96 protein-coding genes and 1 tRNA gene (2 of these 97 running past the window's edge) are annotated in these 115,343 nt (G+C 57.7%); 43 read left to right on the forward strand and 54 right to left on the reverse strand.

From position 1 onward, the window contains the following. The 3 genes in view from R3D51_06365 to R3D51_06375 are tightly spaced (each overlapping or abutting the next) and all read left to right on the forward strand, a layout consistent with a single transcriptional unit that may run on beyond the window. Positions 1–563, forward strand: the 3' portion of a protein-coding gene (locus R3D51_06365) for a flavoprotein (protein MEZ5899102.1). The gene continues 22 nt to the left of window position 1, outside the view; 563 of the gene's 585 nt are visible here — the last part of the coding sequence; its start codon lies beyond the left edge, outside the window; it ends in the stop codon at positions 561–563. Next, positions 527–1,984, forward strand: coding sequence for a DUF6513 domain-containing protein (locus R3D51_06370; GenBank protein ID MEZ5899103.1), 1,458 nt, complete (start codon positions 527–529; stop codon positions 1,982–1,984). Before R3D51_06365 ends, R3D51_06370 begins: the two co-directional genes overlap by 37 nt. After that, a complete protein-coding gene (locus R3D51_06375) occupies positions 1,984–2,550 on the forward strand; it encodes a DUF447 family protein (protein MEZ5899104.1) in 567 nt (188 codons plus the stop codon). The genes R3D51_06370 and R3D51_06375 overlap by 1 nt, the downstream gene beginning before the upstream one ends. Before the next feature lie 408 nt (positions 2,551–2,958). On the opposite strand, the gene R3D51_06380 is transcribed toward R3D51_06375, so the two are convergent. The 4 genes from R3D51_06380 to R3D51_06395 all read right to left on the reverse strand — a co-directional run bounded on the left by R3D51_06380 (position 2,959) and on the right by R3D51_06395 (position 8,597). Beyond that, positions 2,959–3,402 carry an NUDIX domain-containing protein gene (locus tag R3D51_06380; protein MEZ5899105.1) on the reverse strand — a complete coding sequence of 148 codons (444 nt, stop codon included), beginning with the start codon at positions 3,400–3,402 and terminating at the stop codon, positions 2,959–2,961. A gap of 81 nt (positions 3,403–3,483) precedes the next feature. Beyond that, positions 3,484–5,133 (reverse strand): L,D-transpeptidase family protein, encoded by a 1,650-nt coding sequence (locus R3D51_06385; protein ID MEZ5899106.1) that lies wholly within the window; start codon positions 5,131–5,133, stop codon positions 3,484–3,486. A 402-nt stretch (positions 5,134–5,535) separates the two neighbouring features. Beyond that, positions 5,536–7,563, reverse strand: coding sequence for a PAS domain S-box protein (locus R3D51_06390; protein ID MEZ5899107.1), 2,028 nt, complete (start codon positions 7,561–7,563; stop codon positions 5,536–5,538). 38 nt (positions 7,564–7,601) lie between these two features. After that, positions 7,602–8,597, reverse strand: coding sequence for a P1 family peptidase (locus R3D51_06395; protein ID MEZ5899108.1), 996 nt, complete (start codon positions 8,595–8,597; stop codon positions 7,602–7,604). 361 nt (positions 8,598–8,958) lie between these two features. Between R3D51_06395 and R3D51_06400 the strand changes: the two genes are divergently transcribed. Continuing rightward, a complete protein-coding gene (locus tag R3D51_06400; GenBank protein ID MEZ5899109.1) occupies positions 8,959–9,507 on the forward strand; it encodes a transcriptional activator RfaH in 549 nt (182 codons plus the stop codon). Positions 9,508–9,530: 23 nt separating this feature from the next. Here R3D51_06400 and R3D51_06405 read toward each other — a convergent pair whose 3' ends face one another. Next, positions 9,531–10,907 carry a hypothetical protein gene (locus tag R3D51_06405; protein MEZ5899110.1) on the reverse strand — a complete coding sequence of 459 codons (1,377 nt, stop codon included), beginning with the start codon at positions 10,905–10,907 and terminating at the stop codon, positions 9,531–9,533. Between the two features lie 427 nt (positions 10,908–11,334). Here R3D51_06405 and R3D51_06410 point away from each other — a divergent pair, with 427 nt between their 5' ends. The 3 genes from R3D51_06410 (at position 11,335) to R3D51_06420 (ending at position 14,197) form a co-directional block, all read left to right on the forward strand. Then, positions 11,335–12,024, forward strand: coding sequence for a YdcF family protein (locus tag R3D51_06410; protein ID MEZ5899111.1), 690 nt, complete (start codon positions 11,335–11,337; stop codon positions 12,022–12,024). Positions 12,025–12,132: 108 nt separating this feature from the next. Beyond that, positions 12,133–13,206 carry a GDP-mannose 4,6-dehydratase gene (gmd, locus tag R3D51_06415; GenBank protein ID MEZ5899112.1) on the forward strand — a complete coding sequence of 358 codons (1,074 nt, stop codon included), beginning with the start codon at positions 12,133–12,135 and terminating at the stop codon, positions 13,204–13,206. Between the two features lie 31 nt (positions 13,207–13,237). Then, entirely contained in the window at positions 13,238–14,197 is a 960-nt protein-coding gene (locus tag R3D51_06420) for a GDP-L-fucose synthase (protein ID MEZ5899113.1), read from the forward strand. Here R3D51_06420 and R3D51_06425 read toward each other — a convergent pair. From R3D51_06425 to R3D51_06470, 10 genes are all read right to left on the reverse strand, one after another. Further along, complete coding sequence (locus tag R3D51_06425) at positions 14,164–14,823, reverse strand: YdcF family protein (protein MEZ5899114.1); 660 nt, start codon at positions 14,821–14,823, stop codon at positions 14,164–14,166. The two genes, R3D51_06420 and R3D51_06425, sit on opposite strands and share 34 nt — an antisense overlap. A gap of 187 nt (positions 14,824–15,010) precedes the next feature. Continuing rightward, positions 15,011–16,255 (reverse strand): glycosyltransferase family 4 protein, encoded by a 1,245-nt coding sequence (locus R3D51_06430; GenBank protein ID MEZ5899115.1) that lies wholly within the window; start codon positions 16,253–16,255, stop codon positions 15,011–15,013. 57 nt (positions 16,256–16,312) lie between these two features. Next, a complete protein-coding gene (locus tag R3D51_06435) occupies positions 16,313–18,100 on the reverse strand; it encodes an asparagine synthase-related protein (protein MEZ5899116.1) in 1,788 nt (595 codons plus the stop codon). Between the two features lie 797 nt (positions 18,101–18,897). After that, positions 18,898–19,836, reverse strand: a complete 939-nt coding sequence (locus R3D51_06440) for a hypothetical protein (GenBank protein MEZ5899117.1) — start codon at positions 19,834–19,836, stop codon at positions 18,898–18,900. A 750-nt stretch (positions 19,837–20,586) separates the two neighbouring features. Then, positions 20,587–22,158 carry a class I SAM-dependent methyltransferase gene (locus R3D51_06445; protein MEZ5899118.1) on the reverse strand — a complete coding sequence of 524 codons (1,572 nt, stop codon included), beginning with the start codon at positions 22,156–22,158 and terminating at the stop codon, positions 20,587–20,589. A 48-nt stretch (positions 22,159–22,206) separates the two neighbouring features. Then, positions 22,207–22,533 (reverse strand): PqqD family protein, encoded by a 327-nt coding sequence (locus R3D51_06450; protein ID MEZ5899119.1) that lies wholly within the window; start codon positions 22,531–22,533, stop codon positions 22,207–22,209. 62 nt (positions 22,534–22,595) lie between these two features. Beyond that, on the reverse strand, positions 22,596–23,693 hold the full coding sequence (locus tag R3D51_06455) for a nucleotidyltransferase family protein (GenBank protein ID MEZ5899120.1): 1,098 nt from the start codon (positions 23,691–23,693) through the stop codon (positions 22,596–22,598). Beyond that, positions 23,686–25,341 (reverse strand): ABC transporter ATP-binding protein, encoded by a 1,656-nt coding sequence (locus R3D51_06460; protein ID MEZ5899121.1) that lies wholly within the window; start codon positions 25,339–25,341, stop codon positions 23,686–23,688. Before R3D51_06460 ends, R3D51_06455 begins: the two co-directional genes overlap by 8 nt. Next, positions 25,338–26,015, reverse strand: a complete 678-nt coding sequence (locus R3D51_06465; protein MEZ5899122.1) for a YdcF family protein — start codon at positions 26,013–26,015, stop codon at positions 25,338–25,340. The genes R3D51_06460 and R3D51_06465 overlap by 4 nt, the downstream gene beginning before the upstream one ends. Next, positions 26,012–27,805 carry a carbamoyltransferase C-terminal domain-containing protein gene (locus R3D51_06470; GenBank protein MEZ5899123.1) on the reverse strand — a complete coding sequence of 598 codons (1,794 nt, stop codon included), beginning with the start codon at positions 27,803–27,805 and terminating at the stop codon, positions 26,012–26,014. Before R3D51_06470 ends, R3D51_06465 begins: the two co-directional genes overlap by 4 nt. Before the next feature lie 124 nt (positions 27,806–27,929). Between R3D51_06470 and R3D51_06475 the strand changes: the two genes are divergently transcribed. Genes R3D51_06475 through R3D51_06490 form a run of 4 tightly spaced genes read left to right on the forward strand, consistent with a single transcriptional unit; the run spans position 27,930 to position 31,809 of the window. Next, positions 27,930–28,715, forward strand: a complete 786-nt coding sequence (locus R3D51_06475; GenBank protein ID MEZ5899124.1) for a DUF2793 domain-containing protein — start codon at positions 27,930–27,932, stop codon at positions 28,713–28,715. A 12-nt stretch (positions 28,716–28,727) separates the two neighbouring features. Beyond that, a complete protein-coding gene (locus tag R3D51_06480; GenBank protein MEZ5899125.1) occupies positions 28,728–29,075 on the forward strand; it encodes a hypothetical protein in 348 nt (115 codons plus the stop codon). After that, the gene (locus R3D51_06485; protein ID MEZ5899126.1) at positions 29,072–31,057 is read left to right on the forward strand and encodes a hypothetical protein; all 1,986 of its coding nucleotides are present in this window, start codon (positions 29,072–29,074) and stop codon (positions 31,055–31,057) included. Before R3D51_06480 ends, R3D51_06485 begins: the two co-directional genes overlap by 4 nt. 17 nt (positions 31,058–31,074) lie before the next feature. Then, positions 31,075–31,809 carry a hypothetical protein gene (locus R3D51_06490; protein ID MEZ5899127.1) on the forward strand — a complete coding sequence of 245 codons (735 nt, stop codon included), beginning with the start codon at positions 31,075–31,077 and terminating at the stop codon, positions 31,807–31,809. Positions 31,810–31,821: 12 nt separating this feature from the next. Here R3D51_06490 and R3D51_06495 read toward each other — a convergent pair whose 3' ends face one another. From R3D51_06495 to R3D51_06580, 18 genes are all read right to left on the reverse strand, one after another. Further along, positions 31,822–33,018 (reverse strand): acyltransferase, encoded by a 1,197-nt coding sequence (locus R3D51_06495; GenBank protein MEZ5899128.1) that lies wholly within the window; start codon positions 33,016–33,018, stop codon positions 31,822–31,824. Next, the gene (locus R3D51_06500) at positions 33,015–34,283 is read right to left on the reverse strand and encodes a hypothetical protein (GenBank protein MEZ5899129.1); all 1,269 of its coding nucleotides are present in this window, start codon (positions 34,281–34,283) and stop codon (positions 33,015–33,017) included. Before R3D51_06500 ends, R3D51_06495 begins: the two co-directional genes overlap by 4 nt. A 32-nt stretch (positions 34,284–34,315) precedes the next feature. Further along, on the reverse strand, positions 34,316–35,155 hold the full coding sequence (locus tag R3D51_06505) for a methyltransferase domain-containing protein (GenBank protein ID MEZ5899130.1): 840 nt from the start codon (positions 35,153–35,155) through the stop codon (positions 34,316–34,318). A 21-nt stretch (positions 35,156–35,176) separates the two neighbouring features. Further along, positions 35,177–37,183 (reverse strand): acyltransferase family protein, encoded by a 2,007-nt coding sequence (locus tag R3D51_06510; GenBank protein MEZ5899131.1) that lies wholly within the window; start codon positions 37,181–37,183, stop codon positions 35,177–35,179. An 11-nt stretch (positions 37,184–37,194) separates the two neighbouring features. Further along, a complete protein-coding gene (locus R3D51_06515; protein MEZ5899132.1) occupies positions 37,195–37,998 on the reverse strand; it encodes a glycosyltransferase family 2 protein in 804 nt (267 codons plus the stop codon). Further along, positions 37,995–39,146 carry a glycosyltransferase gene (locus R3D51_06520; GenBank protein ID MEZ5899133.1) on the reverse strand — a complete coding sequence of 384 codons (1,152 nt, stop codon included), beginning with the start codon at positions 39,144–39,146 and terminating at the stop codon, positions 37,995–37,997. The genes R3D51_06515 and R3D51_06520 overlap by 4 nt, the downstream gene beginning before the upstream one ends. After that, the gene (locus R3D51_06525; GenBank protein MEZ5899134.1) at positions 39,146–40,273 is read right to left on the reverse strand and encodes a glycosyltransferase family 4 protein; all 1,128 of its coding nucleotides are present in this window, start codon (positions 40,271–40,273) and stop codon (positions 39,146–39,148) included. The genes R3D51_06520 and R3D51_06525 overlap by 1 nt, the downstream gene beginning before the upstream one ends. Before the next feature lie 95 nt (positions 40,274–40,368). Continuing rightward, complete coding sequence (locus R3D51_06530) at positions 40,369–41,604, reverse strand: glycosyltransferase family 4 protein (protein MEZ5899135.1); 1,236 nt, start codon at positions 41,602–41,604, stop codon at positions 40,369–40,371. Then, positions 41,579–43,027 (reverse strand): hypothetical protein, encoded by a 1,449-nt coding sequence (locus R3D51_06535; GenBank protein MEZ5899136.1) that lies wholly within the window; start codon positions 43,025–43,027, stop codon positions 41,579–41,581. Before R3D51_06535 ends, R3D51_06530 begins: the two co-directional genes overlap by 26 nt. A gap of 1 nt (position 43,028) precedes the next feature. Continuing rightward, positions 43,029–44,120 carry a glycosyltransferase gene (locus R3D51_06540; GenBank protein ID MEZ5899137.1) on the reverse strand — a complete coding sequence of 364 codons (1,092 nt, stop codon included), beginning with the start codon at positions 44,118–44,120 and terminating at the stop codon, positions 43,029–43,031. Between the two features lie 8 nt (positions 44,121–44,128). Further along, positions 44,129–45,100: a GDP-mannose 4,6-dehydratase gene (locus R3D51_06545; protein ID MEZ5899138.1), complete on the reverse strand. Its 972-nt coding sequence runs from the start codon at positions 45,098–45,100 to the stop codon at positions 44,129–44,131. Between the two features lie 9 nt (positions 45,101–45,109). Next, complete coding sequence (locus R3D51_06550) at positions 45,110–46,216, reverse strand: glycosyltransferase family 4 protein (protein MEZ5899139.1); 1,107 nt, start codon at positions 46,214–46,216, stop codon at positions 45,110–45,112. Beyond that, entirely contained in the window at positions 46,209–48,089 is a 1,881-nt protein-coding gene (gene asnB / locus R3D51_06555; protein ID MEZ5899140.1) for an asparagine synthase (glutamine-hydrolyzing), read from the reverse strand. Before asnB (R3D51_06555) ends, R3D51_06550 begins: the two co-directional genes overlap by 8 nt. 21 nt (positions 48,090–48,110) lie before the next feature. Further along, a complete protein-coding gene (locus R3D51_06560) occupies positions 48,111–49,079 on the reverse strand; it encodes a UDP-glucuronic acid decarboxylase family protein (protein MEZ5899141.1) in 969 nt (322 codons plus the stop codon). 185 nt (positions 49,080–49,264) lie between these two features. Continuing rightward, complete coding sequence (locus tag R3D51_06565; GenBank protein MEZ5899142.1) at positions 49,265–50,818, reverse strand: sugar transferase; 1,554 nt, start codon at positions 50,816–50,818, stop codon at positions 49,265–49,267. Positions 50,819–50,922: 104 nt separating this feature from the next. Continuing rightward, positions 50,923–52,650 carry an O-antigen ligase family protein gene (locus R3D51_06570; protein ID MEZ5899143.1) on the reverse strand — a complete coding sequence of 576 codons (1,728 nt, stop codon included), beginning with the start codon at positions 52,648–52,650 and terminating at the stop codon, positions 50,923–50,925. A 32-nt stretch (positions 52,651–52,682) separates the two neighbouring features. After that, positions 52,683–53,039: a hypothetical protein gene (locus R3D51_06575; GenBank protein MEZ5899144.1), complete on the reverse strand. Its 357-nt coding sequence runs from the start codon at positions 53,037–53,039 to the stop codon at positions 52,683–52,685. A gap of 223 nt (positions 53,040–53,262) precedes the next feature. Then, positions 53,263–53,658: a hypothetical protein gene (locus tag R3D51_06580; protein MEZ5899145.1), complete on the reverse strand. Its 396-nt coding sequence runs from the start codon at positions 53,656–53,658 to the stop codon at positions 53,263–53,265. Between the two features lie 249 nt (positions 53,659–53,907). On the opposite strand from R3D51_06580, the gene R3D51_06585 reads away from it, so the two are divergent. The 6 genes from R3D51_06585 to R3D51_06610 all read left to right on the forward strand — a co-directional run bounded on the left by R3D51_06585 (position 53,908) and on the right by R3D51_06610 (position 61,721). After that, the gene (locus tag R3D51_06585) at positions 53,908–54,753 is read left to right on the forward strand and encodes a CpsB/CapC family capsule biosynthesis tyrosine phosphatase (GenBank protein MEZ5899146.1); all 846 of its coding nucleotides are present in this window, start codon (positions 53,908–53,910) and stop codon (positions 54,751–54,753) included. A 94-nt stretch (positions 54,754–54,847) separates the two neighbouring features. Continuing rightward, entirely contained in the window at positions 54,848–55,480 is a 633-nt protein-coding gene (locus R3D51_06590) for a polysaccharide biosynthesis/export family protein (GenBank protein ID MEZ5899147.1), read from the forward strand. 39 nt (positions 55,481–55,519) lie between these two features. Continuing rightward, positions 55,520–57,844 carry a polysaccharide biosynthesis tyrosine autokinase gene (locus tag R3D51_06595; protein MEZ5899148.1) on the forward strand — a complete coding sequence of 775 codons (2,325 nt, stop codon included), beginning with the start codon at positions 55,520–55,522 and terminating at the stop codon, positions 57,842–57,844. Further along, positions 57,841–58,431 carry a DnaJ domain-containing protein gene (locus R3D51_06600; protein ID MEZ5899149.1) on the forward strand — a complete coding sequence of 197 codons (591 nt, stop codon included), beginning with the start codon at positions 57,841–57,843 and terminating at the stop codon, positions 58,429–58,431. The genes R3D51_06595 and R3D51_06600 overlap by 4 nt, the downstream gene beginning before the upstream one ends. Positions 58,432–58,441: 10 nt before the next feature. Next, the gene (locus R3D51_06605; GenBank protein MEZ5899150.1) at positions 58,442–59,938 is read left to right on the forward strand and encodes a hypothetical protein; all 1,497 of its coding nucleotides are present in this window, start codon (positions 58,442–58,444) and stop codon (positions 59,936–59,938) included. Positions 59,939–60,341: 403 nt separating this feature from the next. Beyond that, positions 60,342–61,721 carry a pilus assembly protein gene (locus R3D51_06610; GenBank protein ID MEZ5899151.1) on the forward strand — a complete coding sequence of 460 codons (1,380 nt, stop codon included), beginning with the start codon at positions 60,342–60,344 and terminating at the stop codon, positions 61,719–61,721. Positions 61,722–61,810: 89 nt separating this feature from the next. On the opposite strand, the gene R3D51_06615 is transcribed toward R3D51_06610, so the two are convergent. The 7 genes from R3D51_06615 to mobA all read right to left on the reverse strand — a co-directional run bounded on the left by R3D51_06615 (position 61,811) and on the right by mobA (position 68,482). Continuing rightward, the gene (locus R3D51_06615; GenBank protein ID MEZ5899152.1) at positions 61,811–63,346 is read right to left on the reverse strand and encodes a permease; all 1,536 of its coding nucleotides are present in this window, start codon (positions 63,344–63,346) and stop codon (positions 61,811–61,813) included. Continuing rightward, positions 63,343–64,104: an ABC transporter ATP-binding protein gene (locus tag R3D51_06620; protein MEZ5899153.1), complete on the reverse strand. Its 762-nt coding sequence runs from the start codon at positions 64,102–64,104 to the stop codon at positions 63,343–63,345. The genes R3D51_06615 and R3D51_06620 overlap by 4 nt, the downstream gene beginning before the upstream one ends. A gap of 103 nt (positions 64,105–64,207) precedes the next feature. Then, positions 64,208–65,083 (reverse strand): DMT family transporter, encoded by an 876-nt coding sequence (locus R3D51_06625; GenBank protein MEZ5899154.1) that lies wholly within the window; start codon positions 65,081–65,083, stop codon positions 64,208–64,210. A 137-nt stretch (positions 65,084–65,220) separates the two neighbouring features. Beyond that, positions 65,221–65,976 carry a hypothetical protein gene (locus tag R3D51_06630; GenBank protein MEZ5899155.1) on the reverse strand — a complete coding sequence of 252 codons (756 nt, stop codon included), beginning with the start codon at positions 65,974–65,976 and terminating at the stop codon, positions 65,221–65,223. Positions 65,977–66,046: 70 nt separating this feature from the next. Further along, complete coding sequence (gene moaA / locus R3D51_06635) at positions 66,047–67,075, reverse strand: GTP 3',8-cyclase MoaA (GenBank protein MEZ5899156.1); 1,029 nt, start codon at positions 67,073–67,075, stop codon at positions 66,047–66,049. Positions 67,076–67,275: 200 nt separating this feature from the next. Further along, positions 67,276–67,824: a molybdopterin-guanine dinucleotide biosynthesis protein B gene (gene mobB / locus R3D51_06640; GenBank protein ID MEZ5899157.1), complete on the reverse strand. Its 549-nt coding sequence runs from the start codon at positions 67,822–67,824 to the stop codon at positions 67,276–67,278. After that, positions 67,817–68,482 (reverse strand): molybdenum cofactor guanylyltransferase MobA, encoded by a 666-nt coding sequence (gene mobA / locus R3D51_06645; protein ID MEZ5899158.1) that lies wholly within the window; start codon positions 68,480–68,482, stop codon positions 67,817–67,819. The genes mobB and mobA overlap by 8 nt, the downstream gene beginning before the upstream one ends. Before the next feature lie 201 nt (positions 68,483–68,683). On the opposite strand from mobA, the gene R3D51_06650 reads away from it, so the two are divergent. From R3D51_06650 to R3D51_06660, 3 genes are all read left to right on the forward strand, one after another. After that, the gene (locus R3D51_06650; GenBank protein MEZ5899159.1) at positions 68,684–70,219 is read left to right on the forward strand and encodes a P-loop NTPase; all 1,536 of its coding nucleotides are present in this window, start codon (positions 68,684–68,686) and stop codon (positions 70,217–70,219) included. Between the two features lie 195 nt (positions 70,220–70,414). Next, positions 70,415–70,885 carry a winged helix DNA-binding protein gene (locus R3D51_06655; protein ID MEZ5899160.1) on the forward strand — a complete coding sequence of 157 codons (471 nt, stop codon included), beginning with the start codon at positions 70,415–70,417 and terminating at the stop codon, positions 70,883–70,885. 146 nt (positions 70,886–71,031) lie between these two features. Continuing rightward, entirely contained in the window at positions 71,032–72,474 is a 1,443-nt protein-coding gene (locus R3D51_06660; GenBank protein ID MEZ5899161.1) for a DHA2 family efflux MFS transporter permease subunit, read from the forward strand. 203 nt (positions 72,475–72,677) lie between these two features. On the opposite strand, the gene R3D51_06665 is transcribed toward R3D51_06660, so the two are convergent. After that, on the reverse strand, positions 72,678–73,223 hold the full coding sequence (locus R3D51_06665) for an S-adenosylmethionine decarboxylase (protein ID MEZ5899162.1): 546 nt from the start codon (positions 73,221–73,223) through the stop codon (positions 72,678–72,680). A gap of 276 nt (positions 73,224–73,499) precedes the next feature. Further along, positions 73,500–75,821, reverse strand: a complete 2,322-nt coding sequence (locus R3D51_06670; GenBank protein MEZ5899163.1) for an AsmA family protein — start codon at positions 75,819–75,821, stop codon at positions 73,500–73,502. A gap of 274 nt (positions 75,822–76,095) precedes the next feature. On the opposite strand from R3D51_06670, the gene R3D51_06675 reads away from it, so the two are divergent. The 4 genes from R3D51_06675 (at position 76,096) to R3D51_06690 (ending at position 79,618) form a co-directional block, all read left to right on the forward strand. Next, the gene (locus tag R3D51_06675; GenBank protein MEZ5899164.1) at positions 76,096–76,932 is read left to right on the forward strand and encodes a lytic murein transglycosylase; all 837 of its coding nucleotides are present in this window, start codon (positions 76,096–76,098) and stop codon (positions 76,930–76,932) included. 154 nt (positions 76,933–77,086) lie between these two features. Next, the gene (locus R3D51_06680; GenBank protein ID MEZ5899165.1) at positions 77,087–77,815 is read left to right on the forward strand and encodes a PilZ domain-containing protein; all 729 of its coding nucleotides are present in this window, start codon (positions 77,087–77,089) and stop codon (positions 77,813–77,815) included. A 119-nt stretch (positions 77,816–77,934) separates the two neighbouring features. Next, positions 77,935–78,648 carry a thermonuclease family protein gene (locus tag R3D51_06685; protein ID MEZ5899166.1) on the forward strand — a complete coding sequence of 238 codons (714 nt, stop codon included), beginning with the start codon at positions 77,935–77,937 and terminating at the stop codon, positions 78,646–78,648. A 151-nt stretch (positions 78,649–78,799) separates the two neighbouring features. Continuing rightward, positions 78,800–79,618, forward strand: a complete 819-nt coding sequence (locus tag R3D51_06690) for a quinoprotein dehydrogenase-associated SoxYZ-like carrier (protein MEZ5899167.1) — start codon at positions 78,800–78,802, stop codon at positions 79,616–79,618. A gap of 91 nt (positions 79,619–79,709) precedes the next feature. Here the strand turns inward: R3D51_06690 and R3D51_06695 are convergent, their stop codons facing one another. From R3D51_06695 to R3D51_06710, 4 genes are all read right to left on the reverse strand, one after another. Then, positions 79,710–81,368: an OmpA family protein gene (locus R3D51_06695; protein ID MEZ5899168.1), complete on the reverse strand. Its 1,659-nt coding sequence runs from the start codon at positions 81,366–81,368 to the stop codon at positions 79,710–79,712. 200 nt (positions 81,369–81,568) lie between these two features. Next, a complete protein-coding gene (locus R3D51_06700; GenBank protein MEZ5899169.1) occupies positions 81,569–82,714 on the reverse strand; it encodes a saccharopine dehydrogenase NADP-binding domain-containing protein in 1,146 nt (381 codons plus the stop codon). After that, positions 82,711–83,412 carry a DUF4166 domain-containing protein gene (locus R3D51_06705; GenBank protein MEZ5899170.1) on the reverse strand — a complete coding sequence of 234 codons (702 nt, stop codon included), beginning with the start codon at positions 83,410–83,412 and terminating at the stop codon, positions 82,711–82,713. The genes R3D51_06700 and R3D51_06705 overlap by 4 nt, the downstream gene beginning before the upstream one ends. 55 nt (positions 83,413–83,467) lie before the next feature. Then, entirely contained in the window at positions 83,468–84,034 is a 567-nt protein-coding gene (locus tag R3D51_06710; protein MEZ5899171.1) for a MarR family transcriptional regulator, read from the reverse strand. 176 nt (positions 84,035–84,210) lie between these two features. Between R3D51_06710 and R3D51_06715 the strand changes: the two genes are divergently transcribed. The 6 genes from R3D51_06715 (at position 84,211) to R3D51_06740 (ending at position 88,700) form a co-directional block, all read left to right on the forward strand. Then, entirely contained in the window at positions 84,211–84,681 is a 471-nt protein-coding gene (locus R3D51_06715) for a YbhB/YbcL family Raf kinase inhibitor-like protein (protein MEZ5899172.1), read from the forward strand. A gap of 174 nt (positions 84,682–84,855) precedes the next feature. Continuing rightward, positions 84,856–86,748 carry an alpha/beta fold hydrolase gene (locus tag R3D51_06720; GenBank protein MEZ5899173.1) on the forward strand — a complete coding sequence of 631 codons (1,893 nt, stop codon included), beginning with the start codon at positions 84,856–84,858 and terminating at the stop codon, positions 86,746–86,748. Between the two features lie 163 nt (positions 86,749–86,911). Continuing rightward, the gene (locus tag R3D51_06725) at positions 86,912–87,385 is read left to right on the forward strand and encodes a hypothetical protein (GenBank protein ID MEZ5899174.1); all 474 of its coding nucleotides are present in this window, start codon (positions 86,912–86,914) and stop codon (positions 87,383–87,385) included. Beyond that, positions 87,382–87,888, forward strand: coding sequence for a hypothetical protein (locus tag R3D51_06730; GenBank protein ID MEZ5899175.1), 507 nt, complete (start codon positions 87,382–87,384; stop codon positions 87,886–87,888). Before R3D51_06725 ends, R3D51_06730 begins: the two co-directional genes overlap by 4 nt. A gap of 3 nt (positions 87,889–87,891) precedes the next feature. Continuing rightward, complete coding sequence (locus R3D51_06735; protein MEZ5899176.1) at positions 87,892–88,350, forward strand: ArsC/Spx/MgsR family protein; 459 nt, start codon at positions 87,892–87,894, stop codon at positions 88,348–88,350. A gap of 20 nt (positions 88,351–88,370) precedes the next feature. Then, positions 88,371–88,700, forward strand: a complete 330-nt coding sequence (locus R3D51_06740; protein ID MEZ5899177.1) for a (2Fe-2S) ferredoxin domain-containing protein — start codon at positions 88,371–88,373, stop codon at positions 88,698–88,700. 24 nt (positions 88,701–88,724) lie between these two features. On the opposite strand, the gene R3D51_06745 is transcribed toward R3D51_06740, so the two are convergent. The 3 genes from R3D51_06745 to R3D51_06755 form a co-directional block, all read right to left on the reverse strand. After that, entirely contained in the window at positions 88,725–90,677 is a 1,953-nt protein-coding gene (locus tag R3D51_06745) for an acyltransferase family protein (protein MEZ5899178.1), read from the reverse strand. 198 nt (positions 90,678–90,875) lie between these two features. Then, a tRNA-Arg gene (locus R3D51_06750) sits at positions 90,876–90,952 on the reverse strand. Between the two features lie 153 nt (positions 90,953–91,105). After that, on the reverse strand, positions 91,106–91,435 hold the full coding sequence (locus R3D51_06755) for a hypothetical protein (protein ID MEZ5899179.1): 330 nt from the start codon (positions 91,433–91,435) through the stop codon (positions 91,106–91,108). A 238-nt stretch (positions 91,436–91,673) separates the two neighbouring features. Here R3D51_06755 and tsaA point away from each other — a divergent pair, with 238 nt between their 5' ends. Next, a complete protein-coding gene (gene tsaA / locus R3D51_06760; GenBank protein ID MEZ5899180.1) occupies positions 91,674–92,153 on the forward strand; it encodes a tRNA (N6-threonylcarbamoyladenosine(37)-N6)-methyltransferase TrmO in 480 nt (159 codons plus the stop codon). Between the two features lie 6 nt (positions 92,154–92,159). Here the strand turns inward: tsaA and R3D51_06765 are convergent, their stop codons facing one another. Next, positions 92,160–93,197, reverse strand: a complete 1,038-nt coding sequence (locus tag R3D51_06765; GenBank protein MEZ5899181.1) for an AraC family transcriptional regulator ligand-binding domain-containing protein — start codon at positions 93,195–93,197, stop codon at positions 92,160–92,162. Between the two features lie 228 nt (positions 93,198–93,425). On the opposite strand from R3D51_06765, the gene R3D51_06770 reads away from it, so the two are divergent. The 3 genes from R3D51_06770 to R3D51_06780 all read left to right on the forward strand — a co-directional run bounded on the left by R3D51_06770 (position 93,426) and on the right by R3D51_06780 (position 99,369). Beyond that, positions 93,426–93,881, forward strand: coding sequence for a MarR family transcriptional regulator (locus R3D51_06770; protein MEZ5899182.1), 456 nt, complete (start codon positions 93,426–93,428; stop codon positions 93,879–93,881). 46 nt (positions 93,882–93,927) lie between these two features. Then, a complete protein-coding gene (polA, locus tag R3D51_06775) occupies positions 93,928–96,933 on the forward strand; it encodes a DNA polymerase I (protein ID MEZ5899183.1) in 3,006 nt (1,001 codons plus the stop codon). A 111-nt stretch (positions 96,934–97,044) separates the two neighbouring features. Further along, entirely contained in the window at positions 97,045–99,369 is a 2,325-nt protein-coding gene (locus R3D51_06780) for an ABC transporter substrate-binding protein (GenBank protein ID MEZ5899184.1), read from the forward strand. A 25-nt stretch (positions 99,370–99,394) separates the two neighbouring features. On the opposite strand, the gene R3D51_06785 is transcribed toward R3D51_06780, so the two are convergent. Continuing rightward, the gene (locus R3D51_06785; GenBank protein ID MEZ5899185.1) at positions 99,395–99,865 is read right to left on the reverse strand and encodes an Rrf2 family transcriptional regulator; all 471 of its coding nucleotides are present in this window, start codon (positions 99,863–99,865) and stop codon (positions 99,395–99,397) included. 170 nt (positions 99,866–100,035) lie between these two features. Between R3D51_06785 and R3D51_06790 the strand changes: the two genes are divergently transcribed. Genes R3D51_06790 through R3D51_06800 form a run of 3 tightly spaced genes read left to right on the forward strand, consistent with a single transcriptional unit; the run spans position 100,036 to position 103,577 of the window. Beyond that, entirely contained in the window at positions 100,036–101,313 is a 1,278-nt protein-coding gene (locus R3D51_06790; protein MEZ5899186.1) for an imelysin family protein, read from the forward strand. A gap of 31 nt (positions 101,314–101,344) precedes the next feature. Further along, the gene (locus R3D51_06795; GenBank protein ID MEZ5899187.1) at positions 101,345–102,481 is read left to right on the forward strand and encodes an imelysin family protein; all 1,137 of its coding nucleotides are present in this window, start codon (positions 101,345–101,347) and stop codon (positions 102,479–102,481) included. Beyond that, positions 102,435–103,577, forward strand: a complete 1,143-nt coding sequence (locus R3D51_06800) for a DUF1513 domain-containing protein (protein MEZ5899188.1) — start codon at positions 102,435–102,437, stop codon at positions 103,575–103,577. The genes R3D51_06795 and R3D51_06800 overlap by 47 nt, the downstream gene beginning before the upstream one ends. 6 nt (positions 103,578–103,583) lie before the next feature. On the opposite strand, the gene R3D51_06805 is transcribed toward R3D51_06800, so the two are convergent. Beyond that, positions 103,584–104,237, reverse strand: a complete 654-nt coding sequence (locus R3D51_06805; GenBank protein MEZ5899189.1) for a nucleotidyltransferase family protein — start codon at positions 104,235–104,237, stop codon at positions 103,584–103,586. Positions 104,238–104,318: 81 nt separating this feature from the next. Here R3D51_06805 and rimO point away from each other — a divergent pair, with 81 nt between their 5' ends. Both rimO and R3D51_06815 read left to right on the forward strand, forming a co-directional pair. Further along, positions 104,319–105,692 carry a 30S ribosomal protein S12 methylthiotransferase RimO gene (gene rimO, locus R3D51_06810; GenBank protein MEZ5899190.1) on the forward strand — a complete coding sequence of 458 codons (1,374 nt, stop codon included), beginning with the start codon at positions 104,319–104,321 and terminating at the stop codon, positions 105,690–105,692. Between the two features lie 166 nt (positions 105,693–105,858). Continuing rightward, the gene (locus tag R3D51_06815) at positions 105,859–107,139 is read left to right on the forward strand and encodes a septal ring lytic transglycosylase RlpA family protein (protein ID MEZ5899191.1); all 1,281 of its coding nucleotides are present in this window, start codon (positions 105,859–105,861) and stop codon (positions 107,137–107,139) included. An 84-nt stretch (positions 107,140–107,223) separates the two neighbouring features. Here the strand turns inward: R3D51_06815 and R3D51_06820 are convergent, their stop codons facing one another. Beyond that, complete coding sequence (locus R3D51_06820; GenBank protein ID MEZ5899192.1) at positions 107,224–108,564, reverse strand: NAD(P)/FAD-dependent oxidoreductase; 1,341 nt, start codon at positions 108,562–108,564, stop codon at positions 107,224–107,226. 433 nt (positions 108,565–108,997) lie between these two features. On the opposite strand from R3D51_06820, the gene asnB (R3D51_06825) reads away from it, so the two are divergent. Together asnB (R3D51_06825) and R3D51_06830 are read left to right on the forward strand one after the other, a co-directional pair. Beyond that, positions 108,998–110,968, forward strand: a complete 1,971-nt coding sequence (asnB, locus tag R3D51_06825) for an asparagine synthase (glutamine-hydrolyzing) (protein MEZ5899193.1) — start codon at positions 108,998–109,000, stop codon at positions 110,966–110,968. A 167-nt stretch (positions 110,969–111,135) separates the two neighbouring features. Continuing rightward, positions 111,136–112,182 (forward strand): NAD(P)-dependent oxidoreductase, encoded by a 1,047-nt coding sequence (locus R3D51_06830; GenBank protein ID MEZ5899194.1) that lies wholly within the window; start codon positions 111,136–111,138, stop codon positions 112,180–112,182. Positions 112,183–112,194: 12 nt separating this feature from the next. On the opposite strand, the gene R3D51_06835 is transcribed toward R3D51_06830, so the two are convergent. Further along, positions 112,195–113,322 (reverse strand): NAD(P)/FAD-dependent oxidoreductase, encoded by a 1,128-nt coding sequence (locus R3D51_06835; GenBank protein MEZ5899195.1) that lies wholly within the window; start codon positions 113,320–113,322, stop codon positions 112,195–112,197. Positions 113,323–113,646: 324 nt separating this feature from the next. Between R3D51_06835 and wecB the strand changes: the two genes are divergently transcribed. Both wecB and wecC read left to right on the forward strand, forming a co-directional pair. Beyond that, complete coding sequence (wecB, locus tag R3D51_06840) at positions 113,647–114,825, forward strand: UDP-N-acetylglucosamine 2-epimerase (non-hydrolyzing) (GenBank protein ID MEZ5899196.1); 1,179 nt, start codon at positions 113,647–113,649, stop codon at positions 114,823–114,825. Further along, positions 114,822–115,343 carry the 5' portion of a UDP-N-acetyl-D-mannosamine dehydrogenase gene (gene wecC / locus R3D51_06845; protein ID MEZ5899197.1) on the forward strand. Its footprint extends 744 nt past the window's final position, so 522 of the gene's 1,266 nt are visible here — the first part of the coding sequence; it begins with the start codon at positions 114,822–114,824; the stop codon falls past the right edge of the window. Before wecB ends, wecC begins: the two co-directional genes overlap by 4 nt.

Genomic DNA, 115,343 nt, shown 5'->3' on the forward strand with positions numbered 1-115,343 from the left:
AAGGCATCGCCAGACCGCGGTTCGGTTGGGCGCTGACCGGATCCGGGCACTTCTTCAAGGAGAGCCTGGAGATCATGCGAGAGCTGCCAAATCTCGACGTATTCGTCTCCAAGGCGGCGGTCGAGGTTATCCGCATGTACAAGCAGGATTTCGAGTTGGCGGCGGACGTGCGCATTTTCAAGGATACGACAGCGAGCGCGGCACCGGTCGGCGCGTTTTACTATGGCGTCTACCATACCTTGATCATGGCGCCGGCGACTTCCAATACGGTCGCCAAGTGCGTGGCCGGCATTTCAGACAACCTCGCGACCAATGTTTTCGCGCAGGCCGGGAAATGCCGCGTTCCGACAATCGTGTTTGCCTGCGATACCGCACCGGAGATGGATACCGAAGCGCCAAAGGGCATGGTGAAGGTGTATCCCCGACGCGTCGATCTTGAAAATACCGAAAAGCTAAAGTCGTTCGAGGCCACGACGGTCGTCGAGACGGTGGCGGCATTGCGAGAGGCCGTTGCGGCCAGGCTGACATGGCTCAAGACGCAAAAGACAGCATCCTTTTCCTGACCGGGCGGCTTGCCGAGGACAGGCTGAAATCGACAGTCGCGGAAGCTGGGCTGCAGCCTGGCTCGTGGTCGGTGTCGAATCTCGGCATCAAGGTTGCGGCGCTGATGACGGAAGCAATCGTGCGCAACCGCCTCAAGGGCCCGCTGCACGCCGACCGCGTGATCGTTCCCGGCCGCGCGCGGATGAATCTCGACAGTCTCAGTGGACATTTCGGTGTGCCGTTCGAGCGTGGTCCTGATGAGTTGGCAGACCTGCCGCAATATCTGGGGCGCGGCGGCAAGCCGCCGGACTTTTCCAAGTATGACGTACGCATATTCGCCGAGTCGGTCGATGCTACAGCATTGAGCGTGGAAGAGATGTTGGTGCGCGCTGGCGAACAGCGGGCAAAGGGCGCTAATGTCATCGACATCGGATGCCAGCCCGACACGCCATTCCCGCATTTGGAGGAGATGGTCAGCGCACTCGTCAAGGCTGGCTTCAAGGTCAGTGTCGATAGCGGGGATGTCGATGAATTGGCGCGTGGCGCCAAGGCTGGAGCGCATTACGTTTTGAGCCTCGACGAGACGACGCTCGACGCGGTGAAGGGCACATCATGTACACCAATCCTCGTGCCTAAGCCGCATGGCGATCTCGCCTCGCTTCTGCGGGCGATAGATCTTGCGAAGACAAAGAAGATTCCTCACATCGCAGACCCCATTCTCGATCCGATTCACTTCGGCTTTACAGCCTCGATCGAGCGTTATGCGGAACTGCGTCGCGCGCGTCCTGATGTCGAGATCCTGATGGGGACGGGTAACCTGACCGAGTTGACGGAAGCCGACAGCCAGGGGGTAACAGCCATGTTGCTCGCCATCTGCTCGGAGCTGTTCATCACCAATGTGCTGATAGTCCAGGTTTCACCGCATACGCGACGCACGATCGAGGAGCATGACGCGGCGAGGCGTCTGCTGTATCGCGCTCGCGCGGATTCGAGCCTTCCCAAGGGGTATGGCGGGAACGGTTTGCTCTCGTTGCACGATCTTCTGCCCAACCCCATGAACGATGCCGAGATCGCAAATGCCGCGCGCGAGATCAGGGACAATAACTTCCGCATCCACACTGGCGAGTCTTTGATCCACATCGCCAACCGCGACGGCCATCACACAGCTACCGACCCGTTCGAACTATATCCCAAGCTAGGCGTAGATGCGGACGGCGCCCATGCCTTCTACCTGGGCTACGAGCTTGCCAAAGCTGAGATCGCGTTGCAGTTGGGCAAGCGATATACGCAAGATGGCGCGCTCGATTGGGGCGTTGCGGCTGACAAGAAGAGCGAGGATCTGACGCGCCATGCGCCTGAAGGCGAGACGCTGAAGTCCAAGGAGGCGTCCGCCGAGCGCAAACGTGAGAAGCTTCGCCGCGAGCAAGAGGACAACAGCTGATGCCGCGCATCGTTGAAACCATCGTAACGACCATGAGCGCCCGCGGCGACGTGCACGTTGCACCGTTGGGGCTGATCGAGGATGGCAAGCATTGGATCATCGCGCCCTTCAAGCCCTCGCGCACGCTCGACAACCTGCGTGCAAACTCATTTGCGGCTGCAAGCCATACCGACGACGTGCGCGTTTTTGCCGGTTGTGTCACTGGCCGCAAGGATTGGCCCGTGGTGCCGACGAAGGTTGTTAAGGGCGGACGACTTCAGGAGTGCGTGGCGCACTGGGAGCTAAAGGTGGAGCATGTCATTGAGGATGAGCTTAGGCCGCGCTTCGTCTGCGCGCTGGTTCATCGAGAGACGCACAAGGGCTGGGAAGGCTTCAACCGTGCGCAAGCCGCCGTCCTTGAGCTCGCGGTGCTTACAACGCGCCTCAAGATGCTGCCGCCGGAAAAGGTCGAGAACGAACTGAAGTATCTTGAGATCGCGATTTCCAAGACCGCAGGGCCTCGCGAGGAGGAGGCTTGGGGGTGGCTGATGGACAAAGTCACAGCTTGGCGCGCCTCCGCTCGATGAGTTGCGCTGTTGATTTGTTAAAACTTAAGATTGCGCAACCATAAATTGCATGGTAGGTGTGCTCCCAGATTTGGGAGCGCGTCATGGCACAGGCTTTTGTTCATTCGGGGGGCAGTTCGTCGGCGCCAAAGCCGCAGGATGCCGGCTGCTCAGACAACGCTCGGAGCAGGCTTTCTAACTTCCGAAAACATGGATTATTGCAGTGGATTGCGAGGATTCTGACTGTCGAGCATAGGTGCACTATGCCGGATGGGACGACACGCTGGAGCGAAGTTTCCTCGGAGAATGCCGGCGACGACTGCTACGCTTGCCCCGAGTGCGGCGCCCACTGGCGACATCGATAGGTCGGCCGGATTTCTTGCAGTGGTTGTGAGCGGTGGAGGCCGATGAGCCTATCGCGTTGGTGATCTACCAATGCGGCGCTCGCGGACCCTTTCGGAAAATCTCTTCTAGACGTCGTCGCGTCGGAGGCACCGTTTCATCCGGCAGTGCATCGAGCGCGAAGAATCCGTGTTCGGCAATCTCACTGTTGGCGGCCGGGAAACGCAAACGGCGCCAGCGTTCGACGGTAAACAGAACGATGTGATCTCCAGGGAAGGCGTCGAAGTGCGCGTAAATGCCAAACAGGCGCGGTTCCTGTTCGAGAGCGATGCCCGTTTCCTCGTCGAGTTCCCGTGTGATTGCGGTCTTCAGCGATTCTCCGCGTTCAACACCGCCACCGGGAAAATGCCAGCCCGGGCGGTAGCCGTGGCGTACGAGAAGAACCTGGCCCTCGCCGTCAGTCACCACGGCCTGTGCACCGAGTGTCACTCGATGCCGGTGGTCGCGTCGTGTTGGTATTAATAACGCCATGCTCATATTTCTAAACGATTGCGCCCTCTTTATTAGAGGGCGCTTGCGTCTAATGTAAAACGTCGGGCCCTGCCGGGGGGATCACCACCAATCGAACAAGGTCTTCGGCCGTATCGGCACCCGGCGTTCATAGCGGTTCAAGGGGCGATAGTAATAACGGTCACTATAGAAGTCCCGGTCGTAGTAGGCCGACGGTGGTGGGGTCTCGCGCTTGCGCTTCAAGAGCGCACCTGAAGGCTCGTCGCTAGACACGAGGATGAAATCGGTGCCGGGGCCCGTTTCCTTGCTCAGCTCCTCGTCGGAGATAATGAGCGAGGAGCCCGGCCAGACATACTTGGAAATGCGGGCGCGCACATCCGCTGGGATCGACACGCGCTCCAATGCGGCTGCGGCCTCAGAAGCATTGGTGACGGGTGGGGCATAGCTTTGATTGCTTTTTCGCTTGCGTTGGCCGCGATCGTCCCAATCGTCTTCATACGCGGTGCGACGCGAGATAGTAACCACGTTCCAGCGCACTTCATTGCCGTCGTTGGCGTAGTCGAGTGCGGTGAAGATATGGGTTCCGATGACCCGATCCGGCTCCGCAATCGCCACCTTGGTGTCGAAGACGGGTTCGTTGCCCTGGCGAACGTAAAGCTTTTGAGACTTGAGGCTTACGAAAACCGAGATGGGCATCGTCTTGCGACGAGCATTGGATGATTCTTGTGCCGCCATTGTCTTGGCCTTCTCGGCAACGGCGATATCTTCTTTGAGCTGCTTGAGGCTTTCTTCAGCCTGCTGGGCGGCCGCTCGCACATCATTGGCTTTGGCATCGATTGTGGCGAGAGACTTCTCGGCTGCGTTCTTTTCTTTTTGCGCGCTTTTCTGCGAGCGCGGCGTGCGGGCGGCGGCGAGCCTCTTTTCGGCTTTGGCCAATCGGTCTTTGGCCTTGTCTACGAGCTTTTCGATGCGGTCGCGCTTTGTAATGAGAGAAAGTTCTTTCTTGTGGCTCTTAAGCTGGCCCGTGAGGTCCTGCCAGTGCTGCGTAGCGACTTCGGAAGCAGCCGTCTTTTCGCGCGCGTCGGCTCTCAAGGTGTCCAGCAGCTTTTGGCGGGCGGGCCAATTGCCGACGTCCGGTTGCATGAGAGATTCGCTTGCGTCAGCGTTATCATCTTCATTGTAAGCGGTGGGGATCGCCATTGCTGTCGCCTCGATCGGCTCGGGCGCGAGCAGCAGGGGATTGCTGATGTCGACGGGGGCAATGTCGTCGCGGGAGATCACCACGCGCATGCCCAGCTTGGTCAGCGGGAAGATCTTTTGGGCAAAGTTATAGGGCAGGCGAACGCAGCCGTGAGACGCAGGATAGCCAGGCAGGGCTCCGGCGTGGAGCGCCACACCCGACCAGGTGATGCGCTGCATGAACGGCATCGAGGCGTCGTCATAGAGATTTGAGTAATGCTCGGCGTTCTTCTGAAGAATACTGAACACGCCGACCGGCGTCTCGTAGCCGTCCTGGCCGCTCGAAATTCGCGCGCGAAGTGCAATCCCGCTTGCGTCATAGACCGAGATGCGCTGGTCTTTGATGGAGACCACCGCGATGGCGGCCTTGCCGCTCAACTCCACCTCGGGTTCGGGGGGTGGGACGTCTTTTTTCCGGCGCGCGGAGGCGGCGTCTGCGGACGACACCACGATCAATCCGGCTAGCGCCGCCACGAAATAATGGAAAAGTTGCTTCGAACTACCCGAACGCATGGGTGAAATCTCCCGTAGGCCTCCGGCGAAAGATAACGTCCCTAGCCTTTAATGAAGATGAACGCGCAGATTGCCACTCAGAATTTCATCATTTTCTAACGCTGCCGCCGAGCCCGCATCCGGCTGGTCTAACTATATAAAGTTTGCTGCAGGTGAACAGTTCCAATGAGCAACAGTATCGTGGTTAGGCTAACTGTTTAAGGTGGGGCGCAAAGAAATTCATATTAAGAAATAAGATTATAAAAACACGGCAAGACCCTGATTTCTTTTAAATTAACACTCGACGTTAAATATTGCCCCTCGGAGATTGTATGGCGCAGCAGGGTGGCAGCCCAGTAAATGCAGCGATCGTTGTCTTCAGAAAATATCCCGCAGCCGTTCGTCTGCGCATTAGAGAGCCGATCAAGCTCCCTTTAGGCTGCCCGTCGTGGCCACTGGAAATTTCAAGATCCAGTGCAAGCCCTCAGTGAGGTAGAGGGTCTGTGCCTCGCCCTGGACGGATCTAGCTGTGAGCGTTTCGAGCACTTGTGTCCCAAAGCCCTTCGAGCTTGGTGGGTTCACTGGCGGACCTCCGTGTTCTTGCCACTCCAGAACCAAATTCTGCTTTGCGTCTTCACTTGGCTGAAGGGTCCAACGGATCTCAACGCGACCTGTCGGGACGGATAATGCGCCATATTTGATTGAGTTCGTCGCCAACTCATGGAGAGCCAATCCGATCGCCTCGGATGCTTGCGGTGAGAGATTAACGTCAGGCCCCGAGACCTCAACGCTCTCGTTCTTAATCCCGGTCAGGATGCCGATCTGGTGCTCTACCAGTCGCCTTAAGGGGATGTTGCGCCAATTTTGGTTGACCAGAAGATCGTGTGATGTCGCGAGGCCTTGCAGCCGCTGCCGGAACGCTACGATAAAGTCGTCAATCGATCCGGAATGGCGCGCCGTCTGTCCGGCAATTGCCTGGATGATCGCAAGTTGGTTCTTGGAACGGTGGGCCACCTCTCGCATCAAGAACTGGCGATGTTCTTCCTCGGCTTTGCGCTCGCTTATGTCGTGCATAATCGAGGACGTGCCGATAATCGTTCCGTCGGGCCGCCGGATTGGCGCAGAGTTGAGCGAGACATCGACAAGCTGGCCGTTCTTTTTTTGTCTAACGCTATCAGCCCGTACCGACTCTCCCGACAACACCAGTGAGCGTTGTGTCGTGAATTCGGACTCATTTCCAGTTGGGACGAGAATGGACTTAGGCTGCCCGATAATTTCTTCGGCCGTGTAGCCGAACAGGTCCTCAGCGCCCTTGTTCCAGCTCATGATCTTACCATCGAGACCAATGCTCATGATGGCGTCGCCCGAGGAGGCAACAATAGCGGCAAGGCGTGCGCTCTGTGCTATCGACTTTTCGAGCGCCTCGCGAACTTCATCCAGTTCCGTTATGTGATGAACTGAGTCTGGAACAGGCCGCCCTCCGGCGAGCGCGCTTGCAAATTGGCTGAGATTTTGGATCGGCTCAGAAATTCGTGACGCCATGAGCGAGGCCAGCCACAACGATGCGAGCACGAGGCTTGTGCTGCCAAGCAGTGACCAAGCGAGTGCTTTTCGCAGTGGTGCTTCCAATTCGGCCTGGGGAACGGCCACGACAGTCGTCCATCCGGTAAGTTCCGAGCGGCGAAAAGAATTGACCATCTCGACGCCTTCGTAGGTCACGTTCTCGAACGTGCCAGATTGGTTTGGTCCGGTCGCCACAACGCCCAACTCGGGGCGCGCTTCGTGACCAACCCTATTCTCGGCGTCCAGGCTTCGGGCGACATAGCGATTGTTTCGATCAACTATGGCTGCAGCCCAATTCTTTCCCAATCCGTGATCTGCAAAGATGCTGCTCAGTGAAGCGACGCGGATTTCGGCGGCAAGCCCGAATATCACCTTGCCATTGCTCTTCACCGGAGCTGAGATAACAACGGTCGCGTGTGACAAGCCTTCACCGCGGACCGGGGACACTGCGGGTTGTCCCGAGAAAACTCTCTCCATCGTAACAGGATCTAACGCATAGTCTGCCGGGGTCTTAGGATCTGTTTCTGTTGTGGCCTTGACTTTGCCTTTGGGGGTGAAGGCCCAAATCCGCGTTATGTTGGGCTCTGGAACAAGCTTCGAAGCCTGTCTGCGAAAGTCTGCGAAATCGCCTTGAACCAATTCATCGGCGACCGCCAGTCCAACCAGCATGCCAATCGGAATTGCGATCTGTTGGTCGACCGCCGATGAGATGCGATTAGTGATTTCCAGGCGTTCGAGTTCGACAATTCGCCGCTTCGTGGACGCGGAATCGTAAGTCATCCAGATGGAGGCGAGGATAAGAGGAAACAGAATAAAGCCGATGAGCGAAAGGATCCGAAATCGAATCGTCCGTGCTTGTTTTTGAGGCCAGGCACTCAACTCGCTCATTCAAACATCTCCCGAAAATCCTTTTAATATATCAATGTTCAGGGTCGAAAGCGATCGCGGTACGCTGGCAAACTTCCTGGCGCAGGCAGGGAGGTGGCTCGGTAAATTCCGATAGCGACCGCTCGAGCCATACACCGGGCTGCCACAAAACCGATGTCGGAGAGCTGTCTGAGATCTGGTGCGCGCTTGGCCTTGCCAGTGGCTGCCGCGAAAATGAGATCACCGTCCATCGGTGCATGGGAGGGGCGGATGGCGCGGGCCAGACCATCGTGCGCCATGATGGCGACCCGCCGGGCCTGAGCTTTGGTCAGCAATGCATCCGTGGCAACCATGGCGATGGTTGTGTTCGCTCGCGGGTTTCCGTCTCCCTTGATGGCCATGTCGAATGCCGTGGGAGGGAGGTGTGCCGGGCTGCCTAGTCCCCCGAACTCGCTTTCGTGCTCGTCTAGTCCCGCCCAGAAATGTGGTCCGTCACCGATTAGTGCCGACCCCACGGCGTTAACCGCGACCAGTGCGCCGACGGTAAAACCTTCCGACGTCGTGGCGCTGGAGGAGCCGAGGCCGCCTTTGACGTTGGCCGTTGTCGCTCCGAAGCCTGCACCCGCTGTGCCGAGGTCGAACCGGCTGGCTGCCTCCGCTGCCGCACGGTAGCCAAGCTCCCACCATGGCGGAATCCCGCTCCAATCGGTTGCGCCTGCTTGCGCCAGGTCGAAAAGGACAGCGCCTGGGGCAATAGGTACGTGAATGTTTCCCACCTGAAAGCCGCGCCCTCGCGCGCGCAGATAGGCGAGCACCCCCCCGCCAGCACTGAGCCCGAACGCGGAGCCTCCTGACAAGAATAGCGCGTCTACCCGTTCGACAGACGCCTCTGGTTCCAGCAATGCGGTATCGCACACGCCGGGCGCCCCGCCGTGGATAGCGACCGATGCGACGGCGGGTTCATCGAAGATCGCGACGGTGACGCCTGAGGCAACGGTTGGGTCGTGTGCGTTCCCGACGCTCAGGCCTGCCACATCGGTAATGAGATTTCGCATCCAGAATTCCTGGCAATTCGCAATTGTGGGAACAGTATCTATCCTGGGTCTAAATCTGTCATATCAGCCCGCAAGAATTGGCGCGAGAGGAGTGGGCAATCGAAATTGCAAAGACGCACGCCGATGCTGGAGCGGCATCGACGAGGGAGGCCGGTGAACGGCATCATGGGCAATCTTCTTTGGCGTTTACTTGGGCTTACTAGCCAGTCGGGTGTGCGGAAGCGCTGCTTGTTTCGACAGCGCCCTTGCCATCGGCAGCCAAGGGTTGTTTTCTGCCGATCGAGCGGCAAGCTGTTGCGGTCAGGCGATTGAACTTGCTAACCAGGGCTTTGACCCGTCTGAGCTGGGCTAGTTACCGAGCATGAATGTCAAGTCAGCCATCGTCAGCGGTGACGTTGAGAATTTGTCCTGCAACGAGGCGGGGCAATGGCTTGCGATCGCGACCCACCCGCACAAGGAACGCGCCGCAATCGAGAATCTCGAACGGCAGGATTTTCAGACATATTGCCCGATGGTGCGTAAGAGGATCCGCCACGCGCGCCGCGTGCAGGACGTGCTGCGACCGTTGTTTCCCGGCTACGTCTTCGCAGCCCTGAGTGCTGGTCAGTCGTGGCGAAGTATTCACTCCACGCTAGGGGTTCGTCGTGTCATCGCGTTCGGAGAAACCCCAGGGATGCTGTCAGGCGACTTCATATCTGCTCTACGCGCGCGAGAGATCGACGGCGCCATCGTGAAGCCGTCGCAGGACTACCAGGTCGGGCAAACGGTGCGCATGACAGGTGCTGCCTTTGAAGGCCTTGTGGCAACGATCGTCGAAATGGACGAGAAGCAGCGTCTTGTCGTTTTGCTGGACCTTTTGAACCAGACGGTACGAGTCCACACCGACGTTCACGGTATCCGCGAGACATAAACCGCTTTCAAATCGAGCTGGAGTCAGTACGAGACAACATTGCAGCCCAACGCCTTCCCCTCCGATCCGAGCTGCTCGCAGATCGCCTCCGCGTCTTTCTTGGAGGTTGACGGGACAGCGAGCAATTGCACCCAGGTTGTTTGATCGGTTCCAGTGAAGCTGCGCAGCTCGGCAGTCTTGTTGCCTAAGACAGCAGGATGGCGCTTCTGCAGATCCTGATAGATCTGCAACGCAACTTTGCCGTCGCGCAGAACCAAGATCACGGGCGCGAATTTCTGCACAGGTTGAGGCGTAGGCTTGATGGTGGTCTTGAACGCCGTCGGCTCTTGAACCTGCGGCTTGGGAGCAGTGGGGGCAGGTATGTCAATTTTTGGCTCGGTCTCTTTCGGCGTAGAGGCCGGCGCTTTGAACTTTTTTGTATCCGGACCGACAGGGCGTTGAACGGTTGGAGCGGCGACTGCCACAGGGCGGGCTGGTTCAGATAGCGTGTCTTGCGCGGTTGCCGCATCATCCGGATTTGCGGCTGTGCTCGCAGGTGGCATGACCACAACCGTCGGCTGACTGAGGGGAGCCGTGGTGAAAGTGGACGCAGGCGCATTCGCTGCATCTTCACGCTCGGCAACGCCCGTCGACGGTTCATCTCCCCCTTTGGACTCGACCGTGTCGCTCAAACGCTGCCGACGTTTGTCCGCCATGCGGTCTGTGTCTGTAGATGGCGCGGTGCCATTCTCCGTCCTGCCACCAGGGACGAGTTGAGCGGGTGTGGGTTCGCCTGGATTGAGAATGATCGACCATAGGCCGACGATCAAAGCTATGAGCCCGATAATCACAGATAGGCGGCTGGTCAGGATACGTTTGACGACTCCCAATGAAGGCTCATTCCGCTCGCGCTGCGAGCTCGGTCCCAGTCGTGCAGGTGTCGGCTCCTGCGCCCCGTAGATCAGAGCGGTCCGGCGCAACGCTTGGGTGGGTTGCAACTTGAACGGTTCAAGAGTTGAACGCGTGATATGAGGCAGCGCCCTGGTATTGCTTGGACGAGCCTGAATTGGCCTATCGAGAAACGTCCCCCTGTCAGGACCCGGAATCGTTTGCGGCAAAGTTTGCGCTTGGAGAAGTTCGAACGGTCCGCCCTGCTGCTGAGATTGAGCCTCAAACAAGATGGGCTGTTCGTCCGTCTCAATCAGCCGGGTGAGTAAGAGGATCTGCTGGGTAATGGCAACCTGGGTCGCGGCGAGGTTTTGAGCGCAGCGGACAAGACCAGGATCGGGTTCAAACGGTTCGGCCCTATGCAATTCGATGATTACGGCATCAAGGCACGACGCAAGCTCCGCCGAAACTGCCGAAAGGCGACGGATGACATCGTGTGTCGATTGGAGTTCAGGTTGACGATGTAGCGGCAAGGCTTGATCTTGGCGCGCCAAGTCTCTTTAGGAGTTACGCAAACAAAAGTCGGTCTTACGTGCCCGACATCTATGCTTATCCCTATGATGTCGGTTTTTGTCAAAATCCTGTCACGTGTTTTTCGTGACCAAGATCATGCGTACTCATCATGAGGTCATTCGACCGACCCCCCTTTAGCAATTCCGCGGTCATTAGTCGCCAACTAATGTATCGCCCTCAGAAAAGCGTCTTGTCGGCGTGCAATATATTCCCTGATCGTCTCGCTGTGCATGACGATCAATGCTTTCCAGCGAGATGGTTGAATTAGAAATGTTTTTTGTTGCCTCCAAGGTTCTCTTCTTCATTTTTCAGCCCTCAAGCCTAGCAGTGATGTTCGCGCTTGCCGGCACGTGGGGGTTGAGGCGTTCGCCCAGATCACGAATTGCCATGACCTTTGCAGCGATGGGGTTTGGCTGGATCGTGCTCGCCGGGTTTCTACCGATCGGCAATGTTTTGATCTTTCCCCTTGAAGAGCGCTTTCCCTCGATCTCCGATGAACAACTCAAGTCTCGCAACGACGTTGCGGGCATCATCATGCTTGGCGGATTTGAAGACGGGTGGGTGAGTGCCGGGCGCGGCCGTTTGATGGTCAACGAAGCTGCGGAACGCTTGACCGAAACCGTGCGTCTTGCGCGCATGTTCGATAAGACAAAGGTTGTCTTCACCGGGGGCGTCGGTCGGCTTGTGGGAGACGCGGAGGCTACTGGCCCCGTCGCCGATTATCTGCGGGATATGGGAATAGATAACGCGCGGATAATGACCGAGGGTGTTTCTAGAAACACGTTTCAAAACGCCGTGTTCACGCGCGAGGTGGTATCGCCGAAGTCTGGGGAGACGTGGCTGCTCGTTACCTCAGCCTTTCACATGCCGCGCGCAATGGGGGTGTTTCGAAAAGCGGGTTTCGACGTTCTGGCGTTTCCCGTCGATTACCGGACCCGCGGACCGGGCGACATGCTGCGGCCCTTCAATTCAATTCCCGATGGATTGAAGCGTGCGGATGTGGCCGTGAAAGAATGGATCGGCCTGGTCGCCTATTGGATCAGCGGCCGGTCTAGCGCCCTGTTCCCGCAAGCCTAGACTTTCTCTTGAGGGTGTTTGGTTGACGGAAACCACCCGGTTCCGTACCTAGTTCCGTCCTCAGACGGACATACGCCCGCATCTCGAACTTCCTCGGATCGTTGCCGCATGACCCAAAAAGTCGCACTCATTACCGGTGTTACCGGCCAGGATGGCGCGTATCTGGCGCGTTTGCTGCTTGATAAGGGCTATGTCGTTCACGGCGTAAAGCGGCGCTCCTCATCTTTCAACACGGCTCGTGTCGATGATCTTTATATCGACCCGCATGAAGGCAAGACGCGCTTCTTCATGCACTATGGCGACCTTACCGATGCCACCAATCTCATCAGGCTCGTGCAAGAGCACCAACCAGATGAGATCTATAATCTGGCCGCCCAGAGCCACGTACAGGTTAGCTTCGAGACACCAGAGTACACCGCCAACGCCGATGCGCTCGGCACGCTGCGTCTCCTGGAAGCGATACGAATTCTCGGCATTGGAGACAAAGTTCGCTTCTATCAGGCATCGACGTCTGAGCTGTACGGCAAGGCTCGGGAGACCCCACAGAAAGAGACCACGCCATTCTATCCGCGCTCTCCTTATGCCGCCGCAAAACTCTATGCCTATTGGATCACAGTGAACTACCGTGAAGCCTACGGTATGCATGCATCAAACGGTATCCTGTTCAATCACGAAGGGCCCACTCGAGGCGAGACATTCGTGACGCGCAAAATCACGCGCGCTGTCGCTGCGATCCATCATGGGCTGCAAAAGCAATTGTATTTGGGCAATCTCGACGCCAAGCGCGATTGGGGACATGCGCGCGACTTTGTCGAGGGCATGTGGCTTATGTTGCAACAGCCAGAGGCTGACGATTACGTTCTGGCGACGGGAGAGACGCACTCGGTTCGCGAATTCGTCGAGCTCGCTTTCTCCTGCGTGGACCGCAAAATCGCTTGGCGCGGTAAGGGCGCAGACGAGATCGGCTATGACAGTGCGACCGGCGATGAGCTTGTACGCATCGATCCTCGCTATTTCCGTCCAACGGAAGTCGATTTGCTTCTCGGCGATCCAAGCAAGGCGCACCAGAAACTCGGGTGGTCGCACAAGACGTCCTTCAAGGAGCTCGTCAGCGAAATGGTTGCCAGCGACCTTGCGCTTGTTGAGCGCGAGACTTGGCGTAACGATCGCACTGCAGGCTGAGCAGCTCAACGACGGGAAATGAAGAGATCGCATGAGCACGCAAGCAGCGCCTTATCGCTATGATCTTGAAGGAAAGCGCATTTTTGTCGCAGGGCATCGCGGGATGGTAGGTTCCGCTATCGTGCGGCGGCTGAAGCGAGAGAACTGCGAGATCATAACCGCTGCGCACACGGAGCTTGATCTGATCCGCCAGAGGGAGGTTGAGGGATTTTTCGAAAGCGTGCGGCCGCAGGCTGTCTTTATGGCCGCCGCGCGTGTGGGGGGGATCTCGGCAAACGATCGCTACCCAGCCGATTTTCTCTACGACAATCTGGTGATCGAGGCGAACGTGGTGCGCGCCGCATTCCAGACCGGCGTGGAGAAGCTGCTGTTCTTGGGGTCATCGTGCATCTATCCGAGACTGGCGCCCCAGCCAATCACGGAAGACGCACTTTTGAGCGGACCTCTGGAGCCGACCAACGAGTGGTACGCCATTGCAAAGATCGCGGGCATCAAGCTCGCGCAAGCCTACCGTCGCCAGCACGGCTGCGACTACATCAGCGCGATGCCGACAAATCTCTACGGGCCCGGCGACAATTACGATCTGGAAACGTCGCACGTCATCCCGGCGTTGATCCGCAAGGCTCACGAAGCCAAGCTGAATAGCGCGTCGTCATTCACACTGTGGGGTAGCGGCGCTCCGCGGCGCGAGTTCCTGCATGCTGACGATTGTGCCGACGCGCTCGTCCACATCATGAAGATGTATACGGGCGAGCAGCACATCAACGTCGGGTCTGGCGAGGATATGACGATTGATGAACTGGCGCGGCTCGTCGCAGAAGTCGTGGGGTTCAAGGGGGGGATCGAGCACGATCTCAGTAAGCCCGATGGGACACCACGAAAGCTGATGAGCGCCGACAAGTTGCGCACGTTAGGCTGGAGGCCATCAATCGGACTGCGCGATGGTCTTGCGTCGGCTTACAAGGATTTTCTCGCGAGCATCCGCTCCTGAAACTCCGCCGACGAACGTGTCGCGTCGCCCATCAGTGCGACGCTAGGCATACCGAGATCTTTCCGATTTGGGTTTTGCGGCGCAGGGAACCAGACGTCGGTCCGCCCGAGCAGGCGGTAGGCGGCGAGCCCCAGCCATTCATGGCGTGCAGACTCCGGACTGTCGTAGTCGGGAGAAAGCGGCCAAGCGAGTGTGTTGAAGCCTGCTTTGCGAAAAACGCCCATCGCGCGCGGCATATGCGCAGCGCTGGTGACAAGCAGCCAGCGTTCGTTCTTGTTCGGGTGGGCTAGGCGGCTTGAGAAGACTGCGTTCTCAAACGTGTTGCGCGACTTTGGCTCTAGCACGATGCGATCGCGCGCGACGCCAGCTTGAACGGCATAGAGTGCCCAGGGATCTTCTCCCCGCCCGGTGATGATAAGCTTTGAATTCGGAAATTTGCGCGCAAGACGAACGGCCTCGATCATTCGGACGCCGAGACCACCAAGTGCGATCACCCCGTCAACGGGTGCGTTGTCTGAAAGCGTCGTGCGGGGAAAGCGCTCGCTGAGCAGGGTAGTGAAAAGCGGAACATCTGGGAGCGGGCCGCTGGATAACAGAAGGACAGCGCTGACCGCGGCGACCGGCATGCTCCGCCGCACAGGCGTCCTTGAACGCGCACACGCGCTTGCCTTCGGTCCGGTCCGGTACACGCACACAACTCCAACGCAACGCTGCGCTGCTTCGTGTTGGGATACAGACGACAGCCGTCCACGTGGCGCAGCGCACCTGCATGGGATAGCGGAATGGTGTTGCGGGAGATTTAATGCAGCCCGGTCAAAGGCTCTTTTCGCGCAAAGCGGCGAGCAGATCTTGCCAAGATATGACTGCGGTGCTCAAAGCGAAACGCTTTTCGGCTGCGCGGCGTCCGCTTTCGCCCAATGCCCGGCAGAGGACAGGATCAGCAGCCAGAGTTTCGATAGCTTGTGCGAGAGCTGCTCCATCGCCCTGGGCTACAGTCAGGCCGCAATGCTCTTCCGCAATGAGCCGCGCAACTTCGCCGTCGGCATCTCCGATAAAAATGGCGGCACGCCCGGCGGCGGCGACCCCGTAGAACTTGCTGGGCACTATGAGGCCTTCGAGCTCGGGCCGCAGGGACACCAGATGGACGTCTGCTACTGACAGGCTCAGTGCGAGGCGTTCGCGCGGTTGATAGGGCTGAAAGCTCACCGATGATAGACCTCGCGCCGCGCACTCTGATTTCAGCGTATCGAACTGCGCGCCCCCTCCTATAAAGAGCCAGCGAATTGGTGTTGGGTGGTTCTCACGCTTAGCTTCAAGATGACCGATGGCGTTAAGCAACGTTTCGATTTCGTGCGTGCGACCAAGGTTTCCGGAATAGCCAACGACGAAGGCGTTCGCGAACCCCCATGAGGCGCGCAGTCGATTTTCAGAGGGAGAAACCGGCACGACGCTATCGCAGTCAGCCCAATTGGGGATGACACGGACTTTCCCTTTCGCGACACCGCATCGTTTTACAAGCGCTGCCATGCGCTCGCCGATCGCGATTGTTGCGTCGCTGTTGCGTAATGAGCGATCGCGCAGTTTACGCAAGGCCGAGAATAGTGCGCCGCTCAGCCGGCCGTCCCCCATGCCGACGGCTTCGGCCACTTCGGGAAAGATGTCTTGTAGCCAGTTTGCCGTCTTGGCACCGCGCGCACGCGCAATAGCGCCGGTGAGCACACCGAGCATTGGTGGATCAGTTTTCGAGATAACGATGTCCCCATTCTGTGCCAAATGGAAAACCGCCCATGCTGCACTGATATAGAAGGTCGCGTAGTCAAAGACACGCCCGACGAGGTTGTGACGTCCGAAGCGCGAGGTCCACACGCGTTTGACGGTGACGTTTCGCACAGTCTCGGAGTCTGGAAGATGGACAGCAGGATCGTCGTATCGCAATCGGCTTGTTATGACGGTGACAGTCTCCTCTTTTTGCGCCAACGCGAACGCGAGGTCGGATAGCATTTGGCTGGTGGCCGAATGGTCCGGGTAAAAGAAGCGGTTGACAAAAATGACGGCCATGGAGCGCGATGTGCTTATGTTGGCTCGGGTGCGAAGAGGTGCTGTCAGATGTTCTACTCAACCATAGCCACGGCGCGTGAGCCAATGATCAAGGACATGCGCATTGAGCAGTGATTGGCGTCCGTGACCTTCCCTGTAAGCTGCTTCCAGTTTTGCCGTATCGACATAAGCATGGATGGGACTCTCAGTCTTGAAAGCAGGAAGGGGACGTTCGTGCACCAGACGCTGGAGTGGATCGTTGACGAGGGGTGTCTTAGGACGTCGCAACACCTCTTCTGGGAGCAGCCCAGTCATGGCGTGACGGACAATCGATTTTGCCCGCGATTGCGGAACGGGCGGGAGGCGGACGAGGAATTCGATCACCCGCGTGTCGAGATAGGGATGGCGATAATCTATCGGAGCCTTCGCGAGCACGGGGTCCATCGACTCCAGAGTCGCTGGCCAGATGCTCGATGTAAGTGACGCGAACGCCCGCGGCCTCCAAGGATGGGAAACAGCACGCAGCCTATAGTGTTCCGCGCAGTAGTGGTCGTAATTCGTGCCGTCGATGAAGTCTGGATTGAGCCAGTTGTCGGGGACCGGAGGAGGTGCATCGATCCAGAGACGATTGAAACTCGAAAGCCGTTGCCAGGCGAGCTTCCATTCCCTTTGCGGTGTCGTGGCGATCAATTGCGCTATGGCGATTCCCAGCCGCCCGAAGCGTCGTTGCCGCGCGAGCCAGCGAAAATAGGGCCGCCATTCAAATGTCAGTGCGTTGTCAGGCCCCTCACCATAGAGCCAGATGCGCGATCGCTGTGCCATGTCCTTATGCATGGCTTCCTCGAAGCGTCGAATGATAATCGCATCGGAAGGCTCTGCCAGCGTCGTCGGCATCTCAAACCAGTGTGGATCGTAGCTCGTGTCGTCCATCGGCACGACGGTGTGCGCCACACCAAGTCGCTTGGCGATAAGGCCGCTGTAGTACTCTTCCTGGTCATCAATCAGTCGTTGATAGACGCGGGTCTGCGTGACGATGCGTGAGGGATTGCCGAGGTGGGCGACGGAAAGTGCCGCCAAACTGCTCGAATCCAATCCGCCACTCATCGTGATGCCGGTAATGCCAGGGTCGAGCCGGTCTGCCAACGCGGCCGTGACGCTGTCTCGAAAAGCTTCGTCGTAGGCACGGGAATTGGGCAGAAAAAGTGGATCTCCGATTTCGAGCTGCCAGTAGCGTGTCGTGGTCGATCGTGATCCTTCAATACACAACACGGTTCCTGGCGCGACCCGGTTGATATGCGAGTAAACCGTGGCCTCCGCCGGGGGACTGAAGTTGTTGGTCAGAAAGCTCAAGATCCAAAGAGCATCCAGATCCCTTTTGAAGGGGATGGCCGTCGTGATTTTGTCGAGGTCGTCACTGATGACGAACGCACTGTCTGTCTGGGTCCAGAACAGAGGCCGCACGCCAAAGCGGTCTCGCGCGCATACCAGCCTCTGGGCGTGTTCGTCCCAAAGAACAAAACCAAAGTCGCCGTGCAGGTAGGAGGCAAAGGCGGGCCCCCATCTGTCGTAGGCTGCAAGACAAAGCGCGGCGTCGCTCGGCGTGCCGCCATCTGGAAACAGAAGTTTTGTGAGTTCATTGCGACGGTCCAACCGGATGCGGCCAACCAAGGTCAGACGTTGGTCCGGTGAGGATTCTGCGGATGCCCCGAAGGGCACCTCTATGCTCGTGGGCGTATAACGGATCTGAACTCGTCGCCGTTCGCTTACCGTGAGATGCTGTTCACCCTCTATCGAAAACGGGAGGGGGCCGGTCGCCTCACCATCGTTTAGGCCACCCGTTTGGGAGGAGCAGACCAGGAAACTCATTGTCTATTTACGTTCATTATTTGTGTCTGTAAGTCCTGGGGATGGTTTCTCAAAACTAGGGACTTTTTCCCGACTTGGTTCAATTCTGGCATATAGTCTCCGCGCGATGTGTGTCTTAGATGCACGTGGAGTGCCTTAGCCCATATGCTACCGGTGGCAACGATGGTTGATCGACCAAATAAGAATGAAGGATCCAAGTCGAATTCTAAGCTTGCCTATCGAGCACCCAAACTTATGAAGTTTGGCACGCTTCGGGCGATGACTTTGACATTTGGGAACATGGGCACCGTTGACGGCGGAGCAACTACAGGTCTGATGAAAACCGCGGCGTGAGTTTCCCGTCTAACGAACGGTTTTTTGGTTCGATCTGGCTTACCCTTTAAGCGGCAAGCCAGATGCTGACCAAGTGGTGAGGATCCGCATTTCGTCGGTATCCTCATCCTCTCCTATCAAAATCTTGTTGTCGTGGATCAGCCAAGCATGTGCGCTGAATTGATCAGCGTTTTTGGCAACGCCGATGCGCAACTCACTGGCAAGACCATTCTGAGACAATAGGCGTTGCAAAGAGAGCGCCCTGACAAGGCAAGTCGCGCGCGGGGAAAATCTTGACGCTCTTTCGACGGCGAGAACCAACGCCTCCGCTGCCGTGTCCCCCGTACCCGGTGCACTCGCCCAAGACCTCAGGTTAGCGGTTTGCTGGATCCGCAAACGCGCTTGGCACTGCGCAATGGTAGCTAACGCCCGGGCAAATAGCCGACGGTCTGGGGCCGGGAGACAAACAAAGCGCACCAACGGGTTCACGGTAAAGCGCTCTCAATTTTGTGCACCACTTCGTCGAGCAAATCATGGCGGCGCGGATATGTCAGCCGGTAGACCGGAAGACTGTCACCAATCTTCTTTGCAAATTCCATCTGACGCTGGAGCCGTTGAGGCGTATGCACACGACTGTTCATAGTGGAGGCGCAGATCACGGCGAAGAGATCGAGTCCAGAGAGGCGCTCTAGCGTTATGGTGTTGTCGGCCGCGTCGTCGTGCCCCGGTCTCTCAAGCCAAAACAGAGCGGAAATTTGCACGCCCTCGTGAGGTTCGGTCGCATCGACAGGCTCGAACAGGAATTTGCCCGCGTCCGGGCTCCATTCACCGCGATAGGCAAGGGCGCCACTGTAGATCGGTACGGTGTCGGCATTGAGCTTGAGCCGCAGCGGACCAGGCTGCGCGAATGCTTGGGATCCATCAAATGTCAGGCGAAGCATGTCGTCTGTAACGAGACGTGAGCCTCGCGTGAGAAGATGGGCTGCCAGGGAGGACTTTCCAGCGCCACTGGGTCCAGTTAATCCGAAGCCGCGTCCTTTCCACTCGACCACAGTGGAGTGCAAGGGTTCCTCGCCGTGCTGGATCATGGCTGCGCTAACAGCGAAATTTGCAAGGTAAGCTTCGAACGCGTGCGGCGGCCCTGGACAGAGCGCGTGGTAGGAGATTCGACGCCCGTCGGGAGATACGACGAATTCCAGCCAGTCGTTCCAACGCATGTAGATTGAGCCATCGCCCAGAACGCTGACCTGGCCCCATTCGTCGGTTGGTGGCGGCAAACTATCTCGGATGCGTTCGAAGTCCGTCGCGTCGCCGCTGTCGAGTTGTGAATAGGCGGCAGCGCCTGCCGGTGCAGTCGGTAAAGAAAGCGCCATGTCACTACCCAGGGTCACCCCGTAGACGCGGTAGAGAAATTGGGAATTCATGACCGTGATTGGGCGAATTTTTCGTGGCGCTGCAAGTGGTGATACCACAACGAGGCGTCGAGCATTGAAGATAGTAGGAGCATCAGCATAGGTCTTGAGATCGAACGATTAGAAGTGCCTTTGCATGAAGCGTTGTATATGAGTGCGGTCCGAAACATCAAACAGTCCTTTAGTGCGCCGGACCTTCGGCGACATGGGCGCGGATAACGCGAATCCGATCTCGTTTTCGGCCCCATGTGTCTTCTGGCATAGTTTGATTCCATTTATGAATTTCCCCAGTTTCCTGTTCTAGCGAATCAGATAGCTCTGTGTGCTCATGCTGCAGGGTTCAGGGGATGGCGGGCGTCGTGGCTGCGCCTCAACGCAAAAAGCAAGTCTATAAGCCCCCTCAGCTGAAAAGGCTCGGGACGCTTCGGCAGGCGACATTGACGGTGGGTAATATGGGAAGCCGGGACGGAGCGCGCATGAGGCGCACCCACGTCTGAGCTTGGCGCCGCCCACTTGACCCTGATTCGATGGCTGCGGCGGATAGGCCGTCATCGGAAAACTCGTTGTACGAATCGGTTAGTCTGTGCGCGTCGTGATAACCTTGGAGGAGGACGTCGTGCCCACGCCTAAAAGGCAAAAGCATCGCTATAACGTTCCGAAGCTAACGAAATTCGGCACCCTCCGGGATATGACGTTGAACGTTGGCTTGAGGGGCAGCCAAGACGGCGGGATATGGATCATCTTCAGATTGAGGACGCAGGCCTAGTTGCGCAAGCCAAGTCGTTTCCAGATATCACCGGATTTGAGAAATAGATCGGCGGCGCGCAGAGCTTTGACGGCATCAACGGCATCGCGTCCCGTTTCGGGCGCATTCAGATCGGCATGAATCCTTAACAGCGGCTTTGCTCTTTCAAGCAGATCGGGAATAGTGCAAGCACCCTCCTCGCAGGCGGCCTCGAACGCATGGTGCCACGTGGAAACGTGTACGCCTGCGCCCGCCGTGGGCGAGGCTAATGCATAGATGCCGCGCCCCTCTCGCCACTCTTGCGCGACAAACCTGTTGAACTTCCCGCAGGCATTGCGTGCTTCGGCACTCACCGAGGTGGTGACAGGCTTCAGCATGCGCAGGCTGCACAGGTCCAGCAGCGCGCGAATTATATCGTCGATATTCGCCGCAGGTTCCATTGAACTGGCAATCCCTTTCGCACAGAGAGGACCAGCGACTTCAGCGAAGACGGCAAGTACGCTGCGCGCGGCTACGCGTCGAGATTTAGCAATCGCCAACGCCGGACCGCTCAATTCGACCGGAACCGTCAAATCAATCTCTTCGGCGGGCTGAACGAGGGCGAAGTTTTGCGTGGCGAGCTTGTCCCGGCGCGTTTGCGGACTAAGACGCACTATTCCTTTTGCGAAGATGTCGCTTCGGAACGTCTTGTTGAGTAGAAAATCACGTGTGGTCTCACGCAGGATGGGATCATCGATCTCCTGCAGGAGATCCCTTGCCGGTTCGGAAAAACTCTCGTCGGACGCGTGCTCGATAAGGCGGGCGCTGCCGACGTAGCGCAGGCCTGAAGGTTCAAGTGAGCTGGCCACATCGCTGAAGAAACTAGGATGCCAGTTCCGACCCATGTACTCATGGATATTGTATAGCGGATTGGTCGACTCGATGTCTTTCAAGGTGTGCCGTGCGAAGGGAGTTTCGGTGAAGTATCCCCCATCGTCACATTGCCCGAGCCGGGACGCGAAGCGCATTGCTGCATTCCATTGCTGGTAGGCGCCGACGTTGGGTGAGACAAGATCTCCATGAAGGCGCAGCAATTGCTGCAGGGGTACGACCGCGGCCATGCCCGGCATGGCGTTGTAGGTGAGGAAAAAAATCCCGCCTGGAGCGAGATGCTTTTGCAAAATCTCCACGACTGCGGCGCGGTTCTCCTGAGAGATCCACGACCAGATGCCGGGCGCGGTAATGATGTCGAACTGCGGAAGGTCGGGATGGTCGACAAGTTGTGAGAATGGCAGATCGAGCGCCCTCAAGTGTACGCCGGAAGCAGCTGCCAATCGGTTGGCATAGGCAGCATGTTCCGGGTTGGCATCGGTGCCCCAGTACTCACCAGGGTCGGCTGCGGCGTGGACGTTGAGCGCTACGCCGGTGCCATATCCCAGTTCGAGGTATCGCAGCGGACGGGTTTCTGGAAATGCGACGCCGCAATCGGTTACAGCCAGTCGCAGCCAAGCGGGAGAGAGATAGCTGAGATAGCGATAATGGTAGCGCATCTCGATCGTGTAGCCATCGATATCGCGCTGCTGCTGCGGTGTGTCGTTGAAATCCGTCAAGTCAAGACTCGCTGCGCGCGTCGATCTCGCGTGCTGGTGGCTTGTGAGCTAGACATCGGTCACGATTTCGATCAGGCCCTCGTCGTTGAGCTTGGTAACGAGGTCGATAATGTCAGATGTACATTGCGTCTCATCGACATCATAGACGGCTACAACTGTAGAGACGAGCGCGGCAACCTCTTGGACACCTTCGAGTGCGGCCCAGATGTGCGCGCCGACGGGATCAAGCCCAAAATATTGCGCGCTTTTGAGATTGAGGATCGCGACTTCGCCGTTTAATTCGCATGAAACCTGATCGGCAGATTTTCTGATGCGTGTGGAAGGGGTGATCACGTGATCCTCAAGCGTATCAATCTCGGCCATTTTTGCGCCCATGCCGGTCAATCGGCGACCGCCCACTCTGCTTCAGTAAACGGCACCTGTTCTCCACGCAAGTCTCAGGGACCGGCGTTGCCGGAAATTCCCGATAGCGCCAGTTCTGACCGCGCGCGCACGGCGCGCACGGCATCGGCTAAGCTGTCGTGGGCCGGTAGTGTGAAGGCCACAGGTGTTAGCAGCGGGATATTCCATAGTCGAACTGAAAGGTCCTGCTGCAGCCATTGACGCAGGTAGGCCTGGCGTAGCCGTCCCGGCTTCACCGCATCGAGTATCGGCAACGTGGGAGTCATGCTCTCTCCGAGAACCATTCGGTACCAAGTGAGCATCGTCCATGCGGCTGTCTTCAGTCCTGCCTTGTCCAGCAGCGTATAGACCGCATCCCAGTCGACGGGCTGTTGGCGCACCAGCTTCTCGAAGTCTTTCACGTTGCAGGCGGAGAGGTTGTTCACGTAGCGGGCAAACACCGGATGCACGAGCATGACAATGAGCGCGGCTTCATTGTTCAGGCCGTAAAACCCCGCCGTTTTGTTTCGACCTTCTAGAAATGGCGTTGCAAGATCGCAGCGCGCTCGCCCGGGACGAATGATGTCCCAATGAAGATCGATCGTGACTGGCGCACGCACGAGCGTGACTTCGTGCGTCAGGTTTTTTTCATCGATGCGCAGTGTGAAGCCGGCTTTCTCAAGGAGGGATATTGCGTCGTTGCGCTTTGCTGCTGGAATAAGGATATCGATATCGTTGGCGCTCCGCAAAGCTGGTGTTTGCCACACCAACTCGCGAACATGAGTGCCCTTGAAGACAGCGTATGTGATGCCGGCCTGTTGAAAGAGACTATCGACCTCGGCAATGGCCGCGCGCTGGGCAAGATATCGACCTGCTTCTTCCCACCGTTTCGCCTTGAACGTGGCACGAAGACCATCGCTAACCGGTGCGTCGAAGGATGGGCGCGAGATGCGTTCGTCCCATAAAGAGGCCACTCCCTCATCGGCGAAGACGGCAACAGCGGTATGCGGGTCTGCGCTTTTGCACAGTTTTACAAGTATACCGCTGAGTTCCTGCGCGGTTGCGTCCGGATCGTCGGCACGGAGCATCAGGCGCTGGCGCACGAGCGTGTGCAACGAGAGCGGCGTATATTTGCTCGATGCGGCATCAGTCATGCTCGCACACCGAAATGATTTGTCCATTATCCATAGTGACGATGCGATTGGCGAGCGCCAGGCTTGCAGGCCGGTGTGTAATCAGGATGACGGTACGTTGCGACAAGACATCGTGGGCCTGTTGAATGAACGAGACCTCGCCATCTGGATCGAACATTGCTGTTGCTTCATCCAAGATCAGGATTGGCGGATTTTTGATAAGCGCACGCGCTAGAGCAATGCGCTGGCGCTGTCCGCCGGACAGGCGAACGCCACGATCACCGATGATGGTGTCGTATCCCTGGGGCAACGCGTGGATGAAGTCGTGCGCTTGTGCTGAACGTGCGGCGGCCTCGATCTCGTGAGTAGACGCGTCGACGCGGCCGAAAGCGATGTTGTCGCGCACGCTCGCATTAAAGAGCTGAAGCTGCTGCGGCACGAGGCCGATGGCGCTCCGAAGGCTATGCAGACTTACGGTTGAGGTATCGGTGCCATCTATCGAGATGGTACCAAACTGGGGTTGAAAGAACCCCATGATAAGATGCACGAGCGTAGTCTTTCCCGAACCGTTGTGTCCGGTCAATGCGATCGTTTCACCGGGCGCAATGTCGAGCGATATGCCGGTTAGTGCATTCGCGCGGCCAGGATAGGCGAAGCTGACGTCTTTCAGGCTGATCGCGCCGGCGGGTGTCGCTAGATCGGTTTTGCGTCGTGGGCCGGATTCGGGGATTTGCGCCAGAATGTGCTCAAGGCGTTGGAGCGTACCACGTGTGCGCTGGGTCTGTCCGTATAGGCTTGCAAGTCCGCTTAGGGGCCGTGCCGCAGCCGCAGCGTAGAGGAGGAAAGTCACAAGCTCGGACGGGGACAGATTGCCTTGCTGGATCCGGGAACTGGCGAACCATACGATGAGCACGACGGCGCAAGATGTGGCGAAGTGGGTTGCCGGCTCCAGTAGCGCATAAAGCTGCTGTTGCTTGATAGCGAGCTTCTCCACGTTGCGGACTTGTCGGTTGTAGCGTTCCGATTCAGACTTCTCGCGCGCGAAGGCCTTGATGGCGGCTAGCATCGATAAATTTTCTTCGGCAGTTGCTGTTGCCTGCGCATAAGCATCCTGAAGCTGCGCCGAGATGGGGCGCATCCGTCGGCCAATGAGCTTAAGAGCGATGATAAGGGCAGGCATAAGAAAGGCGACAGCGATGGCCAGCACGGGATCAATGCGGATCAACATCAAATAGGCGCCCGCAATCGTGAGGAAAAGCGGCAGCGCGGAAAGCAGGGTGCCTGTGATGTAACTCGAAACCTGGCCGGCTTCAAAGGTAAGCAGCGCGAGCAGATCGCCATGTCGGTGAGCGTAATGAAACGTGAGCGGTAAGGACTGAAGATGGTCATATATACGCATGCTCAAGTCGGCCAGGATGCGCTGCTCGGTTCTGTTGGTGACGATGGCAAGCGCGGCATTGACCGCCGCAAGAAGAGCAAGCAACGCGAGTAGTGCAAGGACGATGCGGGTCGGATTGGCAGAGGCGGATTTCAAGACGTCGCCAGCGAGGACACCGCCGAACCAGGGTATCGAGAGCGTGATTGCAGTGCTGGCGAGCATCAGCCCGAGTGCCAACGCCAACGGCGCGCGGTAGGGCTTTGCAAAGCCGATGAGCATTCGAACGTTCATTGCACCGCGCTTCGCAAGCTGTGCGCGACTTTGCGACCGCTATCGGAATTGAGGCCGACATCATCGGGTCCGGGAAAGAACGCTGGCGAGCGGCCGGTCAACCGGTAATAGGCGAGTGCTGCAACCTCGTATGCGACCATCGGCTCGACGTAGCGCCGCGGGATGTCTCTCATCGGCACGGGCCAGGGCTCGACATGAAAACCTGCCGCGGAAAATGCGCCCATGGCGCGTGGCATGTGCAGGGCCGTTGTCACGAGAATCCAACGCTCGCCGGATCTCGGTTGCGCGATGCGTTTTGAGTAGACCGCATTTTCATATGTGGTGCTGGCGTCCGGTTCTAAGATGAAGCGCCCAATCGGATCGGGCACTTCTTTCAGCAGCGCGATTTCGTCATACCGCGCGCCCGTAAGGATAAGGCGCGCAGCTGGGAAGCGGCGAGCTAGTTCGAGCGCGCCGCGGATGCGTTCGTCGCCTCCGCCAGGCACTATGAACCCGGCAATCGTATCTCCTTGATCGATCTGCGTTCGTGCGAAGCGCTGTTCGATCTCCGGTTTCAAGGCCATGAGCAGTGGCGGCAACAGCAAGTGATAAGCGACACTCGCTGACCCAAGGCAAGCAAGAAGAGTTGCGAAAATCGCAAACGCTCGTTTGTTAAGCTTTCGAATGATTGTCATGTTCTTTCGACGAGCCAATCGCCAAGCACGAGTAGATCCATGCGTGTGCGCAAGAAGCAGTCGAGCGCCTCCTGCGGTTGGCATACGACTGGTTCGTTTTCGTTGAAGGAGGTGTTGAGAACCATCGGCACGCCGGTTATGGAGCGAAAAGCTTCGATCATTGCCCAATAGCGCGGGTTGGTCTGCTTATACACGGTCTGCAGTCGGCCAGATCCATCGACGTGCGTAACGGCGGGAATGAGCGCTCGCTTCTCTTCCCTGATCTGGAACACCTGCATCATGAACGGCACGTCGGCATCTTCTTCGAACCATGCTGCTGTGTGCTCTCTTTGAATCGAGGGGGCAAAGGGGCGGAAGTTTTCGCGCCGTTTGATCTTAAGATTGAGAATGTTCTTCATGTCTGCGCGGCGCGGATCGCAAATGATCGAGCGGTTTCCGAGTGCGCGCGGACCCCATTCCAACCGGCCTTGGAACCAGCCGACGACAGCACCATTGGCGATCGCCTGCGCAGTATGCGCGCAAAGTTTAGCTTCGTCGTCGATGTTTGCGACCCTGCATCCTTGCGCTGCAATCTCACTTGCGCGCGCTTTGAGCAAGCCAGAGATATCCTCGCCGGTGGCCTGAGGACCAAGGTAGGCGTGGTCCATCACTGAATGTTTCAGACCAGAGTCGGCCGCCAGAGCTGATCGCCGCGGACTGAACGTGGTCTTATCGCCTGTCAGTGAATGCCAGACGTGTATCGCGGCGCCGATCGCGCCACCGGCATCGCCTGCGGCCGACTGCACATACACACGCTTGAACGGCGACTTACGCATGATCTTGCCGTTGGCGACCGAGTTCATCGCACAGCCTCCAGCAAGCGTGATGGCGTCGAGCTTGTGGTGAGCGTGCAGATGGGTGAGGAGGTGAAAGAATGCCTCCTCGTACATGGCCTGAACGGAGCGGGCGAGATTGCGATGGTTCTCGGTAAGTGGCTCGTCTGAGGCGCGGGCGGGTCCAAGAAGCTCCTCAAGCTCCCTTGAAAACAAGCGTTCGACGTATGGACTTCCGCCTGACCATTCGTAGGAGATCTTTTCGCGGTGATGACGGAAATAGCGTGTGTCGAGAGCAAACGATCCGTTGTCCTTCAGCAAAACGATCCTGCGCATCTTGTCGAGGTGAACGTGTTCCCCATAGGGCGCAAGGCCCATGACCTTGTACTCGTCTCCATAGTGTGGAAAGCCAAGGTACTGGGTGAGTGCCTGATAGAAAACGCCGAGCGAATGAGGAAAGTAGACGCGACCGTCAATCGAGATCGAGGTCTCGCTTCCCCTCCCCCAGGCTGCACTGGAAAAGTCTCCAAACCCGTCCACCGACACGACGCTTGCGTCACGAAAAGGCGAGACGAGAAAGGCTGACGCCATATGGGCGAGATGGTGCTCTATGCGATGTATTTTGCCGTCGAACGATTGTCCGCGAAAAGCATCGGTTAGCTCGCTCTCGATGGAGTGGCGTTTGCTTTGATTTCGTAGCCGATCAGCGATGAGCCGTACGTCGGGACGCTGGAATAGCGCATAGGCGACCTTGCGGCCGAAGTTTGCCTTGGGATCAGAGTTGACGGCGATGTGCTCGACGTCGGCCAGCGAGGCTGCGACGCTTTCGATGCAATACCGTATAGCTTTCGATGGAAATCCGGCCCAATGCTTGATGCGTCGAAAGCGTTCTTCTTCTGCCGCTGCCACGATGACGCCATCGCGGACGAGGCACGCGGAAGCATCGCCGTGATAAGCGTTAATTCCAAGAATGAGCATCAAGCGGTCTCTGGATTCGTTCCGACAAGTCGGCCCCCGGCAAAGTTATCCCCGCCCTCCCGGCTGGATCTAGATTGGCCTCCAACGCACGCAGCCGTTTCGGCTGAATTTGCCTGGAGGCTCGATGAGCGATACGACGACCAACCTCGGTCTGCCCTACATCATGGCGGCGCAAGCTCAAAAGCACGTCACGCACAACGAGGCCTTGCGCGCTCTCGATACTATCGTGCAGCTCACTGTGCAGGACCGCGACTTGAGCGCACCTCCGGTCAGTCCCGTTGAAGGACAGTGTTTCATCGTGGCCGCTGGCGCGACGGGCGCGTGGTCGGGGCAGGAAGGTCTCGTTGCAGCCTATCAGGATGCAGCGTGGCTGTTCTACCCGGTTCGCATTGGATGGCGCGCGTGGATTGTCGATGAGTCGGCGCTTTTTGTGTGGAACGGAAGCAGTTGGCAACAGGCCAGTGTCGCCTCGCTCAATCCTGTGTCGCTTGTTGGCGTCAATGCGACAGCCGATACGACCAATCGTCTTGCGGTCTCTTCCGACGCCACGCTCTTCAATCACGCCGGTGCGGGCCACCAGATCAAGCTCAATAAGGCGACTAGCGGCGCCACGGCCAGTCAGCTCTACCAAACGGGATTTTCCGGTCGCGCGGAGATTGGCACCACAGGCGACGACAATTTCCATTTCAAGGTCTCCGCCGATGGCGCGACGTGGCGTGAAGCCATCGTGATCCCAGCAGCAACCGGCATTCCGCGCTTGCCCGCGGTGGCCAAGGCTTCGCTGCCGTCGGCGACCAGCGGAGGCGCTGGCGCTGTTGTGTTCGTACCTGATGAAGCAGGCGGGGCAGTGCTTGCCTTCAGTGACGGAGCCAATTGGCGACGTGTCACCGACCGCGCCATCGTCTCGTAACGGAGTGTCCAAATGTCCGCTCATTATCGCGTGACCTTCAACGCGGCCAACAACGAAGATCTTCGGCAGGGCTTTGCGCTTACCGACCAGGACGGCGCTCCAATCAGCCTCGCGCAGACGCAGCTGCGTATGGCGCTGGCCGATCTGTCGGGAACCGAGCGTTTGGAAGCCTCCACGCAGAACGGGCACGTGGTGATTACCAGCGAGTCCGACGGGCAATTCGAACTTCTCATTCCCGCAAGCCAGATGGCAACGCTTCCTGAGGGCATCTATCGCCACGACATGGTCCTGACGACGGGGAGCGCGACGCGACGAATCTGGACTGGAACGTTGGCGCTGGTCGAAGGAGTAACGCAATGAGCTGCGAAGTCATCCGCATTGCGGCAGTCGATGTCAGTCCGATTATTCTGGCCGTTCCAGCCACCGACGATATTCAACTTCAGCTGATTGGTCCGCAGGGGGTGCAGGGTGAGACGGGTGCCATCGGCCCGCAGGGCGTCGTGGGTCCTCAAGGTGTGCAGGGACCGGCAGGGCCGACAGGAGCGCAAGGTATCGCGGGTGTGGCGGGGCATGGATACGGTGGCACGTCGTCGTCTTCTTTGAGCGTTGGTACCGGCTCCAAAACGATTGTAACTCAGTCGGATCTGGCATGGCAGCCTGGAAATGCAATTCGCCTCAGCAGCGGAGCGGTCTGGATGGAAGGCGTCATAACCGCTTTCGCGTCTGGCAGCATGACGATCAATGTCACGCTCAGCAACGGATCGGGCACCTACGGAAACTGGGCGCTCGGCCCTGTCGGTGGCGAGCCCGGTACCGGCGCTGTCGTTTCGGTCAATGGCCAAATCGGAGCGGTAGAATTTCCTGTTATCGGAGCGAGCGATGTGCTGCGCGTCGATGGAATGGAACTCGCTGCCATCGTGGATGCCAACGATAACGTGCTGTTGAAATTCTCCAGCGACGGTTCGGCAGGATTTCCGGCTCTCGATGCAGTGAGCGCCAACTTCGGCGACATAACGATTGCCGGATCCTCCACAGAACAGGTGTGGGGTGTCGCCTACGGCATCGTTCATAGCGATAACAGAGTGGGTTTTTGCGTCCTGGACGACGGGCGCGTTCTGTTGCCGGGTGCAGACGTCGCCAACGCGCGATTTGCCGTCGATGGTGTTGAGGCCTCGGCCGTGCCCGCCAATCAAGCGGCCGACTACAACATTCACCTCAACAGCGGACAGAGCCTCGCCTTGGCAGGAAGCAGTGGACCGATCGTGTATGCGGCCGGCGATTCCATGTTGAACGCAGGCGAGACATCTCTGAGTGCACTCAGCACATCGAGTTACGGCGTCGGTGTTGTGGCAACGGAGCAAGTCAAGTTTGCACTCAAAGGAGATTCCGGACGAAACGTGCTGCCAACTCCCGTGTTCGAAAACGACGATTACATCCAAGTGTTCTCGTCGAATGCGATAAGCGGGGCCGAGATCGAGCAGATGCAGCCGGGATCTACGCCGGATCACTTCGCCGATCACATGACGGCGGTTGGTGACATTGTGGCCATCGCCGCAGCGGCCGGACAGTGCGCGCAAGTTCCTTATCTCACGTGGATCCACGGCGAGAGCGATGTGTCGGATACCAACTACAAGTCCGACCTTTTTGCAATTAAGGATGCCTACAATGCGCAGGTGCTCGCGATCACCAAGCAGCCTAACCGATTTCCGTTGATCTACACGCAGCTTGCAGGCTCGAACGATGCGGGAATTCCGAAGGTCGCAGAAGCTCAATGGCACGCCTGGCAGGAGGACGCGGAGTGTCTGCTCGCCTGTCCGCTTTATCCATTCCCCTACGCGGGAGCCTTGCATCTGACGCCAGCGGGCTATCGCTGGCTTGGCCAGATGCTTGGAAAAGTCTGCTATCAAACAGCCTACATGGGCAAGGTTTGGAAACCGCTTTATCCCATCTCGGCCAAGCTGCGTGCCGGGAACGTCGTAACCGTAAAGCTCCATGTCCCGCGACCGCCTGTCGTGATCGACACCAGCACAATCCCCGCGGCGGCCAACTATGGGTTCCGGGTATTCGATGCCGGCGGAGAGGTGGCGGTTTCCAGCGTTGCGCTGGTCAATGGTGATACCGTGAGGCTGGCTCTCGCCGCTACGCCGGGCGCTTCGCCGGTGGTGGAGTACGCCTGGCGTGACGATCCGACGAACGGCGGCGTCGGGAATTTCGATGGCCTTGGAACGCATGCGGTCCGCGGCAACATCCATGACAGCGACGACAGCGTGGCCGCATACACCGACCAAACCTATCCTCTGTGGAACTGGCTTGTACGGTTTCAAATTCCGATCAGTGTCTAAGGAGTAAAGCAAAGATCATGGGCTATATTCTCAAGCTGCCGACGGCTGGCGATACATCTTTGCCGACGCTTGGAGACATCGGTTACGTTTCGAAGCAAAATCTGAAGGGCCTCTATCTGATCGATGGCGCAAACGGCCTTACGGATGCCAGTGGTAACGGAAATCATCTATCTTTGTTGAACGGCTCGCTTACGCCACCCTTCAGCAGCGGCGTTTTGCAATTTCGGTCTGCGAACGCGCAACGTCTCAGCACCGGCATCGCGGTTACAGGGCCCAACGAGACGATCATCACCGTTTACAAGAAGCTCTCCGCGCCCTCAAATGGCCAGAATATTTTCGGTCACGGCATTGGGCTTTCCACCGACAACACCAGCCCGATGTCGCTGATCGATAGTTTTGACGCCACGGCTGGAAAGGTGGTGAAGATCTTTGGCCTCCAGTCGAAGCGTCCCGAGGTTACGTTCGGAGATAATGGCGTCGGCGTATGGCGATGTGTCATTGGCGTTCGCGATCAAAACGGTGTGTCCATTTCGACCGATGGATCACCCCTCGTTACCCAGCTCTACGCATCCGCTCAGCCGGGCGCTACCACGAGCTATGTCGACATTGGGGAGACCGCAAGTGGGTTTCGACACCTGGATGCGGATCTCGGCTTGTTTGCCGTCTACGAGCGTGCACTGACATCCGCCGAGATCGCCAGCACATACAAGGCCATCAAGCGCATCATGGCCGCGAAAGGTATTACGATCTGATTGGATCATGATCTAAGCTGCTCGGCCTTTCGCCGAACTTTTGTACTCGCGAACCGTCGATGACAGACGGCTCGATATGGCTTGGCGGATCCGGTGCGTGTGCCGCTCGAACATCCACCACAGCAACGCAGCTATTGCGACTGAAACTGCGATATAGGCGATAACGACTGCGAGACCATAAGGACCGGGAGCAAACTGGTTTGGCGCCTGAAAGGTGAACCAAAGAAAGGCAAGAAGAGGAAAATGCGTGGCATAGAGTGTGAAGGAGATGTTGGAAAGCGCTGATGATGCGCGCACGTAGTTTGCGTTCGAAGCGGGCGCCGCGGCAAGTCCGGGCAGTAAGAGCGCGAACGCAACTCCGAGTGCCAAGTCACCCGTGAGATCGCCAACGGCGAAGATTCCCCACTTTGGGGCGACGATTGTTGCAACCACGGTAGAGAGCGCTAAAGCCGGGTAAGCGCGGAATCGAAATATTCTCTGAAGCGAAGCGACTTGCGATGTCCAGTGCATGAGGGCACCCAGCATCCAGATGCCTCCGAGAACAACCAATGTCGTGGGAAGTACGGCACACAGTAAAATAGTTGTCGAAAGATACACTAATCGCGCAAGCGAAGAGCCCTTCCCAAAAGCCGCTACAAACGCGAGCGGCGCAATCGCGTAGTACCAAAACTCGTTCGCCAAGCTCCAGAGTGGACTATTCGTGCCATAGGTCGGTGCAACAATCGTTTGTAGAAAAGAGACATTGGCAAGCAGCGTCAGCAATGAGGTATCTGCAGGCGCAGCTGCGGATGGTCCGCTCGAAAGTAGGTCATGAAATACGCCATCATATCCAGTCGCACCGTTCAAGTGTCTTCCGAGGGTGTCGAGGAGAAACGTAATGGCGAGAGCGGGCAGAACGACCGTCCACAGGCGGGTAAGGCGCGTAATGCAGTATCGGGCGGGAGACCAGCATCCTGCAAGGATTTCGGACAGAGCCCGGCCGCCAACGAGAAAACCGCTAAGGGCAAAAAAGGCGATGACGGCTTGATGGCCGAGGCTCGTGCAGAAATAGAGTAGCTTGGTTGAAAGGTCTGGGTTCTGTAAGGTCGCAAAGTCAACGAGCGCGAACCCCCTACTATGTCCGGCGACGACAGCAAGAGCAGCTATTCCTCGGAGCATGTCGAGGTGCGCAGCGTGCTGGATCTTGGCCGGTTGGGTGTCGCCTGTCATTGCGGTGTTGCAGCTTCTCTACGGCCGCGCCCTTCAACAAGATGCGGAACTCGCCAACCGATGAGCATGACCAGCACAGATAGTCCCAAGCCAACGGCCGCAAGGAGAAGGTTGAGATAGAGGACGTCTGCCGTGGATTGGAACGGCCAGTTGAAGCACGCGGCCAGAGTGATACCCAGCTGGAGCACGGCCAGTGGCGGATCAAGTCCGACCCAACCTCTCAGGCGCGCGCACAGAACCAGGAATGATGTCAAGACCGATGCCGACGCTGTTGCGGCGAGTATCACAACCTCAGCGGTTAGATGGGCGTATTTAGATCCGATCAATAGCAAGATGAGTTGGGGAGCCGCCAAGGTCACCGCGAAAAGCATAGCACAAATGCCGGCTTGGATAGTCAAAGCGCCTGCTAGAGATTTGGCAAAAGTCCGATCGTCGGTAATCGTTGCGAGTCGCGGGACCACGACGATAGTGGCAAAGTTTCCAATGATTGCAAAAATCAGAGAGATACGCGAGAGCGCGAAGACATCGGCAACGGCCACCGTTCCTGCGCGGGTTGCAGTTAGCCACATTACGAGGGGATCTCGGAAGGTGAAGACGAGAACTGACGGGAGGACGCTGATAAAATAGCGGCGCAGATCGGCACTATCCTGAGGAGAAGGACGTTCCTGCGTCCAATAGGATCGTTCATTCCGCTTTATGTAAGCGGCTGTCGCGGATGCGCCTAGGAGGCCGCCGATGAGCGCGAATACTGCGCTAGTAGCGCCACTGACCAGCATCAGTAGGGCTGCCACCAAGCGCACCGCGCTGCCACTCGCCTCAGCGATATAGCTCGTTCGTTGTCGACCTTCCAAGAGCAGAACGTGACTGGAGACGGACACATTCATCTGCAGCCAGGTTTGCGCTAAGGCCAAGCCAAAGCACAATGAGACCACAGTAAACACATGTCCGGCCTTAGGTGCCGAGCTGAGCAGCATGAATGCGCCAGCAATGCCTGCCAGCACGAATAAAATGTCTCGGATACGGCGTACTAAGGCGAGTTTGGTGTCGAAGTTGGTCTTTTCCTGGAGACCTCGGCGCCAAAAGTAGCTGAGCGAACCAGTTATACCAAGATCGCTACCCACGGACATCATGCTGATCGCGGTCATGCATAAACCAAACAGTGCATATTGCTCGACGGGCATTGCGCGAACGTAGATGAGGCCCGACAGCAAGCCCGCCGCCTGACCGAACCCCTTGGCGAGTGCAAAGTCAAATATCGCTTTCACCCAGTATCTCAACGGAGCGATCTCTCGCGCGCTCACGATCGTTTCAACGTAGCCACGATGTGGCTAGAGAGTCGGCTTCGTAAAGCGCGAGGTAGACGGCGGCTACCTCCTTCAATTGCGCACAACGCCCGCGACGGAATAAAGGGGTGCAAATAGCGTAGCTTGATATGTCCTGACGTTAGTGGGTTGGTGATCAGGTCGAGATGTTCAACTGTCAGGCCGGCTTTGTGGGCAAGGCTGAGTACCTCATCTTCATACAGTAGGAAGATGTGACCATCTGAATTGGGTTTGAACTGGACATGTTCAAATGCCGATGGATCTGGGTGATCGGAAAATCGTGGGAGTCTGTTCAGAAAATAAGCGCCGTTTGGGGTGGTTATGATCACGTGCCCCTTAGGTCGAACGAATGTACTCAATTTGCGAAGAAATTGATCTGGATGAGCGACGTGTTCAATCACCTCCGTCGCCAACACAACATCAAATTTCTGCCTGTACTCTTCGCCAAGATCAAAAATATTTCCCCCAACAAAGGCAACATCTACGCTGCTAGGAAGTTTAAGGCGCACGTAGTCGATTAAGTGCCCGCGAAGATCATTCCACGTTACGTCATATCCCAAGGTCGCGAGCGCTATGGAGAAATTGCCACTGGCTGCAGCCAAGTCCAGGATACGGGCTGGCGGCGAACAAATTGCGAGAATAGACTCGATAGTTGCAGCACGCCGATTGCGGTAGCTCCAACTATAGCCAGGGTTGCTCTTGTCGTCCCAGACCTCGACTAGATCGTAATGGTAGGAGTCCTTCCAATCTTCGGGCCAATCAGACGAAAATTGAGGGCGCAGTGAAATGGGGTATCTTTCGACAGATTCTATCATGTGGCTTAGTAGATTCAGCTTTCAGAATTTGCCTTCGGGCGTCAGCACCGCTTCTAGCTCTCTAGCCAAACCTTCGGCTCCGGCAACGGACAGGTGTTGCGTGTCACGCACGAGAACGACGCCGTTGCGCAAAGGTCTGCACACATCTGCCCCGCAAACGCCGTCGATTGGATCCCAGATGCGCGTGCCGGGTACGCGATGAGCGACGGACTTCAGCATGTCTAGTGCGGGCCCTCGCTCAACGTCAACATCGACCCGATTGCGTGTGCAGGCCGAAGGTTCTTTGCGAGCCACGCAGTGTGGAACGAGAAAGGGATAGCCAGGTACATCGGCTATAAGGATTACGCGAAATCCTGCTTCAGATATTGTTCGCACCAGTTTTTCGAGCTGGGCTGAGTGGTCGATGCTGCGCTCATAACGCGCTGGAACGGACCAACGGGCAGCGAGCGCCACGACACGCGCGCCCTGAGCATACAAAGTCGAAAGAGACGCCAAGACCGCGGAATTGAACGCGGCGCAGTTGGCAGCGAAGTCCTTTTGGCCGGGCAAGGCGCCGTCAGCGTTGAAAGTGTAGGGGCGGCAATCTCCCGAAGCTCTTGGCAGAGCTTTCTGGCCTTTAGCGATTCCTGCGGCCGCGAAAGCAGGAACGAGATGGAAAGCGTTTGAATCCCCCCAAAGCATGATCATTGGTCCTGTGGCAGCGCCGACCAGGCAGCCATCGACAGGTCGCAGCCCTGCAAATGGATAATCAAAATGACTGCATTCTGCTGGGTATGGGAAGTCGTGCTCCTGAGCAGTATAGGCGGCGCGGAGCAGCGGAGATGCCGCAAGTTGTGATGCGGCGCTAGCGTTGAGGCTAAGAGCTCCTATCGTAATCAAGGCTAGTATGGCAAATGCGCTCGCGATGGAGGTCGCGGCGTGATTAAACGGAAACGGATGATATCTGCGTATAGGTTCTTCGATGCTGACGTAGGTGATGAGCGAAAGTCCAAGAGCCACGAGAACAAGAAGAAGATCGCGCTTCAAGTCGTCTTGGCCAAGCGCGCCCGCGCGCGCAATTGCAAGCAGCGGCCAGTGCCATAAGTACCATCCATAAGAAAGCTTGCCGATTGCGACCAGCGGGCGAGCGGCAAGATACTGTGAGATCCGATTTTGTCTCCCGGAGAGTCCATAAAGTATGCCTGCAGTTCCGCTTACTGGAAGTATGCAGGCATACCCGGGAAACGCGGTTGTCGGTCCGAACGTCGCGATGGCGAAGAAGATCGCAAGCAGTCCGCCTGCGAGGATGACGGGGTTCAGCCAGTCCAAATGGAGCCGGCGCGGCATCAAACCGAGCAGTGCGCCAGCACCAAATTCCCACGCGCGAAAGGGCGTGAGATAGAAGGCCGCCGGCGGTCGCCAATAGGTCACGACGATTGATGCAGTGAGCGAAAAAAAAGTGCCTATCGCGAGCGCCCACAACAGCGTCGAGCTTAGGGTGGCGCTTCGGCGCTTCGCAAACGCGCAAATCATAATCATCGCCACCGGCCATACGAGGTAGAACTGCTCCTCTACCGCGAGTGTCCACATATGAAGAAGTGGCTGCTCTTCGCTAGAGCCGGCAAAATAACCCGTCTGAGTGCGCCAAAAGAAGATGTTGGCAAGAAAGGTAGCCGTTGCGACGGCGGACGCGGCAAGGCCTTGTTGCTCGCCAACAGGCGTCAGGAACAATCTTCCGGCGACTAATGTGAATATCAAAACCACTGCCAGCGCAGGTAACAGCCGGCGAACGCGCCTTGCGTAAAATCCCGGTATATCGAGACGTCCCTCGCGTTCAAGCTCTCTGAGCAAAAGTCCGGTGATCAGAAATCCGGAAATGACGAAGAAGACATCGACGCCAACGAAGCCGCCGGTCATCCCCGGAACGTGCGTATGAAAGCCGATAACGGCGAGAACTGCGATAGCGCGAAGACCGTCGATCTGGGCGACGTACGATGAAGGCTCGGCCTCGCCTGAAACGTTCGCTACGGATCTTGATTGCGGGCGCATCTGTCAGTTCGTCAATCGCCGGTACGTGATTGGCTTTTTCGAGATTTGCCGATGCGAGATTCGATAATTCGAAGGCCAAGCAACGCCTCGGCTAGCATCCGCTGCAGCGCGTAGTAAAGGCCGGCTTTGCCATCGAGCATCCCGCCTTTCAAGAAGTAGCAATTTCCAAACACCGCAAACGGTGCGATCAGAGGAAACGTACGGACCTTGTCGGGCAAGGGGAGCAGGTCCCATGGCTTTGCGCAGATATTTTCGGCCTCCAGCTTCATGTAGCGGTCCTGCGCGGAAAGCCAGTGTGAGATCGGCTTGCGATCATCGTGCAACAATTTGTGTGAGAGAGGGGCTGCTTTGCCATCGAGCTTAAGTCTGTGGGTGTGTCCATCCTGGAAGAAGTGGCCCTTTGCCCGACGGAAGAGAACGGTCACAGGAGGATAAAGCGTGCCGCGTAGTGGATCACCCCAAACGCAGTAGCGGAATGAAGCGGTGTAGCCGTCGAATGTTGTGTCCGGGTCGATCGCTGAAATTTCTTTGACTGCTTCGTCGGGCACGAAATAATCGGCATCGAGTGCCAGGATCCACGGAGAGGTAATGCCGGTTTCAAATGCCGCATAGTTCCACTGATCAGCGTGACTGTCGAATTTGCGCGTCAAAACCCTTACGTTAGGAAACGTCGTCGCAATCGCAACGGTGTCATCTGTGCTAAAGCTGTCAACAACCACGACCTCGCGAGCCCACTGAAGTTGGCCGAGAGTACGCGCGATATTCGGTGACTCGTTATAGGTCAGGATGACAGGTGTTATCGCGTCGAGCATCATCTTGGGCCGCAAATTCCGCTGTAGAGTTCCTCAAACGAGGCGGCGATGCCGCGCCACGCAAAGTCTTGCGCAGCGGTGTGCCGGCCGGCTTGGCCCATCAACTCGCGGCGCGTTGGATCGCGCATGAGGGCGCATAGAGCGCGCCCTAATTCTTCTGGGTCGCTTGGCACCACGACGCCCGAAACGGTGCGCTGGATGTGGGCCGCCAATCCGACGCCCGGACTGACGACGACCGGCACCGCATACGCCATCGCTTCGAGTGCAGAATTTCCGAAGTTTTCAGATTGGGACGGCATGGCAAAAAGGGTCGCTTGAGAAAGCAAACGCCACTTGTCATGGCCTTGGACGGGCCCATGGAATTTGACGCGATCCTCGATTCCAACATCACGCACGAGAGCTTGCAGTTTTGCGGTGTAGTTCTCCTCGTCATTTCCCGCGATGACTAGGTCGGCATCCGGAACATGAACCATCGCGCGGATTAGTTCGCTGAGCCCTTTTTTCCAACTAATTCGTCCGAGTGAAAGGATGTAAGGTCGCTCGGTTGTGCTGCGCCGATGTTCCGACAGAGCCCCTGTATCAGGAAGATCGATGCCATTGGGTATTTCGATAATCTTCGGCAGCGCCAGGCCGAGCCTCTCGAGCTCTTCAGTCTCGTGCGCGCTTGTGGAATGAATAGCGGACGCCATCGCAATTGTTCGCCGTTCGAAGAGGGAGATCCAGATCCTCTTTGCAAGACGGCTCTTTTTTTGGATGAGGTCCTCGACCAGCATACCGCGGGGAGAAAGGACATAGGGTACGCCGGCTGCTGCTGCCGTGCGGGATGCTACCAACGTTGGATAAAGAAATACCGAGTGGAGATGAACAATGTCGACGGTTGCGATCGTCGCTTTCAAGGTTGCAGCCAATGCGGGGGAACGGAAGATGCGCCGCCCGATCCCGCAAGGGAAGTAGCGAATGTTGACATTGTCGAGATTGACGTCGGTTCCCAATGGTACGTCCAAGACGTCATCGCCATCCGCATTCGTCGTGAAGACGTTGACGTCGTGACCGCGTTCCGCCAGTGACTTGGCCAACCCATGCACAGAGTAGATGGGTCCACCATAGCGAACAGCAGGATAGTAGCTCGGCACGACATGCAGCACGCGCATCAGTTATGCTTGGTGAGTCCAGGCTGCTGCAACAAGTAGAGTTTCTCCACCGCCTCGACCGTGCGCAAGATGTCGTAGTTGCTGATAAGGCTTTGTACCTCTGAGGCCGATTGCGGTCGGCTAATAAATGATTCAATCGCACGAGCCAGTGCAGCTGTATCTGCCACCGGGAAACATAGGTCGGGTCGGATAGGCTTAATGAGATCATCGCTGCAGCCACATGCGTCACTTACGATGGCTGGTAGCCCACTGGCCATGGCCTCGTTCACAACCAACCCCCAAGTTTCGGTTGCTTGGCTCGGTAACACCAGGCAGTCCGCGGCGGTATATGCTTTGCTGATTTCTGACTGATTTAGAAATCCAGCAAACGATGTCGAAACATAGTTGTCTCGTCTCCGAGAAAGATTGGCGTCGAAATCAAAGACCACGCTGCTGTTGGCGCGCAGACTGTCGAGAAACTCTCCGGTTCCAACGAAGAGAAGATGGACGGGCCGCTCTGGGCGTCGAGCCATCACCAGATTGGCGGCGTCAATGAGATCTTGAGGACGCTTTTTCTCAATGAGTTTCCCTACAAATAACAAGCACGTGGCGTCGGGTGGAATGTTCCAATGATGACGCAACTCACGGCGCCGGTTGATCAGGTGATCGTGAGCTTGGGAAAATCTCTCGTTGTCGACGCAGTAGGGCGCGCGTGCCAATCGATCAGAGCTGATGCCTTGTGAAACGAAATATTCGCGATTGGCTTCGCCGATGCATAGGAACCGATCTACGGAACTAAGGAGCCATGCCAAAAGCGGGGCTTTCAACATTTGCTTCCAGCCGTGAGATGTGCTGCGAAGATTGGTTTCGGCCCTTAGCCAGATGGGCAAATTCTGCTGCCTGGCTTGATGGACTGCTTGCCAGTAGGCGGCCACTTGCCATCCCTGGATCCAGAGTGTGTCGGCACCATCGGCTACGATTTTTCGCGTAAATCCGCTGGGTAGCCTCAACCAGAGGAAGCTGGACTGCGATGAGCCTTCAATCGTGTCCACGAACTCATGATTGTAGCCCGACAGCAGATCGATATCCCAGGCGAGGCTACGGCCGAATTGTGGATCGTATCGTGCCGCTAGTCCTTGATCGCTCATAAAATAGACTTTGAATGGGACGCGTCCTCGTGAGGCCAAAGCCTTCCAAATTGGAACTTGATACTGGATGGGATGTGTAGTCAGGATTGCCAGCATTAGGTCGAATGTTTTCTCTTTTCCCAGTCGTCGAGGAAGAGTTCCACGGCAATAGCAACTTCCTGCCGATATGCGCTCCAACTTCGTGCTTCTGCAGCGGCACGTGCCGCGGTTTGCATGGACCGTACGGCTTGTGGATTTGCGATGCACCAAGCCATGCGATTCGCTAAGGCTTGTGCATCGTTGGCGGGAATGATCCAGCCGTTGACGCCTTCAGTGACAACGTCTTTAGCGCCGACGTTCTCGGAAACAATTACCGGCAAACCGCACGCCATAGCTTCGAGCACCACCATGCCGAAGGAATCGAAGCGTGAGGGTAAGATGAAGACGTCAGATGTACGGTAGAAATCTGGCATCTTTGAATGTGAAATCCGTCCGGTCAGTATGGCTGCGCCAGAAAGGTCTTTCGCGATCGTGGCATCTGAAGTGCTCAAATTTCCTGCGATCCGCAGTTCATAACGTAGACCCATTGATTGCAGCACCCGCGATGCGGTGGCCACTACGTCGAATCCCTTCAGCTGGCTCAGATTGCCTGCGGAGCAGAACTTTATGGGCAGTTCTTCGTGCATCGTAGCCGACGGCGCAAAAGCTGAATTATCTACTCCTAAGTTTGCGCAGGCTATCTTGGAAAAGGAAAATCCCGATGCACGATAACTATCTCGTGCCAGGGTTGAGCATGTCAGAATGAAGTCCGTCTGCGCTAATTCTGCATCTTTGCGTCGAACCATGCTTGGAGTGTTGGAAGAGGCTGTAAGGCGAGTTTGAGAGGAATGATGGACGCTAGCTGCGTCGAGAATGCCTGCGGCGCCCCGTTGGTGGGCGTGAGCGAACATATTAAGCGCCACGGTCTCGTATCCGACGACGGCAAGATAATCTTGGCCACTCATTCTCCTGGTAACATCTCGATCAAAGAGGTCGTAAACGGCAGCAAAGAGGCGCGAATGAATCGCGGAAGGGATGCCGTAGGTGATCAGTCTGCGGATCGGCTGGAACCAGTTTATGCGCGTTCGCTTTGCACGGGGGATTAATTCTAAGACGTCTTTAGGCAGTGTTCCCCCATGGAAAAAGTGGGACAACATATCCCGCTCTTGAAGTGCAGCGGCCAAATGATGTGCGTGTTGCCCGCCCGGATGAGCAACCACAACTGCGGGCTTCTTTCGATTATTGCTCATGCGCGACCGGGCAGGACTAGAGCTCCTCTCGCGAAACTCAATTTCGCCTTCCAGCAGCGCCATGCTGGACTTGCCATCCCGGATGGCGGCGCGAGGAATTTGGTGCAACGTTCGGATGTGTTAGTATGGCACCGCGTTTAGGTTCGCGTTCCAGCCGGTACATGGCAAATAGCAGACCTGCGCTAAACCAGTAGAAGAGCGCGGCCGTTGGATTGTTGATCACAAACATGAAGATGTGCATCAGGAAGTAGGCGGCGATTGCTGCGCTCAGAGCCTTGAATAGGGGCGTTTGAAGCCGGCGCGTCATAGAGACAGCAAGAAAGAACAGGTAGATCCGGACCGCATAGACGAGCACGAATCCGATCAGTCCAACTTCTTGCAAAACACGCGCTGTTTCCATTTCATGCATGTTGCCGTGGAGCCAAGTGTAGTTGGGATCGCCGGTCAATGATGCCGCGGATCCGTGAGTAACGCCTATGCCCAGGCCAAATGGTGGAGATGATCCGAATGCATGAATTGCTTCGGTGAATGGTGTCAGCGCGCGCATGATTGAGCTATCGGAATTATTGGCGCGATAGGTGAACGCGTTAACGGCGTCCGATGCGGAGAGACTGGCCAATCCAGCCGCAAGGGCGGTTACGAACAGGAGCTGGACGAGAATTCGGGGAGTAATCAATCGCGCACGCATACAAAGGAACAGCACGATCGGGAGAAATCCAAGGATCCCGAAAACGACCGTGCGCGACCCGGTGGTAAACATTGCCAGAGTGGACGAGATCAGAAGGGCTAACCCTATGTAGTTCGATTTCATGCTCCGATAGTTTGCGATCACCGTCGAAAGCGACAAGAAGAAGACGGCGAATACAAAAGTTGCGAAGCCGCCGATGTAAGAGAAAGTACCCGACGTTCGCGCGAAAGAACCGGATTGGCCCATACGCGCAACGGATTGGACCTCCTCTCCACGGTTGACGTAGGTGTTGACCCAACTGTCAGGCGGAGAGAAGAACTGGAACAATCCGAGCAGCGCAACCGGTATCATCAACGCCATGTAAATCTTGATCTTGCGCTCAACATCTTGCGGCGACGTAAAGGCGTAGGGGACCATGAACATGATGAGGCAATAGAGTATATAGTTTTTGAAGCCGACGAGGCCAACGACAGGCGACGGGCTATACGGGTTCGCAATTTCAAAGAAGCAATAGATGGCAGTGATCACAAGCGCGGTTCTGAGGCCTTTGATCAGCGGCTCGTGTGCTCCGTAGGGTGTAGGCGAGCGTAGAAAGCCGTAGAATGCCATAAGTACAAGAACATCCTTGAGCAGGTAGACCTGCGCTTGATATTCAGGCAGGAGCCACTTCCTGATAGCCCCTTCAAAAATCATCAAGATCATGACGCTAAACAGCGCCAACTGCCAGCGACGCGTCAAGGTGAGCCACGCTAGAGGTGCTGCGAGTATAAGCAGGAAAAGAATGATCTCAGTCGTCAATTCAATCGTCTCGGGCAGCTTGGATAAGCCGGGCAATGGCAGTCGAGAGTGCCGCTTGGTCGTGTGTGCGATACCAGATCAAGAGCGCGCGTTGAATTGATTGCAAATCTATTTCTGTGGCGGCGCCAATTGGCGATGCCAGGAAATGCTTTCCGCGCTCGGGCGCAGCTTGCGACGGCTCAGATGCGCCGATGCAGATCGGAACGACGCCGTGCGAAGCGAACGCGGCAAAAATCGTAGACTTCCCAAGCCGTTTTTGATCGTATGACAGCACGCCGAAGCGGCTTGTCAGCATAAGTTTGCTGATTTCATTTGCATCAAGGCGGCCAAGGGCCTTGATACTAATCGGCCCCAATGTTTCTGGAACGTGCGCTCTGCGCAGGCCGATATCGAGAATTTCCTCGACACCAAGAGCAACGAGTGCATCGATAAGCTGATCGCGGTTCTGGCGGTAGATCAAATCTTCGACGCCATTTCGGCCGAAAACGACAGCGCGATTTTTGCGTTCATTGTACAGCGGGATTGAAGCGGGTTCGCCGATAGTCGACGGAACGGGAAGCTCAATTATCCTGGCCTCTGCGGTGGGTCTCCAAGATGCAAGCTGCGCAACGTAGGTTGGGGTAGTCGTGATTGCCGCATCGACGTTGTTCCAAAGGATTTTGGTGACGCGCTTTTGAAGACCCGACAGCCAGAATGAGCTGCTCGTTATGGGGCCCTTTGCATAAAGTTCGTGGAAGATGCCTATCGTGCACCGTTGGGGATTGCGTGCACGCCAGCTTTGAATGCCGCGAGCCAGCCATACAGGAGCTCCTCTGGGGGCGTATCCGTAGCCTGAGATATGCAGGACAAGGGAGGCATTCGGGGCTTGTCGAACTGCCTTCCTCAAGACATCGATCAGAGCCTCACTCTTGCGCGTTGCTACCCTCAGCGTTGGCCATTCATCCGCTCGATCGACTTCTTCACCGGGTGGCGCCCCCGCTACGAAGAGCGTCTGTACATCGAAGCGATCGCGCAACTCTGTCGCGAGGTTGACGGCGTAGTCCCCAATACCGTCAGGTGCTGATGTTCGATGCGGCACAACCTGAATCAACATGCGTTGCGTCACAGCGGTGCGCGGCCTTGTTCCTGAGCAACCAGTAGATGCACGAGTTCGCGCATGCGCGTGCGCGGTTCCCAATTCAAGCGCTCTTTCGCGCGCGAGGGGTTTACTCGGCTCTCCAGGATGTCCGTGGTGCGGAAAATTGTGGTGTCCTGGACCGTATGATCTTTCCAGTTCAATCCAACGGCTTCGAATGCCGCAGCTATGAAATCGCCCAAGGAATTGCTTTCGCCGGTCGCGATGATGAAATCTTCCGGCCGATCATTTTGTAACATGCGCCACATGGCGTCGACGTATTCGGGTGCATAACCCCAATCTCGCCTCACACGCGTTTCGCCGATCGTAAGTTTTTCGGAACTGCCACCGGCAATACGACAGGCTGTTGCGATTACTTTGCGCGTGACAAAGCGCGCCGGCCGCAAGGAGGACTCGTGATTGGCGAGGATACCAGAGCAAGCAAACAGGCCGTAAGCTTCGCGATAATTCGCTACTTCCCAGAACGCAGCTGCTTTGGCGACACCATACGGACTTCGCGGACGGAACGGGCTCGCTTCGTTCGCGGCTTCTGCTGTTGTTTCACCGAAACACTCCGATGAGGCGGCATTATATACTCGTACCGGTCGTCCGATGTAGCGCACCGCCTCAAGCAAATTGAGCGTCGCGTGTGCGATACTCTCGAGTGTTTCTACGGGTTGTGCGAAGGATAGGCCGACAGAGGTTTGCCCAGCGAGATTGTAGATTTCATCTGGCTCAGTTTCGGTCAGAATCTGGAGGACGCTGCGAAAGTCGGTCAATGCCATTGAGCGCGTCTTTACGCGGTCGCGGATACCTAGTCTGAGGAGATTGCCGAACGATGATAATTCCGCGTCGCGAGAAGTGCCCGTAACCAGATAATCCTTTTCTAGCAGATGGCGGGCGAGGTAGGCACCGTCTTGGCCTGATATCCCACAAATGAGTGCGTGCTTGGAGGACATAGGATTAAGTCAGATCGGACATACGCTCGAAAGCGCTGTTCGCAAGCGTTGTGAGAAACGCGGATAGGAGAAATGCTCCAGGCCTTCAGGAACCCCGCGAGGTCGTTTTAATCCCTCCTGAATTCCTTGTGTGATGGAATCGGGGTCGCGCGGATCAACGAGAATTCCAAGCTTGCCATCAAGCACGGCTTCGCGGGTGCCATCGAGGCTACTTGCGACGACCGGAACGCCGCATGCCAAGGCTTCGAGGATCACAAAGCCGAAACCTTCACCCTGGCTAGGCATGACGTAAAGATCTGCAAGGCGATAAAAGTCACTTTTAATTTCATCCGGGATGCGTCCGGTGAAGATGACGGAATCGGTGAGGCCCATAGAGGCAACTTTGTCCTGGAGGCGCTGTTTGTCAGGGCCATCGCCAGCCGCCACGTAGCATAGGTTTGGAACAACTGAGCGAAGTTGGGGAAGGACCTCGATGATTTCGTCGAACCCCTTGTATCTTTCACTCGACGCCATCCGACCGAGCGTCATCAGAACAGTCCTGTTCTCAAGTCCGTAGCGGATAGCAAGTTCACGGTTCGGTGGCCTTGGAAGATAGTCATCGAGCCGTATTGCGTTGGGCACAATGCTGGTGTGTGCAGGATCGACATCGCACCATTTTAGAAAGCGATCATTTGTGGTTTTGCTGATCGAAATAACGTGAAGTCCGCAAGCTTCGATCATCCGCTTCACGGCCCATGGTGCCGGCGTCCAAACATCGATGCCATAGATAGCAAGGACGATAGGGATTTGGTTCCTTACTGCTAGAGGCACCGCAGTGGGGATCAGATTCACATGCGCACAGTAAATAAGATCGGGTCGATTGCGTTTAAGGATACGTCGTGCCGTAGCGAGAGAGAACCGCAAACGTCCTCCGAGACCACTCAGGTCGTAGTTGATCTTCGGCGGCAACGATCTCAACTGATCGACATCTGCAAGTCGCGGAAGGACATCAATACGAGCGACAGTGTCGTAGCTTGCGATGGCTTCCAGCGCATCGCGATTGTATTGCGAAATGCCTCCGAAGCCGCCATGCGCGTCAGTGACAAGGGCGAGGACGTTCAACTTGCGCTTAGGCATGAGATGATCGCGCGGTCGGTGTAAGAGCGGTTTTGCTCCAGTAGTCGGCCACAAGCAGAGCCCAGCGGCGAGCCCAGGGCTGATTATGCAAAGACATTGCCATTTGCGGTGCTCGCGTTGGTGCGGGCAGTCTGTGCAACCACTGGGCGATCGGTGTTACAAATCCGGTCTTGGCGCGTTCTCTGACTATCTTCGGCAGCGGCGTTGATGGTGCCTCCTTTAGAAGTGATTTGCCGGCGAATTCCGGCCGGTCGAGAGGAAGATGCGCAACGCATTCCAACAACCTTATGTCCACGAACGGCGCGCGGACTTCAATCGAATGAGCCATGCTCGTCCAATCGGTATCGCGCAGCAACTGATTTCGCAGATAGAGCGAGCTTTCCAGCGCGCAGACTTTGGCAAACCCTCTTTGCGGTCTGGGTACGATGGTGTCGTGTATCAATTCAAACGGTACGAGCTGCTGCAAGGCCACGGTGGCTTCTTCTTGCGGCATGATAGAAGCAAGTTCATGGGGCAAGAAAAGACCTCGTTGCAGAAGGTAAGAACCTGGGTATGTGTGACCGTACTCAAACAGGCCGCGGGCCTTCGGGTGCAAGCCAAAGCGCGTCACGTCCATGGCAGAGGATGCTAACTTCAGAATGGGGGCGAGACCGGGCACAGCAGTGATGTTTCTTACCCATTCGACGAGTTTTGGAATGCGATTGAATGAGGGATAGCCTCCAAACAACTCATCGCCGCCAAGACCTGACAGGACGACTTTCAATCCCATTTCCTTAGCGGCCTTAGACACGAACCAAGTATTGAGACCGTTGATGGTCGGAAGGTCCATAGACGTTATGATGTGGTGAAGATCGGACCGGAATTCTTCTTCATCGATGTAGCGAGTGGTGTGTTTTGTGCCATATGTGAGTGCGACTTGCGCTGCAAGAGGCGCTTCGTCTTCGGGCTTTCCGCTGAATTCGTTGAAGCCAAGCGTGACCGTGTGAATGTCGGTCTGGCCTGCGTCACGCATCAAGCCGACGAGCGCGCCTGAGTCGATACCTCCAGAAAGGAAAGTACCGATGGGCACATCCGCAACAAGGTGGTGACGGATGCTGTCAATGAGAGCATCTCTCACTTGAGCCTTCACGGCCTGGCGCCGTCGGGAGCCGGTCTGCAGATTTTCTTCGCATCGGACCAGTGTTTCAGCGAGAGAGTAGTGTTGCTCAGGCGACTGTGTGCCTCGATGAGATACAACGAGACTGTGCCCCGCTGGGAGACACCGAATTGCGCGAAATGTCGTCCACGGTTCTGGAACGCTTCCGAATAAGTAGAAGCCCGCCCAACCGGCTGAACAGGGATCGCTCGCTATGCCTCCACCGGCCAACAGTGCCTTCACCTGCGATGCGAAACGGAACACGCCGTCTTCGCATGAGTAGTAGAGCGGTTTGATGCCGTAGGGGTCCCGCGCCAAGAAAAGTTCGTGGCGGTGCGCATCCCAAATCGCAAGCGCGTACATTCCGCGTAGCTTCTCTAATAGCTTCCTCCCCATATGCCGGTAGAGGTGCAGGATGACCTCGGTGTCGGATGTGGTGCGGAATTGGAAGCCAGCCTGTTGTAGTTCTGCGCGTAACTCTTTGTAATTGTAGATTTCGCCATTGAATACGATCACGAGATCTTCTTGCGGGGTCATCATCGGCTGGGAGGCACGCGCATCAAGATCGATGATCGCCAATCTTCTATGGGCGAGGCCCAGTCTTTGGCGTCCGTCCACCCAAAGGCCGAAGGCATCGGGTCCGCGCGAGGCCATGTGGTCTCGACACGCGATCAATTCTGAAATCGAGATCGGTCGGCCGTCCGCGCCGAAGGAGAAGATGCCTGCTATTGCGCACATGGCGTTTTGCCTCGTGAGGTTCTACGCAGACAGAGTCAAAAGGTTGTCGAAATACGCGATGGTCTTTTTGAGGCCTTCCTTCAAAGGCACGACGGGTTGCCAGTCCAGATGTTCGCGGGCAAGTCCGATATCGGGGCGACGCTGGCGTGGGTCGTCAGCGGGAAGAGGTTCGAAGGTCAGCTTCGAGGATGAGCCGGTCTGCGAGATGATTTCCTCCGCCAACTGCCGCATCGTAAATTCGTTTGGGTTGCCAAGGTTCACCGGTCCGGTGAACCCAGCAGGTGAATCCATCAGGCGGATGAAACCTTCAATGAGATCGTCGACAAAGCAGAACGAGCGCGTTTGCTGTCCGTCACCATAGATTGTGATCGGCTGCCCCTTAAGCGCCTGAACGATGAAGTTTGAAACGACCCGCCCATCATTGGGATGCATGCGCGGGCCATAGGTGTTGAAGATACGTGCGACTTTGATGTCGAGGTTGTGCTGCCGGTAATAATCGAAGAACAGCGTCTCTGCGCAGCGCTTTCCTTCGTCATAGCAAGAGCGGAGCCCGATCGGATTAACGTTGCCCCAGTAAGATTCGGTTTGAGGATGAACGGTCGGGTCGCCGTATACTTCGCTCGTCGATGCCTGGAAAATTCTGCAGCGCAGTCGTTTGGCAAGTCCGAGCATGTTGATGGCGCCATGCACGCTGGTCTTGGTCGTTTGAACGGGATCGTGTTGGTAGTGGATGGGCGATGCCGGACATGCAAGATTGTAGATCTCATCCACCTCGACATAGAGGGGAAAGGTAACGTCGTGGCGCATCAACTCGAAGCGTGGATGGCTGACGAGATGGTCGATGTTGCGCTTTGTGCCCGTAAAGAAGTTGTCGACACAAATGACGTCGTGTCCAAGCGCGAGGAGTCGGTCGCACAGATGAGAGCCGAGAAATCCTGCGCCACCGGTTACGAGGATGGCTTTGCGGTCGTAATCTCTAGGCTGCGTCACGAAATCTCCTGCTGAAGCATGAAAGCTTCTGTTTCACCGTGTCACTTGATGAGCCACGAAGGCATAGCTACCGCACTCCGGGTGAATCGCTTCTCCGGCAATCGTCACCAATTGACCGGACGTTGTGCACGTCCGGTGTTGAGGAGGTGGCTCCCCGTCATGAAGTGAGCGTCAAGAAAGTCGCCTCAAGCGGCCTTTTGACCCCGTGTCGCTCCTGCTGCCCCGCCTTGTGCCCACGGATTAGGTCCGGTCCAGATGCCGGCGTGCGTCAAGTCGCGCCAAGCCTTCTTGATAGAAGCCACATCTGTGGTCTCTCCCCACGCAATGATACGGATGGTCTCGAGTACGATCCTGAAATCGAGCGCAAAGCTCGCGTTTTTTACATACCAGACATCCAGAGCGGCTTTGTCTTCAGGATGAACGTCACGTCCTCCTTTGACCTGTGCCCATCCAGTTAATCCTGGGCGAACCAGCAATCGCGCGGAAAACTCTGGCGGTTGGTCCGCGGGCAACAGCGGCCTTGGTCCAATGAAGGACATTTCGCCAAACACGATGTTGAGAAGCTGCGGTAGCTCATCAAGCCTTGTGCGGCGGAGAAATCGTCCGATCAGCGATAGGCGATCGTCGTCATCGACACGGTTGCCGTTGCGGTCATGGGCCGGCGCCATCGTTCTGAACTTGTACAACCTGAGAGGACGTCCGCTCAGTCCCGGTCGGCGCTGCCAGAACGTGACTGGGAAGCCGACGTCGATGACGACGAGCATCGCAATCAGCAACATGAGAGGGGACAGCACGACAAGGAGGGCGATAGAAAGGACGGCGTCAATTACCCTTTTGATGCGCCAGTAAGGCAGTCGCGCAAGCTCTTCGAGTTGGTTCGACGAAATGGCAAATCGAGCTGCTGAACTGGGGTCTTTATCGGAGGTTGTTAATGGCGGCTCGCCCGGTGAATTTGCGGTGGGGCGATTGACGTTGACGTCGAGCCCAAGTTGCTCGGCGAGATACTCAACCTTGATCGACGTCGACATCTCGATCTCAAGGAGGGCTTGCTGCGCCTTGGGCGATAAGCGGTCAAATCGCGAAGTGACGACAATGCGGTCGAGCACAATGCCGTGCACTTCGAGGTTGCGACGAATCTCTATGATATCATCCGGCGCGCCCAGTATGGGATACTGGCGCACGGAACGGTTCGTGTCCTTGCTCGTGCGTCCGACAATCCCTGCGATGTGGATACGTCCCGGCGCATATTCTGCAACAGCGCGCAGATAGAGATCCGTCAGCTGGGTCAATCCAACGAGCATGATGGTTTCTTCCGGACCGGCTTTCGGCGCCGACCACATGACGGGCCGGGCTGGACTCGAATGGCGCAGGCGCACCAATACGCGCGAGCCCACGAGCGCGAGCATGATGAGCATTCCCTGGATGAAGGGAAGAGATCGGGAGACGTTCCCCATCCGGTTTAGCGTGAAGCCTAGCGCCATCGCTGTCAGTACGATGATGCAGGCGGCAGCACACAGTCGAAGGTAGTCGGCCATGCCCGACATGCGCGTGATCATGCGCGTTGCACCGAACGCAGGAAGCACAATCGCGGAAATTGCCAGAGTTGCGGCCAAGTAGGGGAGCAGGGCGGCGAACCTGAGTTCGGAGAACTCGAAATTGTCACGCAGAAGCAACGCGGCGATCGTCGCGCAACCAACCAACGCAAGGTCGATGACCAAGCTAACAACCGAACGCATCATGCCCCGCCAAAATCATGAGTGGCCAAATTCGGCCGTTCGGAAAAACCTTAACCCCGCGGATCGTATTGTAGCGCACCAAGCGGCGCAACACGACTATCTTGAGCTTAGACATCGTCTGATCCTGACTTGTCGGGCGCCGTCTCGTCAGGCCGAGCCTTGTCATCTGCGGCCGGGCGCCCAGAATCAGGGTTTCGCCAAGCTTCTGGCCATTTTATTGCTTCACCCCAACTGGGAATTTGTCCTGTGGACGATTTGTGTTTCTGGCTGGAAGCGGTTTCGACGACCACCGGGTGTGCGGTTTTCTCCTCGTCTTTTGTCTTAGTATTTTCGGATCTGGATTCTGGCCACGAGATTTGCTCGGTGCCAGCGGCACGCACCACGGCAAGAGGTCGCGTTGTTTGAGGCTGTGTTTCGCTGGTGGACCGGCGCATTGCTGGAGTGATGCTCTCCAGCCTCGGATGGTGGTTGGGATCGGAGGGTGCTTTCACCAAAAGCGCTGCGCAAAAGGCGACGGTGACCATCATGGTTTCGGTGCGTAGATGGTAGTCGACGAAGGCGTGTACCACCAGCAACCCGATGATCAGAGCAGCGGCGCGCGTAAGTCCATGATCGATCTCAAGTCCGTGGGCGCTGGGGGTCCACCACGCGGTTCGCGTGCGCGCTAAGAACCACAACGCGGCAAACACCATCAGGACCGCTCCTGCAAGCCCCGTTTCCATCAACAACTCGAGAATGTCGTTATGCGCGTGATTGATATAGCGATCGATGAGCGCATCCTGAGGCAGCTCAAACGCACCATAAACTGGGACAAACGAACCCAATCCAGTGCCGATCGGAAATGCCGCCTTTATTGCGGAAAAAGTGTTCTTGGCTATCGCGATGCGTGCGTCTGTGAGCGGGTCTACGTCGAACCTGTTCAACACACGAATGAGGGCAAACTGCAAGGAGAACACGGCCACAGTCACGACGGCGGCAACAATCAATCCACTTGCCGACGTCCATCGGGTGCGGCGTTTGTCGGCATAGGACAATGCAAGGGCTCCAAGTAGCGCCAGCATCGTGAGGCCTAGTCCGGCGCGAGAGCGAGCCATCATTTGTGCCGCAATGAGAAGGGTCAGGAGCGTAAACCCGCCCAAAAGGACGAGCACGTGCCGCATCTCTGCCGCCCGAGACGAAGTATTTTTGCGCCAGAAGACGCCATTGATGGCCCACACGGCCGCGATGAGTGTGGCGCTATACAGCAGAGCGGCGAAGTGGTTGCGATTTGCAAACAAGCCAACCGCTTCTGGGTTGCCTTCACTTTGCGCAATCCAAAGGTGTGCTGTCTGCAGAAGTCCGGCAAAGGCGCTGATAATGGCGGCCGCAAGGAAGACCAGGCTGAGCGTTCTGCGATCATGGTTCGTGAGCTGCGCGGTCGCTAGAAACACGGCGATCGGTGGCAGAAGCGTCAACAAAGAAACCCACGTCGCCTTCGGCGCCATGCTGATCGGCATCCACGCGGTTTGGTTCGAGGACATTTCAAGTGCCGTCTTTTCGAGCTCTCGGGCTGGCAGGGTCGCCCAGAGCGACGGTGGAAGCGGAATAAGCTGTAACAGTGGAATGGCTATTAGAGCCGCGCAGAGCAGCAATTCCGAGCGACCGAGATTGCATTTCGCGCCGGCCGACAATCTCCAAAGGGCGAGTAGGAGACAGGGGATGGCGAGTAACTGCAAGAGCGTGTCGGACAAGTAGAAACCGGCCGCCGCTCCGCCGCCGAAAATCAGGCTTGTCGAGAACAGTAGGGCGCCGACCCAAAATAGCGCGCCGTCTCGGGGACGTGCTCCGACGGGCATTGCTGTGCGGCCTTGATCATCATGGCGATGGGCTATTGACCGCTCGCCGGCTTATCTTCATCCGAACTCATTATTGCAACGCCAGCAACGACGCCGCCCACGGCGAGAGCACCGAGTATTAGCAGCCCTTGATCCGAGGAAGCGATCTGCTGTGCGTTGGCACAAGTTGGCGGTGTCGAAGAAACAACGGCAACGTTGCCTGCCTCTACACGCACTTTGCATCCATTTTCATAGACGATATTGGCGGCGGCGCCGGGCGCGGCCATTACGGTGTTGCCTGAGCCGGCTGCCGCAGAACCGCTGACAGGAAGGAAACCCTCCCCGGCGTTGATCGAGACCCTGCCGCGTATGACCTCGACTGTCGCAGCCTTTGCTGCATATCCAGCCACTGAGCAACCCAAACACAGAGCTGCCACGCGCAGTACCCACACACACGACCGCATCCCATACTCCCTCGAAGGCGTACTCTTGCCTCGTGGTGGCAGGCTTAACGCACGTTAACTCTGCTGACAAGCAGACGGACTGGACCGAAATGGGCGGCCAATGACTCATTAGATTGCTGATTTAAAAGGACATTGACAGCCGAGTCGTTTCGGCTCCCGGCGGTGTGACTTACTGGCTGCTCACAGGTTTATCACCACCACTATTGCTCGTGCCGATGATGATTGCAGTGCCTGCCGCCACCGCGATGCCGCCGATGATCAGTCCATTCGGAATAGTGTCTGGCGATGGAGGCGGGCCCGGTGGTGTCACATTACAGACGGTCGTGACTTGTCCCGGTTGAATATTGATCACGGCGCCGCTATCGCACGTGAGCACTGCGCTGCCGCCTGCGTTGGCCATGATCGTGTCACCCTCTTTGAGGGTAACGGGGCCAGATATCTGCACAAAGCCGCTGCCGGTGTTCACTAAGACGTCGCCGTAGACATTGTCGAGCGTCGCAGCCTGCGCCGCGCCGGCTAACGTGCCTAAAATGAGCGCAGAATAAAATGTACTCAATCTGCTCATACGAATTGCCCCCGCAATCTTACCGGCAGACTAGACAACCTTAAGGTGAGTCGGCGCAACCCTCGGAAAGTGAACAACTCAATTTCGTTATTAGAAGTTGGGGGAAGATGCGTGCAAGCATCACGTTCAAGCAACCCAGGGTTGCTCATGCGCCCTATTTTCGACCTATGATCAGTGTTGCATCAATTGTCCAACGTGTGAGTTAACAATTATTGAACAGGTGTTCCGCGTTGTGGGTGACGGCGCCAGATGATTGATCTTCATTGCCACATTCTGCCCGGAATCGACGACGGCGCAGCCGACGAAGCGATCTCATTGCAAATGGCGGCGGCCTTCTTGAATGACGGCGTCACCACTGTTGCGTGCACACCACATATTCTGCCAGGGCTTTATCAGAACTCAGGACCGCGAATTCGCGAGGCCGTCTCGCGCTTGCAGCAGAGTCTGGATGCAGAGGGCATTCCGTTGCGCCTCGTGCCGGGTGCAGACAACCATGTTGTGCCCGATTTCGTGCCTGGGTTGAAATCAGGACATCTGCTCACATTGGGTGATAGCCGATATGTGCTGGTCGAGCCACCGCACCACATCGCACCCCCTCGGATGGAGGAGTTGTTCTTCAACATCTTGGTCGGTGGATATGTTCCGATTCTGACTCACCCGGAGCGTCTTACTTGGCTAGCATCGCAATATTCCACCATTGGTCGGCTAGCACAGGCGGGGGTGTGGATGCAGATCACCGCAGGGTCGTTGACTGGTGCATTTGGTAAAAGTGCGCGATATTGGGGTGAGAAAATGCTTGATGAGGGGCTGGTGCATCTCCTGGCTACCGACGCGCACGATGTCGTTCGCCGCCCTCCTCAGTTGTCGAGAGGGCGAGACGCGGCAGCTGCTCGCGTAGGAGAGGCAGAGGCCAATCACCTGGTGGTGACCAGGCCGAGAGGGGTACTTTTGGATGTTGTGCCGACTGAGTTGCCCGCGCCACGCGGGGGGCAGCCGCACTCCGTTGCTACGCAGGGGGCGCGAGGTGGGCAGCGCGATGCTGATCGCCCTCGGATGCGCTCTTCTGGTGGCTGGCTGCGGAGCCTCTTTAAATAATGGCACGACCCTAGCAAACAATGAGGGCGCCGGGCCGTCTCCGACTGCGCTCGCCACTGGCTCGACTCCGACTGATGCGGCTGGCGCGGCATTCGTGCCCGTCGCTGCCACTCCAGCGGACAAGGTCGCTGCGGCTCGAGCGGCTGATGCTTTGACCGCGCCAGCGACGCCGGGCAGTACCGCATACAAAATCGGCTTCCAGGATGTCGTTGAAATTTCCGTGTTCAAGGTGCCGGAGTTGTCCAAGAGCGTTCAGGTGTCGGAGACCGGCGACATAAATCTTCCGCTCGTTGGCGAGGTTCAGGCGGCGGGCAAAACCGCTCAGGAACTTGAGCGCGAACTTACAACCAAGCTGGGATCAAAGTATCTGCAAAACCCGCAGGTGACGGTGCTCGTGAAGGAGTACAACAGCCAGCGCGTCACGATCGAAGGGGCGGTGAAGAAGCCGGGTGTCTACCCGATCCGGGGCCACAGCACGCTGTTGCAATTCATCGCCACGGCGGAGGGGCTCGATCCTTCCTCTGATTCATCCGTGGTGGTGTTTCGTCAGTCGAACGGCAAGCGCACGGCGGCGCGATTCGACATCTCCGAAATTCGCTCCGGTAATGCCGCTGATCCAGAAATCCAGTCCGGTGATGTCATCGTCGTTGGATCTTCCGTGGCGAAAGAGACTTTCAATAATTTCCTCAAATTGCTGCCGGTCGCCAGCGTATTTGCGCTGCTCTGATGGGCCAGCCTAAGCGATCGCGAGCTTCGATAGAGGACTATGAGTAAATCGGTCAACGATAGCCCGGAGCATGATGGTGGGACGAAGGTCGTTCGACTTGTTCCCTCGACCACCAACGTTCCGACCAATCTCGATCCGTACCGTTCTCTTGGTGGCTATGGGATGCCTGGAGAGGAGCAGGGCGGTCTCGGCATTGATATTTTTGAGTACCTGCGCGTTGTAAACAAACGCAAGTGGCTCATTCTCTGCATTGTCGCGGCTTGCGTTGCACTGGGCGGGATACGAACGCTGATGCAGACGCCGATGTTCACTTCGGTGGTCCGCTTGCAGATCGACAACGTCACCAAGGTTCTGGACAGCGGTAACTTGATCCAGGCCGAGGGCTTGCAGGATTTTGATTTCCTTCAAACGCAATACGAGCTTTTGCAGGGGCGAGCGATTGCCGAGCGTGTCGCGTCAGCTCTTAAACTCGGGAGGGATGACAGCTTCTTCGATCGTCGCGGCTTTTCCATCGGCGGACTTGTGAAGTCCGTTCTGGGGCGGACCGAGGAGCCAAAGAGCCCCAGTGAACCAAGATCGGATTCCGCGGCCGCCGGTCTGCTTATGGCCAACATGGCGGTTGAGCCCATTAAGGGCTCGCGTCTTGTCGATATCATCTATTCCGATCCCGATCCTGCCCGCGCTCAAAGGATAGCGAATGCCTATGCTGACGCCTTCATCGCTTCCAATCTCGATAAGCGCTTCGAGGCCAATGCCTACGCCAAGACGTTTCTTGAAGATCAGATCAAGCAGCTCAAGCTGCGGTTGGAAGAGTCCGAGAAGGTCATGCTCGACTTCGCCCAGAAGGAGCAGATCGTGGACGTTAACGAGAAGGGTTCGATTGCCGAAAGCAACCTTGCTGCGGCCAATGCCACGCTCGGCAGTCTGGTGTCGGAGCGCATCAAAAACGAACAGCTCTGGCAGCAGGTTGAGAAAGCCACTGAGATAAATCTTCCTCAGTTGCTGACTAACAACGTGATCGACGGTCTGCGCGCAAAACGCAATGCCCTGGTGACGGAGTATCAAGAGAAGCTCGAAACCTTCAAGCCGAGCTATCCCGCGATGGTTCAGATCAATAACAAGATCAAGGAGGTCAATCGCCAGCTCACGAGTGAGGTTGAGACCATCAAGGGTTCACTGAAGGCGGCCTACGAATCTTCGCTCAATCAAGAGCGCGAGACCAAGGAGCAGATTGAGAAGCTTCGAAGCAACGTCATCGATTTGCAGAAGCGTTCTATCCAATACAACATCCTCAAGCGCGAAGTTGACACCAACCGCGGCCTCTATAACGGGCTGTTGCAGCGCTATAAGGAGATCGATGTAGCGGGTGGTGTCGGGGCCAACAACATTTTCGTCGTCGATAAGGCGCAACTCCCAGGCGATCCATCTTCTCCGAACCTTTCACGCGCCATCATGCTTGCGCTCATGTTCGGTCTGGGTGCAGGTCTTGGCGCGGCATTCCTGCTCGAATACATTGATGACACGATCCATTCCGTTGAGGAGATGGAGCGGATTTCGGGCCTGCCGAGTTTGGGTGTCGTGCCCAAGCTGAAAGACAACGAGGACGTTGTGGACGCGCTGCTCGATCCGCGGTCGGCGTTGTCCGAGGCATACCGGTCGCTGTGTACAGCTCTGCAATTCTCGACCGATCATGGGCTTCCCAAAACCCTGCTGGTCACCAGTTCGGCACCTGGCGAAGGCAAGTCGGTCTCGTCCGTCGCCATTGCCCGTCACTTCGCGATGATGGGAATGAAGGTGCTGATCGTGGATGCCGATTTGCGCAATCCATCGCTGCACAAGAAGTTCGGCGTCGATAACGCAATCGGGCTCTCCAACTATCTGACCGGCGGTTGCACGCCGCCGGAGGCGTTCCAGATGCTCTCCATCGAGAATCTGGCTTTCATGCCTTCGGGGCCTCTGCCTCCAAATGCGGCGGACTTGCTGGGTAGCTCACGGTTGCACTCGCTGTTGTCGATCGGACTTGAGGTTTTCGATTTGATTGTACTCGATGGGCCGCCGGTCATGGGACTTGCCGATGCGATGCTGTTGTCGAATGCAACCTCAGCCACGCTGTTTATCGTCGCAGCTAATCAAGCGAGAACGAGTCAGGTGCGCGGGGCGCTTCGGCGTCTCCATCTTGGTAGAAGCCCATCCATCGTCGGCGCAGCTCTGCTCAAGTACGACGCCAAGGCTGCGGGCTATGGGTATGGGTACGGGTACGGGTACGGCTATGGCTACGGCGATCAGGCCTACACATACGGGACACGGCTTGAACACCAGCCGGATCAAAAGGATCTTCCCGGGCCGTCGAGGGCGCGTTCATGAGCGCCGCGGCCGAGGCAATTAGGCTTGCTCTCGACCTTATGCACGTGCCGTCACGTTTGAAGCTCATTCGGTATCAGCCTTTGCCGGTCGGAGTTGGGATTTTGTTGCGTATTGCCGCGGGTGAGGAAGATGCGTGCGAGCAGGCTGTCGGGCTGACGGGACGTAGCCGCAGCGACGTCCGCAGGGCGGCTGCCTTTTTCATCGAGCAGATGATGTTCATGCCGGACGCAAGCAGCTATCGCGTGCTGGGCGTTAGGCCGGATGCTAGCACGATCGAATTGCGCAGGAATATGGCGTTGCTGTTGCGCTGGCTCCATCCAGACGCTAATAGCGAACAAAGCGCGCTATATGCCGGGCGAGTGACCAGAGCTTGGGACGACCTTAAGACGCCAGAGCGGCGGCGCGCTTATGATCACACTTGGCAAAGGACGCAACAACAGCAGCGCAAAGGATCATCGTTGCGTCAGTTACGTCAGGCAAGCCGCTTGTCGATATTGAAGCCGGAGGATCAGGAACGGCGCGACGCACAAGATGCGGGTGAATTGCGCGCGGCGTTGCGGTCTTTGTTCCCCGGCGACGAGGATTGATCCAATTACAATGCATCAATCGCCAAATGCCATAGCGCATGACCACGATGAATCGGCTGTCGCCGTCTCTCGACGACCGTCCATGTTGACGGCTGCTGCGCTCGTCGTGCTGGGTCTCGTGCTCGTGTGGCTGGTCATCACCAAAACGCTTTCCGCATATCTTGCGCATGAAGATCCGCAGCGCGCTCTATCGCTCGATAGCTCCGAGCCGACGGCCTTGGTCAAACTGGCGACTGAACGGCTGAAGACATCCGAGGCCGAAGAGGCCGACGCGACGATGACGCGCAACGATGTCGCCGTCGGGGGTGAGACGTATTCGGGCCAGAAGGCAGGTATTGCGGGATCTCTTTCCAGTCTCGCGGCTGCGCGGTTGCGAAGCCAGCCAGGCGCCGATGCTGGCGGAGAGAAATCGGCTGAAACAGAAGAGAAGGCGAAATGGTCGTCTCAGCTTCGCCAGGAAGTAACGCAAAGCCTTCAAGCGGCGATGCTGAGTGCTCCGTTGAACGCAAGGGCATTGCAAATCCTGGGGCAGATTGCGCAGGACGAGGGAGACCAAGAACGTACCCGGCGTCTCATGACAGCCGCCGCGCACGTGTCCTTGCGCGAGGCGCCGGCCATCGCCTGGCTGCTGAAGGATGACTATGACGCCGGTCGCTGGGATGAGGCGCTCAAGCTCGCCGATACTCTGCTCAGAACGAAGAGTGCTGCGCCGGCATTCGCTGGCAGATTTCTTTCCGGAATGGCGGAGAATAGTCAGGCAAGCCCTTCGGTGAAGGCGATGCTGGCCGACGATCCGCCTTGGCGAACCAAGGCGTTGGAGGCGATGTACCCGCATGTTACCGACGCTCGCACGCCGTTCGATCTGTTCCTGGCATTGAAGGACACGGCTCATCCACCGGATCGGGAAGAGCTCGCGCGGTACCTAAGTCTACTGGTCGCCAAGAAGTTCTATGAACTCGCCTATTATGCGTGGCTTCAGTTCCTTCCTCCGGAAGATTTAAGAACGGCTGGGCTGGTCTTTAACGGCGGGTTCGAGCGTCCTGCGACCGGGTATCCATTCGATTGGTCGATAACCCAGACTTCAGGTGCGACAGCCGGCATTGTGGCGCGCACGGATCAGTCTGATGGGCACGCTCTTTCCGTGGAGTTTGGTCTTGGCCGTATCAAATTTCAGAATGTGCAGCAGATGATCATGCTCCCGTCCGCTCATTACCGCTTGAAAGGTGAAGTCAAGGGCCAGCTGACGGGCCGTCGCGGCCTCGTCTGGCGGGTGAGGTGCGCTGATACTTCGACGGTGATCGCCGAGACGCCGATGATCTTCGGTGTGGCCAACACTTGGCGCGAGTTTTCAGCGGAGTTCGACGTTCCCGCCAACGACTGCAGGCCGCAGCTCCTCAGGCTGGAACTCGATGCGCGCTCAGCATCCGAGGAGTTGATATCGGGCACGATCTATTTCGACAACCTGTCGATTGCGCGATTTATGCCCAAGGCGGCTGCTTTGGAATAGGATTAGAATTCATTGCCCATTAATTCGTGATGCGAGGCACTGTTTTCGGCGGCCGGATGTAGGTTAATAGCCAGGAGCAAACTGGCTGGGAAATTGGTCTAATTTTAGCAAACTTGTATTTGTGATTTTAATGCGGCTTGCGCGCGAGAGCAAATTGGAAATTCCGCACAGCTCTCTGATATAAAAACAAAAAAGCGAACAAGTGAAATTGCATCGGTGTGCGTTAGATCAGTCCGGTGACGAAATTTCTGAATATCGTTCACATATCAACGCGAACAATTATCGGAGACTTCGAGCAATTCCTTTAATACAATGGCAATTGCAAATTTCGTTTATGTTTTGGTTACAATTGTTGATCCGGTATTAATGGGTCCCAGTTCCTTTTGTTAGTGGAGTGGTGACCATGTTTTGGGTTGGCAAAAATAGCGGCGCACACGTTAATCCGTTTTATACGATTTCCGGACGACTGGTGTCGGTGCTGGCCGGCTTCAGGCGCGATGAGCGCGGCACAGTGGCCATGCTGTTCGGCATGATGGCTATCGTACTTGTCATGCTGATCGGCGGCGCGGTCGATATGGGCCGCTGGATGCACGCCTACAGCGAGACCAAGGCCGCCGTCGATGCCTCGGTCCTGGCGGGGACCCGTACGCTTCAGGTATCGGGTGGCGACGTCTCGCTCGCTCTTTCGACAGCCAAGAACTTTTATAAGGCGAACACCGACGGACGCACGAGCGTCAAAGGCGACACGATCGATTTCAAAATCGACAGCACCGGACACGGCCTTTTCGCGACAGGCACGGCCTACATCGACACGCCGTTTCTTGCGGTTGCGAGCATTCCTCGCCTCGTTCTGTGGAAGGACGGCGGTTCGGACACCTCGAAAGCGGTGACGGAACTGGGGGGCGGCAACGGTCAAAAACTGGAAATCTCCGTCATGCTCGACACGACCGGTTCGATGGGCGGGGAAAAGATCGCTGATCTCAAGGCGGCGGCGAAGGACCTCGTCAATATCGTCCTGTCCGAGGGCCAGTCGAATGTGCGTGTCGCGCTCGCTCCGTTCGCAGAGAGCGTCCGCCCGGGGAGTGCCTATCTCAACCGTGTCCGCGGTTCGCGTCCGGGCTCGATCAAGATGTACGACAAGAGGGGTCGCCTCACGACCTACACTCTTACCCCTTGCGTCTCTGAACGCAGCGGCGCCGACGCTTACACCGATGCAGCTCCCGATGGCGCAAACGTCCTGGGTGCCGTTTATTCCAAGGGTGGATCGTGCACGACGGGTTCCGAGATCGTTCCTTTGACCTTTGACAAGTCTGAGTTGAACAGCACGATCGATGGTCTGACCGCGAGCGGTGGCACGGCAGGCCATTTGGGGACGGCCTGGGCCTGGTATCTGCTGTCACCCAAATGGTCGAATGTCTGGGACAGTGCAAGCAAGCCTGCCTCTTACGATGACGATAGCGTCAAGAAGATTGCGATCCTCATGACCGACGGTGAGTACAATACGCAATACGATACCCGAGGTCTGATGACCTCTACAAACAACACTAGCCCAATGAACGGTCCATCTGACACTCAGGCTCGTACCGTCTGCGGTCAAATGAAGGATGCAGGCATTCAGGTTTACACGGTGGGCTTTGGTCTGGACTCCACCAAGGCTATCGAAACTCTACGGCAATGCGCGACGGATGACACAACCGCCTATCTTGCACAGGACGGCGAGCAGTTGCGCAACGTGTTTCGTGACATCGCCGTCAAGCTGTCGCCGCTGCATCTGACACAATAGGTTTGGCGTGGGAAGAAAGGTAAAAGGGCGAGCGCTGGCAGGCGTTCGCTCTTTTGCTTTCTTGTGTTGCGTTCCGATTGCTTCAATCCTCAAGCCGCACGAGGCCGGATGACCCGGGCAACTGCCAGCGTAAGCAGCGCCAATGCGACGAAGAACAGAGCAAACCAGCTTTCGCTGGCGGCAAAGCCGGCCGCACCGGCCCAGAAAATCGACGAAAATGCTTCGCAGAACGTAGCCGAGCGTGATGCAACCTGACGCCGCCTGAACAAAGAACGTTTGGCAGTAACCTTAAACCACATCTGGATGATGATCGAAGCGCCACCGGCGAGCGCGATGCCGACGGCGCTGACCAGAGCCCCCCATGTGGATGAGAATGCAAGCGCTAGCACGAAGGGCGCAGAGCCCGCGGCTATGACGGTCAACACTGCTTCCACCTTGGCCCGCAACTGCTGACGCGGCGATAGCGGAGCGGTAGAAACCAAGTCGTGCGCATCCTCTCCTGAAAGCGCTAGCCACGACAGTCCGCCCGCAAGTTGGCCGAACGCCATCACCAAAACGGGCGCGAGGATCACATCCACGCTTTGATCTGCGCGCAAGTCTTTATAAAGCAACAGCGCCGCAGGAATGAGGTAGAGGATCTGCATCAAGGTCTGCGATATGAGCCAGGGATCGCGGGCCAGGAGCATCCACTCTTTATGACGCAATGCTTGAGCCGTGGAGCGTCGAATGAACCGGCGCTCGCGAGCCCCGCCATTGACGACTTGCGCGTCGTCAGAAACGCCGGCGGCGGCGACGGCGTGATCTGAAAAGCGCGATGCATAATAGGCAATGGCTAAGGTCAGAATGGCAAACGCAGCAGCCATCATGAGAAGAGCAGCGTGCCAGTCGCCGAGCAGCGCATGGGCCGGAAGCCAGAAAAGGCTGTCAGGAGCTGGCGCCAACGATTGAACTAGAGGGGATTGCAGCACGGCCATGCGCGAGAAGTTGTCGTACATCAACACGGCAGCAATCTGCAGCGCGATGATCAACGACGCGCCCACGACAGCCGCTGTGATCTGCGCGATGAGGCGCGTCACTTTGGGACCCAGCATCTTGAACAGAACCATGGATGCGACCAGGGCCAGCGCGGTGGCGATGGCGCTCATGGCGGCGATGACGACATAGCCCGCCAGCCAGCGTGGCCCATCGATCAAGATTGCCATGTTGAGGAAGGGCGCAATAAGCGTCGACGTCATCAGCGCGCTGGTTGCCGAGATTGCGACGATACGCACAGCAAACAAGTGCTGCGCGGGCGCGGGCGAAGACAGTATGAGATCCAGATCGGCGCGTGCGTAAAAAGCCCGCGTGACATGCTCAATGGCCTGCGAGAGCATCATCGAGAAGGTAGTTGCCATCGTGGCGGTCAGAACGATGAGTGTCGCGACATCCGGTTTGACGCCGCTAGCCAGCAAAGGTGACAGCACAAGATAGGCAAACCAGTGCAGACCCGCGACGAAAGCAAGCACGAACAAGGTAACGATGCGCTCACGTGCGGTTCGTCCGCCCGCCATCATGGCGGCCCAGTCGCGCCACGCCAGATTGATCTCGTGGCGCGCGAACCACGCCAATGTGTGCGCGTGCGTCATGCGGCTGTTGCGCTCTCATCAGCGACAAGCGTGAGGAAGATCTCTTCCAATGTTCCGCCATCTTGGCCGGATTGTTGGCTGAGCTCGGCGAGCGTGCCTTGCGCAATCAGCCTTCCGTTGTTGATAACGCCGATCCGTTCGGCCATGCGCTCTGCCACATCGAGAATGTGGGTCGTCATGATGACTGTTGCGCCTGCGGCGACGCGATCCTTCAGCACCGCTTTGACCTGACGCGCGGAAGCGGCGTCAAGGCCCGTCAATGGCTCGTCGAGAATGATGAGTTGAGGGTCGTGGATCAAAGCTCCTGCGAGCGCTACTTTCTGGCGCATACCCTTTGACAGGCCGTTGCAGCGCGTTGCTGCGTGGGGAGCAAGGCCCAGGATGTCTATAAGGTGGCGTGCCTCGCGTTCTGCCTTTCCAGCATCCATCGCCCACAGACCGGCTACGAACTCGAGATATTCAAACGGATCAAGTTTGTCATAGATCAGCGGCTCGTCGGGAACCCACGCCATGATGGTCTTTGCCTCGATCGGCTTACGCAACGCGTCGATGCCGCAGATCGAGATCTCTCCCGCGTCAGGCTTCAGCAGACCGGCGACCATGCGCAGCGTCGTGGTCTTGCCTGCGCCGTTGGGACCAAGGAGCGCATAAAACTCACCGCGCGCGATGGTCAGCGAAAGGTCATTCACCGCGGGTTTGGCGAAGACTTTGCGCAGGTTCCGGATTTCGAGGGCGGGGGGAGATGCAACATCTGTCATGCGAGACGCGAGACCATCAACACGCTGTTAACAAATTCACTTGCCTCGAAGCTAGCGCGTTCGTGTTGAGTAAGCGTGAAAATCGCAAACTATTCCCACAGTGTTAACGCGGCTGCGTGCGCAGCGCACGTCGCTCCCGATGGACCATGTAGAGTCCGGCGGATGTTAAGATGGCGATCCCGAGCATCTGCACGCGATCGGGTGTTTCATTCCATATTGCCCATCCCGATAACAGGGCGAATAAAATGACGGCATAGCGAAACGGCGCGACGATGCCGACATCGCCCGCGCGCATCCCCACTATGATTAGGGCATATGCAAGCGTCAGAAACGCGCCGCACAGCATCAATAGCACGCACTCTCGCAATTCGGGCACGACCCAGGATTCGAAAGGCGCGAGCAACAGTCCGGCGGGTGCGGTGATTGCAGCTGACATAAGCGTCAATGTGAGGGTTGGGACGCTGGCGGGGATCTGACGTGTGATGAGATCTCGTGCTGCAACCAGCGCGACGGAAACAAGAAGGATGACCGTGGCGGGAGAAAACGCCGAGGTTCCCGGACGTGCGATGAGCATTACGCCGACGAGTCCGATCAACGTCGCGAGCCAGCCCCGCCAGCCTATGGGCTCCTTAAGAACGATCGCCGCCGCGGCTGTTATCGCCAGCGGGGTGAACTGGGCAAGCGCCGTCACGTCGGCAATCGGCATGGCAAGAAGTGCGGTCAGGAACGTCAATGTCGAGAAGGCTTCCGCTGCCATGCGCCAGCCAAGCAGCCGCTTTGGAGCGGTCTCGGGAAGTCTCAGTCCGCCGATGATTGCGGCGAATCCCAGGATATAGATCGTTGCGGCCGTATTGCGCAGCAGGATCAACTCGCCCAGCGGTATCTTTTCACCGACAAGCTTCACGCATGTGTCGTTGGCGACGAAGAATGCCATTGAACCCAGCATCGCAAGTATGCCGGTTAAGTTGCTGTGCCTCATGTGAGAGCGCGAAATAGACATGGGAGCGTAAAGCTATTGTATGGAAGCGGCAGGATAAGCGAGCTCTTCTCGCGCGTTTCAATGTAGGCAAAAGCGGCATTCTAGCGTTCGCCAGATAAAGCAGGAGAAAAACTGGATTACTGCCCACCGGTTGACACGGGAGCCGTAGAGCCCGGCATAGGCGCTTGCGGTTCAGGGCTCGCAGTTTGCGGGTGCGGATGCTCGGCGGGAGTTTCTGGCTTGACCTCCGGCTTTCGATCGGGAAGGCACGCAGCCTTTATCCGCATTTCGGAGATCTCGCGCCCTTCCTTGCTGGTGCGCTCGCTGTAGGGCAGGAAGGACAGCTTCGTCATTTTGTAAAGTTCGTTAGTGAATGTAGCCCCGCAATCAAGCACGAGTTGATGCATCGTATTGTAGTCGCAGCGGGTGAGTTCAGCGGCGCCATCGCCTTGCGCAATGCGCACGTCGTAGGCCTTGGTAAGACAGCGGTCGACGTTTGCCATGGCGGCGACCAGGCCATCCTCATAGTATTTTTCCAAGCCTGAGATCATGTGCTCGCCCGTCACTTCGCGGATGGCGAAGATATTCTGCATAACGTTCTTGTTCCAATCGACGTAGGCTTCGTCGTAGGCCCGCTTTCGATAGCGCAATTCGTCGATATCGGCGCCGCGTCTGATGGCGGAGGCAACCAGACCTGAGCGTGTGCGCCGCTCGTAAACAAGATGCACCAGCGTTTCAATCGATTGCCGCCGGGCTTGATACTTGGCGTATGCCTGACCCAACCAGGCACCGACTGATGCGGTGATGACGCCGTTGAGTACTGCGGAGAAAAGCGCGAAGGCGATGAGCTGACGGCGCGTGAGTCGCGCGTACTTCAGCAATGCGCGTGCCATTCCCTCTCCCGCCCTTGTCAGGTCCAGCCCCGTAACCCTGCCGCAGTCCCCAATTGGCAGAGATTGATAATCAGCCGCCGGTCACGCTCATGTGACGAGCTATAGCTGGTTTGCTGCGTGCCCTGTCGATGATGAAATCGTGTCCCTTCGGTTTGTGCGCGATCGCATCACGGATGGCGTCGTACAGCGGGGCGTTGTCGCCGGAAGCCCGCAGAGGCGCGCGCAGATCGGCGGCGTCCTCCTGGCCGAGGCACATAAACAGCGTACCCGTGCAGGTGAGACGCACACGATTGCAGCTTTCGCAGAAATTGTGCGTCATTGGCGTGATAAAGCCAAGTCGCCCGCCGGTCTCCTTGACTTTGACATAGCGGGCGGGCCCGCCCGTGCGATAGGGGATGTCTTCCAGCGTCAAGCGATCCATGAGACGGGCGCGGACAACCGAGAGCGGCAGGTATTGATCCGTGCGGTCTCCGTCAATGTCGCCGAGCGGCATTGTCTCGATCAGCGTCAGGTCCGCGCCACGCCCGTGCGTGTAACGGATCATCTCCTCGATTTCGTCCTCGTTGACGCCTTTGAGCGCAACAGCGTTGATCTTGACGGCAAGGCCTGCCTTCTGCGCTGCCCCCCAACCTTCGAGTACGCCGCCGAGCTCTCCCCAGCGGGTGATGGCGCGGAACTTGTCGGGATCGAGCGTGTCGATGGAGATATTTACGCGCTTAACGCCGACAGCTTTGAGGTCCGCGGCATATTTGGCGAGCTGGCTGCCATTGGTCGTCAGTGTCAGCTCGTCGAGCGCACCGCTATCCAAATGACGGCCAAGCTGTTTGAACAGCCACAGAATGTTCTTGCGCACCAGCGGTTCGCCGCCAGTGATGCGCAGCTTGCGGACGCCGAGGTGGACGAAAGCGGTGCACAGCCTGTCGAGTTCCTCCAAAGTGAGCAGATCCTTCTTCGGCAGGAAGGTCATGTGCTCCGACATGCAATAGACGCAACGGAAATCGCAGCGATCGGTGACAGATACGCGCAAGTATTCGATCCCGCGGCCGAAGGGGTCGATCAGGGGACGAACGGAGTCCATTGTTGCGCTTTCGCTGTTCATTTGCCGTCTCTACGAGAGTTTCTAGAGTTTCTAGAGTTTCTAATATTGAGCCCCCCGTCTTATGGCGCAACCCCTGTCCAAGGGGAAGCGGTAACGGGACAAAGCCGTCTAACGCGACCGCAGTCAGCCAATTGCGCATAATGCGCCGCAATAAGGACTTAACTTGGAATTTTGTGCTCAATTCGGCGTCTAAAAGTGCATCAGGCGCTCTTGCGGACCGATCCCAGCGGTCCCAACACGGTTTCGATCAGTGTAGCGATACCCGTAACGTCGTTAAGCTCAAGCACGGGCTTGCCGTGGCCGTCGAGTTCGTAGTCAGCGGCAATGCCAATCACGAGTGGATCGGTGGCGGCGAGGAGGCGGTCGCCTGCTACGGTTTGACGGCGAACCTCGATCTTGGGAATGAGTGCCGACTTGAAGCCCTCAACGAAGATGACGTCGGCAGGTTTCAGCCGCTGCGCCACATCTTCAAGAGAGGGTTCGCCGCGCGTATCGATCTCTTCGATCAACGCCACCCGCGAGCCGGAGACAATGGCGGTTTCGCTGGCACCCGCCCTGCGATGACGCGCGGTGTCGCTATCAGGTTTGTCGATATCGAACTTATGATGCGTGTGCTTGATGGTTGCCACCCGCAAGCCCCTCTGAGCGAAATATGCCGCCAGCTTTTCGATGAGCGTTGTCTTGCCTGCGTTCGACCAGCCAGCGATGCCGATCATGGGCGTGGACGTGTTGGATGAATGATCAGCCATTGGTTTGTTCCTTGGAAGATGTTGTCCGGTCTAGAAGGGCATGGGCTCTGGCAAGGTCTTTGGGCGTATTTGCGTTGAAGAATGGGTCCACGTCCAGCCCAGCCATAGTGACAGGGGCGAAGGGAACCGCAACCGCCTCATGCAGGCGAGCGAACTTTTCCACGCTGCGGCGCCCCTCGGTCAGCGCGATTTCCAGACTTTTTCGCAGGCTCAACGGCCAAAGCCCGATGACAGGATGCAGGCGGTCGAAACTGGAAGCAATGGCGACACCGCCTCGGGAAGCCATAGCCAGGCGCGCAACAAGGTCCTCGGGTAGGAAGGGCGTATCGGTGGAGACTGTTGCGAGGGAAGTTATGTCGTCTGACAGGCTCTCAGCCCATAGCATTGCGGCGAGCAGGCCAGATAATGGACCCTGACCGACTTCGCCAGCGTCGGCAATTACATCCAGTCCGAAGCGTGCGAAGCGCTGCGGGTCTCCGTTGGCGTTGATGACGACTTGCGGCACTTGAGGCGCCAAACGGCCGATGACGTGGTGGATCATCGGCTGGCTGGCCAGATCCGCAAAGCTTTTGTCGCCACCAACAGGGCTTTCGGGAAACATGCGGCGACCGCCGCCGCCCGCCAGGATCACGCCTGCAATAGATCGGGTATCTGTCATGGGCAGAAAGTAGCAAGGTGGACGAACCGCCTTCAAGCCGGTGATCGAGCGCCGTGGTCACATTCTTTAACGTCGGGGTGGCGTTAAACGTCTGGTTGGCGCGGCAGAGAGACCCTTGCGCAGCGCGGCCGATGGGCTCATCTAAGCGCCAAAGTTATGCGGCGTCGATATTTGCGCCGGACGATCCAGGAGACGATGGTGATGGGAATCGAGAAGTCCGAGATTATGAATGCCTTGCGCCGGGTACGCGGACCAGATCTCGAAAGCAATATCGTCGATCTTGGGCTTGTCTCCGAAGTCATGATCAAGGACGACCGCGTTTACTTCGCGATCACCGTTCCGGCGGCACGCGCCGCTGAGCTTGAAGAGCTGCGCCAAGCCGCCGAGAAGGTAGTGTCGGATGTCAAAGGCGTCTCGGGGGTTACGGCCGTGCTGACGGCGGAAGCCGCTCCCGGAACGACCCAAAGCGCTGGTGCCGGGGTTACCAGTATGCAGGAGCATCGCCGTGTGCAGGAAGCGCGTCAGCGCGGGCTTGCAGGCGATGGAGCTGGTCCGCGAAAAGCGGCTGCTCAGCCCGCCGGAGGCACCACGCGCCGGATAGAACCTATTCCCGGTGTCAAGCACGTGATTGCGGTCGCGTCCGGCAAAGGTGGCGTCGGTAAATCAACCACGGCGGTTAATCTGGCGCTTGGTCTGCAGGCTCTTGGCCTGAAGGTCGGAATCGTAGATGCCGACATTTACGGTCCTTCGCAGCCCAGGTTGTTGGGTGTTTCTGGCCAGCCGCGCGTAGGTAAGGGCAAGACGATTGAGCCGCTCATGGGTTGGGGCCTCAAAGTCATGTCCATGGGCTTTCTGGTCGATGAGGGAACGCCTGTCGTGTGGCGTGGCCCGATGGTTGTGTCCGCTCTGAACCAGATGCTGAGGGAAACGGCGTGGGCTGGCGATGACGGAGATCTCGACATTCTTGTCGTCGATATGCCGCCCGGTACAGGCGACGTACAACTCACCATTTCCCAGGCTATCCCCCTTGGAGGCGCGGTGATCGTCTCCACGCCACAGGATCTCGCGCTCATCGATGCGCGCAAAGGGCTGGCAATGTTCCAGCGGGTTGAGGTGCCGGTCCTCGGTATAATCGAGAACATGAGCTACTTCTCCTGTCCTTCGTGTGGCACGCGCTCCGACATCTTCGGACATGGCGGCGCCCGGGATGAAGCGTTGAAGCTCGGCGTGCCCTTCCTCGGGGAGGTGCCGCTGCACATGGATATCCGCGCCAAATCGGATGCTGGAAAGCCTGTTGTGGCTACTGAGCCCGAGAGTCTTTATGCACAGATCTACCGCGATATAGCCGCCAAGGTCTGGACGGAGTTGGAGCGGGCGCAGGGCACTCTGACGCCGCCGCCGGTTCTCGACATCGTCGAAGAAGGACACACTCTTAAGGCTGCATTCCCTGATGGCCGAACCTTCGAGCTTCCCGCCGAAATGCTGCGTGTGATGAGCCCTTCAGCTGAAGTGCAGGGACATTCGCCCGATCAACGCATCACGGTGGCGCGCAAGAAGAACGTCCGCATCAGCGGACTGACTGGCGTGGGCAACTACGCCACGCGCATCGCCTTCGACGACGGGCACAACACCGGCCTTTATACCTGGGGCTATCTGCATTTGCTGGGCAAAGAGAAAGACCAACGCTGGAAAGGTTATCTCGACGAACTCGCCACAAAAGGGCTCACGCGCGAGTAGATGCCTTCGAGCGGCTAGGATGACTGTATTTATGGCGAAATTGCCCTAACGTGTACGGCGCTATCGCGCTGGGCGCGAGAAGAATGTACGATTTCGACGCGCTTTGCGGGAATAACGATTATTCTAACACGTTCTTATTTTCACATGCCGTGTGCTGCGTTTTTCTTCCGGCGGCTTTTTCAAAGGGATTGGAACATGGCTCAGAGCAATCCATTTTCGAACACAGACATTTCAAGCGTGGAGGGTCTTGCTCACAGCCTCCACCGCGCCAGCCAGTACATGGACGATTTGTTTGCCGCCGCCAGCGCGGGTCAGGACCTGACGGCACGCCAACTTGTGGTTCTGGAAATCGTCGCGCGCGAAGATCGACCTAGTCAAACCAATATTTGCGAGCGATCCGGAATCGACCGTTCGACAATCGCCGACATGGTACGCCGCTTGGTTAAGAAGGGCTATCTAGCCCGCCGCCGCTCGCGGGCCGACGCGCGGCGATACGCTGTGCAACTGACCGATGAGGGCCGCCAAGTGCTCGAACGTGCCCTCCCGATCGCCCATGATGTCGAACTCAAGATCGCCCAGCGGCTGCCGGAAAAGCAGCGTCAGCAGTTTATTGCTGCTCTGCGGTGCCTTCTGGAAAAGCCAGAGAGCGGCGCAGAGGCTACGTGACGCTACGGGCGAGAGATCCGGACCGCCTCGTCGTGGCGGTCGTTGATGGACGATAAGGGACGCGCAAAACTTGGCTTGTGCGTCCGATGGTGCCTGCAACCGAAGATGGGCGTGCCTAAGAGCGCGGGCGTGATACACATCCGCTCATGCTCGAAACGCTGAAGCGCAACTCCGTCCCCCTCATCGTCGCCACGGCGCTGTTCATGACCAATCTGGACGCGACGGTGCTGTCGACGTCACTGCCAGCGATTGCGCGAGACCTAGGCCTCAATCCCATTCATCTCAAGCTTGCCCTGACCACCTATCTGCTGGCGCTTGCGGTGTTCATTCCGGCATCGGGCTGGGCCGCCGACCGATTCGGTCCCAAGAACGTGTTTCGCGCCGCCATGGTGGTGTTTGCGATGGGATCGATCTTCTGCGGATTGGCGTCGGATCTGGCCACGCTGGTCGCCAGCCGGGTCGTGCAGGGTATCGGAGGCGCGATGATGATGCCGGTCGGTCGCCTGATCGTCTGGCGTAGCGTGCCCAAGTCAGAGATCATCGCCGCCGCCGCATGGCTTACGATTCCCGCGCTCATGGGCCCTGTTTTGGGGCCTCTGCTCGGCGGTTTCATCTCTACATATTTCAACTGGCGCTGGATCTTCTGGATCAACGTCCCGGTGGCGGCGCTGGGCATATTCCTGGTTTGGCGCTTCATCCCGGACATACGCATTACGCAGCGAGAGGACTTCGATGTGAAGGGCTTTTTGCTGGTGGGGCCCGGGCTGTCGATGTTCCTGACGGGCGCGACGCTGCTCGGGCTAGATCTTGTCACGCGCGAGACCGTTATTCTGCTGTTGCTGGCCGGTGCTGGGCTCATGGTTGCTTACGTCTGGCACGCGCTGTCGGTTGAAAAGCCGCTCATAGACTTGCGCCTGCTACGAATTCCGACGTTCTTTGCAGGTGTGATGGGAGGCTTCTTGTTCAGAACCGGCATCGGCGCGGCGCCATTTCTGCTGCCGCTGCTGTTTCAGGAGGGCTTTGGGCTGACGCCGTTTCAGTCCGGTTTGCTGATCTTTGCGACCGGAATTGGCTCAATGTTCATGAAGACCCAGGCCGCGCGAATCTTGCGACGGTGGGGCTATCGCAAAGTGCTCATTGCCAATGCGCTGGTGGCGGCGGTGTTTTCTTCGCTCCCCGCCTTCTTCAGTGCCGCGACCCCCTCGCTCCTGATCAGTATGATCTTCCTGTTCGGCGGCCTGTCGCGGTCTTTGCAGTTTACCGGCCTCAATACGCTGTCTTTTGCGGACGTTCCGGAAGAGAAGTTGTCGCGGGCGACCAGCTTTGCCTCCGTTGTGCAAGAGCTGTCGGGTGCCGTGGGGGTGTCAATTGCAGCCCTCGCGCTTGAAATCAACATGCGGATCGACGGCACAACCGCGATGACGCCGTCAATATTCCCTCCAGTGTTCCTTGCCATCGCGGTGATCTCGGGCCTGTCCGCCGCTTTGTTCGCCTGGAAGCTTGATCCGAATGCGGGTGCGGTGCTGCTGGTCAGACCGGGCTCAAAGCCAGACGTAGCGGAGGAAAAGTCGGCCGATGCCCGGGCTTGAAACTGAGCACGCGCGACGCACCAACAGTGCGGGCATTGCAAAGAGAGCCGCGTTTCCGGAACGACCGGAAACGCGGCTCCTTGCTTTGAGCTGATCTGCTGGATGGCTCAGATTGGTATGGGGCGTCAGACGGCGCAGCGCTCTCCCGGCTCGCATGAACCGCGAGCCGGTGTTGGAGCGCCTTGCGTGGCGATTGCCGCCTGTTAAGCCGCCTTGGCCTCGCGCCTGCGAGGGGCCGCCTTCGCGCGCACCTTCTCGGACTGTACAGCCGGAAGGAACACGACGTCGGAGGCCCGCGTCTTCTGGATCGCGGCCTCGCGCGCCGAGAAGGCATCCGCCAGGGCGAACATGGCGGCATGCGGGTCAAGCCCGGCGCAACCACGTACGTCCACCGCGACGAACCCGTTTCGGGGGCTCGCCTGGAACGACAGATGTCCAATACCCAGCACGGCTACGCCTGAAAGCGTGCCGTCAGCGAGGCGGCTGATCTCGATGGCGCGCGGCTGCTTGCCGAGCACTGCGAGCGCAACCTTGAGCGCGCGCTCAGCCGACTTCACGTCGCTGAGCCGCGAGGCTCCATGCAGATCAATGAAAAGGTTCCGTCCTGAACCCTTGATGCCTGGAGCAGCGGTAACCGCGACAGGCTCGTTGCGCACATCGGACGCAACTTCACAGTGATCTTCCTTTTGGGCGGTGCTTGAACGAGTCAAGTCCATCCCCAATTGGAAGAGGGCGTCATTATAGGCCATAAGACCCTCCCCAACCAGCAGACAGCGTTTGACTCGCCCGCTCCTTACCTCATTGGTTCTGGAAAACCTCGACCATGCTGGCAGGTGGACAGACGAGAGAGGCTGCATATGAGGCCAGTCGCCCCCCCATGCAAGACCTTTTTTGCCCCTCGGCACATTTTTTTTTGTCGCGTGTTTACACAGACTTAATCAACGCGTTGTCACGAGCCGGTAAGGTGCCAGTAGCGGTCGCTTGAAGGTGCCTCGTGCGGTAGTTTTGTGACAAAAAAATGCGCGCTACTGCTTGAACAGATTGTTGAGCAGATCTTTAGTTTTGACGGAACCCGTCGAGCCGTTCTTTCCCAACAACTCGTTCGCAATCTCGTTGGCGTTCTTGCCTTTGAACTTCTTTCCGAGCTGCTTGACCGTATCGACGACCTTGTCGGGATTGGAAAGGATGCCCTTCAGATCCGGCTCGATCTTGGGCTTCTCCCAAGATCCTGAGATGTGCACGGGCACTTCGAGCCCAGAAAGATCCGATTGGCCCTTCTGGCCCTCCAGGCTCGCGACGAGCTTCGGCTTTACCATGTAATCGACCGTGCGCTGGGGCAACGGGATCGTTCCGGCGCCCGTCACTCGCAGCAGTGGGCTCGTCATGCGCAGATCTTGGTTCTGGGCCACGCCGTTGGTGATGGTGAAGCTGGCTGCCAGCTCGCTGAAGTCCGTCTTTTCGGACGGCGCCTGATTGAGCGCGGAGAGGTCGCCCTGGCTCAATCCGCGAATGGCGCCGGGTAAATTGAAGCCGACGATAGCGCCGTCACTGAACTTGAAGTCTGCTTTGCCGTTTAGCGCCTCGACCATCTGAAGCTGGTTAGCGCCCCGGGTTGCAAGTTGCAACGCGAGCTGTGCCTTGCCTGCCAGCCAGTTCATGTTGGCGGCGTCGCGCAAGAACGGCTGCGCGGACAAACCGTCGAGTGTGAAATTCGCACCAATTCCTGGCGCCTTTCCGGTCGCGTCCACGTTGACGAAGCCTTTGCCCTGACCTTCATAGAGCTGGACGTTGTCAAAGGTCGTCTTGAGCACCTTGCTCTTCAAGGCCAGCGTAAGGGCAGACTGTCCAACCTTGATGTTTTGAAACAGCAGTCGCCCGACGCGCAGCTTGGCATCCGCGTCGGCGACACCGAGCAGGCTGAGATCAATGGGCTCGTTCGACCAGCCCGCGCGGCTCGTGTAGCCCTGCACGCGGGGGCCATTAGCGGGATTGTTGTTCAGCAGCTGCTCAATGGCGTCTTTGCCTGCTTTCGTTGCAGGCGCAGGTTGACTGTCGCCGCCACCGGATGTTTGGCCGGCAGCTGGTTGTCCTGCTCCAGATCCGAGATACTTGTTGAGGTCGAGTTCCGAGATTTGGAGGTTGGCTTGAACGTAGGGACGTGCGCCACCCGTCGTGACCTTGGCATTGCCTTTGGCCGTCGCGCCGTCGAGAGTTATATTTGCGCCCGTGAGGCTGGTGACGTTTCCATCTGTCTTGAGATTGCCCGCAATCGACAAAGGTCCAAGCCCGGCGACGTTCGGGACGCTCGTGCCGAGCCAATTGGCAAGACCTTTCACAGATGTGCTCGACAGATTCATGCGACCTTCCAGATCAGCACCGTCGCCAACCTGCAGGGCGCCATCATAACTGGCGTTGATGTGCTGGTTGACAGCTGTGAACACGAGCCGTGCCGGCTTCTCCTCCAAGACCATGCGCACAGGCGAGACACGCCCGTTGAAGTCAGTCTTTTGCCCATGCCAGGAGAAGTCTCCAGCCGCGGACAAGGCGCTGCTCAGCGACTTCAGATTGAGCTTCATGTTTACAGCGGTGATCGCCTGCGACTGACCGGTACGCTCGTCAGTGTAGCGCAACGTGCCATCCTCGACTCGCACGTCGTCGAGTTCCAGGTGCTCGACTTCGGAGAGTTTCGTGGGCAGTCGAATGCCAGGCTTACGCGCCGCAACGCCGGGAACGTCCGTCGCTGTCGCATCTGAACCGGTTGTTCCGGCCTGAGCGTAGCGTGTGAAACCTTCCGATTGCGCGAAGGTCCAGTTCTTCACGCCCTGCCTGTCGATGCGCAGATCGAACACCGGTTGGCGCAGAATGAGTCTGCGAACTTCGACTTGCCGATTGATAAGCGGCATCGTTTTGATGTTGACGTCGAGTTCCTTCATGCTGACCAGCGTTGCTGGCGAGCCCGGCGGTCCCGACAGCGTGACGTCGTGGAGCCGCACACCAAGACCCGGATAGAACGAGAAAGCGGCAGGTCCAGCGACGATCAAATCGCGACCGGTTTTCTCCTTCACCTGCTGCGCAATGGTCTGACGGATAAGGTCGCTGGGGGGATTGAGGATCAGATATCCGACGCCCGCGCCTACGATCACGAAGACGAACATGAAGGCGTAGAGCACGAAGCTCAACAGACCGCTGCCCTTGCGCGACGCCTTCTTGGATGCGCGACCACGCCGCGGCGCTTGCTGCATGTTCGGCGGCGGCGGCCCCCGGCGCACAGGCGGCATCGGCCCGCGCTCTGCGCTCGGCCTATAGGTCGAGAGCGGCGGCGGTGAGGGTGGTCGTTGATTAGGCATCGGATTTGTCTCGGACTTTATAGTAAACGGCGCGCCGGAACGGCCTGCACCGCACATTTCGGTTTGATTCTCTATCGCCGACGATTATGTCACTGCAAAGCCAATGGCTTCCAGCGTCAATCATGGCCTTTTCCACCGGCGGCCCGATAAAGTGATGTTCGCTGAAGGTGTCGAGACGCATCAAATGGGGCGATGTTGCCGCAGTTGCGATCATATTCGCGCCAAACCTTACGATATGGTCCGCCAAACACGCCGAGAAACGGAGCAGCTCAATATGTCGATTAAGCGTTACTACGTACAATCAGCCGCGGCTGTCTGCCTTTCGGTGCTGTCTGCCTTGTGGGGCACGTCCGCCATGGCTGCCTCGTGCGGCAATACCAGCGCGGGTTTTTCGTCTTGGCTTTCCGATTTCAAAAAGCGAGCTGCTGCGAACGGAATTTCATCGCGGACCATCAACAGTGCGCTTGCCGGCGTCACCTACGATAGCAGGGTGATCCACTACGATCGCAACCAGCATTCTTTCAAGCTTTCGTTCGATCAATTTTATCGTCGCCGGGTCGATAGCGCGATGATCGCCAAGGGCCGGCGATTGATGAAAACACATGCGAGCACCTTAAATGCTGTTGAGAAGCGCTTTGGTGTTCCCGGTGCCGTCGTAGTCGCGATCTGGGGATTGGAAACGGCATATGGTGCGCAGAAGGGTGGCGGGTTCTCCATTGTGCGTTCACTCGCGACACTGGCTTACGATTGCCGGCGTTCGGACTTCTTCGAGAACCAGCTGCTCGCTTCGCTCAAGATTATCGATCGCGGAGATATGTCTGCGAAGGCGTTGGTGGGAGGTTGGGCAGGCGAGATCGGCCAGACTCAGTTCTTGCCGGCCGCATATGTCAAATACGCCGTCGACTTCGACGGGAACGGGCATCGCGATCTCATTCACAGCTCGGCGGACGTGCTTGCCTCGACCGCGAACTTCCTCAAGGGTCATGGCTGGCAGCGTGGTCAGGGCTGGGGTCCGGGGACGGCCAACTACAACGTTATCCGTGAGTGGAACAAGGCTGAGGTTTACGTCAAAACGATCTCGGTCATGGCTGACAAGCTCGACGGCCGCTGAGCATCTTAAGTGTTGCCGCATTCATTTCTGGGGTAATCGCTCGATAAGTAAGCAATTATTTCCGCTTGCGTAGTCCGATTGATTAACCCGCCGACGGCTATCCTTCTGTATGCGCCCCTGCGGCGGCGCGTGGAATCGGTCGGCAGACTTTGAAATGAGCCTTCAACAACTCAGCTATCTGGAACGGCGCGCATTTGGGCGCCGTCCCACAAACATTCAGGCGAAATTGCGCATCGGTTATCGCTACCTGGATTGCATCATCAAGGACCTGTCGGAAGGCGGCGCGCGGTTGGAACTCGATGCCAACTTAGATCTTCCGGCGCGGTTTTGGCTGGCTTGGGATGGTCAACCGGAGATCGTGTGCGAGGTACGCCATCAACGCGGCACAGTCGCGGGCGTGCAATTTGCGCGGCCAATTGTGATCGGCACACGCCTAACCGTTGAACCCTCCGCTGATGCCGCCCCGCCCCCAACGACACCGCAGCAGGAAGCGGCTTCGGTCAGCACGTCCGCCGTCGTCGCCAATCGTCGGGCAAGACTGAGAGAAGCCAACGGGCAAGCCGACACGCTCGGCCCTCCGACCGGAAGCGATGCGCTGCACACCTGCGCGGAAAGGCACGCGCTTCCGCGCGACGCATTCGGCATACTTCACGCCATGCGCGTCGAATTGGAGCGGCGAGCAGAGGAGTTCGTCGCGCAACGGGCTGAACACCGGCACACGCCGGTTCCCCTGCCTGCCTATCTCTACACCGGCGCAGTGATTGATCCGCCCTGCACGTCGGTGGAGCAACCTGTTCCGTGTCCGCTCACGCCCTCAGGTTACGGCTCGATCCCTGCCGCATCGATGCTGATGGCAGCGTTGCGCCGGTCCATCGTGACCTGAGTTAAACGAGCTGCACTCAGCTTATTCTCGGTCAGGCGAGTTGCATGCACCAGCTTTGGTTGCAAAAATAGTCGAGAGTCCGCCAAGGTTGTGCCACACGACTCAGCAAGCCATGGGACATGGCCCATCTGTTGTCGTCGTCCCAAAAACTTCAGCGCGCAGCCCTCGCGGCTGTCGCGCTGACTTTTTCTTCGCTTCATCAGCCTGTTAAGGCATATACGCCGACCGAGCCCGCGATTGCTGGTGAAGCTCTCGTGATCGACGGCGACACGCTGGAAGTCGCCGGCCGCCGTATCCGCTTGGAAGGTATCGACGCGCCAGAAATGGCCCAGTCTTGCCAGAGTGATAACGGGGCGGCGTGGCGCTGTGGTCTTGCGGCGCGAAAGATGGTTGTGGAATTGACCCGGGGTCAGACCGTGGCATGTGATCCGGTCGGTCGAGACAAATACAGCCGCACCCTGGCGATCTGCTTTGTGGAGGGGGAGAGCATCAACGCGGCTCTCGTCAAGGCGGGGTTGGCGCGCGCATTTGTGAAGTACTCGAAAATGTACGTTGCCGAGGAGGAGGAGGCACGCAGCGCGCATCGCGGGCTTTGGCAAGCCGACAACCTTGCGCCGTGGGACTACCGGCACGGACGCTGGCAATCCGCCGAAGTTCACGCTCCCAACGGTTGCGCCATTAAGGGCAACATCTCGTCTAAGGGCATGATTTACCACGCGCCTTGGAGCGCCTGGTACGACAAGGTGAAGATCGACGAGGCGCGGGGTGAACGCTGGTTCTGCAGTGAGGCTGAAGCTTTGGCCGCTGGATGGCGCGCTGCACAACAGCGCTAGGTGCCCCGGCGAGGGACGCACTATTTTGGTTCAGCGCACGATTGGATCGCAACCACACCCGCAGAACGTCCGTTGACGTGACGGCGTGTTAGAGTAATAAAAAACTCTCGAAATCACAGTCATCGTTGGATTCTCATTCCGAGGCTCGCTCATGGAAGCACACGTTTCACGACTATTGCGTGCCGCCGTTTTCGCAGCGGCTTTGGCCATCGCAAGCGGCACCGCATGCGCCGGTACCATCTGGGATGAGATCAAGGGCAGCGTGTACGGCGACAAGAAGATCGAAGACGGTCGCGGCCTGATCTCGCTTGACGCGCCCAACCGGCCTGAAGACATGCGCCGTGTGCCGATTGCCGTGGATGCTGGATTTACCGACGGCCGCACGGTCAAGACCGTGAGCTTCATCATCGACGAGAACCCGACCCCCGTCGTCGCCGTGTTCCACATGGGTGGAGCGCGCGAGCACGTCTCGCTGAAATCGGAGTTTCGCGTTAATGCCCAATCGGATGTGCGCGCCGTTGTGGAGGCGAGCGACGGCAAGCTCTACATGGTGAGCCAGCTCATCAAGTTCGCAGGCGGTCAAGCTTCGTGCTCGGCACCGCCCGCAGGAGACCCTGCTGAAATCGCGGCAAACATGGGCAAGATGAGCTATGAGCCCATCGTGGCCGACGCTGCCAAGAGCTCGATCGATGTTCGCGCCCGCATTAAGATGTCCCATCCCAACCATACCGGCATGGTGATGGACCAGATCACGTTGCTCTACACGCCGATGAAGATGGTTTCAGAGATTTCCGTGAAGCAGGGCGACGAGCCGGTATTCACGGTCGAAGGCTCCATCGCGCTGGCACAAGATCCGATGATCGAATTCGACATGAAGCGCAACATGCACGCAAGCGAGTTGGAAGTGACCATGAAGGACACTGACGGCGGATCGTGGACCAAGAAGTTTCCCATCGGTCCGGCAAGCTGATCTGCCTCAAAGTTTTGTGCAAATTAAAAAAGGCCCGCCTCACTGAGGCGGGCCTTTCCTTTTTCGCGTAATTCGAAGGCGCCTTTTCGGGCTATCGTCGGTAGTCCTGAGAGATCAGCGGCGTGATCCGGCGTACCGCGACGCGGCGGTTGGCGCGCTCCGGTCCGCCCGTATCGATCTTGAGATACTGTTCGCCGTAGCCCTGAGTGGTCAGATTTTCCGGCGGTACGTTGAACTCCTCGCTCAGGATAACGGCAACGGATTCCGCGCGACGGTCTGAGAGGGTCAGGTTGTCTTCATCCGAACCGACGGCGTCAGTGTAGCCTTCGATCATGAAGACCTCGTTGGGATTGCGATCGATCACGCGCATCATGGCTCGGGCAACGCGTTCCAGCTTGTGATACTGGCTTTCTTCGACTTCCCACGATCCGGTGTCGAAGTTGATGTCGTTGAGATCGACGCGGCGCATGCGTTCGCGCAGATTGCGAGTGGCACGAACCTCGTCCAGCGTATAGCGCCGATCAATGCGATCGACGGGCGGAGCCTCGAAGGCCTCGTAGACCTCGTCCTCGTCGGCATCGTCATAGTCGACAATGTACTTGTCGCGCGGAACGTCTACGTGGGGCGGCGGCACATCAACCATTGCGTTGAGAATGGCTGCGCCAGCAACGATACCGGCACCAACACCGAGCCCGATGGCCAGATTGCGTTGCCATTTGCTCTTACGGCGACGGTTGTCGATGATATCGACTTCGCGGCCATCCGGTCCACGCCGGTAACGGCGGATGAGCTGACCGTTATTGTCGGAAACGTTATAAATCGCCACGTTGTTGGGCCGCTGAATGACCGTGATGTTCTGTCCGTCGCGCCGCTCGACTTGGGCATTCGGCGAGACCATCCGCAGACGATTGGCCTCGTTGTGAGTGATGAACGTGCGATTGTTGCGCTTCACGATCACACGGCTGTCGGGTTCCTTGATGACGACAGCGTTCGACCGTTTGCTCTCGAACCTCTGACGCTGCTGTTTGATCGCGTTGAGGTCCGGCGGCGGGGTTCCCGCAGCACGGCGCGACTTCGGATGGTTGTATGAAGGGTACGCGGGATTTGTTGCGCGCTGGGCAGGCTGAGTGCCGGCCGGGGGCGGAAACGCCGGATTAACGGCCCGCGGGCCAGATCCGTTATTCGGAGGCGGGAAGGCAGGGTTCACTGCGCGCCGCGTTCCATTGTTAGGCGGTGGGAACGCAGGATTGATAGCCTTGTGCTGCGGGTCCGGTTGATAGGTAGCAGGCGGCCGCTTGTTGGGCGGCGGGGTTTGTGCCGCCGCAGGCGCGCCATTGTTTTCGTACGTCGGGGGACGGCCCTTGTGGTAGACTTTGCGGCCCTGCTGATTTTGACCAGGCGGCGGCGCATCCTTCTCATAGGTCGGTGGCCGACCTTTATGAAATACCTTGCGGCCGTTCTGTCCGTTGTTGCCGCCTGCGTTCGGGTTCTGCTGCCCCTTGGCGGCGTTGGGATTATTCTGCCCGTTCTTCTGTTGCGAATTCTGCAGCTGTTGCAACTGCTGCTTCTTTTTGCGCGCGGCCTCGATCTTGGCCTTTTGCTCCGGCGTGAGGTTTTGCGGCGTTGGACCCTGCTCAGCTTGGGCGCTTATGCCTGCCGTCAGCAACGATCCCGCGAACACGCCCAACGCGAGAAGGCGCGTGAGAGCCGTCGTCGGGCCAGTTGCGGGCCGAAGCATTCCGAATGCCATGCGTGATTTCCTCATGTCGTGGATAAAAGTTCTGCCAATGCTCAGTCTGTACGCAAGGGCCGCGAGAACGTTCCCGTTCGCGCCACAGATTTCAGACGAATCAATCTGCAGATTCCGTCGCGTGTATGAGCGACAACTCCGGCTGCTTTGCGGCGCGGGAATTCATTTTGAAGGCGAATCTAAGGCAGTGCGTGCGCTGGTTAGGCGACAGCGCGCGACAGTCCAGTTACTGAAGCTGTCGTGTTATCGAAGGTCTCCAACGAGTAGGGCGCCATCTCGGCTTCGATCTCATTCAAGGAAAGGAGGCCCGCAGCATGGCGCGCGCCAGGAGCGAAATCATCTTTTAGCAATCTGCGTACTGCGGCAAGAGCCGGGAGAATTGGAACGTTAGGCCCGTCACCGTTGCGCGCGGTGAGCTGCCAACGAGCGCACACCGGCTTTCCAAGAGCGTCGAAACCTTGGGCGCAAACGGTCATGCCCCCGGTGTCATTGGCGAAGAGGCGGGTGAGGCTGCGCGCTCGGAGAAGAAGCGGTGCGAGCCGCTCGGGATGGCGCAACCATCCCTGCTTGCGCAGCTGAGCCAAAATCAACAGTCCGAATTGTTCCAGCCGGCTTTCAAGTCCAGCATCAAACGAAACATTGGCCGCGCCGAGGGTGGCGGGCAGTATGGCCGCGTCGGCGGTTGTAACCGGGGCGCGGTAACGCACGCCGATTTGCGGGATAACAGTGCGTTGTAACGTTCCCCAGCCCACAACGGTGGCGGCCTTGTTGTTCTGCCATACCGGCACAGGACTGCCAGCGTAACTCAGCACGGCTTCCAGCACTGCGCGGCCGACCTGCGCATCGCCTCCTGGGTAAATCGCAATGTCGATGCTCTCGACGAGTTTCCAGCCACGTGTCAGGCTTTCAGCTACCGCATACGAGAGCGCAGGAGTTGAGCTGGCGCCGGTTATTGCGACCACTCCTTGTTGACGCGCGCGCGCATGGAGGGTGTCTGCAAATCTCAAGACGTAGTTCGTGGCATCCGCAAGGTCTATCCAGTGCGCGCCAACATCGATAGCTGCTTCTGCCGACGCATAACTTGCCGATTGGAATGGACCAGAAGCATCGATAACAAGCCAGGCTGTCAGCTTCTTGAATGAATGCCGAGCATCGGCGGTGTGCTCGAAGGCACATGCCGTGATGTGTGCGCGCGAATCGGTCGATGAGATCGCGTTCGCCAGTTGCTCCGCGCGATCCAGGCTTCGGGAGGTAAGCACGAGCTCGATGTCCGAAACTTGAGAGAGCGCCCGAGCGAGACGGGAGCCAAATGCACCGGTCGCCCCGATTAGAACCACGCGCATCATGATGGTGCCTCTTCGTCGTAGACAGCTTCCTGATGCACGAGCGTGCCGAGGACGGCATGTGCGAGGGTCAACGTGAATCGAAATGTCGTCGCGTCGATTTCTTGGTGAGTCACGGTCAATGCCCCGGGCGTAAATGCGCTGGGCAGACCAAGGCGAACACGGCCGATACGCAGCGCGTAACCCTCGCTCGTAAACACCAGCGCGCCTTGCGATGACACACTTAAGCGAAGCGCCATCACGAGCCCGAAACCAACCGCCTCTTCCAGGCCGGTTGGGCCTGCGAACCGCTTTACCGAATGAATGACCTGCGGAAAGCCGCGGTCCCGCACAAACAGGCGGGTCCAGAACTGTCCACCTGACGCTGCATCTTCGGTAACGGTGACGACAGTCGGTTGACCGACGGCGCGGCTCAACGGTAAGGGCGAGCCAATGATACGGAGCGCATGCGCGAACACATAACCAACCCGCGAAAACGAAATGGTCGTGACGGTCCCTTTGTAAATGACCGTTCTACCGGCGGCCACGCGCTTGGAGAACCTGCGCTGCACGGCGGTCGGCAGCATGTTCCACTGCTTTGCTCCGAGCAGCGCGCGAAACCTGATATCACCTAGGTCTTCGGTCTCTGATATTGCTGCAGGCGATGCGAGAGACGAGATATGTAGGCTCAGAGCCTGGCGTTGTTCGGCGTTGCGCAGCATGGCGCGCTCCCTGGTACGCGACTTGATGACGTGCGGACATCAATCATCCCCGGTTTCATGATTTGCGTGCGGGGATGAGTGTGGCAATTCTCGAACCCATCTTGAGCATGGTGCGCAGTGTGCTGCGCGGTAGCGCCAGCATCTGCTGGAACCAGCGATCAACGGATGAGGTGAATTCAAGCATTTCATTGAGGCGTGTGCGGGCTTGTGGTGTAACGCGGGTGTCGCGGCTAGCACCCTCGGCGCAGCTGCGCAGGACGGCAATGATGGGGTCGATCTCGCGGGCTTTGCGGCCAACGGCGATGCGTGTGACGATCTCCCAGATATCGGATTCCGCCTCGAAGTGATCCCGTCTGTCGCCACGAACGGGGACGCGCCGGATCAGGTTCCAGGACAGCAGCTCTTTCAGAGAATTGGAGACGTTGGAACGTGCAATGGCCAACGTGTCGGCGATCTCCTCGGCCGTCATGGGCGCGCTTGCCAGATACAACAAGGCATGGATCTGGGCGACGGATCGATTGACGCCCCAGACGCCACCCATATCGCCCCATTTCAGAATGAATTCCTCAACGGCGGGCGCGAGCGATTTTGCTTCGTTCGATATATCGGTAATTTCTGTCATAACAGAAATATATGACGCGACCTTAAGCTGGTCAAGGTCCGGTCTCGACCGATGTGATATGAAAGAAGGTCTGGCATCCGCGGCAAATCGGCCCGCGCGCGCGTTGAAAGTTCTCGGCCGGGAGCATTTAATTGATATCCAACCTTGTCGATGACAAGCAGCCAGGGAGGATCAGCATGACTTTGACATTGACCTCATCCGCTTTTGAAGACGGCAAGGCCATTCCGGCGAAATACACGTGCGAGGGTGAGGACATTGCGCCGCCGCTGTCCTGGTCGGGAGTTCCGGAGGGCACGAAGAGTCTGGCGTTGATCGTCGACGATCCGGATGCGCCCGATCCCAAGGCACCGCAGCGCACGTGGGTGCATTGGGTCATTTACGATATGGATCCCGCGAGCAGCAGTATTGTGGAGGGAGCCAAAACATTGCCGCAGGGTGCGCAATCGGCGCTGAATGACTGGAATCGCACTGGTTACGGCGGGCCGTGTCCGCCCATTGGCGAACACCGCTATTTCCATAAACTTTATGCGCTGGACTGCGTTCTTGGCGCGCTTTCACCAGCCAATAAAGCGTCACTTGAGCATGCTATGCAGGGCCATATTCTCGCGCAGTCGGTGCTTTTGGGTAGATACAAGAAGCAGAAATAGTCTGTGGCGCGCATAAATAATGCTTGGGCGAACATGCCGCGCGCCGCTGCATCTTGACGATTCTCAAAGCTTCTCAACGTTGCGTAGAGCAACGTCATCAATGTGATTTGGTAGTTTTTGGCAATTGAATGCTCGCATGGCCTCTCTAGCGGGTCTGGCAAGGATGAGGAGACGATGATGGATCTTCCGACCAACAAGTCGCTGGTGCCGACAGCGCCGCGCGAGCCGGATGGCACGGGAGCTTTCGCCTTGAAGCTCGCCAACGAGGCGCGCCAAATGCCGGCTCGTTCGGACCCAGGGTTGCCGCCGGAGCATGATTCTTACAGTTCGTCTGCGTTTGCGGAAGTTCTGGACCGAGCGACCCATGCGGCGCTGGCAAAGGCCACGATGGGACTTTCGCCAGCATCACTCATCGGAGCCTATCTCGATTGGCTCACACACCTGACGGCATCACCGGGCAAGCGGTTGCAACTCGTCGAGAAGGCGATGCGCAAGGCCATGCGGCTGCAACGCTTTGCGATGACGTGCGCACATCGTGGCCCGGACACCAACGGTTCAAACGGTTCAGCTTGCATCGAGCCGCTTCCTCAAGACAGCCGCTTCAGAGCGCCCGCGTGGCAGCAATTTCCGTTCAATCTCTTTTATCAATCGCATTTGCTGTCTCAGCAGTGGTGGCACGTGGCTACTACGGGAGTGCCGGGCGTCTCAGCGCAGCATCAACGGGTCGTGGAATTTGCCGCCCGACAATTCTTGGACGTGTTTGCGCCGTCGAATTTCGTGCTGACCAATCCCGAGGTTCTGGCCGCGACCCAGAAAGAAATGGGTCAGAACTTCGTAAGAGGCTTTCAGAATTTCCTTGAAGACTGGGAGCGCGCTGTTTCGGGCCGGCCGCCCGTCGGCGCTGAGAAATTTACGCCTGGCGAAGAAGTCGCGGTGACGCCTGGAAAGGTGATTTACCGCAACCGGCTGATGGAACTGATCCAGTATTCTCCGACAACAGGCGAGGTTCATAAAGAACCGATTCTGATCGTGCCTGCGTGGATCATGAAATACTACATCCTCGATTTATCCCCGCGAAACTCGTTGGTGAAATATCTCGTAGACAAGGGCTTCACGGTTTTCGTCATCTCGTGGAAGAACCCCGATCCTGGCGATCGCGATCTGTCTCTTGACGATTATCGCACCCTTGGGATTTTGTCGGCGCTCGACGTCATTTCCGCAATAGTACCGAATGCGAAGGTCCACGGCGTCGGCTACTGTCTCGGCGGCACATTGTTGTCCATCGCTGCCGCTGCGCTTGCGCGCGCCCCAACTTCGCCGTTCGCGAGCTTATCGTTTTTGGCTGCTCAGATCGATTTCGAGGAACCGGGAGAGTTGCAGCTTTTCATGGACGAAAGCCAGATCCGCTTTCTTGAAGACATGATGTGGGAGCAGGGGTTCCTCGACGCCAAGCAGATGTCGGGCGCATTCCAGATGTTGCGTTCCAACGACTTGGTCTGGTCGCACAACATGCGCGAGTACATGCTCGGTGAGCGTACCCCGATGAACGATCTTATGGCTTGGAACGCGGATTCCACACGGCTGCCGTATCGCATGCATTCGCAGTATCTGCGTCACCTGTACATGGACAACGATCTTGCTGAGGGTCGGTTTGAAGTCGACGGTGCGCCGGTAAACATTTCTGATATTCGCGCGCCGATCTTCTGCGTCTCTACGCAGAAGGATCACGTGGCGCCCTGGCGCTCGGTCTACAAATGGAACCTGCTTGCCGATACGGAGGTCACGTTCGTGCTTGGCGGCGGAGGCCATAACACAGGCATCGTGGCGGCCCCCGACGATTCGCGCAGCCATTACCAGATCGCCGTCAGATCCGACCACGACCTCCATGTCAGCCCAGAGACCTGGGCCGCGGAGGTTCCTGAACGCAAAGGTTCTTGGTGGACGGCATGGGTCGAGTGGCTCGGTGAAAAATCAAGCGGGCTGTCGACGCCCCCGGAGCTTGGCGCACCTCAAAAGGGTTTGCCGCCTCAGTCCGATGCGCCCGGCCGCTATGTGCACATGAAATAGCTGATCTTCAGAAATAAGGACCGCAGCCGGTCGAGATCCGGGCTGCGGTCCCTCTTTCCGCTTCCCGCTCTCTCGTGGCTTGGCATGAATCGCGCATCTAGAGGTGAGACCTCATCGGTGCGGGTTTGCCGCGCGCGCCCGCGCCCACGAATTTATGAGCAGAATGAACGATAAAGACCTCATCGACTTCGGCAACGTGTCGGCTGCCGTGAACGACATCCTACAAGAGGGTGTGTTGCTTTACCGACATGACCACGTTGCTGCCGACGCTCGTTTCCGCGCCGCGCTGGAGTTGGATCCAGCGGCATTGCCCAGCTATTTCTGTCTCTACAAGATCCACACGTATCAGGGTCGTCTCGACGACGCGCTTATTGTTGCGCAAGCCGGATTGGCCGAGGCGAGCCGACAGGCGCAGATTTCTTCGGATTGGCAGACTTGGACACGCGAAGCCATTGCGCGCGCGCCCCGGCTGCCAGCGCATTTCGCGCTCTACACTTTGAAGGCGATGGCATTTATTCACTTGAAGCGGGGAGAGGCGGAAGAGAGCCGTCGCTGCCTTGCGACGCTTTCCGATCTGGGCGAGATCGACGCCGTAGGCGGTGGCGTGATCGCCGATCTTGCAAGAGCGGTGGCATGAGCACGAAGCGCCAGACAGCGTCCACAGGAGACGTTCGTTCTTTCGCTCCGGCGTTTTCCGCCGATGTGATCTTGAACGGCGCGCGCCAGCCGCGTTCCGATCCGGTGAAGGCTGAGCGAGCAGTCATGTCTGCGCTTGCCGCCGAACCCAACGACCTCAACGTACGGCTCGCCGCTTATCGCTTCTTTTTCTACAGCCACCGCTTTTCTGACGCGCTCATACAAGCCGACGTCATCATCCGTCTTGCTGCGCGCCGCCTTAACGTCGCCGGGGATTGGGAGGTGGTGTCAAGGTCCGATGCTCCCTTCGATCAGCTTGAAGAGGCGCCCGGGCTCTATCTGCAGGCACTGTTGGCGTGGGGCTACTGCGCGGTGCGAATTGGGCAACGCGAGGAAGGAAGTCGTGCCATCGCCAAGGTTGCAGAGCTGGACCCGGGCGATCGCTTTGGTGCAGGGCGTCTCCTCAATGTCATCGATGCTCATGTGCTGACAGAGGACGAGTAGACAATGGCCAAAGTGATTTTCTATGAAAAGCCCGGCTGCGGCGGAAACGCCCGTCAGAAAGCATTGCTGCAACGCTCTGGACATGAACTCGAAGTGCGCAATCTCCTTAGCGCACCTTGGACCGGCGAACTGTTGCGATCGTTCTTTGGAGTTCGGCCGGTTGCAGAATGGTTCAACACGTCATCGCCGCGCGTGAAATCCGGTGAGGTCGTGCCTGCCGGTATCGAAGCTGAGGCGGCGCTCGCTTTGATGCTGGCGGATCCGCTCCTCATTCGCCGCCCCCTCATCGAAGTCAACGGTCGCCGTGAAACCGGCTTCGACGCCGCGCTTATTGATGCTTGGATCGGTCTTGCGACATCACAGACGCCGGTCGGCGAGGGCTGCGCGCGCGACACGCACAATCAAGCGGAAAGCTGCCCTGTGCCAGGCGATGCTTCCGTGAATGCCAACACCAATCAGTAATTGCCTATCAGGAGAACGAAATGGCGCTCGACATTCCGCAGGTTTATCAGATCCACGGTTTCATGTGCTTTCAGGAGCGGCCGCCCGGGCATCCGCGAGGATCGTGCGGCCAGGCAGGCGCCAAGCCGTTGTGGGAGTACCTGATGGCGCGCTTGGAGAAGCTCGGACGGCCGGATATCGGACTGACAGCTTCGGGATGTTTAGGGTTCTGCGCGGCAGGCCCGCTCATGGTCGTCTATCCGCAAGGCATCTGGTATCGGCCCACATCGCGCGAAGACGTCGATGAAATCGTCCAGTCGCACTTCGTCGAAGGAAACCCGGTTGAGCGGCTGATCATCGTCCCGCACTAGGCGGCCGACCGGACAGCCAGCGCTTCAGCTGGCCGGGAAAGTCAGGATGTCTCGAACAATCGGCGCGAGGACTTCCATCCCGTACGGATTGAGGTGATCGTGGTCGAAGTAGAGCGGCTTGCCGTCGTTGGCGTACCGGCACGAGATTTGATCGCAGAAATATCGATCAGGCAGAATGAGGCGAATATTTCTGGAGGCCGACAGACGCCGCAGAAAAGGTAGCACGTTTTTCTGACGCTCCAGATACTCTGCAAGGGGAAGTTCCGGTGGCAGGTCTTGGTTCCAGGCACGGCTTCTGGCGATGCGTGAGGCGACCAGAAACCCCTGTTCGGGAACGGGACCGATGATCATGACCTCGGACCCGGCGGCCTGAATGCGCTCGATGGTTTCGGTGAGGAGCTTTTCGGCCACCTTGGCATTTTGCGCCATTCCATCGGGGCTCAATATGATCGGGACACCGCCGTCGATCTTGGAGGGTGCGCCGGCCATATAGTGCGCCCATCGCGCCGAGATCACGACCCGGCGCGGATGCATGTGCTCGATATACTTCAGGACGAATTCAGAAAACGCTTGGCAGGACGCGCTTTTTGATCGGCCATAAAGTGTGACGCCGACGAGCGGTGGACACGCGCCAAGCCAAGCGACCAAGGCGCTCTTTCCGTCGGTGGAGATTGCCTGGGAGATTGGGTCGATAAACATTCGGGCGTGGCTGTCGCCCCAGACAACGAGATCGATTTTTTCCGAGTTCCCAAGAACGCAGATCTCTTTCCTCCACGCCTCGGCGCCCGCCAAAGTCTTGCAAACCTGTTCATCGGGCAAGCGCCTCTCAATGAGAAGTGCTGCAGTGTCGGCGGGCCAACGTGCCGGCGCCCCGTCGCTCTTGATGACTGCAATAGCGAGAACGGACAGCGCGGCCGTCGCAGCGCCGAACAATGTGAAGATGCGTCGAGATGGAACGGCATGTCCGCGACGAAAAGGGCGTTCAATGTAGCGCCACGATAGGGCAGCGAGCGCGAGGCTTGCCAACAACAGCCCGGCGGATTGGCGCCAAGTTCCACTGTCGCCGAAGCGATAGCGCCAAAAGACCAGAAGCGGCCAGTGCCAAAGATACAGCGAATACGACAGCTGACCGACACGGACCAGGGGCGGCAACGACAAGATCCGGCCCGCGGGCGTCATCTGTCCGTCTATCCCGGCGTAAATGACCAGAGCCGCGCCAAAGCAGAAAATGGCCGCCGAGGGCCCGGGGAACAGCGTGCTTTGGTCATAGGTCAAGTAACCTGCAAGGATGAGGAATACACCGCCCCAGCCAGCGGCTTCCTTCCAATCCTGTTTAGGCTGCGAGTGAGTCGGCATAAATGCCAGCAATGCGCCAAGCAGCAACTCCCACGCACGCCCCGCGGTCGAAAAGAAAGCTGGGGCTGGCGTCGTCGTGACTTGGTGCAAGCTCAGCAGCATTGAAGCTGCAAAGACGGCGGCGAGTACCGGGACAACAGCCTTCGGTCGTCTTGTCATCAACGCAAACAGGATCAGAGGAAAGAGAATGTAGAATTGTTCTTCGACTGCAAGCGACCAAGTGTGCAGCAGTGGCTTTTCCTCGGAGGTGGCGGCAAAGTAGCCGGTTTTGCGCGCGAAATAGTAGTTGGCGTTGAGGATCAGAACGGCTTGGAGGCTCTTGCCAAACTCCTGGAACGCGACCGGCAAGAGGAGCGCAGCCGCTAGCACTGTCGAGACGATGAGAACTACAAAGAGTGCAGGCGCGATGCGTCGGATCCTGCGTTCGTAGAAATGCGCAAAGGAGAACGTACCGGTCTCGATCTCCGATTTCACAATGTGGGTGATCAAATATCCCGAGATGACGAAGAAGACGTCGACGCCACCGTACCCGCCGCTCAGTCCAAATCCGCCGAGGTGGTACAGCACGACGCCCAGAACGGCCAGTGCCCTTAGGCCGTCGATATCGGCGCGATAGCTCATCAACTAATCCGTGCGGTTGAAGCGCACCGTTCATAGCGGACCAGTGCCTCGCGGGCCAGTAGGCACGTATAAGATCGATGGATTGGAGGGAGTTGGTGCGCCCGGGAGAAACGTCGAACGCGAAATGTTCCAGTGCCCAAGGGGCGCCGGTCAGACAGCCCGCCGCGTCGGAGCGCGCCAAGCGCGTGAGACAGAAAATGGCGCACCCGACAGGATTCGAACCTGTGACCTTCGCCTTCGGAGGGCGACACTCTATCCAGCTGAGCTACGGGTGCCTGCGCGGGCCTTCAGGGCCTCCTGAGGTGGGCATGCATACCTCATTCGGCTGGCGGCCGCAAACGGACATCGCGAGCCAATCTGTGAAGCTGAAACTGGAAAAAATGGCGATGCCTCAGCACCGCCTTCGCGAGTTTCCCGGTTGAAACGGTCTACCGACGGCAGGGCATGGCCGTTACAACGCATTTCGCCTGCAGGATTGCGCCCTTCTTGCAGTCCCAGCTGACGCCGCGGGCATTGGCAAAGTTGGCGTAACGAATGCCCCAGCGGGCGTTCACCTTGTCGGCCCAGTCAGAGACCGCTGAAGACCGTGCATTGGCGGTTCCCATGCCGAATAGGCCCTGGCCGGTTGCGCGGCCTTCCATGCGGGTATGGCAATAGGGATTATAGTTTGACTGTCTCGCCTCTGCGGCAGCCGAAAATCCAATGATTGCGGCAGTGGTAACGACCACCGCAGACGCAATGCCCTTATGCAAATTCATGAAGTTCCCCTTCGGATGTCATACTTGATGGCCATTGCATGATGGTACTCATGCGGTGAGCACAAGTGTTTTCAACATTGAGGGCCGATTTGAGGCCGACATACGGCATTGTGCGAAAAGACCCGGTATGAAACTGTGCGCGGCGCTCCCGAATTGGCCGTGGGCAGACCTTACGTGCGGTCGGAGACAGAATCGCAAACGGTACAATCCGTGCGGCAACCGGAAGTGGAGAATGGAAATGCCCGATTTCAAACCGCCTCGCCCTGGCGAAGTCGAGATCGAGTTGCCGGCAACATTTGACGCTGGTGTGTATTTCATCGGGCGCATCCGCACCCCCTGGACGAGTACGTCCGATTGTCCCAAGAGTTCACGGTTAAGGTCCGACGTCATCGCACGGATCGAGATCTTTCCGCCGTTCACTGCCGGGCTAAAAGACCTCGGATTGTTCTCCCATGCCGTCGCGCTTTACTGGCTCGATCGCTCGCGCCGCGATCTTATAGAGCAGCTTCCAAGCCATCTGACGACGCCGCGCGGCGTGTTTGCCTTGCGCTCGCCTGTGAGGCCCAACCCCATTGGCATCGCGGCGGTGGAGATTGTGGATGTGGATGACACGGGGCTGAGCGTGCGCAACATCGATTGTATCGACGGGACGCCTCTTATCGACCTGAAGCCTTACTTTGCTTCTCTCGACTCGGTTCCAGACGCCACCCGCCCCTGAGTACGGCTAGTGCGAATTTTCATGAGCGCGCAGAAACTGGCGTTGTGCGCTCGGTGTGCGGCCAAACCAGCGTTGGGCGGCGCGCGTAAAGGCGGACAGTTCCGAAAATCCGAGCTGTAACGCGATTTCCGTCATGGTGACATTCGACGTCTTGAGAAGTTGTTCGGCGCGTGACTTTCGGACTTCGTTCAAAACCTCCTCGAACGTCTTGGAGGCCTGTGAGGCCAGCCTCGATTGCAGGGTTCGCGGTGAAATGTTGAGATATCTGGCGACGTCATAAAGAGAAATGCGCCGCTCCGGCATCAGCGTATCAACCGCTGCCCGCGTTTGTTCCAGCAAACCGGCTGTCGGCGGCGGAAGTTCAGCGATCATTCGTTCGCCATAGCTTTCGAGAACGGCCCGCAGGTCCGGCTCTGCGTCAGTAATTGGCTGCGCCATCGTTTTGGCATCGACGTGAATCGCGTTGCGCCCCGACAGGAAATGCACGTTCGTTCCGAACACTTCACCTACGAACGGATTGGTGATCGGCGTGCCCTGCATTTCGACTTTCAGCGGCTGCCAATCAGGCTTGTTGGTAATCAATCGCAGTCGCATCGTGAGCAAACCCGTAGCGCACATCCCGAATTGCGACAGAGGTGACTTGATTCCATCCGGCCAACGCCACCACAAGACGCCGCCTTGCGGACCCTCTTCGAAATGCATTTTTTGTGGAACGCCGAGCAATGGAACGTATCGCGCGACGGTACGCATGGCGTCAGCAACCGTGCGGGAGTTTACAAATAAGTATCCAAGCACGCCGGTTCCACCGACTGGAAAGCTCCGTGCGAAGCGTATAGACAGAGCTGGATCTTTCGCCGCGATGCTAGCTTCTTCGAAAAGATGCGCCACCGCACTGAGGGGCAAATAGCGTTCCGAGTCGGTGATGTCGCTGATTTTCAGACCGGAACGGGCAAAAATTTCCGTAACGTCCGCACCCTTACTTTTCAAGAAGCTATCGAAGCCCTTGAGCACAATGGCGCGTACGACCGGTCGTAAAGTCGGCATGATACTGATGATTATTGTTGCGTAATGCTCCGACACAAAAATGTGAGTGAGCGTATTACCGTTTCAGTCCAGAGGTGCGTGTACGGTCAACGTTCTATGCACGATGGGTCAAGCGCCGCCGAGAAATATCTTATACATGCTAAATATCTTATACATGCTATTGCTTCGGTATACAGGCGTAGCCAAGTTAAATTTAGTTAGGTTCCAGACAACTTGGAGGTTATTTTCGTGGCCAAGAAAGCACGTGTCTTCGTGGCATCCGGCAGCACTATCCATCTTCTGCATAGGGCAGGTCAGCTTGCCGACGAAGCATTTCTGTCAGCGCTCGGAAGAGATGGTATCACGGCACGTCAGTTCATTGTTCTTGATATTGTGGCGCGTGAAGACAATCCTAGCCAAACAACCATTTGCGAGCTTTCCGGCATCGACCGTTCGACGCTTGCTGACATCGTTCGTCGGCTTGTTTCCCGCGGACTTTTGGCGCGCAAACGTACGCGCGAGGATGCCCGCCGCTACGCCGTTCGCGTAACCGATGCAGGTCAGAAGGTTCTTGAAGCCGCCACAGGCGTAGCCCGCCAGGTAGAAGACACCGTGGTAGGAGTGCTTCCGGCCAGCCAGCGTGGCGATTTCCAGAACGCATTGAGAATGATGGTGGAGAAGCTTCTCGATCGCCAGGAGCGTTAGCAGCAACTGCGTGACCGCGATGGCGCGCGGCACTATAGTCGCGCCCATGAACAAGCAAGATCATGCTGCAGCGGCGGCAGGGTCCGAATCCGATATTGGAGAGGACGCCGCGCCGGTCACAAAGGGTAGTCACGTCTATCTCATTGATGGATCAGGCTACATTTTTAGGGCTTTCCACGCTCTTCCGCCGCTGACACGGCCTTCCGACGGACTTCCCGTCGGAGCGGTTCACGGCTTTTGCGCTATGCTTTGGAAGTTATTACGCGAGACAAAAGCGTCGGAAGCGCCCACCCATATCGCTGTGGTCTTCGATGCGGGACGCGAGACTTTCCGAAACAAGATTTTCGCCGACTATAAGGCTCACCGGCCGCCTCCGCCTGAAGAGCTTGTTCCTCAGTTCACGCTGATCCGCGATGCTGTGCGGGCATTCAACGTCGCCTGCGTCGAACTCGATGGCTACGAGGCTGACGATATCATTGCCACCTACGCGCGCCAAACGGTCGATGCGGGTGGTGATGCGACGATCGTATCATCAGACAAGGATCTTATGCAGCTTGTCGAGCCGGGCGTCGTGATGCTCGACGGTATGAAGAGCAAGCGCATTGGCCGCGATGAGGTGATGGAGAAGTTCGGCGTCCCGCCTGAAAAGGTGGTCGAAGTCCAGGCCCTCGCTGGCGATTCAATCGACAATGTGCCCGGTGTGCCGGGCATTGGCATAAAGACTGCGGCCGAACTGATCAACACGTACGGAGACCTTGAGAGCCTCCTTGGCCGAGCCAGCGAAATCAAGCAACCGAAGCGTCGGGAAAAGCTTCTGGAATTCGCGGATCAAGCGCGGATATCGCGCGAACTGGTGCTTTTGAAGAACGACGTTCCAATCGAGACGCCGCTTGACCAGCTTGCCGTACGTGATCCCCAGGCGGACGATCTGCTGGCGTTCCTGCGGCAGATGGAATTCAGCACGCTGACCAAGCGTATTGCTGAAGGATTGGGAGCGCCCGTCCCGCCGCCGCTTGAGGTTTCTGTTGGTAGCTCCATTAAACCGGTGGAGGGGGGCAAGGCTTCAGGCCCCGCAGGTGCGTCGACCACCTCCGGCACTTCTGCCGCCACCAGCGCAACGCCATCTGCCAGCGTTGCCTTTCACCGGGCCGCGGTTCTGAAATTGCCTTTCGATGCAGGCGCAGCAACGCTGATTACGTCCCGCGACGCTCTCATCGCTTTGGTGGACAACGCCCGCGCCAGGGGGCGCGTTGCGCTTTCCGTTTTCACCACCGGGCCAGATGCCTCGCAGGCTGAGATTGTGGGACTGTCTTTTGCTCTGGCTCCGGGACAGACGGCATATGTTCCGCTGGGTCATCGCACCGGGGCGAGCGATCTTTTTGCCGGCAGCGGGCTGGCACCGGGGCAGCTCTCCGTTCAGGAGGCGCTCGAAGCCCTAAAGCCGGTTCTTGAGGACGAAAGCGTTCTGAAGATCGGACACAATTTGAAGCCCGGGATTCTGACGCTCGCTTGCCATGGCATCGACGTCACGCCATGCGACGACGTCATGCTGCTGTCCTACACGTTGGATGCTGGCAAGGGCGGGCATGGCTTGGAGGATCTGGCGGAACGCCACCTCGGCCACGCCGCCATGAGCCTTGAGCATGTTCTATCTCATGCGGCCGGAACCAAAAAGGCAGACCGCTCTTTCGATGGCGTTCTTATTGAGCAGGCAAAGTCGTATGGCGCCGAGGCTGCCGATATCGCGATCCGGTTGTGGCTGGCGTTGAAGCCGCGCCTGGCGGCCGAACGCATGACAAGGGTTTATGAAAAACTGGAAAGACCCCTGGTGCCTGTTATCGTCGAGATGGAACGCGCTGGCATCGCCGTGGACTCATCCATTTTGGCGCGTCTTTCCGGGACATTCGCACAGCGCGCCGCGCAGGCCGAAGACCGCATCTATCAGCTGGCGGGGCAGAAATTCAATCTCGGTTCGCCAAAGCAATTGGGTGAGTTTTTGTTCGATACTTTGAAACTCCCCGGCGGCAAGCGCACAAAGTCAGGCCAATGGGAGACGCGCGCGGGCACGCTCGACGATCTTGCAGCCAATGAGGATTTGCCTGAGGATGCGCGCGAGCTGATCAACACGATGCTGGAATGGCGTCAGCTGACCAAGCTAAAATCGACCTACACCGATGCCTTACCCAATTTCATAAATCTGAAAACGCATCGCATCCATACCAGCTACGCGCTGGCGGCAACGACGACGGGACGATTGGCGTCCTCGGATCCCAACCTGCAGAACATTCCGGTTCGCACCAAGGAGGGGCGGGAAATCCGCACGGCCTTTGTCGCTCAGTCCGGCCACCAGCTCGTTTCTGCCGACTATTCACAGATTGAGCTGCGCGTGCTCGCGCATATAGCGGATATTCCTCAACTGAAAAGGGCGTTTGCCGACGGGCTCGATATTCACGCGATGACCGCGTCGGAAATGTTCGGTGTGCCGGTAAAGGACATGCCGGGCGAGGTGCGTCGACGCGCAAAGGCCATCAATTTTGGCATCATCTATGGCATCTCTGCCTTTGGCCTTGCCAATCAGCTTGGCATCTCCAAGCAAGAGGCAGCGGAATACATCTCCACCTACTTCAAACGCTTTCCCGGCATCCGCGATTACATGGAGGCGACCAAAAAGTCTGCCCATGCCAACGGATATGTCGAAACGGTGTTCGGCCGTCGCATCCACTACCCGCAAATCAATACGAAGAATCCGTCAATGCGCGGGTTTCTGGAGCGGGCGGCCATCAATGCGCCGATACAGGGATCGGCAGCCGACATCATTCGCCGTGCGATGATCCGAATGGCCGAGGCTATTGGGGCTGCGAAACTGACAACGGCGCGCATGCTGCTCCAAGTGCATGACGAATTGGTTTTCGAGGTGAAGACCGCGCAGGCTGAGGGGCTTATCAAAACAGCCCGCGCTGTCATGGAAAAGGCGGCGGAGCCGGCTGTTCGTCTTTCGGTCCCTATTCATGTGGACGCAAAGGCGGCCGCAAACTGGGACGAAGCGCACTGAGGACACGGGGGGCAGCTAAATTTTCGCGGTTATCATCCGTGAGTTGCCCGGTCTCGCCATTTTTTCTAGTGAGTGTCGAGGTTTGACGGCTGGGATCGGTGGGGGACCTCGTTGAAAAGACATCTTGCCAGGATCGCTGCGCTATTCGCGCTGACACTGTCAGCAAACTTCTTTGCGCTTTGGCCGGACCGCGCTTTGGCCGATACAGCTGACGCCGCGGCTGCGAAATATTCGATTGCCGTTTTCGTATCCGAGCCCAAGGACCGATGCTTCTATTCGGGCCGTGTCGCGGCGATGAAATATTTCGTCCAGCAACGGATTGATGAGCTCAACGCCCTTCCAGAGTTTGCCAATCGCCGCCTGCGAGCCGATGTCTATAACGACTATCGCGACAACGATGCAGCCGTCGCCAATGTCAAGAAGGCGATGGAAGATCCAACCACGCTGGCAATGATCGGTCTTTCGGGATCGAGCCGCGGAAAGGCTGTGTTTGAGGCATTGGGGGAGGAGCTTTCGAAGCGGAATATCCCCTTCATCACCGATCAGTCGATGACCAGCAGCCTGGCGCCTTACGCCAATGCCTTTACCATGCGGCCATCGCAGGAAAGCGAGCGCGTACCGGTCATTATGCGCTTTTTGCAGGATGGAAAATATGCCCGTCCTGCATTCCTCGGTATCCAGGATAATCCCGCATCTGCCGAGCTTGCGCGCTTGTTGGGCGACAACCTGGGAAAAGAGGCACCGCTCGTTGCAGAGCACATGATCCCTGTTACCGACGGAGAGCCATCCATGATGGATCTCAAGGCCGCGGTACAGAACATCAAGAGCAAGGATGCAGACATCGTTCTGGTCCTACTTGGATCGACCGCGATGGAAGCCTTCTTGAAGGAGGCGACAGCTGCACAGCTGCGGTCGCAGGTCTTCATGTTGACCGAGAGTGACAGAGTATTTCATTCGCAGGCGGCCAAGGATTTCGGCACCGCCCTTTATCAGTTGGGCTGGTCGACGCTTCCGTTTGTCTACAACAGCCGTTTGCGTCGCGATATGATGGACGACGCCACGTCCCAATGGCTCTTTGCTGACAAGAAGAATGGCTCGGCCCCAGGTTGGAACGACGCGAGCTGCAAGGTGCCGCCCGAGGGCATACCCACCAATCCTCTCGATCCGGTCAACCTCAACAACGTCGATCGGGGGGCCAATTACGGCGATATGGTGGGGTTGGTGGGTGAGGTTGCCAAGCTTGCGCCTCCGGAGACGACGCTTACTGAGCTTCGCGCCCGCGTTGTGCAGGCGCTGACGTCGGAGTACACCACTGGTCATGGCGCCTATCGCGGCAAGTTCGACGATTGGTCGTTTCATCCGCTCGGGCGCACGGCGAGCAAATCACCCCTCATTCTCGTGAAAGGGCGCGGCATAGAAAGCAAGCGCCTTGCGCCGCGCCAGTATGTGAAGATGCGCAACGATGCTTTGCGCGAAATCCGAACCATCTACATGGATATCGACGTCACGCGCCTCTACCGCATCGACGACGATGAGAAGAGTTTCTTCGCCGAGTTCTTCCTGACCATGAATGCCGACAGTGGCGTCCCCGTCTCGAGCATCAACTTTTCCAATGCGTTCTTCGATGCCGAGGAGGGCGGGCAAAAGATAACGATTCAGCCATTGAACGAGTCCGGTGGCGGCGGAATCTATCCCGACGATGTGCGGATCTACAAGGTTACCGGCAAGTTCATGTCGAGGCCAGACTTCTGGCGGTATCCTTTCGATACGCAGCTCTTTCCTATCGAGCTGAAGCCCAAGGACGGGGATGCAGCATTCATCATTCAACCGCCACCTGCTGCACTGCGCGATCGCGTGATACAGACAGACGGTTGGGTGCTGCGCGATCAGTATGTCGGGTATGACGAGGATTATATCCCCGTTACCGACGCGCGCTCGGACTCAAAGAGCATTGTTCCCTTCTACAAGGCTGAGTTCGGCTACATCATGCAGCGTGAGGTCACCGACTATTATCTCCGCGTGGTCATACCGCTCATCTTCATTCTGATCGTTGCGTTCTTGTCGATCTTCATTCCGCGAGAGCATTTCGAAGCGATTGTGACCATTCAGGTCACCGCGTTGCTGTCGGCGGTGGCGCTTTATTTCTCGATCCCAAAGGTAGGGACCGATACCGCAACCGTGTCAGACCGCATCTTCCTCGTCGATTATCTGGCGGTCAGCATCATGATTGCGATCTCGATCGCGCGCGTAAATCCAATGCTGCGCAAGGCGCCGGGCGTCGATGGATTCCTCAAAGTCCTTCACATCTTGGGAACGCCGATACTGATCGGCGTGATGGCGTACTATTTGGCCAACATCCATCTCAACCAACAGGCCCAAGTCTGGTATGGGCAGGATGCGGAAGTTACCGAAAGCGAATCAGGAAACGGGAAGTAGAGCAGCTCGGCTACGAGGTGTTGTCTCAGGCCTTGCGAGCTGCCGGGCGTCGCGTTGTGCGTGGAGGCGCGGATTTGCGCACCGATGCTGGCTGCGGCCGATGGCTCGCGGCAAGTTCAGCCAGGGTATGAGCGTCAAGGACCGAAATGAAAGCCGCCAGCGCATCCCCGAACAAAGACGAGAGCTGACCTGAGTTTTTCCCCGGTTCACCCGGAACTTCCACACTCGTTTCCTCCATGGCGGAAACGATGTCTCCAATGCGGATGCTTTCGGCGGGCTTGGCTAGACGGATGCCGCCATTCGGACCGCGAACGCTCGAAATGAAGCCGGCGCGCGAGAGCAAATGGACGATCTTGAAAGCATTCTGTTGGGTTATGTCGATCCGATCGGCAAGAGCCGCGACCTTGACGAGATCGTCTCCCGCGAGCGCGCAATCGATCAGAATGCGAATAGCGTGGCCGGTCTGTTTGGTAAGGCGCATTCTCTTAAAATCCATTCTGCTTGCCCCGGACGCTGAGTAAACCGTCCGCCAGGAAGAATTCCTAGCTGCTTTGCGAGGGCATTGCAAAACTATACTATTTAGGTAAGTAATGGTATCGAATTTCGCTCGCGCGTCCGTACCGTTGGCAGGGCTCTGGCCCGGCGCGAAGATTGGGGAGATATCAAGTGATCATCAGAAGTGCCGCATTTGCTTCATTTTTCACGCCTGTCGTTGTTCTGGCGTCTGTGTCTGCGCAGGCCGCCGGGCCGAAGCCTGCCGAGGTCGTCCAGGGCTATATGGAGCTTGCCTCGACCACGTATTCGCAGGCGCTGCTGAAGGGGAAGGAGCTCGGAGCAGCTGTTGATAAACTATTGGCTTCGCCCACGCCCGAAACTCTGGCTGCAGCGAGAGCGGCCTGGAAAGAATCGCGCCATCCCTATCAGCGGACCGAGGGCTTTCGGTTTGGCAATAAAATAGTGGATGATTGGGAGGGCAGGGTGAACTCCTGGCCCCTCGATGAGGGGCTGATCGACTACGTCGACACCAGCTCTTATGGCGAGACAAAGGATGAGAATCCCGCCTACACGGCCAACATCATCGCGAACAAGACGCTAAAGCTCGGCGATACCACACTCGATGCGACCACCATCGATAAGGCTCTCATCTCCAAGCTCAATGGGTTGCTCGACGTCGAGGCCAATGTTGGCACTGGTTATCACGCCATCGAGTTCCTGCTTTGGGGGCAAGACCTCAACGGCACGGGACCGGGTGCAGGTAATCGCCCGGCAACCGATTACGATTTGAAAGCCTGCACGGGCGGCAATTGCGACCGCCGCCGCGCTTATCTCAAGGCCGCCACCGATTTGCTCATCGACGACCTTGCCGAAATGGCGGGGGACTGGGCTGAGGGTGGTGCCGCGCGTAAACAACTCCTTGCGAAATCCGAAAGCGACCAGCTTGCAAGCATCCTGACCGGGCTCGGCTCGCTATCGTATGGCGAACTGGCGGGCGAGCGCATGAAGCTCGGCGTGCTGCTGCACGACACCGAAGAAGAGCACGATTGCTTCTCGGACGACACGCACAACAGCCACTACAACGATCAGGTGGGCATGATGTCGATCTGGAATGGCAAAGCGGATTTCGGCAAGCCATTCAAGGTGCCGTCGATCGCCGATCTCGCGCGCGCGAAGGATCCGAACGTTGCCAAGCGCGTAGACGACGCGATGGCTGTGACGCTTTCCAAATTGAAGGCCATCAAGGATAAGGCCGAGACCGGCGGCATGGCTTACGATCAGATGCTTGCTGCGGGGAATGCGGAAGGAAACAAGCTCATTCTCGATGCGGTTGACGCCCTGGTGGCGCAAACGCGCGCTGTGGAGGCCGTGGTTGCGGCTCTTGGCCTCAAGATAAATGTTGAAGGCTCAGATAGCCTCGACAATGCGGCGGCAGTTGGTGCTCAATAGGGGCATCGACTCGTCGAGCATCTGAGGAAGCATGAGCGCGCCATCGCAACGGGTAACGCAATTCATCTGTTGTGCGGTGATATGGGCTTTATGTCTGCCGTACCCGGCATCATCTGCGGTTCTGGATCAGGCGCAGCGCGTCGCAAGAGTCCTTGAGAAACTCGTCATTCCGGGTTTTGAGCGACTTGATGCGTCGGCAGAAAAGCTTCCGCCTGCTGTCCGCGCATGGTGTGCGGCGGGTGGAAACACGGCTTCAAAGGAACAGAGGTCGAAAGCTTACGCATCTTTGGTTGCCGCATTCGGCGACACCGCCGAGGCCTGGGGGGGCGTGGAGTTTTTTCGCTTTGGTCCGCTGGCAACAAAGGGGCGCCGCGAACGGTTCTCTTTCTGGCCCGACCCACGCGGTGTGATGGCGCGTCAGTTGCGCCAAATTCTGGCTGCGAAGGATGCTGCTCTGCTTGAACCTGGCGCTCTCGCCAAGCAAAGCGCCGCGGTGCAAGGGCTTCCCGCGCTCGAATATTTAATTGTGCAGCCTGGGTCTCAGACGGCTCAAGCGTCCTCTGAAGAAGATTACAGTTGCCAACTGGCCGGCGCGGTGGCTGACAACCTTGCCGCTCTTGCACATGAGATCAATGACGAATGGACCAAGGTTGGCGGTTATCGTCAGATGATGCTGGATACTGGGCCAGATCACAAATTCTATAAGTCCGACACTGAGGCGGCATCTGAACTGGTGCGGTCGCTGTTGACCGGATTGCAGGTCGTCGCGGAAACCCAGGTTGCGCCGCGAGCCCCGACAGGCACGGCCCCCAAGCCCCGCAAGCGTGCCAAGGTAGAAAAGCCTACCGGCCCGTTCAGCAGAATTAACGCAGAATCGCGCTTTTTTGTCGGTCAGACGCATGCGCTCAAGGCGCTCTACGACGGCCTGGATCTGGAATCAAACCTTGCGCCGAATAGGCAATGGATGAAAGGCTGGGCCTCCGGCGCGTGGAACGCAATTTTGCGCAGTGACGGTTTGGGCGGTCCCGCGAAGGGCACACCAGCGGATGCTGCGCCGTCGCCACAGCAAGTTGCGGGCCGCATAAATGGTTTGCGGCAATTGATCGGACGGGAGATGGCCAATGCGTCGGGCATTCCAATCGGCTTCAACGAACTCGATGGCGATTGATCGCAGAACGATCCTGCTTGGATCGCTGTCCGCAATCTCGCTTGTGCGGTTCAGTGGCGGCACGGCGTTGGGAGGCCAAAACACAGAGGCAGCTTTTGTCAGCGCGGCGCGAATGCCGGATCAAAGTTATGCGATCCTGCTGCTTGCTGCCGACGGCAGCGTGTTGCGGCAAGTCCCGCTTAGCGGACGCGGGCACGATATCGCGCATCATCACGAGAGCGGCCGGGCGGTTGCCTTTGCGCGCCGTCCGGGCACGTTTGCGGTTGCCTTCGATGTTGCCGGCTCGCACGAGCCTGCTGTGTTCAACGCTATCGAGGGCCGTCACTTCTATGGGCACGGCGCATTCAGCGCCAACGGAAAGCTGCTCTACACATCGGAAAACGACATTGCGGCAGGCCGCGGTGTTGTCGGGATCTACGACGTCGAAGCGGACTACAAACGCATCGGAGAACATCAAAGCCACGGCGTGGGACCGCACGAAATCATCCTTCTGGCTGACGGGCGAACGCTGGCAATCGCAAATGGCGGCATCGACACGGTGCCAGAAGCCGGTCGCGCCATGCTCAACGTCGATGAAATGCGTCCCAACCTTGCGTTTGCCGATTCCGAGAGTGGCGCAATGTTGGCTCGCCACGAGTTGAGCGTGGACCTCAACCGCCTATCAATTCGTCATATCGCGGCCGACGGTAACGGCGCGGTTTGGTTTGGCGGCCAATGGGAAGGCGATGTCGCGGAAACACCGGAGCTGGTCGGACGCGCCACGCCTGATTCCGCAATTCGCATGATCAAGCCAGCATCGTCGTTGGGTGTTGAACTCAAGGGATACATCGGATCTGTGTCGGCGACGGTCGATGGAAGCGTAATCGCCGCCAGCGCGCCGAAGGCCGGTCGAATCCTCTACGTCAACACCGCGGATGGCTCCATTGCGGGCAACAGTGAACTTCCTGATGGCTGCGGCGTTGCCGGAGAAGAGCACGCGCGCTTCTGCGTTACGTCGGGCCTCGGCAAGTTCCGTCACGAAACGCCTGGCGCGCGCGTTTTGAGCGAGCGCGTCCTGGAAGGTATAGCCTTCGACAATCACCTGCGGCGTCTTTAGTTCGGCCTAGTCCCGACGCTCTAGAAAAGCGGCGAGATCCTCACGTGTGTCGATATCGCGCGTGATCTCAGTGGTAGCCCAGGCGACAGTAACGACCCGGTCCTTATGGGCAGCCAGAAGCGGCTTGGCGCCCTTGTCACCCTCGAGTGTGGCAAGCGCCCCAAATAGATCGCGCGGCCAAAGGACGGGATGACCCTGGCTGCAATCTGGCGTCACCGGATAAACGATGGCGCCTGGATTGGATGCAGCTGTTTCGGCCAGTGCTGCAATAAGTTGCGCCGAAACGCCCGGCATGTCGCCCAACACGATCATTGCCGCTGGGGTGTCGGGCTCAAGTGCCGCGATCCCGGTCCGGATCGAGGTTGAGAGGCCCTGGGCGGCATTCGCGTTGATGGCGAACCGCCAACGGCCGAGGCCGGCTGCCGCCTGCACGCCATCTGGCTCGCCGCTCACCACGACGACGATGTCGTCCACCGGGCCTGCGGCAACCTGTTGAAGAGCGTGTGCAACCAGTGGAATGCCGTCCACGGTCGCGGTCAGCTTGTGGCCCTGAACAAACCGAGAGGATCGGCCCGCTGCCAGTACAATGGCGGCCAAGCCCCGCTGGGACGCGCGGGGCGGCGTGGCGTGATGGGGGGCTGCTGGAGGCGGCGAACTCATGGCTGCTACAAACCATTTCGTCTGCCGATGCGCAATTGGCGTGATTGCGCACGATTGCAGTCAGGGCTAGAAGCCCAGCCTATGACAAAAACTTCTCCTTCAGCTGCCGACAGCACCGAGACAAGCAAAAGCCACGGAAAAAAGGCGACCGCGCCCAAGGTCGGCTTTGTGTCGCTGGGTTGCCCGAAGGCCTTGGTGGACAGCGAACGCATCATCACCCGGTTGCGCTCGGAAGGTTATCAGATTGCGCCCGACTTCGATGGCGCCGACGTGGTTGTGGTCAACACCTGCGGCTTCCTCGACAGCGCCAAGCAGGAAAGCTTGGAGGCGATTGGCGAGGCGATGGCCGCCAACGGCCGCGTGATCGTCACGGGATGTTTCGGCGTAGAGGAAAGCCGCATCCGCGAGGCGCATCCCGGCGTGCTGGCGGTGACAGGTCCTCATCAATATGAACAGGTCGTCGGCGCCGTGCATGACGCCGTTCCACCGTTGCACGATCCGTTCATCGATCTGGTTCCGCCAGAGGGGCTTCACCTGACGCCGCGGCACTACGCCTATCTGAAGATTTCGGAGGGCTGCAATAATCGGTGTTCGTTCTGCATCATTCCGGCGCTGCGCGGTGATCTTGCAAGCCGCCCCGCCAATCACGTCATGACGGAAGCCGAGCGACTGGTGAAGGCTGGTGTCAAAGAACTTCTGGTGATTTCACAAGACACTAGCGCCTACGGCCTCGATATCAAATACGCCGAGAGCCAGTGGAAAGGGGCGCCGCTCGCGGCTCGTTTTCTCGATCTATCGCGTGCGCTGGGAGAACTCGGCGCTTGGGTGCGAATGCACTACGTCTATCCCTATCCCCACGTCGACGATGTGATCCCTCTGATGGCGGAAGGAAAGATCCTTCCCTATCTCGACATTCCCTTCCAGCACGCTTCACCTGGCGTATTGAAAGCCATGCGGCGTCCAGCTCACCAGGAAAAGACCGCCGAGCGCATTCGCCGTTGGCGCGATGTGTGCCCCGATCTTGCGATCCGCTCCACCTTCATCGTCGGTTTCCCGGGCGAGACGGAGGAGGACTTCGCGTTTCTTTTGGACTGGCTGACGGAGGCTCGGATTAATCGGGCTGGGTGCTTCAAGTACGAAGCGGTCGCTGGAGCAAAAGCCAACGAGCTACCAGGTGCTGTTCCCGAGGAGGTCAAGGAGGAACGTTGGCACCGCTTCATGGAGGCGCAGAAACGGGTGAGCGCAGAGTTGTTGCAGGAAAAGGTTGGGTGCACGATCGACGTGATCGTAGACGAGGTCGATGACGATGGGGCGGTCGGCCGTTCCAAGTGGGATGCGCCGGAAATTGACGGCAGCGTTTTCCTCGATGGCGCGCAACAGCTTAAACCCGGCGATATTGTGCGGGCGCGGGTGATCGGCAGCGACGAATACGACCTTGAGGCCGAGAAAATCTAAATTTCCAAGCTGGTCTGGGAAGTTAACAACTCCTTAGAGCACGGGCGCTTTTCGCTCGAAATTGAAACACATTTCCGGCTCTGTTAACTGTATCTGAGAAGCCTGCGAGCTAATGTGCGTTTGCCCGTGCAGCGATCAACCTGCCGGGCAGGTAGGGATTTGTTCCATGTTCCCCGACCGGGAAGCGCCGGTTGACCCGGTGCTGTGCGTCGTCGTGTTGCGTCGTGCTTTGCGGCCGCTTTTGCGGTGCGCAAAGCTCGCACTTGCGTGCGCGCTCGTGCTCCTCCCAAGCAGTTTTGGAGCATTTGCAAAGACACCCGGTGGCGTTCATTGCCATGCCAAAACCTGTCATAGGGTTTCCACGCTTGAAGAGATGGACAGCGTCGTCGGCCGCTTCGGAATTTTGCGTGCCTCTTACTACGACGACTGCCACAGCGATCGCTTCAACACCTGCGCTCTGACGAGTTCTGGTGAGGTCTTTCGGCCTGAAGAGACTGACAACGCCGCAAGCCCCATCTTTCCCGACGGCACCATACTGCTTGCCTTCAATCCCGCGACCCGCAAAGCAGCTGTGCTACGCGTAAACTCGGCGGGTCCATATTGGGGCGAACGCAAACTGGACGTATCGCGCGCGGCGGCTGAGAAACTAGGATTTCGAAAGCAGGGTGTCGCCGATCTGATGATTGGCATCATTCGCTCGCCCGATGCGCAGGAAGCGCGCTATAGGAAAAACCGCCGCTACGAGCGTGTGCCGGGTTATATCGGGGTGTTTCCGACATTTGAGGCTGCATACGAGTTAGCACTCGCGAGCCTTTCTCTGCGCTTTGAAGCATTTGGCAGAAAAGCCGTGCTGCAGAGGCAGGGACGACTGCTGGCGGCCATCGAGCCAGAACCGGAATTACCCGTCATGTACGGCCGTCCGAATCTCAGGTCTAAGTATTCGCGCCACGAACTTCGTAAGCTCACAATTATGTATTTGGAGCCGGTGACGCATGATGTCTCGCCGCTCGCCGAAGCCTCGCCTACCAGCGATCAGCTCGTCCGCGCCAGGGCCGCAGACGAGGATGTCCGCCCGGCAGAGCCAGCGATTGTCGAGACGTTTGAGCGGGTGCAGTCAGGAGCTGGGCAGGAGCTCGTCACCCACCTAGAGGCGCCTGTGGTTGTCGTGCAGGCGCATGATCCTGCCTATTGGGCGCTGGGAGTAGACGTCACGCTCAACGTCAACGATTTTTGGCACAGATTGATGGCATTTGTGGCCGAAGCTCGCCGTCGCGCACAGCCGAGGGGCGAAGCGTTGGTGTTGCCGCCGGTGGCGGAATGGCGTCCTAAACTGGCGGTGTTCGTTCAAGAAGCGCGCGCCAAGGCGCGCGCCGGAGTAACGCGGTCAGGACCACTTTATGAACTTCTTGCTGATTTGAAGTCCAAAGCTCAAGCGGCGCGCGATTAGACTGCCTTCACTCTAGTCGGCAAAGGCCAATGCGCGCCGCTTTTGGCGCTATTGCGCTCTCAACTTGAGCGACACTCCAACCAGTCAGTGAAGCTTAACCTGCGGCTCGGTGCGATGCGTGATCAGCCGCGAGATGCTGTCGAGGAACACCTTCACAGGCCCGTGCAATGCCATCTCATGCATTTTGTAAAGCGAGCGATACATGAGCTTTGCGAACAAACCTTCGATGCGCATGGATTTGCCGGAAACGAAGCCCATGAGGCTGCCGACGGTCGTGTAGTGCCCAAGCGAAACCAGAGAACCGAAATCGCGGTAGACGAACGGCTTTACCGGTTCTCCGCGCAGTTTGCGTTGAAGTTGTTTGACGAGATGCGAGGACTCTTGGTGTGCAGCCTGGGCGCGGGGAGGAATTGGCGTGGTTTCTCCGTCCGGAACAAGATAGGCGGCATCGCCGATGACAAAGATGTCGTCGTCTCTGGTGGTTTGCAACGTCGGCTTTACAACGAGCGTGTTCAAGCGGCTCACTTCAAGCCCGTCGAGATTTGAGAGTACGGCCGGCCCCTTCACGCCTGCTGCCCACACCACAAGCTCCGAAGGAAGAAAATCACCGTTGGCAAGATTAACCCCTTCCCTCGTGATGCTTGTCACCCGCGCGTTTGTACGCACATCGACACCGAGATTGCTCAGGATGTTCACCGTTGCGGTTGAGAGTCGCTCAGGCAACGCGGGGAGAATGCGCGGAGCAGCCTCGATCAGGGTGATCTTGATGTCCTTTTCGGGATCAATCTTATCGAGCCCGAATGCGACGACGCCGCGCGCGGTGCGATGCAGCTCCGCCGACAACTCAGTTCCGGTAGCGCCTGCGCCAATGATCGAAACGTGCAGTTGGCCCGGTCGCACCGGACCGGGCTGCGCGTTGGCGCGCACACAGGCGTTCAATAGTCGGCGGTTGAAACGCTCCGCCTGCTCGGGGGTGTCGAGCATAATGGCGTTTTCCTTGACACCGGGCGTCCCAAAGTCGTTCGACACGCTGCCGATGGCAATCACAAGTATGTCGTATTTAAACGACCGCTCAGGCGTGATTTCACGTCCGTCCTCGTCGTAGGTGGCGGCGAGGTGAACGAGTTTCTTCGTCCGGTCGATACCGGTCATCTCGCCAAATCGATATTTGAAGCCGTGCCAGTGACTCTGGGCCTGATATTCAAGCTCATGGCGGTCAACTTCCATGGATCCGGCCGCAATCTCGTGCAGCAGAGGCTTCCAGATGTGCGTTCGCGCCTTATCAACCAACGTGATCCGCGCCTTGCCCTTGCGGCCGAGTTTGTGGCCAAGTTGCGTGGCAAGTTCCAAGCCGCCGGCGCCGCCGCCGACGACAATGATACGGGGGAGATTTTCGTTAGCCGTCTGCGCCGTTTCGGTGGCCATTCGGGAGCCTCACAAAGTTCAGGAGATTCATAGCGGATTCTGGAGGATGGGCGGCAAACATACAACGTGCCGAAGCGAGAAGGTCGCGCAGTGTTAACCGTTCACGGCGGCAATTTCCACTGCGCTAAGCGCCGCTCCCGGAGACAGTCCGAAGCCAGCCTCCAGCGGTCAGGCAAAACCGGCACCGGCGAAGACAAATCGCGCTTAACGAGCCTCGATTTGCAATCCTGCTCCTTAACCACACGATCTGATTGGTGAGGCCCGATATACCATTCGGCCTCAAATTCAGAACATTGTGCTTCGCGATAACGTATTATCCTGACCTGTTAATTGGCAGACGGGATCGGTCTGGTTGCCGTTTTGGACAAAGGCCGGCCAGCGCTTCAGACTTTGTCAAAAATTACTTCAATGGATTTTGAGGGAGCCTAAGGGGATGTGCGGATTTGCCGGGTTCATCGATTTCCCGCGCGCACACACAGCCGACAGCCTCGAGCGCATCGTAAATCAGATGGGCAACGCCATTGCTCATCGTGGTCCTGACGACAGCCAATCGTGGACGGATGCGGAATGTGGCGTGGCGCTCGCATTCCGTAGGCTGGCCATTCTGGATCTAAGTCCGGCCGGTCGTCAGCCCATGCATTCGCGTTCGGGCCGTTACGTCATCGTGTTCAACGGTGAAATTTACAATGCGCCTTCTCTAAAGGCGAAATTGGGAGATGGCGCTGCAAAACTGCGCGGTCATAGCGACACTGAAGTCTTGGTCGAGCTGATCGACAAGATCGGATTCAAGGCATGTATGCCGCTTCTGCGCGGCATGTTCGCGATCGCGTGTTGGGATCGCCGCGATCGGGTTTTGCGCTTGGCGCGAGATCCTGTGGGGAAGAAGCCGCTGTATTTCGGCTTCGTGGGAAGATCATTCGTGTTCGGCTCGCAGCCCAACGCGTTTCTTGCATTCCCTCAGTTCCAGTCCGAACTCGATCGCGACGCGATGTGTGCGTTTTTCCGGTTTGGCTACATTCCCGCGCCTCATTCCATTTATCAGGGCATAGACAAGCTGAGGCCCGGGGAATCGCTGGAGATCAAGGACGGCCGCATTCTCAGGCGTACGAAGTTCTGGGAAGCGGCGGAGAAGGCCAGAGCTGCCGCCGCCACCGCTCCAATCCTCGACGACGCGGACGCCATCGACCAGCTGGAGAGTCTGATCGAACGAGCGGTAGATCGACGGCTGGCATCGGATGTTCCCCTCGGCGCATACCTTTCCGGCGGCATCGATAGTTCCACGGTGCTGGCGATCATGCGCGCACGCGCGGCAGGCACGGTGAAGTCGTTTTGCATTGGCTTTGGCGACACGCGCTATGACGAATCGCGTCATGCAGAGGAAATTGCCAACTACCTTCAGCTTGAACACCACACACTTCACGTCGGGCCTGAAGACCTTCTCAATGCCGTCTTTGACATGCCCCAAGTCTATGATGAGCCGTTTGCCGATCCTTCTCAGGTTCCAACCTATATCTTGTCACGGCTGACGCGGGGCCATGTCACAGTCGCCTTGTCGGGCGATGGAGGAGACGAACTTTTCAGCGGCTACACGAGATACCAGAAGCTCGAGAAGATATGCAGGATGGCGAGGCGGATACCTTCCGCGTTGAAGCCTGGAACCGCACAGCTCATACGCACGGTGCCGAAAGCTGTGTGGAACAGCGCAGAGGCAATAATGCAGCGCGAATACGGGCAAAGTCCGCTTGCCGCGCGGGCATTGAAATTTGCTGATGTGTTGCAGTCTGTGGGACCTGAACTCATCTATCGTGATCTGATCGAGCAATGGTCGGATCCAAGCGGCTTGGTAATCGGAGGCCGCGAGCCGGTCGATCCAATCTGGATGGGTGCGTTGGGTCTCTCGAAAGCACAGCCTGCACGCACCGCTCAACTTTTGGACGTTTATTCTTATCTTCCCGAAGATATCCTGGTGAAAGTAGACCGCGCGAGCATGGCAGTCGGACTGGAAGTGCGTGCGCCGCTGCTCGATCAGGACATCGCCGAATTCGCATGGGGATTGCAAAGAAATCAACTCGTGCGAGACGGTGTCGGGAAGTGGTTGTTGCGACAAGTCTTGTATCGCCACATCCCGTCGCAGCTCGTCGATAGGCCGAAAATGGGCTTCGCATTCCCGCTCAGAGAGTGGCTTGGCAGTTCGTTGCGAGACTGGGCGGAAGACCTGTTGGATCCCGCCAAAATGGCAGCGGCGGGCTATCTCAATCCCGCTCCCGTTCAGGCAATGTGGAAGGAACATCTGAGCGGGACAAGAGATTGGAGCTATCGATTGTGGTGCGTGCTTATGTTTGAGGCTTGGCGTCGTCGGTTGCCGGTCGAAAAATCGGCGCTGCACGAATTCCATCACGCTTGACGGCATTAGCGATGACAGAGTTCGATTTTTGAATTGTCGATTTGCGAGCGTCGCAATTAGATTTTTTCAATTAACTCTAATACCATATCCAACTCGAAACGCCTTTCTGGCATTGCCGGAAGCGTCTATGAATGGGGCAGCAAAAACTCCATTGATAGTGATGTAAAATGCTGCATTCCCCTGTGTCGCAATATCGGCCGCAGTCTAATTCAGAACGTAACGACAGGCACGTGCTCGTAGTCGGTGGTGCAGGTTACGTTGGAAACGTCCTCATTCGCCAATTGCTGGCCTTGGGCTACAGGGTGCGTTGCCTCGATGCGCTGTACTATCCAACGGGCAACACGATTGCGCCGCTGATGGACAATCCCAGCTTCTCGTTTGTCCGCGGCGATCTGCGCGACACCGCTGTTGTGCAGGATAGCCTGAGTGGCATTACCGATGTGGTTCTTCTCGCTGCGTTGGTTGGCGATCCAATTTCCAAGAAGTATTCAGAACTCACACGAGAGGTTAACGAAGCTGCATCGCGCCGCCTCTATTCGGAACTGGCAGGGCGCGGCATCAAGAAGTTCATCTTCACTTCGACATGCAGCAATTACGGGATCCTGGAAGGCAACCAGCCGGCGACGGAAACGTCGCCGCTCAATCCGAAGTCGGTTTATGCCGAAACTAAGGTTGCCTTCGAGGAGTTCGTTACCAAGCCTTCAAACGCGACGGATTTTTCCACCACCGTTCTGCGTCTTGCGACGGCCTTTGGATTGTCACCGCGGATGCGCTTCGATTTGACTGTATCGGAGTTTAGCCGAGAGATTGCGATGGGTCGCGAGCTCATTGTCTATGATGAGGCGACCTGGCGCCCGTACTGTCACGTCAGCGATATTTCTGAAGCCATCATTCGTGTGATTGAAGCGCCCACAGATGTCGTGTCCGGCCAGGTCTTCAATGTAGGTGGCAACGAAAACAACTTTACCAAGAAGATGATCGTCGATGAGCTTGTGAAGTTGGTTCCCGATGCGAAAGTAACCTACAAGGCCGGCGGATTCGACCAGCGTGATTATCGCGTTTCGTTCGACAAAATCCGAGGAGCGCTCGATTTTGCGCCTAAATACTCCGTGCCGAGCGCCATCGCGCATGTCGTTTCTTGCATTCAGGCTGGCCTGTATGGTGACGTCGAAGAGAGCAAAAACTTCTACGGCAACTATGTCGTGAATCACTAGGCGCCACCAATACTAGGCACCTAGCTTCTCAGCGCAGATGTCAGCGATCGCCAAGCTGGACGTGAGGCCTGGGCTCTCTATTCCGTAGAGGGCGACCATGCGAGCAATCCCGTGCGTTTCAGGTCCATGAATGAGGAAATCGGCAGCTGGCTCGTCTTTTCCTGAAACTTTGGGCCTGATGCCGGTGTAGCCTTGTTCTAGCGCGGCCTTTGGCAACGAAGGCCAATAGCGCCGGATGGCCTGCTCGAAATCAGCGCGCCTGCTTCCGTCAGGATCATCGAAACTATAGTCGATGCGATCGATCCATTGAACGTCTGGTCCAAACCGAGCGGCTCCCTGCATATCCAAAGTGAGATGCGTTCCAAGGCCGCCTGGAACGGGAACAGGATAAATCAAGTGTTGAAAAGGCGCGCGCCCCTGAAGAGTGAAGTAGTGGCCCTTGGCAAAGCGGGTTCGCGGCGGTTCATAGCCCTCGCTATACGGAATGAGACCACGAAGCGCAGCCATTCCTAGACCTGCGGCGACGACAAGATTGCGTGCGGTCAGCCTGGAAGTGTCACTTCCACTCGCAAACGAGAGTTCGAAGTTGCCATTTGGAAGGCATTGGGCCTTTTGCAACGTTGTTTGAAGGACAACAAAGCCACCGTTTGCTTGAAGGTGGCCTTCGAGCGCTTTCATGAGGGCGTGGCTGTCAACGATGCCTGTCGATGGCGACAGAAGCCCGGCGACACATCTTACCTCAGGTTCGAGCGCGTTGACTTCAGCGGCTGTGAGCCAACGCAAATTATCGACACCGTTTGCGCGCGCTGCAGCTTGAAAATTCTTAAGCGTGGCGATTTCGCTGTCCGTAGTGGCGACGATGAGCTTTCCGACTTTTTTAGCCGGGACAGAATTTTCAGCGGCGAATTCATATAGTCGTATTCGTCCTGCAACACAGGCATTCGCTTTCAATGATCCCTGCGGGTAATAGATGCCGGCGTGGACGACTTCGCTCGACCGAGAGCTTGTTTCTTGCCCCACGTCACCGTTGCGTTCGAAGACGTACGTTTCCTGTCCCTTTTTGGCACACGCGACCGCGATGGCGAGGCCGACAACGCCGCCGCCGATAATGGCGGTTTCAATATCAGGTGCGTGCATCATGTTGGGAAATGTCACAAAAGATTAGCGCAATGTATGCAGACACGATTGCCAGCGGCAAGTGTAATTCTATGGTCGCAATTCGAAACGATGTAGAAGCAGAAAAGAGACTTAATAGAGGTCAAAGTCGCAAAAAAGGCAAATAACCAAAGTCCCAAAAATAGAATGCCTGGGTGCCCAATATTGAGCGATGTCGAGTATATATTTCGGAGGCGAATTTTTTATGTGAATGGCGGCGGCGCTAAACGCTGATTTTTGCCAGTCGCGGGGGATACATCGAGTTTTGCCGATTTTATTTGCTTCAAGCGTCTCAGGTGCGTGCCGTCGATGACCATTGCAATCCATGACAACAGCGTGATCGCGTCCAGCCGCGCAGCTGGGCAAAGAATCATGGTTGTTTTCGGCACGCGACCTGAGGCGATCAAGATGATGCCTTTGGTGCTTGAGCTGAGGAAGCGTCCTGGTTTTCATCCGGTCGTCGTTTCGACCGGTCAACACCGCACGATGCTCGATCAGGTATTCTCTCTGTTTGGCGAAAGTCCCGATATCGATCTCGATATCATGACGCCCGGACAGACCCTTTCCGACATAACGGGGCGTGTACTCCAGGAGATGTCGAAGGTGTATGCCGCTCAGCGTGTCGACCGTGTTCTTGTTCATGGCGACACCACGACCGCGATGGCGGCGGCTCTCTCGGCATTCTATGCGCGAGTTCCTATCGGCCATGTAGAGGCGGGATTGCGTTCGTATGACCTAAGCCGGCCCTGGCCGGAAGAATTCAATCGCGTGGCGATCGATTGTATCGCCGATATGATGTTTGCGCCTACCAAGCTATCTGCAGGCAACCTGCGCAACGAGTACAATCGGCAAGGTGAAATCCTAGTCACCGGTAACACCGGAATTGATGCCCTTATGTTCGTTTCTGGACGGCTCGATCGGGATGTGGGGCTGGTGAAAAAATGCGAGCGGAAGTTCAAATTCCTCAACCCCGAACGGCGACTTGTCCTTGTAACGGGTCATAGACGCGAGAGCTTTGGCGATGGGTTCCAGCAGATCTGTGATGGACTTCTTTCTATAGCTAGTCGCGGTGACGTCGAGGTCGTCTATCCCGTCCATCTCAATCCGAATGTTCGCTCTGTCGTTCAAAAGCGTCTGTCTGGGCATGACGCAATTCATCTCATCGAACCGGTCGAGTATCTCGACATGGTCTATCTCATGAAGCGGGCTCATATCTTGCTTACCGATTCCGGGGGAATACAGGAGGAAGGACCAGCGCTTGGAAAGCCGGTGTTGGTCATGCGGGACGTTACAGAGCGACCGGAAGCGGTCTCTCTTGGAGCCGTGGAGCTGGTTGGGTGCGATCCCAAGCGCATTCGCAGTGCAATCGATCGTCTTCTGGATGATCGGAATGAATATCACCGTCGCGCGAAGCCGTGCTTTCCCTACGGGGATGGGACGGCAGCACGGCGTATCGTAGATGCTATCTCAGAGAAAATTGCGGTATGAGTAGAGTTTGTGTCGTAGGGCTTGGTTACATCGGGCTCCCCACCGCGGCAATGCTTGCCAGTGCGGGGCATACGGTCATTGGCTTCGACGTGAATCCGGATGTGGTTGCCAAAGTCAACCAGGGGCTTGCGCATTTTCGTGAGCCTGATCTCGAGATGCTGCTCGCTGCCGCTGTTAAGACAGGTCGTCTGACTGCCCAGATGACTCCCGCGGAGGCCGATTACTACATCATTGCGGTGCCAACCCCGTTCAAGAATGGCAAGCGTCCAGATTTGTCCTATGTGGATGCAGGCACAGATTCTATCGCTCCCTATCTGCGTCCTGGTTGCACGATAATTTTGGAATCGACTTCTCCAGTGGGGACAACCGAACGGATTGCAACGCGCCTTGCTGAAAAGCGCAAGGATCTCGTCTTTCCCTCGTACAAGAATGAGGACCACCACGACGGTCAGGTCTACGTCGTCCATTGTCCAGAGCGCATTCTGCCGGGGCAGATGGTTCGCGAACTCGTCGCCAAC

It is taken from the genome of Hyphomicrobiaceae bacterium, from assembly GCA_041397645.1.
In the GTDB taxonomy this organism is placed as follows: domain Bacteria; phylum Pseudomonadota; class Alphaproteobacteria; order Rhizobiales; family Hyphomicrobiaceae; genus Hyphomicrobium_B.

What these genes read in the sequence shown, in the direction of transcription:
- R3D51_06515 (MEZ5899132.1), bottom strand. Translation starts at nt 37,998, where the DNA reads ATGATGCTCGACGCGATAACACCTGTCATCCTGACCTATAACGAGTCA.
- R3D51_06795 (MEZ5899187.1), top strand. Translation starts at nt 101,345, where the DNA reads ATGAGCGCGCCATCGCAACGGGTAACGCAATTCATCTGTTGTGCGGTG.
- R3D51_06585 (MEZ5899146.1), top strand. Translation starts at nt 53,908, where the DNA reads ATGATTGATCTTCATTGCCACATTCTGCCCGGAATCGACGACGGCGCA.
- R3D51_06465 (MEZ5899122.1), bottom strand. Translation starts at nt 26,015, where the DNA reads ATGACAATCATTCGAAAGCTTAACAAACGAGCGTTTGCGATTTTCGCA.
- R3D51_06695 (MEZ5899168.1), bottom strand. Translation starts at nt 81,368, where the DNA reads ATGGCATTCGGAATGCTTCGGCCCGCAACTGGCCCGACGACGGCTCTC.
- R3D51_06740 (MEZ5899177.1), top strand. Translation starts at nt 88,371, where the DNA reads ATGGCGCTCGACATTCCGCAGGTTTATCAGATCCACGGTTTCATGTGC.
- asnB (MEZ5899140.1), bottom strand. Translation starts at nt 48,089, where the DNA reads ATGTGCGCAATAGCAGGCATCTTCTCCTTCGGCGCGGACGGCCGACCG.
- R3D51_06460 (MEZ5899121.1), bottom strand. Translation starts at nt 25,341, where the DNA reads ATGAACGTTCGAATGCTCATCGGCTTTGCAAAGCCCTACCGCGCGCCG.
- R3D51_06435 (MEZ5899116.1), bottom strand. Translation starts at nt 18,100, where the DNA reads ATGAGTTTCCTGGTCTGCTCCTCCCAAACGGGTGGCCTAAACGATGGT.
- R3D51_06490 (MEZ5899127.1), top strand. Translation starts at nt 31,075, where the DNA reads ATGGGCTATATTCTCAAGCTGCCGACGGCTGGCGATACATCTTTGCCG.
- R3D51_06400 (MEZ5899109.1), top strand. Translation starts at nt 8,959, where the DNA reads ATGAATGTCAAGTCAGCCATCGTCAGCGGTGACGTTGAGAATTTGTCC.
- R3D51_06665 (MEZ5899162.1), bottom strand. Translation starts at nt 73,223, where the DNA reads ATGGCCTATAATGACGCCCTCTTCCAATTGGGGATGGACTTGACTCGT.
- R3D51_06755 (MEZ5899179.1), bottom strand. Translation starts at nt 91,435, where the DNA reads ATGAATTTGCATAAGGGCATTGCGTCTGCGGTGGTCGTTACCACTGCC.
- R3D51_06815 (MEZ5899191.1), top strand. Translation starts at nt 105,859, where the DNA reads ATGTTCCCCGACCGGGAAGCGCCGGTTGACCCGGTGCTGTGCGTCGTC.
- asnB (MEZ5899193.1), top strand. Translation starts at nt 108,998, where the DNA reads ATGTGCGGATTTGCCGGGTTCATCGATTTCCCGCGCGCACACACAGCC.
- R3D51_06470 (MEZ5899123.1), bottom strand. Translation starts at nt 27,805, where the DNA reads ATGCTCATTCTTGGAATTAACGCTTATCACGGCGATGCTTCCGCGTGC.
- R3D51_06550 (MEZ5899139.1), bottom strand. Translation starts at nt 46,216, where the DNA reads ATGCCTAAGCGCAAGTTGAACGTCCTCGCCCTTGTCACTGACGCGCAT.
- R3D51_06830 (MEZ5899194.1), top strand. Translation starts at nt 111,136, where the DNA reads ATGCTGCATTCCCCTGTGTCGCAATATCGGCCGCAGTCTAATTCAGAA.
- R3D51_06525 (MEZ5899134.1), bottom strand. Translation starts at nt 40,273, where the DNA reads ATGAGCGATCAAGGACTAGCGGCACGATACGATCCACAATTCGGCCGT.
- R3D51_06375 (MEZ5899104.1), top strand. Translation starts at nt 1,984, where the DNA reads ATGCCGCGCATCGTTGAAACCATCGTAACGACCATGAGCGCCCGCGGC.
- R3D51_06670 (MEZ5899163.1), bottom strand. Translation starts at nt 75,821, where the DNA reads ATGCCTAATCAACGACCACCCTCACCGCCGCCGCTCTCGACCTATAGG.
- R3D51_06630 (MEZ5899155.1), bottom strand. Translation starts at nt 65,976, where the DNA reads ATGGCACGCGCATTGCTGAAGTACGCGCGACTCACGCGCCGTCAGCTC.
- R3D51_06455 (MEZ5899120.1), bottom strand. Translation starts at nt 23,693, where the DNA reads ATGACTGATGCCGCATCGAGCAAATATACGCCGCTCTCGTTGCACACG.
- R3D51_06570 (MEZ5899143.1), bottom strand. Translation starts at nt 52,650, where the DNA reads ATGCCCGTCGGAGCACGTCCCCGAGACGGCGCGCTATTTTGGGTCGGC.
- R3D51_06625 (MEZ5899154.1), bottom strand. Translation starts at nt 65,083, where the DNA reads ATGAGGCACAGCAACTTAACCGGCATACTTGCGATGCTGGGTTCAATG.
- R3D51_06835 (MEZ5899195.1), bottom strand. Translation starts at nt 113,322, where the DNA reads ATGATGCACGCACCTGATATTGAAACCGCCATTATCGGCGGCGGCGTT.
- polA (MEZ5899183.1), top strand. Translation starts at nt 93,928, where the DNA reads ATGAACAAGCAAGATCATGCTGCAGCGGCGGCAGGGTCCGAATCCGAT.
- R3D51_06805 (MEZ5899189.1), bottom strand. Translation starts at nt 104,237, where the DNA reads ATGAGTTCGCCGCCTCCAGCAGCCCCCCATCACGCCACGCCGCCCCGC.
- R3D51_06820 (MEZ5899192.1), bottom strand. Translation starts at nt 108,564, where the DNA reads ATGGCCACCGAAACGGCGCAGACGGCTAACGAAAATCTCCCCCGTATC.
- R3D51_06610 (MEZ5899151.1), top strand. Translation starts at nt 60,342, where the DNA reads ATGTTTTGGGTTGGCAAAAATAGCGGCGCACACGTTAATCCGTTTTAT.
- R3D51_06680 (MEZ5899165.1), top strand. Translation starts at nt 77,087, where the DNA reads ATGAGCCTTCAACAACTCAGCTATCTGGAACGGCGCGCATTTGGGCGC.
- R3D51_06595 (MEZ5899148.1), top strand. Translation starts at nt 55,520, where the DNA reads ATGAGTAAATCGGTCAACGATAGCCCGGAGCATGATGGTGGGACGAAG.
- R3D51_06390 (MEZ5899107.1), bottom strand. Translation starts at nt 7,563, where the DNA reads ATGAGCGAGTTGAGTGCCTGGCCTCAAAAACAAGCACGGACGATTCGA.
- R3D51_06620 (MEZ5899153.1), bottom strand. Translation starts at nt 64,104, where the DNA reads ATGACAGATGTTGCATCTCCCCCCGCCCTCGAAATCCGGAACCTGCGC.
- R3D51_06495 (MEZ5899128.1), bottom strand. Translation starts at nt 33,018, where the DNA reads ATGACAGGCGACACCCAACCGGCCAAGATCCAGCACGCTGCGCACCTC.
- R3D51_06370 (MEZ5899103.1), top strand. Translation starts at nt 527, where the DNA reads ATGGCTCAAGACGCAAAAGACAGCATCCTTTTCCTGACCGGGCGGCTT.
- R3D51_06800 (MEZ5899188.1), top strand. Translation starts at nt 102,435, where the DNA reads ATGCGTCGGGCATTCCAATCGGCTTCAACGAACTCGATGGCGATTGAT.
- R3D51_06745 (MEZ5899178.1), bottom strand. Translation starts at nt 90,677, where the DNA reads ATGAGCTATCGCGCCGATATCGACGGCCTAAGGGCACTGGCCGTTCTG.
- R3D51_06580 (MEZ5899145.1), bottom strand. Translation starts at nt 53,658, where the DNA reads ATGAGCAGATTGAGTACATTTTATTCTGCGCTCATTTTAGGCACGTTA.
- R3D51_06425 (MEZ5899114.1), bottom strand. Translation starts at nt 14,823, where the DNA reads ATGCCGGTCGCCGCGGTCAGCGCTGTCCTTCTGTTATCCAGCGGCCCG.
- R3D51_06765 (MEZ5899181.1), bottom strand. Translation starts at nt 93,197, where the DNA reads ATGCCGACTTTACGACCGGTCGTACGCGCCATTGTGCTCAAGGGCTTC.
- R3D51_06565 (MEZ5899142.1), bottom strand. Translation starts at nt 50,818, where the DNA reads ATGATGCGTTCGGTTGTTAGCTTGGTCATCGACCTTGCGTTGGTTGGT.
- R3D51_06675 (MEZ5899164.1), top strand. Translation starts at nt 76,096, where the DNA reads ATGTCGATTAAGCGTTACTACGTACAATCAGCCGCGGCTGTCTGCCTT.
- gmd (MEZ5899112.1), top strand. Translation starts at nt 12,133, where the DNA reads ATGACCCAAAAAGTCGCACTCATTACCGGTGTTACCGGCCAGGATGGC.
- moaA (MEZ5899156.1), bottom strand. Translation starts at nt 67,075, where the DNA reads ATGAACAGCGAAAGCGCAACAATGGACTCCGTTCGTCCCCTGATCGAC.
- R3D51_06730 (MEZ5899175.1), top strand. Translation starts at nt 87,382, where the DNA reads ATGAGCACGAAGCGCCAGACAGCGTCCACAGGAGACGTTCGTTCTTTC.
- R3D51_06690 (MEZ5899167.1), top strand. Translation starts at nt 78,800, where the DNA reads ATGGAAGCACACGTTTCACGACTATTGCGTGCCGCCGTTTTCGCAGCG.
- R3D51_06485 (MEZ5899126.1), top strand. Translation starts at nt 29,072, where the DNA reads ATGAGCTGCGAAGTCATCCGCATTGCGGCAGTCGATGTCAGTCCGATT.
- R3D51_06735 (MEZ5899176.1), top strand. Translation starts at nt 87,892, where the DNA reads ATGGCCAAAGTGATTTTCTATGAAAAGCCCGGCTGCGGCGGAAACGCC.
- R3D51_06615 (MEZ5899152.1), bottom strand. Translation starts at nt 63,346, where the DNA reads ATGACGCACGCGCACACATTGGCGTGGTTCGCGCGCCACGAGATCAAT.
- R3D51_06505 (MEZ5899130.1), bottom strand. Translation starts at nt 35,155, where the DNA reads ATGATAGAATCTGTCGAAAGATACCCCATTTCACTGCGCCCTCAATTT.
- R3D51_06545 (MEZ5899138.1), bottom strand. Translation starts at nt 45,100, where the DNA reads ATGTCCTCCAAGCACGCACTCATTTGTGGGATATCAGGCCAAGACGGT.
- rimO (MEZ5899190.1), top strand. Translation starts at nt 104,319, where the DNA reads ATGACAAAAACTTCTCCTTCAGCTGCCGACAGCACCGAGACAAGCAAA.
- R3D51_06510 (MEZ5899131.1), bottom strand. Translation starts at nt 37,183, where the DNA reads ATGCGCCCGCAATCAAGATCCGTAGCGAACGTTTCAGGCGAGGCCGAG.
- R3D51_06380 (MEZ5899105.1), bottom strand. Translation starts at nt 3,402, where the DNA reads ATGGCGTTATTAATACCAACACGACGCGACCACCGGCATCGAGTGACA.
- R3D51_06600 (MEZ5899149.1), top strand. Translation starts at nt 57,841, where the DNA reads ATGAGCGCCGCGGCCGAGGCAATTAGGCTTGCTCTCGACCTTATGCAC.
- mobA (MEZ5899158.1), bottom strand. Translation starts at nt 68,482, where the DNA reads ATGACAGATACCCGATCTATTGCAGGCGTGATCCTGGCGGGCGGCGGC.
- R3D51_06710 (MEZ5899171.1), bottom strand. Translation starts at nt 84,034, where the DNA reads ATGACAGAAATTACCGATATATCGAACGAAGCAAAATCGCTCGCGCCC.
- R3D51_06785 (MEZ5899185.1), bottom strand. Translation starts at nt 99,865, where the DNA reads ATGGATTTTAAGAGAATGCGCCTTACCAAACAGACCGGCCACGCTATT.
- R3D51_06720 (MEZ5899173.1), top strand. Translation starts at nt 84,856, where the DNA reads ATGATGGATCTTCCGACCAACAAGTCGCTGGTGCCGACAGCGCCGCGC.
- R3D51_06440 (MEZ5899117.1), bottom strand. Translation starts at nt 19,836, where the DNA reads ATGAATTCCCAATTTCTCTACCGCGTCTACGGGGTGACCCTGGGTAGT.
- R3D51_06650 (MEZ5899159.1), top strand. Translation starts at nt 68,684, where the DNA reads ATGGGAATCGAGAAGTCCGAGATTATGAATGCCTTGCGCCGGGTACGC.
- R3D51_06715 (MEZ5899172.1), top strand. Translation starts at nt 84,211, where the DNA reads ATGACTTTGACATTGACCTCATCCGCTTTTGAAGACGGCAAGGCCATT.
- R3D51_06655 (MEZ5899160.1), top strand. Translation starts at nt 70,415, where the DNA reads ATGGCTCAGAGCAATCCATTTTCGAACACAGACATTTCAAGCGTGGAG.
- R3D51_06475 (MEZ5899124.1), top strand. Translation starts at nt 27,930, where the DNA reads ATGAGCGATACGACGACCAACCTCGGTCTGCCCTACATCATGGCGGCG.
- R3D51_06385 (MEZ5899106.1), bottom strand. Translation starts at nt 5,133, where the DNA reads ATGCGTTCGGGTAGTTCGAAGCAACTTTTCCATTATTTCGTGGCGGCG.
- R3D51_06480 (MEZ5899125.1), top strand. Translation starts at nt 28,728, where the DNA reads ATGTCCGCTCATTATCGCGTGACCTTCAACGCGGCCAACAACGAAGAT.
- R3D51_06410 (MEZ5899111.1), top strand. Translation starts at nt 11,335, where the DNA reads ATGACCTTTGCAGCGATGGGGTTTGGCTGGATCGTGCTCGCCGGGTTT.
- R3D51_06540 (MEZ5899137.1), bottom strand. Translation starts at nt 44,120, where the DNA reads ATGTTGATTCAGGTTGTGCCGCATCGAACATCAGCACCTGACGGTATT.
- R3D51_06450 (MEZ5899119.1), bottom strand. Translation starts at nt 22,533, where the DNA reads ATGGGCGCAAAAATGGCCGAGATTGATACGCTTGAGGATCACGTGATC.
- R3D51_06395 (MEZ5899108.1), bottom strand. Translation starts at nt 8,597, where the DNA reads ATGCGAAATCTCATTACCGATGTGGCAGGCCTGAGCGTCGGGAACGCA.
- R3D51_06530 (MEZ5899135.1), bottom strand. Translation starts at nt 41,604, where the DNA reads ATGGCGCTGCTGGAAGGCGAAATTGAGTTTCGCGAGAGGAGCTCTAGT.
- R3D51_06605 (MEZ5899150.1), top strand. Translation starts at nt 58,442, where the DNA reads ATGCATCAATCGCCAAATGCCATAGCGCATGACCACGATGAATCGGCT.
- wecB (MEZ5899196.1), top strand. Translation starts at nt 113,647, where the DNA reads ATGACCATTGCAATCCATGACAACAGCGTGATCGCGTCCAGCCGCGCA.
- R3D51_06420 (MEZ5899113.1), top strand. Translation starts at nt 13,238, where the DNA reads ATGAGCACGCAAGCAGCGCCTTATCGCTATGATCTTGAAGGAAAGCGC.
- R3D51_06685 (MEZ5899166.1), top strand. Translation starts at nt 77,935, where the DNA reads ATGGCCCATCTGTTGTCGTCGTCCCAAAAACTTCAGCGCGCAGCCCTC.
- R3D51_06700 (MEZ5899169.1), bottom strand. Translation starts at nt 82,714, where the DNA reads ATGATGCGCGTGGTTCTAATCGGGGCGACCGGTGCATTTGGCTCCCGT.
- tsaA (MEZ5899180.1), top strand. Translation starts at nt 91,674, where the DNA reads ATGCCCGATTTCAAACCGCCTCGCCCTGGCGAAGTCGAGATCGAGTTG.
- R3D51_06725 (MEZ5899174.1), top strand. Translation starts at nt 86,912, where the DNA reads ATGAACGATAAAGACCTCATCGACTTCGGCAACGTGTCGGCTGCCGTG.
- R3D51_06520 (MEZ5899133.1), bottom strand. Translation starts at nt 39,146, where the DNA reads ATGCGCGTGCTGCATGTCGTGCCGAGCTACTATCCTGCTGTTCGCTAT.
- R3D51_06660 (MEZ5899161.1), top strand. Translation starts at nt 71,032, where the DNA reads ATGCTCGAAACGCTGAAGCGCAACTCCGTCCCCCTCATCGTCGCCACG.
- R3D51_06705 (MEZ5899170.1), bottom strand. Translation starts at nt 83,412, where the DNA reads ATGCTGCGCAACGCCGAACAACGCCAGGCTCTGAGCCTACATATCTCG.
- mobB (MEZ5899157.1), bottom strand. Translation starts at nt 67,824, where the DNA reads ATGGCTGATCATTCATCCAACACGTCCACGCCCATGATCGGCATCGCT.
- R3D51_06430 (MEZ5899115.1), bottom strand. Translation starts at nt 16,255, where the DNA reads ATGGCCGTCATTTTTGTCAACCGCTTCTTTTACCCGGACCATTCGGCC.